Source organism: Natronoarchaeum mannanilyticum (assembly GCF_039522665.1).
Taxonomy (GTDB): domain Archaea; phylum Halobacteriota; class Halobacteria; order Halobacteriales; family Natronoarchaeaceae; genus Natronoarchaeum; species Natronoarchaeum mannanilyticum.
Genome location: NZ_BAAADV010000001.1, coordinates 654,769 through 761,823 on the forward strand (window position 1 = coordinate 654,769; position 107,055 = coordinate 761,823).

At 68.2% G+C, this 107,055-nt stretch carries 122 protein-coding genes, 4 tRNA genes and 1 pseudogene (2 of these 127 cut by a window edge); 72 read left to right on the forward strand and 55 right to left on the reverse strand.

Features of this window, described 5'->3' with window-relative positions; all coding sequences use genetic code 11:
• The 7 genes from ABDZ81_RS03465 to ABDZ81_RS03495 all read right to left on the reverse strand — a co-directional run.
• Positions 1 to 855: the 5' portion of a DUF7269 family protein gene (locus ABDZ81_RS03465; protein WP_343772460.1), read on the reverse strand. The gene continues 447 nt to the left of window position 1, outside the view; 855 of the gene's 1,302 nt are visible here — the first part of the coding sequence; the start codon lies at positions 853 to 855; its stop codon lies beyond the left edge, outside the window.
• Complete coding sequence (locus ABDZ81_RS03470; RefSeq protein ID WP_343772461.1) at positions 852 to 2,507, reverse strand: DUF4129 domain-containing protein; 1,656 nt, start codon at positions 2,505 to 2,507, stop codon at positions 852 to 854. Before ABDZ81_RS03470 ends, ABDZ81_RS03465 begins: the two co-directional genes overlap by 4 nt.
• Positions 2,504 to 3,682: a M48 family metalloprotease gene (locus ABDZ81_RS03475; protein WP_343772462.1), complete on the reverse strand. Its 1,179-nt coding sequence runs from the start codon at positions 3,680 to 3,682 to the stop codon at positions 2,504 to 2,506. The genes ABDZ81_RS03470 and ABDZ81_RS03475 overlap by 4 nt, the downstream gene beginning before the upstream one ends.
• 130 nt (positions 3,683 to 3,812) lie before the next feature.
• Positions 3,813 to 5,006 (reverse strand): acyl-CoA dehydrogenase family protein, encoded by a 1,194-nt coding sequence (locus tag ABDZ81_RS03480; protein WP_343772464.1) that lies wholly within the window; start codon positions 5,004 to 5,006, stop codon positions 3,813 to 3,815.
• Positions 5,007 to 5,051: 45 nt separating this feature from the next.
• Complete coding sequence (locus ABDZ81_RS03485; protein WP_343772465.1) at positions 5,052 to 5,849, reverse strand: GNAT family N-acetyltransferase; 798 nt, start codon at positions 5,847 to 5,849, stop codon at positions 5,052 to 5,054.
• A 119-nt stretch (positions 5,850 to 5,968) separates the two neighbouring features.
• A complete protein-coding gene (locus tag ABDZ81_RS03490; RefSeq protein ID WP_343772466.1) occupies positions 5,969 to 6,733 on the reverse strand; it encodes a type 1 glutamine amidotransferase in 765 nt (254 codons plus the stop codon).
• A gap of 191 nt (positions 6,734 to 6,924) precedes the next feature.
• Complete coding sequence (locus tag ABDZ81_RS03495; protein ID WP_343772467.1) at positions 6,925 to 7,725, reverse strand: alpha/beta fold hydrolase; 801 nt, start codon at positions 7,723 to 7,725, stop codon at positions 6,925 to 6,927.
• Between the two features lie 109 nt (positions 7,726 to 7,834).
• On the opposite strand from ABDZ81_RS03495, the gene ABDZ81_RS03500 reads away from it, so the two are divergent.
• Entirely contained in the window at positions 7,835 to 8,116 is a 282-nt protein-coding gene (locus ABDZ81_RS03500) for a DUF7577 domain-containing protein (protein WP_343772468.1), read from the forward strand.
• 67 nt (positions 8,117 to 8,183) lie between these two features.
• The gene (locus ABDZ81_RS03505) at positions 8,184 to 9,137 is read left to right on the forward strand and encodes a CPBP family intramembrane glutamic endopeptidase (protein ID WP_343772469.1); all 954 of its coding nucleotides are present in this window, start codon (positions 8,184 to 8,186) and stop codon (positions 9,135 to 9,137) included.
• Between the two features lie 21 nt (positions 9,138 to 9,158).
• On the opposite strand, the gene ABDZ81_RS03510 is transcribed toward ABDZ81_RS03505, so the two are convergent.
• On the reverse strand, positions 9,159 to 9,314 hold the full coding sequence (locus ABDZ81_RS03510; protein WP_343772470.1) for a DUF7535 family protein: 156 nt from the start codon (positions 9,312 to 9,314) through the stop codon (positions 9,159 to 9,161).
• A gap of 79 nt (positions 9,315 to 9,393) precedes the next feature.
• Complete coding sequence (locus ABDZ81_RS03515; protein WP_343772472.1) at positions 9,394 to 9,939, reverse strand: CDP-2,3-bis-(O-geranylgeranyl)-sn-glycerol synthase; 546 nt, start codon at positions 9,937 to 9,939, stop codon at positions 9,394 to 9,396.
• A 132-nt stretch (positions 9,940 to 10,071) separates the two neighbouring features.
• On the opposite strand from ABDZ81_RS03515, the gene ABDZ81_RS03520 reads away from it, so the two are divergent.
• Both ABDZ81_RS03520 and ABDZ81_RS03525 read left to right on the forward strand, forming a co-directional pair.
• Complete coding sequence (locus ABDZ81_RS03520) at positions 10,072 to 10,908, forward strand: proline dehydrogenase family protein (RefSeq protein WP_343772473.1); 837 nt, start codon at positions 10,072 to 10,074, stop codon at positions 10,906 to 10,908.
• A 113-nt stretch (positions 10,909 to 11,021) separates the two neighbouring features.
• Entirely contained in the window at positions 11,022 to 11,780 is a 759-nt protein-coding gene (locus tag ABDZ81_RS03525) for a DUF502 domain-containing protein (RefSeq protein WP_343772475.1), read from the forward strand.
• A 63-nt stretch (positions 11,781 to 11,843) separates the two neighbouring features.
• Here the strand turns inward: ABDZ81_RS03525 and ABDZ81_RS03530 are convergent, their stop codons facing one another.
• The 6 genes from ABDZ81_RS03530 to ABDZ81_RS03555 form a co-directional block, all read right to left on the reverse strand.
• Positions 11,844 to 12,773: a branched-chain amino acid transaminase gene (locus tag ABDZ81_RS03530; protein ID WP_343772476.1), complete on the reverse strand. Its 930-nt coding sequence runs from the start codon at positions 12,771 to 12,773 to the stop codon at positions 11,844 to 11,846.
• Between the two features lie 96 nt (positions 12,774 to 12,869).
• On the reverse strand, positions 12,870 to 13,508 hold the full coding sequence (locus ABDZ81_RS03535; RefSeq protein WP_377074429.1) for a GTP-dependent dephospho-CoA kinase family protein: 639 nt from the start codon (positions 13,506 to 13,508) through the stop codon (positions 12,870 to 12,872).
• 5 nt (positions 13,509 to 13,513) lie between these two features.
• Entirely contained in the window at positions 13,514 to 13,711 is a 198-nt protein-coding gene (gene spt4, locus ABDZ81_RS03540) for a transcription elongation factor subunit Spt4 (protein WP_343772477.1), read from the reverse strand.
• On the reverse strand, positions 13,711 to 14,283 hold the full coding sequence (locus ABDZ81_RS03545) for a DNA-directed RNA polymerase (RefSeq protein ID WP_343772478.1): 573 nt from the start codon (positions 14,281 to 14,283) through the stop codon (positions 13,711 to 13,713). The genes spt4 and ABDZ81_RS03545 overlap by 1 nt, the downstream gene beginning before the upstream one ends.
• Positions 14,284 to 14,285: 2 nt before the next feature.
• Positions 14,286 to 14,672 carry a type II toxin-antitoxin system VapC family toxin gene (locus ABDZ81_RS03550; RefSeq protein ID WP_343772479.1) on the reverse strand — a complete coding sequence of 129 codons (387 nt, stop codon included), beginning with the start codon at positions 14,670 to 14,672 and terminating at the stop codon, positions 14,286 to 14,288.
• A gap of 1 nt (position 14,673) precedes the next feature.
• Positions 14,674 to 15,906: a translation initiation factor IF-2 subunit gamma gene (locus ABDZ81_RS03555; protein WP_343772480.1), complete on the reverse strand. Its 1,233-nt coding sequence runs from the start codon at positions 15,904 to 15,906 to the stop codon at positions 14,674 to 14,676.
• Between the two features lie 220 nt (positions 15,907 to 16,126).
• On the opposite strand from ABDZ81_RS03555, the gene ABDZ81_RS03560 reads away from it, so the two are divergent.
• The 3 genes from ABDZ81_RS03560 to ABDZ81_RS03570 all read left to right on the forward strand — a co-directional run bounded on the left by ABDZ81_RS03560 (position 16,127) and on the right by ABDZ81_RS03570 (position 18,320).
• Entirely contained in the window at positions 16,127 to 17,110 is a 984-nt protein-coding gene (locus tag ABDZ81_RS03560) for a DUF5787 family protein (RefSeq protein ID WP_343772481.1), read from the forward strand.
• Between the two features lie 93 nt (positions 17,111 to 17,203).
• Positions 17,204 to 18,016, forward strand: a complete 813-nt coding sequence (locus tag ABDZ81_RS03565) for an AzlC family ABC transporter permease (RefSeq protein WP_343772482.1) — start codon at positions 17,204 to 17,206, stop codon at positions 18,014 to 18,016.
• Positions 18,006 to 18,320 carry an AzlD family protein gene (locus ABDZ81_RS03570; protein WP_343772483.1) on the forward strand — a complete coding sequence of 105 codons (315 nt, stop codon included), beginning with the start codon at positions 18,006 to 18,008 and terminating at the stop codon, positions 18,318 to 18,320. The genes ABDZ81_RS03565 and ABDZ81_RS03570 overlap by 11 nt, the downstream gene beginning before the upstream one ends.
• Positions 18,321 to 18,334: 14 nt before the next feature.
• Here the strand turns inward: ABDZ81_RS03570 and ABDZ81_RS03575 are convergent, their stop codons facing one another.
• The 3 genes from ABDZ81_RS03575 to ABDZ81_RS03585 all read right to left on the reverse strand — a co-directional run bounded on the left by ABDZ81_RS03575 (position 18,335) and on the right by ABDZ81_RS03585 (position 21,539).
• Positions 18,335 to 19,159, reverse strand: coding sequence for an MBL fold metallo-hydrolase (locus ABDZ81_RS03575; protein WP_343772486.1), 825 nt, complete (start codon positions 19,157 to 19,159; stop codon positions 18,335 to 18,337).
• A gap of 80 nt (positions 19,160 to 19,239) precedes the next feature.
• Entirely contained in the window at positions 19,240 to 20,586 is a 1,347-nt protein-coding gene (locus ABDZ81_RS03580) for an ATP-binding protein (protein ID WP_343772487.1), read from the reverse strand.
• Between the two features lie 83 nt (positions 20,587 to 20,669).
• Positions 20,670 to 21,539, reverse strand: coding sequence for a DUF8173 domain-containing protein (locus ABDZ81_RS03585; protein ID WP_343772488.1), 870 nt, complete (start codon positions 21,537 to 21,539; stop codon positions 20,670 to 20,672).
• A 124-nt stretch (positions 21,540 to 21,663) separates the two neighbouring features.
• Here ABDZ81_RS03585 and ABDZ81_RS03590 point away from each other — a divergent pair, with 124 nt between their 5' ends.
• The 5 genes from ABDZ81_RS03590 to ABDZ81_RS03610 all read left to right on the forward strand — a co-directional run bounded on the left by ABDZ81_RS03590 (position 21,664) and on the right by ABDZ81_RS03610 (position 26,658).
• On the forward strand, positions 21,664 to 22,806 hold the full coding sequence (locus ABDZ81_RS03590) for a thiolase family protein (protein ID WP_343772489.1): 1,143 nt from the start codon (positions 21,664 to 21,666) through the stop codon (positions 22,804 to 22,806).
• 262 nt (positions 22,807 to 23,068) lie between these two features.
• The gene (locus tag ABDZ81_RS03595; protein WP_343772491.1) at positions 23,069 to 23,845 is read left to right on the forward strand and encodes an ABC transporter ATP-binding protein; all 777 of its coding nucleotides are present in this window, start codon (positions 23,069 to 23,071) and stop codon (positions 23,843 to 23,845) included.
• Complete coding sequence (locus tag ABDZ81_RS03600) at positions 23,842 to 25,521, forward strand: hypothetical protein (protein ID WP_343772493.1); 1,680 nt, start codon at positions 23,842 to 23,844, stop codon at positions 25,519 to 25,521. The genes ABDZ81_RS03595 and ABDZ81_RS03600 overlap by 4 nt, the downstream gene beginning before the upstream one ends.
• A 286-nt stretch (positions 25,522 to 25,807) precedes the next feature.
• The gene (locus ABDZ81_RS03605; RefSeq protein WP_343772495.1) at positions 25,808 to 26,080 is read left to right on the forward strand and encodes a DUF5808 domain-containing protein; all 273 of its coding nucleotides are present in this window, start codon (positions 25,808 to 25,810) and stop codon (positions 26,078 to 26,080) included.
• A gap of 38 nt (positions 26,081 to 26,118) precedes the next feature.
• Positions 26,119 to 26,658 (forward strand): XTP/dITP diphosphatase, encoded by a 540-nt coding sequence (locus ABDZ81_RS03610; protein ID WP_343772497.1) that lies wholly within the window; start codon positions 26,119 to 26,121, stop codon positions 26,656 to 26,658.
• A 4-nt stretch (positions 26,659 to 26,662) separates the two neighbouring features.
• On the opposite strand, the gene ABDZ81_RS03615 is transcribed toward ABDZ81_RS03610, so the two are convergent.
• Complete coding sequence (locus ABDZ81_RS03615) at positions 26,663 to 27,154, reverse strand: DUF7384 family protein (protein ID WP_343772499.1); 492 nt, start codon at positions 27,152 to 27,154, stop codon at positions 26,663 to 26,665.
• A 398-nt stretch (positions 27,155 to 27,552) separates the two neighbouring features.
• Positions 27,553 to 27,834, reverse strand: a complete 282-nt coding sequence (locus ABDZ81_RS03620; protein WP_343772500.1) for a MarR family transcriptional regulator — start codon at positions 27,832 to 27,834, stop codon at positions 27,553 to 27,555.
• Between the two features lie 255 nt (positions 27,835 to 28,089).
• Here ABDZ81_RS03620 and ABDZ81_RS03625 point away from each other — a divergent pair, with 255 nt between their 5' ends.
• From ABDZ81_RS03625 to ABDZ81_RS03670, 10 genes are all read left to right on the forward strand, one after another.
• On the forward strand, positions 28,090 to 28,407 hold the full coding sequence (locus ABDZ81_RS03625; RefSeq protein WP_343772501.1) for an EMC6-like membrane protein: 318 nt from the start codon (positions 28,090 to 28,092) through the stop codon (positions 28,405 to 28,407).
• A 1-nt stretch (position 28,408) separates the two neighbouring features.
• Positions 28,409 to 30,223 (forward strand): ribosome biogenesis/translation initiation ATPase RLI, encoded by a 1,815-nt coding sequence (locus tag ABDZ81_RS03630; protein WP_343772502.1) that lies wholly within the window; start codon positions 28,409 to 28,411, stop codon positions 30,221 to 30,223.
• An 813-nt stretch (positions 30,224 to 31,036) separates the two neighbouring features.
• Complete coding sequence (locus tag ABDZ81_RS03635; RefSeq protein WP_343772503.1) at positions 31,037 to 32,146, forward strand: hypothetical protein; 1,110 nt, start codon at positions 31,037 to 31,039, stop codon at positions 32,144 to 32,146.
• Positions 32,143 to 32,361 carry a hypothetical protein gene (locus tag ABDZ81_RS03640; protein ID WP_343772505.1) on the forward strand — a complete coding sequence of 73 codons (219 nt, stop codon included), beginning with the start codon at positions 32,143 to 32,145 and terminating at the stop codon, positions 32,359 to 32,361. The genes ABDZ81_RS03635 and ABDZ81_RS03640 overlap by 4 nt, the downstream gene beginning before the upstream one ends.
• Positions 32,362 to 32,712: 351 nt before the next feature.
• The gene (locus ABDZ81_RS03645; RefSeq protein WP_343773364.1) at positions 32,713 to 33,693 is read left to right on the forward strand and encodes an AAA family ATPase; all 981 of its coding nucleotides are present in this window, start codon (positions 32,713 to 32,715) and stop codon (positions 33,691 to 33,693) included.
• A 1-nt stretch (position 33,694) separates the two neighbouring features.
• A complete protein-coding gene (locus tag ABDZ81_RS03650) occupies positions 33,695 to 34,768 on the forward strand; it encodes a DUF58 domain-containing protein (protein WP_343772506.1) in 1,074 nt (357 codons plus the stop codon).
• A complete protein-coding gene (locus tag ABDZ81_RS03655; protein WP_343772507.1) occupies positions 34,765 to 37,047 on the forward strand; it encodes a transglutaminase TgpA family protein in 2,283 nt (760 codons plus the stop codon). The genes ABDZ81_RS03650 and ABDZ81_RS03655 overlap by 4 nt, the downstream gene beginning before the upstream one ends.
• Before the next feature lie 102 nt (positions 37,048 to 37,149).
• Positions 37,150 to 37,443 (forward strand): stress response translation initiation inhibitor YciH, encoded by a 294-nt coding sequence (gene yciH, locus ABDZ81_RS03660; protein ID WP_343772508.1) that lies wholly within the window; start codon positions 37,150 to 37,152, stop codon positions 37,441 to 37,443.
• A gap of 182 nt (positions 37,444 to 37,625) precedes the next feature.
• Positions 37,626 to 38,678 carry a DUF7504 family protein gene (locus ABDZ81_RS03665; protein WP_343772509.1) on the forward strand — a complete coding sequence of 351 codons (1,053 nt, stop codon included), beginning with the start codon at positions 37,626 to 37,628 and terminating at the stop codon, positions 38,676 to 38,678.
• 105 nt (positions 38,679 to 38,783) lie between these two features.
• A complete protein-coding gene (locus ABDZ81_RS03670) occupies positions 38,784 to 40,616 on the forward strand; it encodes an SLC13 family permease (RefSeq protein ID WP_343773365.1) in 1,833 nt (610 codons plus the stop codon).
• Here ABDZ81_RS03670 and ABDZ81_RS03675 read toward each other — a convergent pair.
• The gene (locus tag ABDZ81_RS03675) at positions 40,613 to 41,020 is read right to left on the reverse strand and encodes a hypothetical protein (protein WP_343772510.1); all 408 of its coding nucleotides are present in this window, start codon (positions 41,018 to 41,020) and stop codon (positions 40,613 to 40,615) included. The genes ABDZ81_RS03670 and ABDZ81_RS03675 overlap by 4 nt on opposite strands.
• Before the next feature lie 93 nt (positions 41,021 to 41,113).
• Between ABDZ81_RS03675 and ABDZ81_RS03680 the strand changes: the two genes are divergently transcribed.
• From ABDZ81_RS03680 to ABDZ81_RS03690, 3 genes are all read left to right on the forward strand, one after another.
• Positions 41,114 to 41,186, forward strand: a tRNA-Pro gene (locus ABDZ81_RS03680).
• A 500-nt stretch (positions 41,187 to 41,686) separates the two neighbouring features.
• Positions 41,687 to 41,896, forward strand: a complete 210-nt coding sequence (locus ABDZ81_RS03685) for a hypothetical protein (protein ID WP_343772512.1) — start codon at positions 41,687 to 41,689, stop codon at positions 41,894 to 41,896.
• A 76-nt stretch (positions 41,897 to 41,972) separates the two neighbouring features.
• Complete coding sequence (locus ABDZ81_RS03690; RefSeq protein ID WP_011324233.1) at positions 41,973 to 42,167, forward strand: cold-shock protein; 195 nt, start codon at positions 41,973 to 41,975, stop codon at positions 42,165 to 42,167.
• Between the two features lie 127 nt (positions 42,168 to 42,294).
• On the opposite strand, the gene ABDZ81_RS03695 is transcribed toward ABDZ81_RS03690, so the two are convergent.
• Entirely contained in the window at positions 42,295 to 42,807 is a 513-nt protein-coding gene (locus tag ABDZ81_RS03695) for a hypothetical protein (protein ID WP_343772514.1), read from the reverse strand.
• Positions 42,808 to 42,907: 100 nt separating this feature from the next.
• Between ABDZ81_RS03695 and ABDZ81_RS03700 the strand changes: the two genes are divergently transcribed.
• From ABDZ81_RS03700 to ABDZ81_RS03710, 3 genes are all read left to right on the forward strand, one after another.
• On the forward strand, positions 42,908 to 43,609 hold the full coding sequence (locus ABDZ81_RS03700; RefSeq protein WP_343772515.1) for a carbonic anhydrase: 702 nt from the start codon (positions 42,908 to 42,910) through the stop codon (positions 43,607 to 43,609).
• A 243-nt stretch (positions 43,610 to 43,852) separates the two neighbouring features.
• Positions 43,853 to 44,086 carry a TrmB family transcriptional regulator gene (locus ABDZ81_RS03705; protein WP_343772516.1) on the forward strand — a complete coding sequence of 78 codons (234 nt, stop codon included), beginning with the start codon at positions 43,853 to 43,855 and terminating at the stop codon, positions 44,084 to 44,086.
• A gap of 45 nt (positions 44,087 to 44,131) precedes the next feature.
• A complete protein-coding gene (locus ABDZ81_RS03710) occupies positions 44,132 to 44,392 on the forward strand; it encodes a DUF7573 domain-containing protein (RefSeq protein ID WP_343772517.1) in 261 nt (86 codons plus the stop codon).
• Between the two features lie 31 nt (positions 44,393 to 44,423).
• On the opposite strand, the gene ABDZ81_RS03715 is transcribed toward ABDZ81_RS03710, so the two are convergent.
• A complete protein-coding gene (locus tag ABDZ81_RS03715; RefSeq protein ID WP_343772518.1) occupies positions 44,424 to 45,224 on the reverse strand; it encodes an endonuclease/exonuclease/phosphatase family protein in 801 nt (266 codons plus the stop codon).
• A 124-nt stretch (positions 45,225 to 45,348) separates the two neighbouring features.
• On the opposite strand from ABDZ81_RS03715, the gene ABDZ81_RS03720 reads away from it, so the two are divergent.
• Together ABDZ81_RS03720 and ABDZ81_RS03725 are read left to right on the forward strand one after the other, a co-directional pair.
• Positions 45,349 to 46,836 carry an MATE family efflux transporter gene (locus tag ABDZ81_RS03720; protein WP_343772519.1) on the forward strand — a complete coding sequence of 496 codons (1,488 nt, stop codon included), beginning with the start codon at positions 45,349 to 45,351 and terminating at the stop codon, positions 46,834 to 46,836.
• 66 nt (positions 46,837 to 46,902) lie between these two features.
• Entirely contained in the window at positions 46,903 to 47,391 is a 489-nt protein-coding gene (locus tag ABDZ81_RS03725) for a pyridoxamine 5'-phosphate oxidase family protein (RefSeq protein WP_343772520.1), read from the forward strand.
• On the opposite strand, the gene ABDZ81_RS03730 is transcribed toward ABDZ81_RS03725, so the two are convergent.
• Positions 47,388 to 47,909, reverse strand: coding sequence for an archaemetzincin family Zn-dependent metalloprotease (locus ABDZ81_RS03730; protein ID WP_343772521.1), 522 nt, complete (start codon positions 47,907 to 47,909; stop codon positions 47,388 to 47,390). The two genes, ABDZ81_RS03725 and ABDZ81_RS03730, sit on opposite strands and share 4 nt — an antisense overlap.
• A 984-nt stretch (positions 47,910 to 48,893) precedes the next feature.
• On the opposite strand from ABDZ81_RS03730, the gene ABDZ81_RS03735 reads away from it, so the two are divergent.
• The 4 genes from ABDZ81_RS03735 to npdG all read left to right on the forward strand — a co-directional run bounded on the left by ABDZ81_RS03735 (position 48,894) and on the right by npdG (position 51,389).
• Positions 48,894 to 49,784 carry a TIGR01548 family HAD-type hydrolase gene (locus ABDZ81_RS03735; RefSeq protein ID WP_343772522.1) on the forward strand — a complete coding sequence of 297 codons (891 nt, stop codon included), beginning with the start codon at positions 48,894 to 48,896 and terminating at the stop codon, positions 49,782 to 49,784.
• 35 nt (positions 49,785 to 49,819) lie between these two features.
• Positions 49,820 to 50,227, forward strand: coding sequence for a hypothetical protein (locus ABDZ81_RS03740; RefSeq protein WP_343772523.1), 408 nt, complete (start codon positions 49,820 to 49,822; stop codon positions 50,225 to 50,227).
• Complete coding sequence (locus ABDZ81_RS03745) at positions 50,224 to 50,610, forward strand: hypothetical protein (protein WP_343772524.1); 387 nt, start codon at positions 50,224 to 50,226, stop codon at positions 50,608 to 50,610. The genes ABDZ81_RS03740 and ABDZ81_RS03745 overlap by 4 nt, the downstream gene beginning before the upstream one ends.
• 110 nt (positions 50,611 to 50,720) lie before the next feature.
• Positions 50,721 to 51,389, forward strand: coding sequence for an NADPH-dependent F420 reductase (gene npdG / locus ABDZ81_RS03750; RefSeq protein ID WP_343772525.1), 669 nt, complete (start codon positions 50,721 to 50,723; stop codon positions 51,387 to 51,389).
• Positions 51,390 to 51,517: 128 nt separating this feature from the next.
• Here npdG and ABDZ81_RS03755 read toward each other — a convergent pair whose 3' ends face one another.
• The gene (locus ABDZ81_RS03755; protein WP_343772526.1) at positions 51,518 to 51,787 is read right to left on the reverse strand and encodes a thioredoxin family protein; all 270 of its coding nucleotides are present in this window, start codon (positions 51,785 to 51,787) and stop codon (positions 51,518 to 51,520) included.
• Positions 51,788 to 51,997: 210 nt separating this feature from the next.
• Between ABDZ81_RS03755 and ABDZ81_RS03760 the strand changes: the two genes are divergently transcribed.
• The 4 genes from ABDZ81_RS03760 to hisE all read left to right on the forward strand — a co-directional run bounded on the left by ABDZ81_RS03760 (position 51,998) and on the right by hisE (position 53,817).
• Complete coding sequence (locus ABDZ81_RS03760; RefSeq protein ID WP_343772527.1) at positions 51,998 to 52,174, forward strand: preprotein translocase subunit Sec61beta; 177 nt, start codon at positions 51,998 to 52,000, stop codon at positions 52,172 to 52,174.
• Positions 52,175 to 52,309: 135 nt separating this feature from the next.
• Complete coding sequence (gene pdxT, locus ABDZ81_RS03765; protein WP_343772528.1) at positions 52,310 to 52,912, forward strand: pyridoxal 5'-phosphate synthase glutaminase subunit PdxT; 603 nt, start codon at positions 52,310 to 52,312, stop codon at positions 52,910 to 52,912.
• 83 nt (positions 52,913 to 52,995) lie between these two features.
• Positions 52,996 to 53,445, forward strand: a complete 450-nt coding sequence (locus tag ABDZ81_RS03770; protein WP_343772529.1) for a bifunctional nuclease family protein — start codon at positions 52,996 to 52,998, stop codon at positions 53,443 to 53,445.
• Between the two features lie 48 nt (positions 53,446 to 53,493).
• Positions 53,494 to 53,817: a phosphoribosyl-ATP diphosphatase gene (hisE, locus tag ABDZ81_RS03775; RefSeq protein WP_343772530.1), complete on the forward strand. Its 324-nt coding sequence runs from the start codon at positions 53,494 to 53,496 to the stop codon at positions 53,815 to 53,817.
• 196 nt (positions 53,818 to 54,013) lie between these two features.
• Here hisE and ABDZ81_RS03780 read toward each other — a convergent pair whose 3' ends face one another.
• Entirely contained in the window at positions 54,014 to 54,418 is a 405-nt protein-coding gene (locus ABDZ81_RS03780; RefSeq protein WP_343772531.1) for a DUF5518 domain-containing protein, read from the reverse strand.
• 106 nt (positions 54,419 to 54,524) lie between these two features.
• On the opposite strand from ABDZ81_RS03780, the gene ABDZ81_RS03785 reads away from it, so the two are divergent.
• Positions 54,525 to 55,790 carry an AI-2E family transporter gene (locus ABDZ81_RS03785; protein ID WP_343772532.1) on the forward strand — a complete coding sequence of 422 codons (1,266 nt, stop codon included), beginning with the start codon at positions 54,525 to 54,527 and terminating at the stop codon, positions 55,788 to 55,790.
• 6 nt (positions 55,791 to 55,796) lie between these two features.
• Here ABDZ81_RS03785 and ABDZ81_RS03790 read toward each other — a convergent pair whose 3' ends face one another.
• Both ABDZ81_RS03790 and ABDZ81_RS03795 read right to left on the reverse strand, forming a co-directional pair.
• Positions 55,797 to 56,858 carry a DUF7972 family membrane protein gene (locus ABDZ81_RS03790; RefSeq protein ID WP_343772533.1) on the reverse strand — a complete coding sequence of 354 codons (1,062 nt, stop codon included), beginning with the start codon at positions 56,856 to 56,858 and terminating at the stop codon, positions 55,797 to 55,799.
• A 46-nt stretch (positions 56,859 to 56,904) separates the two neighbouring features.
• Positions 56,905 to 57,906, reverse strand: coding sequence for a two pore domain potassium channel family protein (locus ABDZ81_RS03795; protein WP_343773366.1), 1,002 nt, complete (start codon positions 57,904 to 57,906; stop codon positions 56,905 to 56,907).
• Positions 57,907 to 58,163: 257 nt separating this feature from the next.
• Between ABDZ81_RS03795 and ABDZ81_RS03800 the strand changes: the two genes are divergently transcribed.
• Complete coding sequence (locus tag ABDZ81_RS03800) at positions 58,164 to 59,156, forward strand: NOG1 family protein (RefSeq protein WP_343772534.1); 993 nt, start codon at positions 58,164 to 58,166, stop codon at positions 59,154 to 59,156.
• A 24-nt stretch (positions 59,157 to 59,180) separates the two neighbouring features.
• Here ABDZ81_RS03800 and ABDZ81_RS03805 read toward each other — a convergent pair whose 3' ends face one another.
• Entirely contained in the window at positions 59,181 to 60,533 is a 1,353-nt protein-coding gene (locus ABDZ81_RS03805) for a TIGR00341 family protein (RefSeq protein WP_343772535.1), read from the reverse strand.
• Positions 60,534 to 60,682: 149 nt separating this feature from the next.
• On the opposite strand from ABDZ81_RS03805, the gene ABDZ81_RS03810 reads away from it, so the two are divergent.
• Positions 60,683 to 61,129, forward strand: coding sequence for a pyridoxamine 5'-phosphate oxidase family protein (locus tag ABDZ81_RS03810; RefSeq protein WP_343772536.1), 447 nt, complete (start codon positions 60,683 to 60,685; stop codon positions 61,127 to 61,129).
• Between the two features lie 47 nt (positions 61,130 to 61,176).
• On the opposite strand, the gene ABDZ81_RS03815 is transcribed toward ABDZ81_RS03810, so the two are convergent.
• Complete coding sequence (locus ABDZ81_RS03815; RefSeq protein ID WP_343772537.1) at positions 61,177 to 61,590, reverse strand: hypothetical protein; 414 nt, start codon at positions 61,588 to 61,590, stop codon at positions 61,177 to 61,179.
• 135 nt (positions 61,591 to 61,725) lie between these two features.
• On the opposite strand from ABDZ81_RS03815, the gene engB reads away from it, so the two are divergent.
• Entirely contained in the window at positions 61,726 to 62,343 is a 618-nt protein-coding gene (gene engB / locus ABDZ81_RS03820; protein WP_343772538.1) for a GTP-binding protein EngB, read from the forward strand.
• 822 nt (positions 62,344 to 63,165) lie between these two features.
• Here engB and ribB read toward each other — a convergent pair.
• From ribB to twy1, 4 genes are all read right to left on the reverse strand, one after another.
• Positions 63,166 to 63,870, reverse strand: coding sequence for a 3,4-dihydroxy-2-butanone-4-phosphate synthase (gene ribB, locus ABDZ81_RS03825; RefSeq protein WP_343772539.1), 705 nt, complete (start codon positions 63,868 to 63,870; stop codon positions 63,166 to 63,168).
• On the reverse strand, positions 63,867 to 64,574 hold the full coding sequence (locus ABDZ81_RS03830) for a DUF120 domain-containing protein (protein WP_343772541.1): 708 nt from the start codon (positions 64,572 to 64,574) through the stop codon (positions 63,867 to 63,869). The genes ribB and ABDZ81_RS03830 overlap by 4 nt, the downstream gene beginning before the upstream one ends.
• A gap of 173 nt (positions 64,575 to 64,747) precedes the next feature.
• Entirely contained in the window at positions 64,748 to 65,305 is a 558-nt protein-coding gene (locus ABDZ81_RS03835) for an iron transporter (protein WP_343772542.1), read from the reverse strand.
• 108 nt (positions 65,306 to 65,413) lie between these two features.
• Positions 65,414 to 66,397, reverse strand: a complete 984-nt coding sequence (gene twy1 / locus ABDZ81_RS03840; protein ID WP_343772543.1) for a 4-demethylwyosine synthase TYW1 — start codon at positions 66,395 to 66,397, stop codon at positions 65,414 to 65,416.
• A gap of 119 nt (positions 66,398 to 66,516) precedes the next feature.
• Here twy1 and ABDZ81_RS03845 point away from each other — a divergent pair, with 119 nt between their 5' ends.
• A complete protein-coding gene (locus tag ABDZ81_RS03845; protein WP_343772544.1) occupies positions 66,517 to 67,122 on the forward strand; it encodes a type II toxin-antitoxin system death-on-curing family toxin in 606 nt (201 codons plus the stop codon).
• A 31-nt stretch (positions 67,123 to 67,153) separates the two neighbouring features.
• Positions 67,154 to 67,360, forward strand: coding sequence for a hypothetical protein (locus ABDZ81_RS03850; protein ID WP_343772546.1), 207 nt, complete (start codon positions 67,154 to 67,156; stop codon positions 67,358 to 67,360).
• Positions 67,361 to 67,481: 121 nt separating this feature from the next.
• On the opposite strand, the gene ABDZ81_RS03855 is transcribed toward ABDZ81_RS03850, so the two are convergent.
• Positions 67,482 to 68,036, reverse strand: a complete 555-nt coding sequence (locus ABDZ81_RS03855; RefSeq protein WP_343772547.1) for a hypothetical protein — start codon at positions 68,034 to 68,036, stop codon at positions 67,482 to 67,484.
• A gap of 172 nt (positions 68,037 to 68,208) precedes the next feature.
• On the opposite strand from ABDZ81_RS03855, the gene ABDZ81_RS03860 reads away from it, so the two are divergent.
• Both ABDZ81_RS03860 and ABDZ81_RS03865 read left to right on the forward strand, forming a co-directional pair.
• The gene (locus tag ABDZ81_RS03860; protein WP_343772548.1) at positions 68,209 to 69,297 is read left to right on the forward strand and encodes a DUF373 family protein; all 1,089 of its coding nucleotides are present in this window, start codon (positions 68,209 to 68,211) and stop codon (positions 69,295 to 69,297) included.
• A gap of 60 nt (positions 69,298 to 69,357) precedes the next feature.
• Positions 69,358 to 70,059: a hypothetical protein gene (locus ABDZ81_RS03865; RefSeq protein WP_343772549.1), complete on the forward strand. Its 702-nt coding sequence runs from the start codon at positions 69,358 to 69,360 to the stop codon at positions 70,057 to 70,059.
• 88 nt (positions 70,060 to 70,147) lie between these two features.
• Here ABDZ81_RS03865 and ABDZ81_RS03870 read toward each other — a convergent pair whose 3' ends face one another.
• On the reverse strand, positions 70,148 to 70,990 hold the full coding sequence (locus ABDZ81_RS03870) for a polyprenyl synthetase family protein (RefSeq protein ID WP_343772550.1): 843 nt from the start codon (positions 70,988 to 70,990) through the stop codon (positions 70,148 to 70,150).
• Between the two features lie 166 nt (positions 70,991 to 71,156).
• On the opposite strand from ABDZ81_RS03870, the gene ABDZ81_RS03875 reads away from it, so the two are divergent.
• From ABDZ81_RS03875 to ABDZ81_RS03885, 3 genes are all read left to right on the forward strand, one after another.
• A complete protein-coding gene (locus tag ABDZ81_RS03875; RefSeq protein ID WP_343772551.1) occupies positions 71,157 to 71,327 on the forward strand; it encodes a hypothetical protein in 171 nt (56 codons plus the stop codon).
• Between the two features lie 154 nt (positions 71,328 to 71,481).
• Positions 71,482 to 72,093, forward strand: coding sequence for a TIGR00296 family protein (locus ABDZ81_RS03880; protein WP_343772552.1), 612 nt, complete (start codon positions 71,482 to 71,484; stop codon positions 72,091 to 72,093).
• Positions 72,094 to 72,224: 131 nt separating this feature from the next.
• Positions 72,225 to 72,995 carry a TSUP family transporter gene (locus tag ABDZ81_RS03885; RefSeq protein ID WP_343772553.1) on the forward strand — a complete coding sequence of 257 codons (771 nt, stop codon included), beginning with the start codon at positions 72,225 to 72,227 and terminating at the stop codon, positions 72,993 to 72,995.
• 10 nt (positions 72,996 to 73,005) lie between these two features.
• Here ABDZ81_RS03885 and ABDZ81_RS03890 read toward each other — a convergent pair whose 3' ends face one another.
• The 3 genes from ABDZ81_RS03890 to ABDZ81_RS03900 all read right to left on the reverse strand — a co-directional run bounded on the left by ABDZ81_RS03890 (position 73,006) and on the right by ABDZ81_RS03900 (position 77,436).
• Positions 73,006 to 74,154, reverse strand: a complete 1,149-nt coding sequence (locus ABDZ81_RS03890; protein ID WP_343772554.1) for a nicotinate phosphoribosyltransferase — start codon at positions 74,152 to 74,154, stop codon at positions 73,006 to 73,008.
• 31 nt (positions 74,155 to 74,185) lie between these two features.
• Positions 74,186 to 75,715: an Hvo_1808 family surface protein gene (locus ABDZ81_RS03895; protein WP_343772555.1), complete on the reverse strand. Its 1,530-nt coding sequence runs from the start codon at positions 75,713 to 75,715 to the stop codon at positions 74,186 to 74,188.
• Positions 75,716 to 75,777: 62 nt separating this feature from the next.
• Entirely contained in the window at positions 75,778 to 77,436 is a 1,659-nt protein-coding gene (locus ABDZ81_RS03900; protein ID WP_343772556.1) for an Hvo_1808 family surface protein, read from the reverse strand.
• Positions 77,437 to 77,629: 193 nt separating this feature from the next.
• Here ABDZ81_RS03900 and ABDZ81_RS03905 point away from each other — a divergent pair, with 193 nt between their 5' ends.
• Positions 77,630 to 77,761: a ribbon-helix-helix protein, CopG family gene (locus ABDZ81_RS03905; RefSeq protein ID WP_343772557.1), complete on the forward strand. Its 132-nt coding sequence runs from the start codon at positions 77,630 to 77,632 to the stop codon at positions 77,759 to 77,761.
• Here the strand turns inward: ABDZ81_RS03905 and ABDZ81_RS03910 are convergent.
• Positions 77,758 to 78,222, reverse strand: a complete 465-nt coding sequence (locus ABDZ81_RS03910) for an NOB1 family endonuclease (protein ID WP_343772558.1) — start codon at positions 78,220 to 78,222, stop codon at positions 77,758 to 77,760. The two genes, ABDZ81_RS03905 and ABDZ81_RS03910, sit on opposite strands and share 4 nt — an antisense overlap.
• A complete protein-coding gene (locus ABDZ81_RS03915) occupies positions 78,223 to 78,465 on the reverse strand; it encodes a PRC-barrel domain-containing protein (RefSeq protein WP_343772559.1) in 243 nt (80 codons plus the stop codon). It lies immediately after the preceding gene.
• Positions 78,466 to 78,614: 149 nt separating this feature from the next.
• Between ABDZ81_RS03915 and ABDZ81_RS03920 the strand changes: the two genes are divergently transcribed.
• Both ABDZ81_RS03920 and ABDZ81_RS03925 read left to right on the forward strand, forming a co-directional pair.
• Complete coding sequence (locus ABDZ81_RS03920; RefSeq protein ID WP_343772560.1) at positions 78,615 to 79,187, forward strand: cysteine hydrolase family protein; 573 nt, start codon at positions 78,615 to 78,617, stop codon at positions 79,185 to 79,187.
• A gap of 71 nt (positions 79,188 to 79,258) precedes the next feature.
• Complete coding sequence (locus ABDZ81_RS03925) at positions 79,259 to 80,455, forward strand: outer membrane protein assembly factor BamB family protein (RefSeq protein WP_343772561.1); 1,197 nt, start codon at positions 79,259 to 79,261, stop codon at positions 80,453 to 80,455.
• Between the two features lie 37 nt (positions 80,456 to 80,492).
• On the opposite strand, the gene ABDZ81_RS03930 is transcribed toward ABDZ81_RS03925, so the two are convergent.
• Complete coding sequence (locus ABDZ81_RS03930) at positions 80,493 to 81,422, reverse strand: DUF8155 domain-containing protein (protein ID WP_343772562.1); 930 nt, start codon at positions 81,420 to 81,422, stop codon at positions 80,493 to 80,495.
• A gap of 37 nt (positions 81,423 to 81,459) precedes the next feature.
• Between ABDZ81_RS03930 and ABDZ81_RS03935 the strand changes: the two genes are divergently transcribed.
• The 3 genes from ABDZ81_RS03935 to ABDZ81_RS03945 are packed head-to-tail and all read left to right on the forward strand — an operon-like array spanning position 81,460 to position 84,308.
• Positions 81,460 to 82,140 (forward strand): lipoate--protein ligase family protein, encoded by a 681-nt coding sequence (locus ABDZ81_RS03935; protein ID WP_343772563.1) that lies wholly within the window; start codon positions 81,460 to 81,462, stop codon positions 82,138 to 82,140.
• A gap of 47 nt (positions 82,141 to 82,187) precedes the next feature.
• Entirely contained in the window at positions 82,188 to 83,471 is a 1,284-nt protein-coding gene (locus ABDZ81_RS03940) for a dihydroorotase (protein ID WP_343772564.1), read from the forward strand.
• Between the two features lie 42 nt (positions 83,472 to 83,513).
• Positions 83,514 to 84,308: an AAC(3) family N-acetyltransferase gene (locus ABDZ81_RS03945; protein WP_343772565.1), complete on the forward strand. Its 795-nt coding sequence runs from the start codon at positions 83,514 to 83,516 to the stop codon at positions 84,306 to 84,308.
• 25 nt (positions 84,309 to 84,333) lie between these two features.
• On the opposite strand, the gene ABDZ81_RS03950 is transcribed toward ABDZ81_RS03945, so the two are convergent.
• Positions 84,334 to 85,110 carry a DUF5806 family protein gene (locus ABDZ81_RS03950; RefSeq protein WP_343772566.1) on the reverse strand — a complete coding sequence of 259 codons (777 nt, stop codon included), beginning with the start codon at positions 85,108 to 85,110 and terminating at the stop codon, positions 84,334 to 84,336.
• 132 nt (positions 85,111 to 85,242) lie between these two features.
• Here ABDZ81_RS03950 and ABDZ81_RS03955 point away from each other — a divergent pair, with 132 nt between their 5' ends.
• On the forward strand, positions 85,243 to 85,695 hold the full coding sequence (locus ABDZ81_RS03955; protein ID WP_343772567.1) for a hypothetical protein: 453 nt from the start codon (positions 85,243 to 85,245) through the stop codon (positions 85,693 to 85,695).
• 12 nt (positions 85,696 to 85,707) lie between these two features.
• Here the strand turns inward: ABDZ81_RS03955 and ABDZ81_RS03960 are convergent, their stop codons facing one another.
• Complete coding sequence (locus tag ABDZ81_RS03960; protein ID WP_343772568.1) at positions 85,708 to 87,675, reverse strand: beta-propeller domain-containing protein; 1,968 nt, start codon at positions 87,673 to 87,675, stop codon at positions 85,708 to 85,710.
• 157 nt (positions 87,676 to 87,832) lie between these two features.
• Here ABDZ81_RS03960 and ABDZ81_RS03965 point away from each other — a divergent pair, with 157 nt between their 5' ends.
• Positions 87,833 to 88,201, forward strand: a complete 369-nt coding sequence (locus ABDZ81_RS03965; protein WP_343772569.1) for a universal stress protein — start codon at positions 87,833 to 87,835, stop codon at positions 88,199 to 88,201.
• A complete protein-coding gene (locus ABDZ81_RS03970) occupies positions 88,198 to 88,722 on the forward strand; it encodes a GNAT family N-acetyltransferase (RefSeq protein WP_343772570.1) in 525 nt (174 codons plus the stop codon). Before ABDZ81_RS03965 ends, ABDZ81_RS03970 begins: the two co-directional genes overlap by 4 nt.
• Before the next feature lie 14 nt (positions 88,723 to 88,736).
• Here ABDZ81_RS03970 and ABDZ81_RS03975 read toward each other — a convergent pair whose 3' ends face one another.
• Complete coding sequence (locus tag ABDZ81_RS03975; RefSeq protein WP_343772571.1) at positions 88,737 to 89,213, reverse strand: universal stress protein; 477 nt, start codon at positions 89,211 to 89,213, stop codon at positions 88,737 to 88,739.
• A 138-nt stretch (positions 89,214 to 89,351) separates the two neighbouring features.
• Between ABDZ81_RS03975 and ABDZ81_RS03980 the strand changes: the two genes are divergently transcribed.
• Both ABDZ81_RS03980 and ABDZ81_RS03985 read left to right on the forward strand, forming a co-directional pair.
• Positions 89,352 to 89,774 (forward strand): universal stress protein, encoded by a 423-nt coding sequence (locus ABDZ81_RS03980; RefSeq protein ID WP_343772572.1) that lies wholly within the window; start codon positions 89,352 to 89,354, stop codon positions 89,772 to 89,774.
• Positions 89,775 to 89,861: 87 nt separating this feature from the next.
• Positions 89,862 to 90,971, forward strand: a complete 1,110-nt coding sequence (locus tag ABDZ81_RS03985) for a DHH family phosphoesterase (RefSeq protein ID WP_343772573.1) — start codon at positions 89,862 to 89,864, stop codon at positions 90,969 to 90,971.
• Position 90,972: 1 nt separating this feature from the next.
• Here ABDZ81_RS03985 and ABDZ81_RS03990 read toward each other — a convergent pair whose 3' ends face one another.
• Positions 90,973 to 91,440, reverse strand: coding sequence for a DUF5807 family protein (locus ABDZ81_RS03990; protein ID WP_343772574.1), 468 nt, complete (start codon positions 91,438 to 91,440; stop codon positions 90,973 to 90,975).
• A 164-nt stretch (positions 91,441 to 91,604) separates the two neighbouring features.
• On the opposite strand from ABDZ81_RS03990, the gene ABDZ81_RS03995 reads away from it, so the two are divergent.
• Positions 91,605 to 91,907 carry a HalOD1 output domain-containing protein gene (locus ABDZ81_RS03995; RefSeq protein WP_343772575.1) on the forward strand — a complete coding sequence of 101 codons (303 nt, stop codon included), beginning with the start codon at positions 91,605 to 91,607 and terminating at the stop codon, positions 91,905 to 91,907.
• A 339-nt stretch (positions 91,908 to 92,246) separates the two neighbouring features.
• On the opposite strand, the gene ABDZ81_RS04000 is transcribed toward ABDZ81_RS03995, so the two are convergent.
• Positions 92,247 to 92,319: transfer RNA gene (locus tag ABDZ81_RS04000), tRNA-Arg, on the reverse strand.
• A 151-nt stretch (positions 92,320 to 92,470) separates the two neighbouring features.
• Between ABDZ81_RS04000 and ABDZ81_RS04005 the strand changes: the two genes are divergently transcribed.
• From ABDZ81_RS04005 to ABDZ81_RS04020, 4 genes are all read left to right on the forward strand, one after another.
• Complete coding sequence (locus ABDZ81_RS04005) at positions 92,471 to 93,076, forward strand: hypothetical protein (RefSeq protein WP_343772576.1); 606 nt, start codon at positions 92,471 to 92,473, stop codon at positions 93,074 to 93,076.
• A 177-nt stretch (positions 93,077 to 93,253) separates the two neighbouring features.
• Entirely contained in the window at positions 93,254 to 94,774 is a 1,521-nt protein-coding gene (locus ABDZ81_RS04010) for a single-stranded DNA binding protein (protein WP_343772577.1), read from the forward strand.
• A gap of 110 nt (positions 94,775 to 94,884) precedes the next feature.
• Positions 94,885 to 95,316 (forward strand): histone, encoded by a 432-nt coding sequence (locus ABDZ81_RS04015; RefSeq protein ID WP_343772578.1) that lies wholly within the window; start codon positions 94,885 to 94,887, stop codon positions 95,314 to 95,316.
• Position 95,317: 1 nt separating this feature from the next.
• The gene (locus ABDZ81_RS04020; RefSeq protein ID WP_343772579.1) at positions 95,318 to 96,334 is read left to right on the forward strand and encodes a histone deacetylase family protein; all 1,017 of its coding nucleotides are present in this window, start codon (positions 95,318 to 95,320) and stop codon (positions 96,332 to 96,334) included.
• A gap of 41 nt (positions 96,335 to 96,375) precedes the next feature.
• On the opposite strand, the gene cca is transcribed toward ABDZ81_RS04020, so the two are convergent.
• Positions 96,376 to 97,737 carry a CCA tRNA nucleotidyltransferase gene (cca, locus tag ABDZ81_RS04025; protein ID WP_343772581.1) on the reverse strand — a complete coding sequence of 454 codons (1,362 nt, stop codon included), beginning with the start codon at positions 97,735 to 97,737 and terminating at the stop codon, positions 96,376 to 96,378.
• Between the two features lie 103 nt (positions 97,738 to 97,840).
• Here cca and ABDZ81_RS04030 point away from each other — a divergent pair.
• The 7 genes from ABDZ81_RS04030 (at position 97,841) to ABDZ81_RS04055 (ending at position 101,894) form a co-directional block, all read left to right on the forward strand.
• A tRNA-Asn gene (locus ABDZ81_RS04030) sits at positions 97,841 to 97,913 on the forward strand.
• Positions 97,914 to 98,239: 326 nt separating this feature from the next.
• Positions 98,240 to 98,314 (forward strand) — tRNA-Ile (locus tag ABDZ81_RS04035).
• 176 nt (positions 98,315 to 98,490) lie between these two features.
• On the forward strand, positions 98,491 to 98,733 hold the full coding sequence (locus ABDZ81_RS18135; RefSeq protein WP_425541897.1) for a DUF7563 family protein: 243 nt from the start codon (positions 98,491 to 98,493) through the stop codon (positions 98,731 to 98,733).
• Positions 98,730 to 99,320, forward strand: coding sequence for a DUF4326 domain-containing protein (locus tag ABDZ81_RS04040; RefSeq protein WP_343772582.1), 591 nt, complete (start codon positions 98,730 to 98,732; stop codon positions 99,318 to 99,320). The genes ABDZ81_RS18135 and ABDZ81_RS04040 overlap by 4 nt, the downstream gene beginning before the upstream one ends.
• The gene (locus ABDZ81_RS04045) at positions 99,317 to 99,547 is read left to right on the forward strand and encodes a hypothetical protein (RefSeq protein WP_343772583.1); all 231 of its coding nucleotides are present in this window, start codon (positions 99,317 to 99,319) and stop codon (positions 99,545 to 99,547) included. The genes ABDZ81_RS04040 and ABDZ81_RS04045 overlap by 4 nt, the downstream gene beginning before the upstream one ends.
• On the forward strand, positions 99,544 to 101,169 hold the full coding sequence (locus ABDZ81_RS04050) for a DUF7845 domain-containing protein (protein WP_343772584.1): 1,626 nt from the start codon (positions 99,544 to 99,546) through the stop codon (positions 101,167 to 101,169). Before ABDZ81_RS04045 ends, ABDZ81_RS04050 begins: the two co-directional genes overlap by 4 nt.
• 323 nt (positions 101,170 to 101,492) lie before the next feature.
• Complete coding sequence (locus ABDZ81_RS04055; RefSeq protein WP_343772585.1) at positions 101,493 to 101,894, forward strand: hypothetical protein; 402 nt, start codon at positions 101,493 to 101,495, stop codon at positions 101,892 to 101,894.
• A 30-nt stretch (positions 101,895 to 101,924) separates the two neighbouring features.
• On the opposite strand, the gene ABDZ81_RS04060 is transcribed toward ABDZ81_RS04055, so the two are convergent.
• From ABDZ81_RS04060 to ABDZ81_RS04090, 7 genes and pseudogenes are all read right to left on the reverse strand, one after another.
• On the reverse strand, positions 101,925 to 102,701 hold the full coding sequence (locus ABDZ81_RS04060; RefSeq protein ID WP_343772586.1) for a hypothetical protein: 777 nt from the start codon (positions 102,699 to 102,701) through the stop codon (positions 101,925 to 101,927).
• A 72-nt stretch (positions 102,702 to 102,773) separates the two neighbouring features.
• Positions 102,774 to 103,055 (reverse strand): annotated as a pseudogene (locus ABDZ81_RS04065) (PD-(D/E)XK family putative nuclease); the annotation flags it as partial.
• A 436-nt stretch (positions 103,056 to 103,491) separates the two neighbouring features.
• Positions 103,492 to 103,875 carry a PD-(D/E)XK family putative nuclease gene (locus ABDZ81_RS04070; protein ID WP_343772587.1) on the reverse strand — a complete coding sequence of 128 codons (384 nt, stop codon included), beginning with the start codon at positions 103,873 to 103,875 and terminating at the stop codon, positions 103,492 to 103,494.
• A gap of 163 nt (positions 103,876 to 104,038) precedes the next feature.
• Positions 104,039 to 105,214, reverse strand: coding sequence for a P-loop NTPase family protein (locus ABDZ81_RS04075; protein WP_343772588.1), 1,176 nt, complete (start codon positions 105,212 to 105,214; stop codon positions 104,039 to 104,041).
• Positions 105,207 to 106,007, reverse strand: coding sequence for a hypothetical protein (locus ABDZ81_RS04080; RefSeq protein WP_343772589.1), 801 nt, complete (start codon positions 106,005 to 106,007; stop codon positions 105,207 to 105,209). Before ABDZ81_RS04080 ends, ABDZ81_RS04075 begins: the two co-directional genes overlap by 8 nt.
• On the reverse strand, positions 106,004 to 106,777 hold the full coding sequence (locus ABDZ81_RS04085) for a DUF8063 family protein (protein WP_343772590.1): 774 nt from the start codon (positions 106,775 to 106,777) through the stop codon (positions 106,004 to 106,006). The genes ABDZ81_RS04080 and ABDZ81_RS04085 overlap by 4 nt, the downstream gene beginning before the upstream one ends.
• Positions 106,778 to 106,781: 4 nt before the next feature.
• On the reverse strand, positions 106,782 to 107,055 hold the 3' portion of the coding sequence (locus ABDZ81_RS04090; protein WP_343772591.1) for an Env/VP5 family phage fusion protein. Its footprint extends 1,424 nt past the window's final position; only the last 274 of its 1,698 coding nucleotides appear in the window; its start codon lies beyond the right edge, outside the window; the stop codon is at positions 106,782 to 106,784.

The following is a 107,055-nucleotide window of genomic DNA, read 5'->3' on the forward strand; positions in this document are numbered from 1 at the left end:
GGAATCGGCGTCGACGGCCGCGGCCGCGGCCGCCCGGAGCCCCTCGCGGAGTGCCTGCTCGTCGGTCGTCGGCAGCGCGACGAGTCCCTCGGATGCTCCGGCCGCGACGGCGTCCGCCAGTTCGGGACCGAGCACGGCGGTCGCGGCGTCCGGCGCCTCGCTTGGAGCGACCGGACGCACCGGTGGCAGTCGCTCGGGATCGGGAACCGCGGCGCCCTCGGCCTCGTAGCGCTCTCGGACGGCCTCGGCCGCCCGCTCGGCCCGGCGCTCGAACGCGCCGCCCGGCGTCAGCCACTCGTAGAGGACGTGTCGGGCGGGGTAACGCACGTCGGCCTCCGGCGACGCGAGGAACGTCGCGACGACGGCGTCGTCAGTCCACCGGCCTTCGGCGACGCGCTCGCGGGCTTGCTCGGTCGACGCGCCGGTCGCGTGCTCCTCCGCGATGGCCGCCGCGGTCCTGATCTCCTTCCAGACGGCGTCGCGGGCCGTCGACGTGACGCCGTCGTCTCGCAAGTGTGCCGCCCGATCGACGCAGTCGCGAAGCGCCGCGCCGACCAGCGCGTCCTCGTCTTCGCCGCCGCGTTCCGGCGGCGTCTCGACCAGCGGCTCGACTCCGGCGTCGCTGCCGAGTCCACCGTCGATCAGCCCGTAGCCGACTACCGCCACAACCACCAGCGCGAGCAGGGATCCGAAGACGCCGACCAGGGCGCGAGCGACTTCGGGCTCGGTCGCCAGCAGGGAACGGTCGAGCGCCAGCGGGACCACTAGAACGGCCGCGAGGCAGCCGACGATCGCCGCGGCGGCGACGCGTCGGGGGATCGACGGGAGTCGCGGCGCGGGGAGTCCCCACCTCATGGTTCATCGTCCTCCTCGGACCGGATCCGATCGAGCGCCTCGTAGGCGGCCCGCACCCGGTCGTCGCTCTCGGCCCGCCCGCCGTACTCGACGTCGCGGAACGCCGCCGTCAGCCGGTCGACGGCGTCGTCTGGGTAGCCGGCGTCGACCGCTCGTCGAGCGATCTGGCCGGGCGTTCGTGTCTCCCGACGCGAGACGCCGAGCCGGTCGACCAGCCGGTGCCACGCGCGACGAACGGTCGGCGTCGGCGCCGAGTCGTCCGCGTCGTCGGTCGGCTCGTCGGGAACCGACTGCGCCGCGTCGTTTCGATCGACAGCACTGCTGGACTCCGCGTCCTCGTCGACCGAGCGCGATCCGCGGTCGAGGCTCGGGAGCAGCGAGAGCGCCGGCAGGCCGCCCAGGGACGGGAGGCTCGGCAACCGGAACCGCGGCAGCCGCAGCGACGCGCCGAACTGCGACAGCCAGCCGACGCCGCCGCCGAGCCCGCCGAACAGCCCTGCGATCGCTCCGGCTCCACGCCGGAGCGCCGCGGGGACACCCGCGACGGCCGCGCCGAGTCCGGACAGCAGCCTGCTCGGCCAGAGAGTGCTCAACGAGAGTCCGTCGCCGATCCACCGCCGGTGTCGGCGTCGGGCCTGCAGGTCGAACAGCCGGAGGTACGTGATGATGCCCCCGACCAGTAAGCTCAGCGCGCCCAGCACGCTCCACGCGAGTCTGAACACGAGCCCGTCGAGCTCCGTCGCCGCGCTCTCGCCCCGGACCTCGGTACCGATCGTCGCCGAATCGGACGCCGGCAGCCGGAACCCCGTTTTCCCGGTGGGGTCCGTCGTTCCCACCCGCTCGCCGTCGACCGTCACGGGCGCGTTCCGAACCGGGACGCCGTCCATCTCCACCCGCGCCGTCGCCGGACCGAGGGGGAGCTTCGGCACGAACCACGCGCCCTGAACGGGGACCGCAACCTCGTCGGCGTCGATCACCGTCGCGCCCTCGGCCGCGCCGCGGCGAACGCCGACGGCATCGCCGTCGGTCGGGACCGGAACCGTCGCGACGCCGCTCTCGTCGGTTTCGCCGACCCGTTCGTCGCCGACCGTCACGGTCGCGTCCGGAACCGATACGCCGTCGATCGTCGCTCTGACGGTCAGTTCCCCCGTATCGGCGTCGACGTACTGCGGCGTCACGTCGACGTCGGCCGACAGCGCGACGCGCTCGCTCACGGTCCAGCCGGCGTACGACGCCGAGACGTTCAGCGACGATTCGTAGGGTACGGACGTTTCGATAACGCCGCTTTCGTCGGTCGCGCCGATCCGTTCGCCGTCGACCGTGACCGTCGCATCCGACACCCGATCCCCGTCCGAGCGCACCGTCACGCGCATCTCCTGGCCGGGGGTCGTGTCGGCCACGCTGATCTCGCGAGAGACCGGATCGTCGCCCCCGCCGTCCTCGCCGCTCCCGTCGCCCGTTCCATCGTCGGCGGGATCGTCGGGCTGCTCGTCGTTGACGATGCCCGCTCCGTCGGCGTCGCCGCCGACCTGATCGACCGCCGGGAGAAAGCCGGCGACGAGCACCAGCCCGAGGATGCAACACGCGACGACCGCCGCGTGGGTCAAGTCGGGGCCGACGCGTCCGTCGTCGGCCGACGCGTCGCCGCTCATGGATCGACCGCGGAGCGTTCGACGAGTCGTTCGACGCGCTCTTCGACCGGCGGGTGGGTGCCCGCGGTGCTGGCCGGTGCGGACGGCCGGTCGGCCAGCCAGTCGTCGATCCGGCGGGCCCGCGCGGCCCGCTCCGTCCCGGTGTCGTCCGACGCCGCGGCGGCGTCACGCGCGGATGAACCGTCCGATTCCGGCGCGGCGTCGGCGTCCGGAACATCCGCGTCCTCGACCAGCCCGCGTTCGACGTCGCGGACGCCGCCGAAGGGGACGAAACACAGCGCGCGAAGCCCCTCGGCGGAGCGCCTGAGATCCTCGTCGGGCTGGGGCGGTTCGTACTCGTACAGCGTCGTCAGCGCGCCCGCCAGCGCCAGCGGTCGGCCGGTGATCGCCGCGGCGGCGTCGTCGGCCGCGAACTCCCGCTGTCGGGACAGCGTCTCGTTGGCGAGTCGCGCCAGCGGCGGGAACAGCCAGAGGATCGGCGCGACGAACAGGTAGGAAACGATCACGACCGGGAGGAGCCAGTCGAGCGCGAGGCTCGCGCGGCGGCTCATCCCCTCGCGATCGAACCACTGCGCGCGTCGGAGCAGGCTGGTCGCACGGTAGGCCCGCTCGGCGATGGCGATAAAGAGGCTCGCGAGCGTCATCAGCGTCACGTCGCGGTTCTTGACGTGGGCGATCTCGTGGGCGAGCACGGCGTCTCGCTCGTCGGGATCGAGCGCGTCGAGCAGCGGGCGCGTCACGACGATCGTCGCGTTCCCGGCCCGGCCCACGGTGAAACAGTTGGGATGGGCGGCGTCGACGACGGCGATCGACGGCGCCGACACGTCGGCCTGGGCCGCCAGCCGCGTCACCGCGGCGTGGAGGTCGGGCGCGTCCTCGGGCGAGGCGGTCCCCTCCCAGACGTCGGAAAGCAGTCGCGTGTAGCCGTACCAGGCCTGGGCGACGAGAAACGCCGCCGTCAGGACGACCAGCGCGAGCGGCGACACCGCCAGGTCCAGAAAGTCGATCGTCGGCTGCTCGCCGAGCAGCGCGAGGAGGGCCCACGCGACGGCGCCGGGGATCACCGTACCGTACGCCCAGACGAGCGCGGCGACGAACAGCCCGTTGAGCGCAACCAGCAGGGCGAGGACGCCCGCGATCCGCAGTCGAAACGATCGGCGTCCGTTGGAGGTCACTGTACTGACATTCTTTGTCCCGAACCATAAAATTTCTTTTCGGTAGTTGGATGCCGTAACTGTCGACCGGAGCTCACCGAAGCGGTAGTCGCAGCCGTTCGCCCAGTACAGTCTTATCGGAGATCGAGAGCTACTCGAAGGCGACGATGCCCGTGAGATCTTCCCCGAGGATCAGCGAGTGGATGTCGTGAGTGCCCTCGTACGTGTAGACGGTCTCCATGTTCGCGAGGTGGCGCATCGGCGGATAATCCGTCGTGATGCCGTTACCGCCGAGCATCTCGCGGGCGACGCGGGCCTGCTCGCGGGCCATCCGGACGTTGTTGCGCTTCGCCATCGAGACCTGCTGGGGCCGCAACTCGTCGCGCTCTTTCAGTTCGGCGAGGCGGTGAGCCAGCAGCTGGGCCGTGGTAATCCGGGTCGCCATCTCGGCGAGCTTCTCCTGCTGAAGCTGGAAGCCGCCGATCGGCTTGCCGAACTGATCGCGGTCTGTGGCGTACTCGCGGGCCGCCTCGAAGCAGTCCCGCGCGGCGCCGACGGCGCCCCAGGCGATGCCGTACCGGGCCTGCGTGAGACAGGAGAGCGGCCCCTTCATTCCCGAGACGTCGGGCAGGACGTTCGCCGCGGGCACGACGGCGTCGTCGAGCGCGATCTCGCCGGTCACGGACGCGCGCATCGAGAGCTTGCCGTCGATCTCGTTCGTCGTCACGCCCTCGCGGTCGGTCTTGACGAGGAAGCCGCGGATCGGCCGGTCGGGATCCGAAGCGTCGCGCGCCCAGACCAGCGCGAGGTCGGCGATCGGCGCGTTCGTGATCCAGGTCTTGGTTCCGTTCAGCACGTAGCCGTCCGCGTCGTCCGCGCCGCGCCCGGCCGAGTCGTCGGCGCGCTCCGCAGTCGTCTCCATGCTGGCCGGATCGGATCCGTGTTCGGGTTCGGTCAGTCCGAAACAGCCCACCGCGTCGCCCGAGCCGAGCGCGGGCAGCCAGCGCTCCTTCTGTTCTTCGGAGCCAAAGGCGCGGATCGGATACATCACCAGCGCGCCCTGGACGCTGGCCATCGATCGGATTCCCGAGTCGCCGGCCTCTAACTCCTGCATCAGCAGGCCGTAGGCCGTCTCGGTCACGTTCGGCGAGCCGTACCCCTCCAGATTGGGCGCGTAGAACCCCATATCGCCCATCTCTCCGATCAGCTCCTCGGGAAACGTTCCGTTCTCGAAGTGATCGCCGATCTCCGGTTTGACGCGGTCGGCGACGAACTCGCGGGCGGTGTCCCGGATCAGCCGCTCCTCCTCGTCGAGATCCGCTTCCAGCCCCACGTAGTCGAGCATACCGGATACTAGGGGAGCAGCGTGAAAAGTACGACCGCCGAGCGCTCACCCCAGCCGCGGGTCTTCGAGCATCACCGCCATCTGCTGCTCGGCGACGTACTCGTCGTCGATCTTGAAGTGCGCCCGGCGGATGGCCTCGGTCTCCCAGCGGTGGTTCTCCAGGAAGCGCACGGCGTCCTGGTTCGTCGCCGGAATGCTCTGATAGACTTTCTCGTAGCCGTTCGAGGCAGCCCAGTCGAGGCCCCGCTCCATGAGGTGGCTGCCGATGCCGTGGCCGCGGTACTCTTCGAGGACGCCCATCGTCAGCTCGGCGGTGTGGCGCAGCTTCGCGAAGTTGGGCGAGTCGAGGTGGATCCACCCGACCACCTCGCCGTCCCGACGAGTGTTCGAGTCGGGGCTCGAAGCGCTCTGCGCTTCGGCGTCGACCGTCGCGACGAAGAACATCCGCGACTCGACGTCGTTGTGCCGGAACACGACCTCCTCGTGGTCGAGGAGATCCATCACCGACTCGGCGGTCAGGTACGCGCCCTCCTCGGAGACCGTCCGCATGACGTGGATCAGTCCCCGGAGATCCCCCTGCTTGGCCGGTCGAACGGTGAACTCGACGCCGTCGATCTCGTGGGTCGTCGGCTCGCCGACGTCGATCGCGATCCGGTAGATCCCGTCGCGCTCGTCGAGGTACCCCTCGTCGATCAGCTCCGACAGCTCCAGCTCGATCCGGTCGGCGTCCATCGCGAACTCGTCGTCCAGTTCGCCGCGCTCGACGACGCCGTTGCGCTCGACGTACTCGTAGATTCGCTTGCGGTCCTCGGTCTCGAACTCGGGTCGTTGCTGGACCTGCATCGCGTGCGAAGCTACTCCGGCGGCTCACTTAGCCATTGTATATCGGTAACGAACAACATGGACGCCGGGGTTGAAACTGCCCTTGGCCGTCGAACGTCGTCGCGAAAAACGGAGATCGGTCAGTCCGCGCCGGCAGCGTCGGCCGACTCGGAATCGGCGTCGAGTTCGGCGTCGGCTTCTGCGGTGTCGGCAACGTCCGCGGACGCCCGAACGTCCTCGACGAACGCGAGCCAGTTCTCGAAGACGGTCTTGGCCTCGCAGGCCTTTGCGTAGTTTTCCTCGGTGATGCCGTCGAGCACGCGCCGGATGCGCTCGTCGGGCAGGTCCTTGCCGAGCGTCACGTCGCGGGCCGTCTCGGGGTCGTACTCGGGGTGGAACTGGACGCCGAAGACGCGATCCTTGCGGAAGGCGTGGATCGAGTAGTCGTTCTCGGCGAGCACGTCGGCGCCGGGGGGTACCTCGGCGACCTCGTCGGAGTGGGTCGTGAAGGCGGTGAACCGCTCGTCGACGCCCTCGAACAGGACGGAGTCGCCGTCGTGTTGGATCTCCCGGTAGCCGATCTCGTACTCGCCCATCGCCGCGACCTCGCCGCCCAGCGCGTGGGCCAGCAGCTGGTGGCCCCAACAGACACCCAGACAGGGGAGGCCGGCGTCGACGGCCTCGCGAACCCACGCCGCTGTGGGCTCGATCCACTGTTCGTCCCAGTACACCGACGACCGGGAACCTGTGACGACGACGCCGTCGAAGCCCTCGACCGACTCGGGGAGTTCGGACGCGTTGGCGTCGAACTCCGCCAGGTCGGCGTCGAGCTCCCGCCGGAAGTTCCGGGGGGTGTTGGCGTCGTCGTGGGCTGCGTTGAGCACGGCGATGCGCGGTCGACTCATCGGTGTATCGTACAAGAGGATTCCACCCCATAGGGGTTTCGCCGCCCGCGAACGCTGCCACCAACTGTGACCGGCGCGCCCGCGCCATCCGGCCGCCGCCGCGTCCGCTGCGGACCGGCGTCGGGACGCCGCGGCGGCCGCTGCGGATCGGCGTCGGGACGCCGCGGCGGCCGCTGCAGACGCCGCGGCCGCTACAGTTCCACGTCGCCGTGCTCCTCCAAGAATCCCAGCAGCCGGTCGTTGACCGCCGCGGAGTACTCGATCCCGACGAGGTGGCCCGCGTCGGGCGCGATCTCCAGTTCGGCGTTGGGCAGCCCCTCCGCGAGCGCCTCGGCGTTCGACGGCGGCACGACCCGATCCTCGCCGCCGTGGATCACGAGCGTCGGTAGCGTGATCTCGTACAGCGGGCCATCGCACTCGTAGCTCGCGAACGCCTCCTCCTGGGCATCCCAGGCGTCGCGCTCGGCGTCGTCCTCGGCGCGCCACGCGGCGATCCGATCGAGCGCCTCCGGGTGTGCCTCCCGGAAGTCGGCAGAAAGAACCGGTTCCAGCGACGCGCGCAGCGCCGCCTGGTCGTCTGGCGGCGCGAACATCGCTTTTCGGGGGTCGGCGGGCAGATCGGCGTCCGGCCCGCCGGCGCTCGCGCCCAGCAGCGTCAGCGTCTTCGCGCGGCCGTGGCGCCGGGCGTGCTCCAGCGCGACCATCCCGCCGAGTCCGGATCCCACGAGGTGGACGGTTCGAACGTCGTGCTCCGAGAGCACCGTCTCAAGGTCGGCGGCGAGCTGCGGGACGGTGTAGGGCCCCTCGGGCGCGTCCGACCGGCCGGTCCCGCGCAGGTCCCAGGTGACCGTCTCGAAGGGCCCGGCCAGCGCGTCGTACTGCCAGCCCCAGAGCCAGGCGCCGTAGCCCAGATCCTCGACGAACGCGACGGCCTCGCCGTCGCCGTCGGCCTCGTAGTAGAGTTCGACCCCCTCGCGCTCGATCGTCGGCATGGGACGGGATCGGTCGCGCGGGGGTTTGTAACGTTCGGTCCGCTGCGCTTTCCGCCGACCCGCGGGCGAACGGTTAAGTGCGAAAATCCGCTAGGTTCGGGTACGGATCATGGCACTGCCCGAGGGACTCCCGCTCTGGGCCTACGGGTACGCGGCGGCGTTCGCGCTCGTCCACGGCGCCGTGCTGTACTACCTCTACCGATCGACCGCGTCGACGCCGAGCGACGACGCCGCCGACACGGAGAGCGAGGCGACGACCGTCGTCTGCGAGCACTGCGGGACCGAGAACGACCTCGAGTACCGCTTCTGCCGAAACTGCGTGCAGGAGCTCTCCGGCCCGAGCGGGTCGGACGCCGGTGATGGCAAACCGGCCTCGCCGGGAATTCTCTGAGTATCGGTCCGGAACTACCGCACGGTTCGACGTTTTTACCCGTTAGTGGCCCGAACTTTCGACGACAATGGCTGACAGGGACCCGGACGACCGGCGGGACGGCGACGACTGGGGAAACCGCGACGACCGGGGAGACGGCAACGGCGAGGAGTGGGCAAGCGGCGACGATGACCGGTCGGAGGAACTGTCCTCGAACGGCGGCAGTCCGGACCCGGCGGGCGCCGCGCCGGGCGGAACCGACGGCCGGCTGACGATCAAGGGACTGCTCTCGACGACCGCGGTGTCGGCCGCGGTGCTCCTGCTCGGCGTCGCCGTCGGGATGGTCGGGCTGGTCGCCTCGATCACCGTGCTCTCCGTGGGGTTCGGCATGGGCTTTGACACCGGCCAGAACGTGACGGTACTCATCGTCCTCCAGCTCGTGCTGTTGCAGGGGGTCGGATTTGGCGTCGCCTCACTGGCCTATCTCCGGTACAGGGGCCTCGGCCTCGAGTACCTCCGCACTCGCTCTCCGACCTGGAGCGACGTCAAGTGGGTGGTCGGCATCTTCGTCGCGTCGTTCGCGATCCTGATCGCGGGCAACCTGTTCCTCTCGGCGCTCGGGCTCGGCGGGGAGGGCCACTCCATCGCCGAAACCGCGTCGGGGAACCCGGAGATCCTGCTCGCGCTGATCCCCCTGTCCTTTCTCCTGATCGGCCCCGGCGAGGAACTGCTGTTCCGCGGCGTCATCCAGAACGCGTTCGTCGACCGGATCGGCGTCAGAAGCGGCATCGCGGCGTCGAGCGCCTTTTTCGTCCTGATCCACCTGCCGAACTACAGCGGCCTCGAGGGGCTGCCGACGCTGGGACTGCTGTTCGTCATCAGCCTCACCTGGGGGTACGCCTACGAGCGGACGGACAGCCTGTTCGTGCCGGCGATGGCCCACGCCGCGTACAACGCCACGCAGTTCGGGCTCCTGTACATCACCCTGAAGTACGCGCCGGAGACGAGTTCGGCGCTGCTGAGTTCGGCGCTGCTGTTGTGATCGGGTACGCTGCCCGTCTTCCTAGTCGCCGCGGAGCTTGTCGACCAGCCAGATCGCGGCGATGAACGGCGCCAGCGGTAACAGCAAGAACAGCGTGCCGGCGGCGAGCAGGAGCCCGATCGCGTTCATCCCGAGGTTCGGCTTGGCCGGGTTCGGTGACGTCGCCGAGCGAGTCATACGCTAGTGGTACGTGCCACTTACCCAAGAAGTTTGCTCCGAACGAGCGTGTGCCGAGGTACGCAGCAGGCGACCGGCGCTACCAGGGCTCGTCCTTGAGGCCGAGCGCGTACGCGATGCCGTTGGTCAGCAGGTGCAGCGCCGGCGTCAGCACGACGACGACGGCGAGCACGGGGAGGGTGAACCAGGCAGTGAACCAGTCGAACGCGACGATCGCGGTCAGGCCCAGCGAGACGATCACGAAGTCGAGCTGGTCGACGCCGGGGAACGCCGCGCCGCGCTCGCGACCCGTCCGGCGCTTGAGGAACGAAGCGAGGATGTCGCCCAGCATCGCGCCAAAGGGGAGCGCGACCATCGCGGCCGCCGGGAACGTCGGCACTGCGACGCCGAGCGCGTCTTCGGCGCCGGGCGCCAGCGCGTTCAGCAGGGCTGCGAGCGCGACGCCGACCAATGTGCCGACCGCGGTGCCCCGCCAGGTCTTTCCGTCGCCGAGCACCCGGCGGCCGCCCCAGGTCCGGCCGCCGTCGATCGGTCGACCGCCCCCCGCGAGTACCGCCGCGTTGTTCGGCACGTACGCCGGGAGCATCGCCCAGACGGCGACGATCACGGCTTCGATAACGCTCATGCCCGGGACCAGTCGGCCCCGCGATATAAACGCTCCCGATTCCGGGCGCTCCGGCGGCCGGCGCGACGCCGGCTCCGCACCGGCGAGCGCGAGCAGGCAAACGTTACAAGCCGTCGCCCCGAATCCGCCGACATGATCCCACCGATCGCCGACAACTTCGTCGCGGGCGAGACCGCGCCGGAGGCGATCGACCGCGCTCTGGAACTCGACGAGCGGGGAGTTTCGACGATCCTGAACCTGCTCGGGGAACACTACGAGCGACCGGAACCGGCCGCCGAGGACCGCGACGCGTACGTCCGCCTGATCGAGGATCTCGACGACGCCGGCGTCGAGGCGTGCGTCTCGGTCAAGCCGTCGCAGCTGGGACTGGACCTCGGCAAGTCGACGTTCCGGTCGAACCTCGAGACGGTGGTCGAGACGGCCGCCGAGCGCGACGCGTTCGTCTGGATCGACATGGAGAACCACGAGACGACCGACGCGACGCTCGACGCCTTCGAGGCGCTGGCGACGACCCACGAGTGGACCGTCGGCGTCTGCCTGCAGGCCAACCTCAAGCGCACGCGCAAGGACCTCGCACGGCTGATCGACGTCCCCGGGAAGTTCCGGCTGGTGAAGGGCGCCTACGACGAGCCCGAGGACATCTCCTACACACGGAAAGCGCGCGTGAACGAGGAGTACCGCGAGCTGCTGCGCTACGCGTTGGCGAACCGCGAGCGCGGCATCGCCGTCGGCAGCCACGACCCCGCGATGATCGAACACGCCGGCGCGCTGGCCGCCGAGCACGGCGCCGACTTCGAGATCCAGATGCTGATGGGCGTTCGCGAGCCGGCCCAGTTCGACCTGGCGGCGGACTACGACGTCTACCAGTACGTCCCCTACGGCGACCGGTGGCTGTCGTACTTCTACCGGCGGGTCGCCGAGCGCCGGGAGAACGCGCTGTTCGCGGTGCGGGCGGCGCTGGGGGTGTAAACGGGCCATTCTCCGCGGGACTGGACGCGCGATTTGCGCTCGCCGCCCCGGCCGTGTCGTCACGCGATCAACAATAACAGCGCTGATTAGGCAGGGTTACAAAGGGGGTGGCAATGGCAACGTGGAAGCGGGACTTCGCGAGCGGCCTCGTCGTTCTCGTCCCCATCATCGTCACGCTCTGGGTGCTGGTGTGGCTCTTTAACTTCATCTCGGGAGCGCCGCTGGTCAACGAGATCGACCAGGGACTGCTCGTCGACCTGGGGTTCGAAGGGATCGGCAACAGCGCCGTCAGCGCCGTTCGCGTGCTCGTGACGATCGTCGTGTTCCTGACCGTCGTGTTCGCGGTGGGCTACCTGATGCGTACGGCGCTGGGCAACGTCGCCGAGGACAAGCTCGACGACCTGATCAACCGCCTGCCGGGGCTTCGAGTCGTGTACAACGCCTCGAAGATGGCCGCCGAAACCGCGCTCGGGGGCACCGAAGCCCTCCAGACGCCCGTCAAGGTGGAAGTGTGGGACGGCGTCCGCATGACGGCGTTCAAGACGGGCAAGCGAACGGACGACGGCCGCGAGCTGCTCTTTATGCCGACGGCGCCGAACATCACCACCGGGTTCGTGATCGAGGTCGAGCCCGAGGACGTCCAGGAGATCGACGAGCGCGTCGAGGACGCGCTGACCCGGCTTCTGAGCGCGGGCTTCGGCGACGCCAAAAACACCGGTAGTAGCGGCCTCCACGGCGTCCCGATCGACGTCCACGAGGCCGACGACGAAGCGGGGCGGCTCGCGGGCGGCGAGAGCGGGGGACGAGCGGGAACAGCAGGCGACCGCCGCGACGACGCCGACGGCCGGGTCGACGCCGGCGCGGACGAGTAGACGCCGCGCTCTCGGACCTGTTTTGCGGAAATCGGGCCGTCGAACGGCCGATGTTGCGCCGACTCAGACGTACGTGAACCAGTCGGCGTACTCGTCGCCGGGGTCCTCGACGAGATCGAAGAAGCGCTGCTGGATCTCCTCGGTGACCGGGCCGCGCGTGCCCGAACCGATCTCGACGTTGTCGACCTGCCGGATCGGCGTGACCTCGGCGGCGGTACCGGTGAAGAACAGCTCGTCGGCGGTGTGGAGCTGGCCCCGCGAGATCGTCGCGTCGTCGTGGACCGTGTATCCCAGGTCGCGGGCGACCTCGATGACGCTCTGGCGCGTGATGCCGTCGAGGATCGACTGGGACAGCGCCGGTGTGTACAGCTCGCCGTCGTTGACCATGAAGATGTTCTCGCCGGGGCCCTCCGCGACGTAGCCTTCCTTGTCGAGCACGATCGCCTCGGTGTACCCGTTGCGCCGGGCCTCCTCGCCGGCGAGCATGCTGTTGACGTACAGTCCGGTCGTCTTGGCGTTGGTCGGAATCTGGCTCGAGGAGTGCTTGCGCCACGAGGAGACCATCACCTCGACGCCGTTCTCCAGGGCCTCCTCGCCGAGGTACGCGCCCCACGGCCAGCAGGCGATGGCGACCCGCGTCGGACAGTCCTTCGGACTGACGCCGAGGCTGTTGTAGCCGTAGAACGCGATCGGGCGGATGTAACACGACTCGAGGTCCTGACGCCGGATGAGCTCCATCGTCGCCTCGGTGAGCTCCTCGCGGTCGTGCTCGATGTCCATCTCGTAGGGCTTTGCCGACTCGTAGAACCGGTCGAGGTGGGCGTCCCACCGGAAGACTGCCGGGCCGTCCGCGGTGTCGTAACAGCGGACTCCCTCGAAGATGCCGGTGCCGTAGTGAAGACCGTGCGTGAGGACGTGCACCTGGGCGTCGTCCCAGTCCTGGAACTCGCCGTCCATCCAGATGGTGTCGACGTCCATCTCGTCAAATCCCATAGGCGCCCAATTGGACCCCGTCGTTAAGAGTGTTCACGGTTTGCAGGCGGGACGTTCCCGGGGCATCCGGCCGTCGGTCGGCGACCTCGGAGGACGCTACGCGTCAGTGTCCAGCAGCTCCCAGAGCCGATCGCGGTCGCCGTCCATGCGCTCCAGCAGATCCCGAAACTCCGCGCGCGTCTCCGGCGTCACGTCGACGGCGACCATCCCGCGGTCGGGCTGGCCGTAGACGACCGTCGCGCCCTCGGGCGCGGCCAGCACCGCCGGGAGCGTCGCGAGGTCCTCCTCGCCGTCGACGACGATCGTGGTCGGGCCGTCCCGCGCGACGGCGTCGCGCAGCGCGATCAAGAGCTCGTCCGTCAGGGTTCCCGCCGGGTTAGCGGCCTCGATGCGGTCCGCTCCGGCGTCGACTGCGTCGCGCACCTCGTCGTCGACCGCGTGGCGCTTCGTCCGGCCGTCGACCAGCGCGACGTCCGGTCGGCGGTCGGCGCGCTCGAAATGGTAGGTCACGATGTCGCCGACGGCGATCAGGGGATCGCCGGCCTCGTTCAGCAGTTCCTCAGCGTCGGTGTACAGCGGTCCGAGCGGATCTTTGAACGCCGCCCGCAGCTCGTCGGGGAGCCGGACGATGACCGTCGCGTCGCCGTCGGCTTCAGAAGGAGCACAGTCGCTGTCGGACGCCGACGGATCGGCGTTCTCGTCGTCTGCGGGAGAGTTGCCGTCGTCGCGGGCCACGCTGGCTACCGGACTTTCAGCGCGTACGCGCCGGGTTCGGTCACTTCCATCTCGGTGGCGATCCGGCTCTCCTCGGGGTGGGCGACGATGACGTAGCCCGCCCAGTCCTCGGTGAGGCTGCTCGACCCGCAGGCGACGCAGGTCTGGTCGTCGGGGTCGTTGACGCGGTGGCACTCGCGACAGACGAGTCGATCCTCGGCCATCAGCTCTCACCGGCTTGCGCCTGGCGCTCCTGGCGGTCCTCCTCGAGCCAGCCGTGCTTGCCGAGCCCGGGCTGCTTGGCCGTCAGGCCGATCTTGGAGTCCCGCGGGTTGCGCTCGTCGATGCTCTTGGTGACGATGCGTGCGCGGACGGCGTCGTCGGTCCCCAGCGCGCGGTCGGACTCGTTGGAGGCCAGCCGCTGGTTCTCCGAGTCGAACGCGAGGTACTCGTTGGAGATCTGGGAGACGTGGAGCAGCCCGTCGACGGGGCCGATCCCGACGAACGCGCCGAACTCCACGGTCTCGACGACCGTCCCGTCGACGACCTCCTGCATCTGGGGGTCGAACGTGACGGCGTCGAACTCGGCCTCGTAGTAGACGCCCGGCCGGTTGGGCAACACGGCGCCCTGTCCGATGTCGTGGACGTTGACGACGCTGACGACGGAGCCCACGTCCTCGTCCATGCGCCCCTCGAGTTTGTCCTGCAGCAGCTTCTTGACGAGCTCCGGCGTGACGTTCGCGAGCTCGCGCGGCGGTACCTCGACCGTGTCCTTCAGTCTGACCCGTTTGTACATTGCTATGGTTGAGTAACTGCGAGTTTGTTCTTGCCCCTTAAACCAATTACTGCGACGCCCGCGTCGAGCGCCCGCTCCTGTAAGGGCTGGTCGTTCGTGACGACGTAGTCCGCGACGCCCTCGCGGGCGAGTTCGACGACCGCGTCGTCGGCGTACGACGCCTCCGTGTCGACGAGCAGGCAGCGATCCGTCGCCAGATCGTGGCCCACGCTCGCCGCGATGCCCTCCTCGCCGCCCTTCTCGGCGAGCTTGCGGAGCTCCTCGACGACCGCCTGCGGGGCGGTCGGCTCGTGTCCGTCGAGGAGCCGTTCGAGCTCGTCGAACAGCCGGACGTCGAGTTCGACTGGCATCATCAAGGCGTTCGTATCGACGACGACGGTCGAGACCATCCTATCCCTGTAGCGTTCCGATGCCGATCAGCCGCCAGCGCGCGCCGACCCGGCGGTTGATCGCGATTTTCGCGCCCTCGGCGGCGCAGACGGGCCGCTTGAGCGCGACCTCGCACTCGTCGTCGCGGGCGCTCGTGACCGATCCGACCGTCGTCGCGGTGCCGATCGTCAGCATCAGCGGCTCGCCGGTCGAGATCTCGTCGACCTCGCCGCTGTCCTGCCCGACGATCCGGTCGAGCAGGTCGACCTCCATCTCGAAGGAGTTCCACGTCGGCGGCAGCGTCCCCGGCGGTCCGGCGAGCTGGCCCGCGAGCGCGTCGCCCTTGGTGAGACTGGGATCGAGTCCGGTGCCGACGCCGAGCAGTCCGCCCGGCGTGACCGTCTCGACGTTCTCGCCGCCGGCCTGCAGCGAGCGGATCTCGGTCGTGATCGGCCGATACTCCGACTGTCCGCCCTCCTCGACCTCGCGACCGGGGCGGACCTCGATCTCCTCGCCGTCGTTCAGTTCACCTTGCGCGAGCGAGCCGCCCAGGACGCCGCCGGTGAGGTCCTCCCAGGTCGTGCCCGGGCGATTGATGTCGAAGCTGCGCGCGACGTGCATCCGGGCGTCGGCGTCGGGATCGCGATCCGGCGTCGGGATCTCCTCCTCGATCGCCTGGATCAGCACGTCCATGTTGACCTCCTGCTGGGCGCTGATCGGGACGATCGGGGCGTCCTCGGCGACGGTTCCCTCGACGAACTCCTGGATCTCCTCGTAGCTCTCGCGGGCCCGATCGGCGTCGACGAGGTCGACCTTGTTCTGGACCACGACGATGTTGTCGATGCCGATGATGTCCAGGGCCATCAGGTGCTCTTCGGTCTGGGCCTGCGGGACCGGCTCGCTGGCGCTGATCACCAGCACCGCGCCGTCCATGATCGCCGCGCCCGAGAGCATCGTCGCCATCAGCGTCTCGTGACCCGGCGCGTCGACGAACGAAACGGTTCGGAGCGGTTCGCTGGGGGAGCCGTCTGCGCACTCTTCCTCGACGGTGTAGCGCTCGGGTTCCTCCAGGTCCGGACATTCGCGGAACGTCGCGTCCGCGTAGCCGAGACGGATAGAGATACCCCGCTTCATCTCTTCGGAGTGCTGGTCGGTCCACTCGCCGGACAGGGCCTGCACGAGCGTGGTCTTGCCGTGATCGACGTGGCCGACCAGTCCGATGTTCACCTCCGGTTGTCGGTGATCGTCTGACATATGGGGAGTAATCTTGGTAGTTTTTCGCCCCGAACGACTGATAAACCTACTGTTCTCGACGCGCGATCCGGGGCGTGCGCCCCGCTCGCTCACAGCACTGTGGCCCGGGCCGCGTCGGTACCGGCCCGTGCGCTTCGGCGTCGGGACGCCGCTGCGGGGGCGCCGATCCGCGCTTCGGCGTCGTCGGTCGACTTTTGTTCGCCCGCGCCTACCTCCGGACGTGCGCGAGTTCGCGTTCGAGCTGTCGCTGTGCGCCCACCTGGAGGCGACGACCGAGGACGTCGTGAGCCGCCAGCTCGGCGCCGGCGTCGACCGGCCGGGCAAGCGGATCGTCGACGTCGTTTGCGTCGAACCGGGGCCCGCCTTCGACGAGCGGACCGCGATCACCCCCGCCGTGATTCCCGACGCGGCGATCGAGTGCGACGCCGGACCGGGCCGGTTCCAGCCACGCGGCCGAGTCATCGACGGGCCGCCCGAGCACAAGCGTCACGTCGTCGAGCGGGCGGTCGAGGCGGGCTTTTTCGAGCGCGAGCGCCGCGGCGGCCGCGAGTACGTCCGACAGGTCGCGCGGTATCCCGACGACTGGTTCGGTCGGATCGTCGGCATCGAGAACAAGCCCGACCTCGGGACGCCGGGCGATCTCGAAACCCAGCTCCGCAAGGACGTCAGTCTCGCGCTGGTCGACGAGGCGATCCTGGCGACCGAGAGTCACGTCACCGGCGCCCACCTGAACCGCATTCCCGAGGAGATCGGCGTCTGGCGCGTGGATCCGGACGCCGATCCCGAGAATCAGATCGACGTGCTCCGCGAGCCGACGCCGCTGGACGTCGACGGACCGGGGATCGAACTCCACGACGAACGACCCGCCGAAGCCGGGATCTATCCGGCGACCGCCGCGGAGAAGGCCCGAGCGCGGCGTCAACTCGCCGAGCGCGCCTACGGGAAAGGGTGGCGCACCTACGAACTGCCGGGCTGCGGCGCCGCCGAGGCCGGCGAGCGCGAGGGCGTCGCCGGATTGCCCTACTGCGCCTGGAAGGGTCGGCTGGTCGATCCGGCGAGCGAGTGCGGACCGACTTGCGGCGGGTACGAGTCCGCTGAGCCGCCCGACGCCGACCTCGCCGCGGCGCGCGCGGAGAGCGCGCCGTGGGTCGCGGACCCCGAGGGGCGACAGCGGCGCCAGGCCGGGCTCGATCGGTTCGGGTGAGACTGCTCCGGTTTCGTAGCGCGTATAGGCGCGGAATCGCCTACGATCCGACACGCACTCGGCGGGCGCCGTCCGCCGATTCTTCGATCTTCAATGCGACGTGACAGCACCGATTCGGCGGATAGCACCGCAACGGAAGGCGCGAACTCGACGGGGAACTCGTCCGAGAGCGGCGGCCCGACGAGCACCGACGCCGGCGACGGGCGTGCCGATCAGGACCAGCCCGTGACGTTCACCCGACGAGGAATCCGAGACGGGTTCGTCAAGTGCGTCCCCGTCTCGCTCGGCGTGGCGGGCTACGGGATCGCGTTCGGCGTCCTCGCCCAGCAGGCCGGACTCAGCGTCGCCGAGGCGACCCTGATGAGCGCCGTCGTGGTCGCCGGGGCGGCCCAGGTGATCGCGGTCGAGCTCTGGGCCGATCCGATCCCGGTCGCGCTGGTCGTCGGCACGGCGTTCGTCGTCAATCTCCGGTACACGCTGATGGGGGCGGCGCTGCGGCCGTGGCTGCGCGATTTGACGCCACTGCAGGCGTACGGCAGCGTCTTTTTCATGGCCGACGAGAACTGGGCGCTGACGATGGGCGAGCTCCGATCGGGAGGTACCAAGGGAGCGTTCCTGCTCGGCAGCGGGCTCGCGATCTGGGCGTTCTGGGTCGGCTCGACGGTGCTGGGCGCGACGGCCGGAGCGACGATCGGCGAGCCCTCCCGGTACGGCCTGGACTTCGTGCTGGTGGCCGTGTTCCTCGCCATCGCGGTGTCGCTGTGGGACGGCGCGTCCGATCTCGTTCCGTGGGCCGGCGCGCTGCTCGTCGCCGTGCTGAGTTCCCAACTGCTTCCCGGAAGCTGGTACATCCTGGCGGGCGGGATCGCCGGGTTCGTACTGGAGGTGGCGCGCTTTGAGTCCTGACCTCTCGCTGACGCCGGTCGTCGTCGGCGTCGTGCTGGCGATGGCGCTGGGGACCTACGTCACCAAGGCCGGCGGGCTGTGGCTGCTGGGTCGGATCGACGTCTCGGAGCGCGTCGAGGCCGGGCTCGAAGTGCTTCCGGGCGCGATCGTCGTCTCGATCCTCGGGCCGGAACTGGTCGAGGGGGGCCCCGCGGAGTGGGGCGCAGCGGCACTCGTACTGTTGGTCGCCTGGAAAACCGAGAGCGTGCTGCTGGCGATCGTCGTCGGCGCGGGAGCCGTCGTCGCGCTCCGGGGCGTTTTGTAGCGGTCGGTCGCCGTTCAGAGTTCGTAGCGTTCGCCGTCGACCGCCAGCGGCTCCTCGAACGCTTCCTCGACGGGATAGAAGTGTGCGAGGTGGACCAGCCGCGTCTCGTCGGCGTCGAGCTCGTCGGCCAGATCGAGCGCGCCCTCGCGGGTCATGTGCTTGGTGCCGAACGTCCGCGGGACGCCGTCGTCGTCGTGGTCGGCGCCGCCGATCGGGTGGTGGTCACAGAGGCTGGCCGGGACGATGGCGTCGGCGAGAAAGAGGTCCGGATCGGCCAGCGCGTCGCGCGAGCGCTCGGGGATGTCGTAGCTCGTGTCGCCCGACAGCGAGAGCGTCGCGCCCGTCTCGGGATCCTCGATCGCGACGCCGTAGCAGACCAGCGGCGGGTGGTCGACCGGCACGAGCGTCACGTCGAGCCCACAGGTCCGGATCGTCTCGAACGGCGTCGCGGGCCGGGGCTCGACGGCGTCGAGGTAGCTGTACTTGCGCTCGATCGTCTCGACGACGCTCTCGCCGGTCTGGGGGTCGGTCTCGTCGGCGGCGTACACCGGGACGCCGTCGAGCAGCCGGTAGGCGTTTCCGAGGCCGTCGAGGTGGTCGAAGTGAACGTGAGAAATCAGGACGGCGTCGGGCAGGTCGACGCCCTCGCGGAGGAACTGGTAGCGGAAGTCCGGGCTGGCGTCGATCAGCAACGACTCGCCGGTGCGCTCGTTCCGGACGTGGACCGAGAAGCGCGTGCGCTCGACGCCGAGCTGGCGGCTGCGCTCGCAGGTGTCGCAGTCGCAGCCGACGGTCGGCGTCCCCGTCGTGTCGCCCGTTCCGAGTAGTGTGATCTCCATAGCGTAGAGTAGTGTTCGGCGTCAGCGCTCCGTTCGGTCAGTCGCGACGCGCGGGCGGTGAAGCGGCGAAGGCGCTTGCGTCAGTGCTCGTGGGCGTGGTCGTGCCCGCCGCCCGACTCGCCGCCGTCCGCGCCGATGTCGCCGCCGGCGACCAGCGCGTCGTGATCGCCGTCCATCATGTCCATGTTCTTGAGGTTGTCCCGCTCCTCGAAGTCCTCGACGGCGTCGACCAGATCCTGCTGGGTGAGCGTCGTCCGCTCCTCGGTCAGCGCGTCGAGCACGGCCTCCCGGAGCACCATCCGCAGGTCGCTGCCGGTCAGCCCCTCGGTGAGATCGGCGATCGCTTCGGGGTCGAACTCGTCTATATCCATCGCGCGCGTGATCACGCGCAGGATGTCCGCGCGCATCCCGGAGTCGGGCTTCGGGAAGTTGACGATCTCGTCGAAGCGGCGCCACGCCGCGGCGTCTAACTGGTCGGGGTGGTTCGTCGCGCCGATCAGCAACACGTCGTCCTCGATGAGGCTGACGTCGTCGATCGACTTCAGCAGCGTGTTGACCGCCCGCTTGATCGCGGCGTGCTCGTCGGACGCGCGGGTCTTCGCGACGAAGTCGAACTCGTCCATGAAGAGGATACACGGCGAGAGTCGCTTCGCCACCTCGAACACCTTCTCGACGTTCTTGGCCGTCTCGCCGAGGTACTGGCTGGTGATCATCGAGAGCTTGACCTCCACGAAGGGGAGATCGAGCGAGTGAGCCAGCCCGCGGGCGACCGACGTCTTCCCCGTTCCCGGCGGCCCGACGAACAGCAGCTTGCCGATCTCGCGCAGGCCGATCTGGGCGAGGTAGTCGCGGTGCTCGATCGCCTTGACGATCTTGTGGATCTCGTTTTCCTGGTCGGTCGTCAGCACCAGGTCGTCGAGCGTCATCTCGATCTCCTCGGGCGCGCGGATGTCGACCAGGTCGAGCATCTCCTCCTCGTCCTCGTCGTCGAAGTACTCCTCGAGCAGGCTGTCGATCCACACCCGGTCGGCCTGAATCGGCCGGTTGGCCTCGCGAGCGCGCTCGTAGTCGATCTCGCGGTCCTCGCCGAAGCGGTAGGCGAGCGTCGGGTTCGTCCGCAGGCGCTCGTCGTCGGCCCGCTCGAGGAACCACTCCTCGGCCATCTCGGGCTGGTTGATCGAGATCGAGCCCGAGAACTCGTCGCGCTCGGTGAACATCAGGTCCGAGACGGCCTCCCAGGGCTGGTCGACGCCCGTCCCCGCTCTGGCGGTGCTGTTCGTCGCCGACAGCGGGCGCTCGATCTCGCCGTCGCTCCAGAACACCCGCCGGAACCGCGGGGGGAGGTCGTTGGCGTCGAGGTCCCGCTCGTCCGTGAAGATCCGCGTCGTCAACAGAAACTCGACGACGTCCATCGCCGCGTTGCTCATTCCCCGATAGGTTGGTTCGGACGACTCTTAAGGCCGTCGAAGCGTCACGGCCCCGAGCTGTCGATCCGACGCCGGAACGGCCGCTACCAGTACTCCTCGGTGTCGTCGCGTCGCGAGGAATCGTCCTCGTCGTCGTTCCACGAAGGACTCGAGTCGTCGCGCCGAGAATCGTCGTCCGCGGCGCCGAAGCCGCCGCGTTCGTCCCGTGACTGTCCGAAGTCGCTCCGATCGTCGCGGGCCTGTCCGAACCCGTCGTCGCGCCGGTCGCGGTCGTCGGTCGTTCCCCAGCCGTCGTCGACCTCCGGCTCGCCGCCTCGCGGACCGTCGCCCCACTCGTCGCCGCCCGAGGCGCCCTCGCGGGCGCCGTTGCGGAAGTGCTGGATCACCGCCCCGAGACCCAGCGAGATCGCTGCGAGGCTGACGAGTATGTTCAGCACCGGGATCTGACCCAGAAGTGCCAGGGCGACGAAGCCGACCAGGTAGCCGATCCACAGGTTCTTCGCGGTGAGTTCGGTCCGGCGGTCGCTCGACGCGATCCGGTACAGCACTAGCCCGAGCGCGATGTTGATGACGGCCGAGGCAGGGATGAACAGAAGAATCAGAGCCAGCAACAGCGGGATCCCGAGCACCGCGCCGATCAGGGTTACAAACAGGATGACCGCCACGATGAACGTCCCGACGATCGTGGCGAATCCGACGATGCCGGTCTCGGCGGTATCCTCGCGAACGTACCGGACCGTGGACCGCGTGAACCCGGGCGCGAGGTGGATGAGCAGCGCGGCAACGATCACACCGAAGATCAACTGTGCGAGAACGGACCCCAGCCTGAACTCCGGGGAGAAGTACACCGACGGATCGGTCGGGACGTCACCAGCCTGCTGGGCACTCACGACTGCCGGAACCAGCAGCCCGAGCAGAATCGTCAGTACCGTGCGCCGAATCGTGCGTCTCATACATTTAGTCCGCTGGCAAAATACGATAAAATTGGTGGTCGACGCGAACGCCGACCGTAAACTCCGGAGGGGAGCGCGCCGAGTTCTACGCCCTTTTAAGTTCACGAACGACCATTCGGATAGTATGAGCGACGATACCACTCCCGTCATCGCGGCGGCCTACCGAACACCGCAAGGGAAGGAAGACGGCGCGTTCGCCGACGTGCGTAGCGAGGACCTCTCGGTCCCGCTGATCGACGAGATACTCGCCAAAACCGGACTGTCCGGCGACCAGATCGACGATCTGATGTGGGGGTGTGCCCAGCAGCGCGGCGAGCAGGGCAACAACCTCGCGCGCGTCATCGCGCTGCTCTCGGAGCTGGGCGAGTCGGTGCCCGGGACGACGATCAACCGCTGGTGCGCCTCCTCGATGCAGGCCGTGATCTCGGCGTCCGACGCCGTCCGAGCCGGCCAGCGCGACGCGATCATCGCGGGCGGCGTCGAGTCGATGAGCCGCGTGAAGATGGGCGAGAACACCCACAACGTCCACCCGCGGATGAACGACCTGTACAACGTCGGCGAGCTCCAGATGGGGATGACCGCCGAGAAGGTCGCCGACGAGTACGACGTCAGTCGCGAGGAACAGGACGAGTACGCGCTGCGGAGCCACGAACGCGCCGCCGCGGCGACCGACGAGGGCCGGTTCGACGACCAGATCATCCCGATCGAGACCGAGGACGGCGTCGTCGACGAGGACGAGGGGATCCGCCGCGACACCTCGCTCGACAAGCTCGCCCAGCTCCCGACCGTGTTCAAGTCCGACGGGACGGTGACGCCGGGCAACGCCTCGCAGGTCAGCGACGGCGCCGCCGCGACGCTCGTGACGAGCAAGGCGTTCGCCGAGGACAACGGGCTGGACGTGCTCGCCGAGATCGGCTCGAACAACGTCGCGGGCGTCGATCCCACGGTGATGGGGATCGGCCCGGTGCCCGCGACCGAGGGGCTCTTGGAGCGCACGGGGCGAGAGATCGACGACTACGATCTGGTCGAGCTCAACGAGGCGTTCGCCAGCCAGACGGTGTACGCCCAGCGCGAGCTCGGCATCGAGGACGAGCGCTACAACGTCAACGGCGGCGCCATCGCGCTGGGCCACCCGCTGGGCGCCAGCGGCGCCCGGCTGCCGGTGACGCTCGTCCACGAGATGATCGAGCGCGACGCCGACCGCGGGCTGGCGACGCTCTGTGTCGGCTTCGGGCAAGGTGCGGCGATCGAGTTCGAGCGGCCCTGAGGCAACCGATTTTTGGCTTTTGTCCCAGCTTTTGCGAGGCCGAGCGCGAGCGCAGCGAGCGACTCGGCCGAGACAAAAGGTGGTCGCGGCAGGGTGCGGCGATCGAGTTCGAGCGGCCCTGAGACGGCGAAGCTGCTATTTTCGGCACCCGGATTCGCAGCGGCGCCCTGACGCCGCGGCGTCCGTCCGCGACGCCGACGCCCGGGTTCGGTTCACGAACAGCGGCAGACATTTTATCCTCGGCCAATAAATCGCCGGTACCGTGACCGACCTCGCCATCGAGACGCGGGCGCTGACGAAACGCTACGGCGACGCGGCCGCCGTCGAGGATCTGACGCTCTCGATCTCCTCCGGCTCAGTGTACGGCTTCCTCGGGCCGAACGGCGCCGGGAAGACGACGACGATGCGGATGCTGACGACGCTGACGAAGCCCACCTCGGGCACCGCGAGCGTCGCGGGACAGTCGATCGAGGACCGCGACGCCGTGACGCCACACATCGGCTACCTCCCCGAGGAGCCGCCGCTGTACGACGAGCTGACCGGGCGCGAGCAACTGGAGTACATCGCCGGGCTACGGGACATCCCCGAGGACGAGGCCGACGAGCGGATCGGCTCGATGCTCGACCGGTTCGAGCTTGCCGAGGACGCCGACAAGCGCATCGACGCCTACTCGAAGGGGATGCGCCAGAAGGTCGGCGTCATCCAGGCCGTGCTCCACGAACCAGACGTCGTCTTCCTCGACGAGCCGACCAGCGGGCTCGACCCGCGCGCGGCGCGGACGATGCGGGACACCATCGCCGAGCTCGCCGAGCGCGAGATGACCGTCTTCCTCTCGACGCACATCCTTCCCGTGGTCGACGAACTCGCCGACACCGTCGGCGTGCTCCACGACGGCCGGCTGGTCGCCGAGGGGACGCCAGACGGGCTCAAAAATCGCGCCGAGGCCGGCGAAGAACGGAGCCTCGAAGACGCGTTCCTCGACATCACCCACGACCACGGCGCCGAGCGGCTCGACGAGGAGTCCACGACGACGGCATGAGCGGCCGGCTCCGCGAGAGCCCCGGCACGATCGATCGACTCCGCGACGCCGCGAGGATTGCGCGGGTCGAGACGGTGCGCCACTACCGCCGGCAGCGCGAGCACTCCTGGCGAGCGTTCTCCGAACTATTCCTCGTCGTCGTCGCGGCGTTCGTCGTGGTCGGGCAGGTGCCCGGCGCCGAAGGGTGGTCCTACCCCGACCCGGGCGCGTACTATTACGCAGCGGCCATCGCTGCCGGTGGGGGAGGCACAACGGCAGCGACCGGTCAGGACGCCGCCGTCGCCGCGGTGCGGGGGTTCGCCGGCATCGCGTTCGTGCTCGTCGCGCTGGTGACGATGCTCTGGACGGTGAAGGGCCAGGGCTGGCGCGAGCGCGACGACGGCCTGCTCGCGACGATCCCGATCGGGACGATCGTCGTCGGCGACGCGCTGGCCAAGATGATCAAGGCCGGACGGTTCCTCTCGCTGGCGATCGGCGGCGGCGCCGTCGCGTTCGCCGCCGGCTCCGGGCGCCCGCTCGGGATCATCGGCTTCGTCCTCGCGGCCGCGGGCCTGATCGCGACGGCGACCGCCTGCGGCTACGTCGCCGGGCTCGGAGCTCTCGTCGCGCTCCGGCGTTCGACGTTCGTCCGCGAGCACAAGCTGCTGGTCGGTTCGCCGCTGGTCGCGCTGTACTTCGGGCTGTTCGTCGGGAGCCGACAGGCCGGCGCGCTGCTGGGCGAGTGGCCGATCGCGTGGCACGCCGACGTCGCGCTGGCGTCGATCGGCGGCGGCGATCCCCGGCTCGCTACCGCCGCGCTGGTCGGGACGCCGCTTGCGCTCGCCGGACTCTGGGCCGTCGCGACGACGCTCGCCCGGTTAGCGTGGCTCGCCGACCCGTCGAAAGCGCCCGCGGTCGACACCGAAGCCGACCCGGCGAGATCCGGCATGTTCGGCCCGCTCGACCGGGTGCTCTCTGCGACCTGCTCCCGACCGACCCGCGCCGTGACCCGCGCGCTCTGGCTCCGGGTGCGACGTAGACCCCAGGCGCTGTTGTACGTGCTGCTCCCGCTCGTCGTGCTGATCTCGGTCGGGTACGAGTTCGCACGCGCCGTTCCGGGGGCGCTGCCGGCGCTGGTGGCCGTCTACGGCGCCGGCGCGGTCGGCGCCGGGGCGACGCTGAACCCGCTCGGCAACGAGGGGCGCGGGCTCCCGGCGACGCTGACGACGCCGGGGAGCGCACGTCACGTGGTTCGCGGGTATCTCGTCTCCGCGGCGCTCCCTGGGGGTGCCCTCGTCGCGGCGCTGACCGTCGGCGTCGCCGCGAGGACGACGGGATCGGCCGTCGTCGCCGCGAGCGCCGGCCTGTTCGCCGCCGCACTGGCGGTCTGCCTGCCGGCGGTCGCGATCGGCGTCGGAACCCTGCTCCCGGAGTTCGACGCGATCAGGCCCGCCGAGAACGCCGGCGTGACGGTTCCCCACGTGTACGCCGTGGTGGCGTACTCGGGGACGATCGGGATCGTCGGGACGCCGGTGCTCGCCGGGCTGTATCTGGCGGGCGAGGGCGCAACCGAGATGCCGGTAGGCGTCGTCGTCACCGCGGGCGCCATGGCGACGCTGCTCGTCGCTGGCGCGCTCGCGGGGCCGAGTTACCGGCGCGCCGTCAGGACGTTCGAGACGTATCTCGTCGGCGAGTGAGCGGCGGTCGCAGGACGCCTTCGCGCCACAGGTTTATCCCGGAAAGCGCGGCCAGTCGGGGCCGTGAACTGATCAGTCGCGCGACGCGGGCCCGGGCGGGTGTGCGACACGCCCGCGTCGCGATCGGGGAGTGTCGCCTGTTCGCCACGCTGTGAGTGATCGCTGTCCGCGCTTCGGGTGACGCCGAACCGCGTCGCGAGCGAGCGGCGGCGTCGTAGCGCCGCCGTCGCTCGGTCGCCGGACGGTACCACTAACCGTTTTAACCTTCTGTGCCCTAATCTCTCGCATGGCCGACAAGCCGACCTCCGGCGAGATCCTGGGCGTACCGTACAACTTCGAGCGACCGAACTTCCGGCGCATGCTCTCGTCGTACTGGGAGCCCGGCGAGGGGATGCTCGTCGAGAAGCCGTTCGGCGTCGGCTACACGCTGAACCTCGCGAACTGGCGCTCGTGGATCGTGCTGGCCGTCGCCGGCGCGCTGCTCTGGCACGAGCAGGGCAGCGGCGACGACGAAGAGGCGACGGACGAACCGGTCGAGGTCGTCGTCGACGACGACTGATCGACGGCTATTTTCGCCGCCGGCGTCCACCGCCGGGTATGATCCGCTTCGTCACCGGCAACGAAGGAAAGGTCCGCGAGGCCCGCGAGTACCTGCCGGCCGAGGTCGAGCAGGTCGACTACGACTACGCCGAGGTCCAGAGCGACGACCTCGAGACGATCGTCCGGCGGGGCGCTCGCGAGGCGTACGAAGAACTTGGCGCCGATGGAGGGGTCCTCGTGGACGACACCGGACTGTTCGTCGAGGCCCTTTCGGGGTTCCCCGGCCCGTACTCGGCGTACGTCGACGACACCCTCGGCATCGAGCGCGTCTGGGAGCTCGTCGAGAACGAAGAGAACCGCAAAGCGGCGTTCCGAACCGTGATGGCCTACTACGACGGCGAGGACGTCGCGACGTTCGAGGGAGCGGTCCGCGGGCGGATCGTCGCGCCGCGGGGCGACGGCGGGTTCGGGTACGACCCGATCTTCGAGTACGACGGCGAGACGTTCGCCGAGATGAGCACTGACGAAAAGAACGCGATCTCCCACCGCGGGCGGGCCCTGGAGAAGTTCGCCGACTGGCTGGCCGAGCGGGAGTAGTCTCTTATTCGCGGGGGTCACGGTCCGGTCCCGGGTACTCGCCCCCGACGACGGCGTCGTAGAGGCTCGCGGGGTCGAACACGGCGTCGAACGCCTTCGGGTGCCGGACGCTCATCGCGATCCGGCCTTGAAGCCGAGCGGCGGTTTCGACGCTGCCGAGTTCGTCGTCAAAGGACAGCACGTGCGCGGCGTCACCGCGGTAGGCGCTGGCCAGCGCGGGCTGGTCGTCCGGCGGGTGTTCGACGGGGACGCGCTCGCGCTCGATCCGATCGCGCCAGTTCGCGGCCAACTCGTCGTCGGCCAGATCTGCGATCACCGCTTCGGCGTCGTCCAGCAGGTGGTCGCTGGCGACGAGATCGATCCACGAGTGCGAGCGGACGTGATCGAGCGCCGCGCGGGCCGGCCCGCCGACGAGCACGTCCGCCGCGAGCACGTCGGCACCGGCGACGACTCGCGAGGGATCGGGCGCATCGCTCCTCTCAACGTCGTCACTCATCCGCGTCCCCCTTCTCGCGGTGGCGTGCCAGCGCGTCGCTCACGTCGTTCTCGTCGACGTCCCAGCGCTCGGTTCGGTCGAACAGTTCCGTCCAACTCATGACGCCATCGAAGCGCCGGCGCCACAAAAACGGCGCGGAGCCGATCGGTCCGACGAGCGTCGTACGCCCGTCTGACGGGTGTTTAAGTCGTCCGCCCGCCTGCCATTCGACGGGCGCGCACTGGCCTTTCAATCCCATCCTCCCGACTCGCGCGCCCGCACACCGCTCTCCCCCACTCTCACGCGGCGGCGTGCCCCCCGCACGCCGCCGCGACGCTCCCCCTCGCTTCCACCGCTCGGAGATGTCAGAAGTGCCCGCGTCGCGAGTCGCAACGATCAGAAAGAGCGGCGAAACGGAGTTACTCGGCGCACGTACCGGGTTCCGCGCAGCCCTCGGCGGTCGCCATCGCCTCCTCGTCGAGCTCGTAGAGGCTCTGGCGCGCGTCGGCGAAGTAGACGTCCTCGTCGACGATGCCGATCTCCTCGAGGCGCTCCAGCGCGTAGCGAACGGTCCGGGCCGACAGCATCGACTCCTCGACGATCTGTTTCTGGGTCAGCGGCCCGTCGTACTCGAGTACTTTGAACACCAGCTTCGCGCTCGGCGGAAGGTCTTCGATCTCCTCCCCGTCAGTGCCAGCCATCGTTACGAATCGAAAGGTCCCAGCAGCATAAAGATTGATACGAGAGTTCGTCCCGCCGAACCGTTCGGTCGACGGGACCGAAGAATCGTGTCGAGATCGGGAGGAGCACCTCAGATGGTGGGGCGCAATCGTGCCCCGACGGACCGGATCGACGGATCGCCTCGGACGCGTCGGGAACTGGCGAGGGCGCCGAGAACGCCGAGCTGTTGAAGTCCAAGCGAACGGCTTTTTACGGCAGGTCACCGAGCACACCGTATGTCGACCGAGACCGCCGACGGGAGGGAGTCTCACCTCCGGTCGGTCACCATCACGACGATCACCGCGCTCGCGGGCGTCGGCGCCGCGATCGCGTCGGCGTACATCGCCGGCGACGTGAGCGCGGGCGAGGCCGCCAAGAACCAGCAGGCCCAGCTGGTCGTGCTCGCGGCCATCGTCGTACAGTACCCGCTGTTCAGCGTCATGGGCTACGACGACTTCGGAGGCGTCAAGGACTACCTGTTCGTCGCGTTCATGACGTTCTCGCTGTGGTTCATCACCTGGGGAATCATCCTGATGACCGGCGTCACCTTCTAACATGGCCAGCGACAGTATCGCCGTCGTCGACCTGGAGCGGTGCCAGCCCGACCGGTGCAACTACGAGTGCAAGAACTACTGCCCGCCGAACCGCACCGGCAAGGAGTGCATCACGCTCCGGGGCGAGGAGGCCGAGGAAGGCCAGCCCGAGCAGGTGCGCATCTCCGAGGAGATCTGCCTGGGCGAGACCTGCGGCATCTGCGTCGAGAAGTGTCCGTTCGACGCCATCGAGATCATCAACCTGCCCCAGGAACTCGACAACGATCCTTCGCACCGCTACGGCGAGAACGCGTTCTCGCTGTACGGGCTGCCGGTCCCCGAGGAGGGCCAGGTGACCGGCATCCTCGGGCCGAACGGGATCGGGAAGACGACCGCCGTCCGGATCCTGGCCGGCGAGATGGCGCCGAATCTCGGACAGCACGAGGACCCGCCGGACTGGGACGAGGTGCTCGACGAGTTCCGCGGCACCGAACTGCAGGACTACATCGCCGCCGTGCGCGACGGCGACGTCAGCGTCGCGCGCAAACCGCAGTACGTCGACGAGATCCCCGGCCAGTTCGACGGCAACACGCGCCAGCTGCTCGAGCGGACCGACGAGCGCGGCGAGCTGGACTACCTCGTCGATCGCATGGAGATCCGCCCCGTGATGGACCAGGACATCGACAACCTCTCGGGCGGCGAGCTCCAGCGGGTCGCCATCGCGGCGTGTCTCGCGCGGGACGCCGACTTCTACTTCCTCGACGAGATCACGCCGTACCTCGACATCGGCCAGCGGATGACCGTCGCGCGCCTGATCCGCGAGCTCGCCGAGGAGGGCGATCGGTCGATGCTGGTCGTCGAACACGACCTCGCGATTCTGGACCTGCTCGCTGACACGCTCCACGTCGCCTACGGGAGCCCCGGCGCGTACGGCGTCGTCACGGACCCGAAGTCGGTGCGCAACGGGATCAACGAGTATCTCTCGGGCTACCTCGAGAACGAGAACATGCGGATCCGGCCGAACCCGATCGAGTTCGAGGAACACGCCCCCCGACCGGTGAGCACGGCCGACACGCTCGTCGAGTACCCCGACGTGTCGAAGAGCTACGGCGAGGGCGAGTTCTCGCTCGACGTCGAGGGCGGCGAGATCCGGCGCAACGAGGTGCTGGGGATCGTCGGCCCGAACGGGATCGGGAAGTCGACGTTCGCGAAGCTGCTCGCGGGCGCGCTCGAACCCGACGAGGGAGACCTCGACTTCTCGCTCGACATCGCGTACAAGCCCCAGTACATCGACATCGACCAGCCGATGCGGGTCGACGCGTTCCTGTCGTCGATCACCGACCAGTTCGGCTCGTCGTACTGGAACACCGAGATCGCCGAACCGCTTCAGCTCGAACGGATCATGGAGCAGAACCTGACCGACCTCTCGGGCGGCGAGCGCCAGCGGGTCGCCATCGCGGCGACGCTCTCGGAGTCGGCCGACCTGTTCCTGCTGGACGAGCCCTCGGCGCACCTCGACGTCGAGCAGCGCGTGCAGGCGACCAGCGCCATCCGGCGCTACGCCGAGCAACAGAACGCCACGGTGCTGGTGATCGACCACGACATGTACATGATGGACCTGCTGGCCGACCGCCTGATGGTGTTCGACGGCGAGCCCGCCGAGCACGGTCACGCCGGCCAGCCCCAGGAGATGCGCGCGGGGATGAACGACTTCCTCTCGAATCTGGACATCACGTTCCGGCGCGACGAGCGCGTCGGCCGCCCGCGCATCAACAAGCCCGACAGTCAGCTGGATCGCCAGCAGAAGAAAGACGGCGAGTACTACTACTCGGTCTGAGGCGGCCCGACGCAGCGTTCCATTTTCTCCGGTTCGTACCGGCGCCGACGCGTAGCGGCGCGCAGGCCCGAAAGCGGCGTCCAGCGCGGCGAGACGCCGAAGCGGAGATCGGTATCGTACGGAAGCGGATCACCGGCGACGACCGGGACGACCGTTAGAGGCTCGCTGGTAAGGTCGGCTTTCCTCGCGAGATGGAAGCGGGTTCGCGGACCCCGGGGTGGAAATCGACCGGTAAGCCGAACTTACTCCGGGATATCGCAGCGTAGCCAGATCCGCGGTGAGCCGCCGCCGGCGTCGCGAGCCAACGGATGACGCGACGACAGGTGCACTGCAGACGCGAGACGTACCCGCCACGGCCCCCGTGCGACGCGGGCACCCTCCGGCCGACGCGGCGGTTCGAGCGGCCACGCGATGCTCGCCCGCGCGTGTGACCAAGAGAACGTCCGAGGCTCGGCGTCGAGCTGCGCTCGTCGGGCTGTAACGGCCCCCGCGATTTCGCTCGACGTCCGCGCGGCCCGCGGTAACCGGCTCGTACCCGACGCGCATCGGAGTAACCTCGCCGTTGTGATCCGACGAAGCGGGCTTAACAGAGCCTCTATCGAGCTTACTTCGAGTAGCCCGATCGTGAGACCGCGTAGGCTCTCGTTTCGCGTCGCCGACGATCCCCGGCTGATCCCGCAAGTACCTGACGTCGAAGTCGCCGGCGACCCGTCCGGCAGGTGCAACAAGACGCAACCAAGAATCGCCATAGACGCAGCTTCGGATGGCAAAGCCGCGAAAATCGCTTTATGTATACCTCGATCCTACCCGTGTATGGCAGAACGCCAGACCGACGATACCGCGACGATGTCCAAGCTTAACCGACGCACCTTCGCCAAGTTCGCAGGCGCTGCGGGCCTGGCTGCGGGTACGACGGGCCTACTCGGCGGTTCGGCCGCGGCGCAGACCCAGACGGTCGACCTCGGCGAGGAGGGGCTGCAGGACGGCGACGCGATCGACGACTACCTGGCCGAGCACTTCCAGAGCGGGACGGAGGTACACGTCCCGGCAGGTAGCTACGAGTGGTCCGGCGAGGGGCTCGACGGCGACTACGAGAACGCGGCGCTGATCGGCGACGGCGAGCCCGGCGCGGTCGAGCTGAACTACCCCGAGGGCGAGCACCGGTACAACGCCATCCGCGCCCAGGCCGGCGAGGTGCGCCTGGAGAACCTGCAGATCCGCGGCGCGACCGGCGGCGAGGAGGCCAAGCTCCGCGCCGAGGCGCCCGCCGAGGACGCGACGATGGTGCTCGACAAGATCTGGCTCCCCGACGGCGTCGTCGACGGCGCGGACGGGGTCGGCATCTACGTCGGCGCCGAGCACGCCGGGACGATCCGGGTCGTCGACTGCTGGGTGCAGGATTTCTCGGACAACGGTCTGTACGCGTCCGGTCCCGGCGGCGACTACGACGACGCCCAGAACGGACGCGTCGTCGTCGAAGGCGGTCTGTTCCGGAACAACAACATCAGCAACGTGCGGATCGGCACCGACGACAGCGTCGTCCGGAACGTCGCGATGGTCCACGACGCCGAGTCGCCGCCGAACGACGGACAGATCAACCAGCGCAACCTCCGGATCCGTCAGGCCGGCGAGAACATGGTCGTCGACAGCTGCGACATCTACCACTCGATCGACCACTCCCAGCCGATCGACCTCTCCGAGGAGTTCTCCGGCGGCGAGGCCGTGATCAAGAACACGCGGATCCTCACGAACTCCGACTCGCAGGTCGCCAACGAGCACGACGGCGACTACCTGCTCGATACGATCCATCTCACGGGCGACGGCAATCACGAGATCGCCGTCGAGACCGAGAACATCGTCGAGGGCGAGCAGGCCCAGGAGGCCACGCCGGCAGCACGCGCCCCCGTCGGGAACCGCTCATGAGCGCGGAGGAACACGAGAACTGGGAGCGGCTCAGCATGGATCCGGATCCCCAGGACGATCTCGGCTACGAATCGAGCGAGTGGGACGTCCTCTCGGTCGAGACGAACGGCCGCAACCAGCGGCTGTTCCTGCCCGCCGACGAGGAGGATCTCCGCGAGGACGCCTTCATCGTCGCCGACTCGTCGGCGCTGTGTGACGTCGCGGACTGTCGCTGACGGCGCGGTCCGGTGACGCGAACGTTCGTTATTCTTCGCGCGCGAGCGACCCTCTCCCCGCCGGTCCCCGCCGGCCCTCCACGTTCGCGCGCCGCATTCATCTCACCGTATCCGCGTTAAGGCGAGATTACCGCCGGTTTCGACGTTTCTCGCGCGCCGATTGGCAGCCGTCGGATCGTTGCATTTCCCGCGGTTCGGTGGTAGAGGTCCGGTCCCGACCGGTTGAGGGCCGGTTCCGAACGATGGTTCCGGCGCGCGCGAGTCGACACAAAGATTTTCCCTGCTTGCATCCGAACAACGTGTAAGCCACCCCGGGACGCTGCGACGATCGGGGGCGTGGGCACTGCAACTATGACGGACGCCAATCCACCGGACGTGCTCGAGAGCACAGGACAGACCGGCGAGTCCGACCCGCCGGTCGACGACGTGGGATCGCTCGCCGACGCCGTCGTCGACAACGTCGAGACCGTGATCGTCGGGCAGGATGACGTGATCGAGCACGTCGTCGTCGCCATGCTCGGCGGCGGGCACGTCCTGCTGGAGGACGTCCCCGGCGTCGGCAAGACGATGCTCGCCCGCTCGATCGCGCGCTCCTTCGACTGCTCGTTCAAGCGCGTCCAGTTCACCCCCGATCTCCTCCCCGCCGACGTCACCGGCGTCAACATGTTCGACAAGCGGACGAACGAGTTCGAGTTCCAGCCGGGCCCCCTCTTCGCGAACGTCGTGCTCGGCGACGAGATCAACCGCGCGCCGCCCAAGACCCAGAGCGCGCTGCTGGAAGCCATGGCGGAGGGGCAGGTCACCGTCGACGGCACCACGCGGGAGCTCCCCCAGCCCTACACCGTGATCGCGACGCAGAACGCCGTCGAGCCCGGGCGCACGTACGAGCTCCCGATCGCGGAGGTCGACCGGTTCATGAAGAAGCTCGAGCTGGGCTACCCCGACGCCGCCGACGAGACCGAGCTGCTCGACCGGGTCGTCGGCGACCACCCCATCGAGTCGCTGTCGCCGGTCGCCGCCGCCGAGGACCTGAGCCGCGCGCGAGCGGCCGTCTCGTCGGTCACCGTCGAGCGGCCGGTCCGCGAGTACGCCACCGCGCTCTCGGGGTACACCCGCGAGCACGCGGATCTGGGCGCGAGCCCCCGGGCGACCGTCGCGCTGATGCGGGCCGGACAGGCGCGAGCGGCGTTCGAGGGGCGAGACTACGTCGTGCCCGACGACCTCAAGCGCGAAGCGCCGGCGGTGCTCGCCCACCGGATCCGAGCGGGCGAGGCCGGCCGCTCCGGCCGCGACGTCGTCGCGGACGCTCTCGACACGGTGCCGGTCCCCTGACATGACACTCACACGCCGCGGCTGGGCCGTCGCCGCACTCGCCGTCGCGCTGCTCCTTCTGGCGCGCGCTCACGGCGCCCGGTCGATCAACGCCGTCGTCGCGCCCGCGCTGGTCGCGCTCGCGGGAGCGCTCCTGCAGGTCCACCTGCGGGACCGTCCGGACGTCGAGCGGCGCGCGCCGGCGACCGGCGTCGTCGACGAGGAGTTGACCGTCGAACTCGACGTCCCGACCGACCGACCGTTCGCCGCGACGGTCGACGACGGGCTCGGCGACGGCGTCACCGCGGAGGGACTGCCGGGAACGACGACGCTCGACGGCTCGCCGATCCGCTACGACGTCCGGCTCTGGGAGCGCGGCGAGCGCCGCCTCGGCCCCGCCGAGCTCACCGTCGAGGGGTTGCTCGGACTGGCCCGGAAGACGTTCTACTACAACGACATCGACGCCGTGCTGGCGTACCCGCGAACCTACCGACTCGACCCGTCCGCGGGCGCGCTGGAGGGGCTTCCCGCCAGCCGACCGCTTCCAGGCACCGACGAGTTCGACGGGCTGCGCGAGTACGAGCGCGGGGACTCCCGCCGGTCGATCCACTGGAAGTCCAGCGCGAAGCGTCCGGACGAGGAGCTGCTCGTCCGACAGTACGCCTCGGCCGAGGAGCGGGGCGAGCTAACCGTCGGCGTCTCACCCGGCGATCTCGACGACGAGGTCGCCGATGTCGCGGCTAGCCTCGTGACGTACCTGCTCGACGCCGGCTTCGAGATCGGACTGGTCGCGCCCGACGAACGCCTCGATCCCGACGCCGGTCGACACCAGCGCGACGCCGCCCTCGCGGCGCTGGCCCGACTCGGACCGGGCACGCTGTCGGACGCCGCCGCGGAGGACGCCGATCTCCTCGTCCGGTCGACCGGCAGCGACGCGGTCGTGAGCGACGGCGACGACGCCGTCGCGTTCGATCGCCTCGTCGCGACGGCGGGCGGCGAGCGAGTCCGCCACCAGCGTCCGGTTGAGGGCACTGCGGACGGCGTGTCGCCGGCGAAGAGCGGAGAGCGAGGGACGAACGGCGAGGTGAGCGCGTGAGCGCCCCGACCGCCTCCCGGGACGCGGCGTCGACCGGGCGATTGCCGGCGGGCAGCCGCGCGTTCCGCGGCGCTGCGCTCGCCAGCGTACTCGTGTTGACGGCGTCGTACGTCAGCGTGCTCGATCGGGTCGCCGGCTTCGTCGGCGGCCCGGCGTCCGACGTCCCGCTGACCGGCGTCGTGGGGAGCTCGGCGGTCGTTCCGGTCGCCGTCGTCGCGTTACTGGCCGCCACCGGCGTCGCCGCGTTCGTCCGCGAGCGCACCGCGATCGGCGCGACGATCGCGCTCGTGGTGCTCGGACACCTCTGGTACCTCCAGACGACGCCAGCGACGATCGGCGCCGTGATCGACGCCGGGGGCGTGTTAGTGTCGGACGCCGCGACGCTGCTGACGGGGGTGTCGGTGGTCAGGATGGCCAACGCCGAGGCCTGGGCCGTCGGCTCGGTGCCGGCGCCGGCCTTTCTCTCGTGGTACCTCGCGGTGCGCCGCCGGTACGTCGCGAGCGCCGCGATCGGCGGTGCGATGCTGGTAGTGTTCGTGCTGACCGGCGACGCCGGGACGCTCGGGACGCTCGTCGGCGTGCTCGGCGCAGCCGGCGCGGTCGGGTTCGGCGACCTCGAACGCCGGGGCGCGCCGATCGACCAGGCCGACGCGCTCGCCGCGGCGTTCGCGGCGATGGCCGTGCTGTCGCTGACGGTGTCGGTCGTCCCCGGCGGCGGCACCGGCGGGCTCCAGGGCCCCGGCGGCCTGGGCGCCGGCAGCGGCGGCGGCGACACCATCGAGGGCGCCGTCGTGCAGTCCGGCGGCGAGCTCCAGATCGGCGGCAGCACCTCGCTGTCGCCGGAGGTCCGGTTCACGGTCGAGAGCGACGAGCCGGGGTACTGGCGCACCGCCGTCTTCGGCAAGTTCTCCGGCAGCGAGTGGTACACCGATGTCGGAGTGGACCCGTGGGACGGCGAGGTGGCGCCGCCGCCCGGTTCGACCGAGTCGGTCGAGCAGGTGTACGAGGTCGAGAGCGCGACCGCCGCGATGCCCGCGATGAACAGGCCCGTGGAGTTGAGCGACGACGTTTCGGGGGCCACGCAGGCCACGCCCTACGGGACATTCGTGTACGAGGACTCGCTCGAGGCGGGCGACGCCTACCGCGTGACCAGTCTCCGGCCCGACGCCTCGCCCGAGGAACTTCGGCAGGCGGGCGACGAGTACCCCGGACGGATCAGAGCCGATTTCCTCCAGTTGCCGAACGATCAGCCCGAGCGGGTCGGCGAACTGACCGAACGAGTGACGGCAGACGCCGAAACGCCCTACGACGAAGCGGTCGCGATCGAGCGCTACCTCGAGAGCGAGAAGAGCTACTCGCTCGACGTCGAGCGGCCGGAGGGCAACGCCGTCGACGAGTTCCTCTTCGAGATGGAGTCCGGCTACTGCGTCCACTACGCCTCGGCCATGACCGCGATGCTGCGCGAAGCGGGCGTCCCGGCGCGGATGGCCGCGGGGTACTCGACCGGCCAGCGCGTCGGCGAGGACCGCTACGTCGTCCGTGGGCTCAACGCCCACGCCTGGGTCGAGGTGTACTTCCCCGGCGAGGGCTGGGTGACGTTCGACCCGACGCCGTCGGACAGTCGTCAGCAGACCCGCGAGAACCGGATCGAGACGGCGCGATCGACGGGCAACCCGGACGTCGACACCGACGAGAGCCGCCAGCGCGATCCGGCGCAGTTCGACGAGCGGGAGTCCGACCCGACGCCGTCGCCGAACGAGTCGACCGACAACGAGACCGACCCCGAAAACGAGACCGAGCCGGGGTCGGAGCCGGAGAACTCGACGAACGGTACCGATGCGACGTTCGGCGACAGTGAGAACGACGATGCGGGACTTCTGACCCGGCTGCCGTCGTACCGGGCGATCGGCGTCTGGCTGCTCGCCCTGTTCGGCGCCGGCGCGCTGGCGCGCCGGACGGGCCACGCGGATCGGTTCTCCCGCGCGGTCGCCGTCCGTCGCCAGGGGAGCGGTGGGAGCCCGCGCGAAGACGTCGAGCGCGCGTTCAAGCGGCTCGAGCTGCTGTTCGCGGGGGAGACCCGACCACGGGCGCCCGGCGAGACGCCACGGGAGTATCTCGACGGGGTCGCGGCGGACGACGAGCGCGTCGATCGGGTTCGTCGCATCTACGAGCGGGCGCGGTACGGCGGCGACGTGAGTTCGGAGGAGGCCGCCGAGGCCGTCGAGCTGGTCGACGCGCTCGTCGCCGAGGAGCGACGGTTCACCCGTCCGAGCGGGTGAGCCGGACGGGCGCATCGACCGCTCGAACCGGGGAAAACGACCACGACGGTCGACCGCGGTCCCGACAGTGTTTAATAGGGCCGATTCGTACACCCGCCTGTAATGTCGGAAGTCTGCTCGACGTGCGGGCTGCCCGAGGAGCTTTGCGTCTGCGAAGACGTCGCCAAGGAATCTCAGCAGATCCAGATCCGCATTGACGAGCGCAGGTACGGCAAGGAGGTAACGATCATCGAAGGGTTCGATCCGAGCGACGTGGACCTCGACAGTCTGTCGTCGGACCTCAAATCGAAGTTCGCGTGCGGCGGCACCGTCGAGGAGGGCCAGATCGAACTGCAGGGCAACCACTCCGGCCGCGTCGAGGAGTTCCTCCGGGATAAGGGCTTCAACGTCGCCTAGCCCGTCACCGTCGAGCGCCGACGTCACGCGAAGCGGTCAGTCACGGTTTTCTTTCGATCGGCAGTATACCGGTCGGAGCCGGAACAGTATTGTCCGACGAGCCACACGTACCCACAGACACTCGGCCGACGCGGCGTCGAGACCGCAACGGATCGACGCGGTCGCACGGAGTCAAGTCACACATGAGCGACGAACTGATCGACGTCTCGGGTGGAGCAAACGTGCTCGTCCTCGGCGAGTCGGGCCGCAACGCCGACCGGTGCTGCGACGCGCTGCTCGACGTCGGGCGCGCGGAGCGTCGCGGCGAGTTGACAGTCTCGTTTCCCGAGGACGTCAGCGACCGGACGCGACTCGACACCGGGGCGACCGGCCGCCAGTCCGCCAAGCTCGGCCACATCACCGTCGGCGACGTGCTGCGGTCGGCCGACCACTCGCCGCCAGATTTCGCCGAGCCGGTCGCGACCGACATCGTCGAGGATCCGGGCGACCTGAAGGCGATCGGCACCAGCGTCAGCCGCTTTTGCGAGTCGTGGGCCGAGAGCGGCCACCTGATGGTGCTTTGCTTCGACTCGATCTCCGAGCTGCTGGACCGCCGCGATCCGAAGGTCGTGTTTCAGTTCCTCCACACCCTGCTCGAACGGCTCTCGTCGGTCGACACGGTCGCGCACTTCCACCTCGATCCCGACCGGTTCGACGAGCAGACCGTCTCGACGTTCGCCTCGCTGTTCGACGAGGTGATCGACCCCGCGACCGCGGAGGATCTGGTCGACGAATCGGGGCTCGACGACGCCGATACCGAGGACGACGGCGGTGAGGATGACGCCGAAGATGCCGACGGCGGTCCGAGCCTGAGCGACGGCATCCCGGCGACCAGCGGCTCCTCGCAGGCGTCGGACGACGAGATCGCCGCGCGCCTCGACGATCACGTCGAGGAGTACGAGGTCGCCGACGGCGGGACCGCAACCGGGAGCGCGAGCCGACAGGCCAGCGACGACGACATCGCGGAACGGATCCCGGACGTCGGGGAGGAACCGGAGGACGGCGATCCGAGCGACGGCGCCGGCGAAGCGGACGCGGACGACGCCGGGGACGCCGACACTGAGGGCGCCGCCGACACCGAAAATGAAGACGACGAGAGGGGCGCCGAAGACGACGCGAACGACGGCGGGAGCGACGCGATCGCGGGGGCAGACGATGAGACGGACATCGACGACCTCGAGTTCGACTTCGGTTGACCGTCGAGTTCGCTTCGGCTGATCGGTCGCTGCGGCGACAGCTCCGAAGTCCGTACACTTTTTTGCGACCCACGCCACCGACACGGTGTGCCAGTCTCCCCGGAGATCCTCGTCGTGCTGGCGATCGTGCTGGCCGCGCTGGTGCTCTTTGCCACCGAGGCCGCGCCCGTCGACGTGACGGCGATCGGCATCATGGTGTCGCTGCTGCTCGTCGAGCCGGTCACGGAGGCGGCCGCGAGCGTCGGCCTGCTCGCCGAGTCGTTCGCGGTCGTGTCGCCCGGGGAGGGGATCTCCGGGTTCTCGAGCGTCGCGACGGTGACGGTGCTGGCGATGTTCGTCCTGAGCGCCGGCGTCGAGCGCACCGGAATCGTCGAGACGCTCGGCGAGCGCGTCGCGGCCTTCACCGGCGACAGCGAGCGCCGCCAACTCGGCGCGACGATCGGCATCGTCGGGCCGATCTCCGGGTTCATCAACAACACCGCCGCGGTCGCGATCCTGATGCCGATGGTGTCGGATCTGGCGAAGAAGGGCGGCACCTCGCCCTCGAAACTGCTCTTGCCGCTGTCGTACGCCTCGATGTTCGGCGGCACGCTGACGCTGATCGGCACGTCGACGAACATCCTCGCGTCGGATCTTTGGGTGACCCTCGGCCCGACGGGCGCCGAGCAGTTCTCGATGTTCGAGTTCACCAAGCTCGGCGTGATCGTCGCGCTCGTCGGCACCGCCTACCTCTTTACCGTGGGGTGGTGGCTCACGCCCGAGCGCATCAAGGCCGAGGAGGATCTCACCAGCGACTTCGAGCTCTCGGAGTACCTCACCGAAGTCGTCGTGCGCGAGGAGTCGCCGCTGGTCGGCCAGACCGTCCGCGAGGCGCTGGCGTCGATGGAGGAAGACGTCGACGTCGTCCAGCTGATCCGAGACAACCGGACGTTCGGCGAGCCGCTGGGCCAGAAGGTGATCCGCGGCGGCGACGTGTTCGTCGTCCGGACCGACCGCGAATCGCTGATCGACGTCAGCGAGGGCGAAGGCCTGGATCTGCTGCCCGAGATCGAGGTGTCGGACGCCGAGCTCGAGACGACCGAACAGAACCAGGGACTCGTCGAGGTCGTCGTCGCGCCCCGGTCGTCGCTGATCGGCGAGACGCTGGCGACGAGCCGGTTCCGCGAGCGCTACGACGCGACCGTGCTCGCGCTGCGTCGCGGCCCGGAACTGATGCGCTCGCGGCTCGACGAGGTGTCGCTGCGCGTCGGCGACACGCTGCTCGTCCAGGCGACCGAGGACAGCCTCGGCCGGCTGAACCGGAACCGCGATTTCATCGTCGCCCAGCGCGTCGAGCGCGCCCAGTACCGCCGCGAGAAGGTACCGATCGCGGTCGGCATCGTGATCGCGGTGGTCGCGCTGGCGGCGCTGGACGTGATGCCGATCGTCGTCTCCGCGCTGACCGGCGCGCTCGCGATGGTGGTCACCGGCTGCCTGAAGCCCTCGGAGTTTTACGACGCGGTCCAGTGGGACGTGATCTTCCTGCTCGCGGGCGTGATCCCGCTGGGGATCGCGATGGAGGAGACGGGGACGGCGACCCTGATCGCCGACGGCGTCGTCGCCAGCGCGGAGCTGCTACCCCCGATCGGCGTGCTCGGCCTGTTCTACGTCGTCACGGCTCTTTTGACCAACGTCGTCAGCAACAACGCCAGCGTCGTGTTGATGATCCCGGTCGCCGTCGAGGCGGCGACCCGCATCGGCGCCGACCCGTTCGCGTTCGTGCTCGCGGTCACGTTCGCGGCGAGCACGGCGTTCATGACGCCCGTGGGCTACCAGACGAACCTGTTCGTCTACGGGCCCGGCGGCTATCGCTTCTCGGACTACGTGCGCGTCGGCGGCCCGCTCCAGTTGCTGCTCGCGATCGTGACGACGGTCGGCATCTGGTTCTTCTGGCTCTAATCCCGGATTATCTCGACGATCTCGTCGACGATCGGCGTCACTGCTACTTCGGGCTCGAAGGAGACGTACAGCCCCTCCATCCCGTCGAGCACGCGGACGACGGTCGTGTAGTCGGTGTAGGTGACGAACCCCCGCGTCTCCTCGGCCGGCGGGTACAGGTCCTCGAACAGCTCGCGCTCGGTGAAATCGACGTGCATGTACGAATGCAGTCGCTCGGCGACGTCGTCGAGCGCCGCGGTGGACTCGTACTCGTCGAGGACCCGGTCACTCGCGTACAGCATCTGGAACTCGTCGACGGTGTACTCGGCGCCGACGAGCACGCGATCGTCGCTTTCCTCGCGAGCGGCGGCGATCGCCGCCTCCGCGTCGAAATCGACGTGCTCCGGCGAGTTCGAGATCGGCATCGAGACGATGTTTCACGTCGCGTAGTGTTAAGCGTTCGCACGCTTTGGCGGGGAGCGAAACGCTTTACCCGCCCTCGGGCGAAGTGGGGGTACGGGACCGTGGGGTAGCTTGGTATCCTTCGAGCCTTGGGTGCTCGCCACCCCGGTTCAAATCCGGGCGGTCCCATGAATTCTGCGAGGAACGGACGTGACGAGCGAATTCTGAACTCGTCCGGATTTGAAGTAGAGAACGCGCAGCGCGAGCGAAGCGAGCGACCGCGTTCGCGTGGTTCAAATCCGGGCGGTCCCATACCACCTTTTTCTTCGTTGGGTCGCCTGCGGCGACCGCTCCTCGAAAAACGTGGGCGAAAAAGCCGCGGTTCACTACGTTCACCGCGGTGAACCGCCTCGTTTCACTCGGCGGATGCTACGCTGTGATAGGTTCCCCGCCCGGATTTGAACTACGCGAGACGAGCGCAGCGCGATTCGGAGCGAACACCGTGAGCGAGAATCGCGGAACTGCGAGCGGTGAAACCGCGAGCGTAGCGAGTCTCGCACCGGACGGTCACATATATTCTGCGAGACGCAGTCACGAACGGGGCGAGTGACGGAAACAGACCCGAAGAGCGACGCCGAGTATCTCCGACCGACGACACCATTTTGCTCCCGCTCCCCGAAGAGCCGCTCGTGCCACGGCTCGTTGAGTCTGACGCGGCGTTCTACGTCGGCGTCGGCGCCTTCGCCGTCGCGGTGTTCGTCTGCGGCGTCGCCGCCGGGATCGCCAGCGGCGCGATCGATCCGAGCCGCCGCGAGCTCGTCGGGTTCGGCGTCGGCTTCGGGCTGTTCACGTGCTCGTATCTGTTCGCCATCGTCGCGTACCGCCACATCCAGCGGTAGCGGGCGCGCGAACGGCTGACACGCTCGTATCGACTCCGGAAAGGTTATCCGTGTGGTGGCACTCTCTCGAAAAGCAATGGCAACTGGAACGGTTGACTTCTTCAACGACACGGGCGGTTACGGTTTCATCGAGACTGAGGACGCGGACGAGGACGTTTTCTTCCACATGGAGGACGTCGGCGGCCCGGACCTCGAGGAGGGACAGGAAGTGGAGTTCGACATCGAAGAGGCCGACAAGGGCCCGCGCGCGACGAACCTCACCCGGCTGTAAACGCCGAGTAAACTTCCTACTATCATCACTACCGCGTAGCGGCGGCACTGGGGTGCGTTCTATCGGAACTGATCGTCACGCCACACAGCCGCGGCGCCGCGGGGCGTGTCCGCGGCACCGCGGCCGCCTACTCGCGCTCGCCGACGCGGGAGCCGAGCCAGGTGCCGAGCGCGAGCGCGTATACGAGGTGGCCGACGTGGAAGACGAGCGACTCGTCGCTGTCGAGATCCATCCCTAGTAGTCGGCCGAGGACGATCCGGCTACCGAACGCCGACAGCGCGAGGCCGTAGGCCGTCGCGAGAACCATCCCCGCGGTCTCCCGGCCGTGCTCGGGGAGCTCCGCGACGCCGAAGATGCGGTAGATTGCGCCGAAGACGGCGCCGCCGCCGGCGCCGTACAGGAGGTGCAACGCCAGCCCGACCCCAGGGTAGTGCGCGGCGTCCTCGCCGCCGACGTACTGCTCCCAGAACGCCGCGGTCGGCGGGAGCGAGCGGGCGATCGGCAGCCGGTAGGCCGTCAGTACGACCGTCGCGAACGCCCCGCCGATCGCGCCCCGCAGGACGTCGTCGGTCACCGTCGTCGACCGTTCGGACGTCGCGTCGGCGTCGGTGCGCTCGGAACGCGGATCGAGTGTCGCCATCGCGTGTGAGCTACCACGAGACCGCGGAAATGCGTGGGGGGCAGTGCCCGGAAGTCGGTCGACGCGGGTGATTTATGCCGCTCGTGCGGTATAACTAGACATGGCGACGCCCATCGTCCGGGAGCTGTTGGATCGCAACCGCGATCACACCGACGCGCTCCCGGCCGGCTACTTCGACGCCGTCCAGACGAGACAGGAGCCGACCGTCGTCTCGGTGAGCTGTTCGGACTCCAGAGTTCCCCAGGGCGGAATGTTCGCCGTGGACGAGCCGGGGTACCTGTTCACGTCGAGCAACATCGGAAATCAGGTCGCCGACGAGTACGAGGGCGAGGCCGTCATCGACGGCAACCTGATGTTCCCGGTCCACTACACCGGCACGCGCGCCGTCGCCGTCGTCGGGCACACGCGGTGTGGCGCCGTGACGGCGGCCTACCGGTGGCTCACCGAGGACGAGGCGGTCGATCAGCCGGGCGTCCGCAAGCGCGTCGAGGAGCTGGTGCCGATCGTGGAGGACGGCCTCGCGAGCGACCGGGTCGACGCGGACGCCGAGTCCGCCGCGGTGATCGACCAGCTCGTCGAGTACAACGTCGAGCGGCAGGTCCAGTTCCTGGTCGATCACGACTCCCTGTCCGACGACGTCTCCGTCTGCGGGTTCGTCTACGACTTCCACGGCACCTACGGCGACGTCGCGGGGCGAACGTACGCGGTCAACGTCGGCGGTGAGACCGATCCGGCCGCGATCCGCTCGGAGCTCCCCGAAGGGTACCACGAGTTCGTCCGGTCGCTGCTCGCCGCCCCGTAGAATCCGAACTGCACCGTTCCGGTCGGTCGAAGAAACGAACCGAGAGTGGCCGGAGATCGAAGAGGATTTACTGGATGGCGGATTGTCTTTCGGCAGGGTTGCGTCGTCGTCCGACGCCGACGTGTGGCGGTTTTTGCCGTGGTACCACTCCCCGATGCATTTTACCACACACTGCGAAACTTATGAATATCGAGCCAGTTCAACATAGTTTCTTATACGATATCGTCGAACCTAGACGTACGGATGAACGCGCAGCAACCCCGTTCGGAGTCGACCGTCGACGCGCTTCCCGAGGAACTCGATTCGCCGCGCGCGAAGCTGGTGTATCTCTACCTGTCGGTCGCGGACGACGCCGGCCTGGCGGACCTGCAGGAGACGCTCGACCTGAAGAAGATAACGCTGTTTAGCATCCTCGACACCCTCCAGAGCCGCGATCTGGTCGAACACGACGGCGAGACGTACGCGGTCTCCGCGTGAGCGGTCGCGAAACGGACTTGTAGGTGTACGCCCAACCCCGAGAGCGTGCCCGACGACAGCTCGCTGACCGACTTTTTCCAGGGGGACAGCGACGCCGACGGCGAACCGGCATCCAGCGACGACGAGCAGGACGCCGACAGTCGGCCGAGCGGAGAACCGGCGGCGACCGACGGCGTCGACGCCGCCACAACCGTCACCTACGAGTGGAGCGACGACGGTGTCGCCTGCGCCGACTGCGGCGAGCCGACGCGGCGGCGCTGGCGGGACGACGGGACGTTCGTCTGCGCGGACTGCAAGGACTGGTAGCGCGAGATGTCGGGAGTTTCGCGGACAGCGGTCACTCGGGCGGCGTCAGCTCCGCGAGGACCGGCAGGTGGTCCGACGGGAACCGGCCGTCCTCGTCGCGGTCGGCGCAGGTCGCGACGCGCTCGACGCCGACGCCGGGGGTGACGAGAACGTGGTCGATCTCCATGCCCGCGAGCAGCGAGTCGTAGTCGTTTCTGGTCGTTCCGGGGCCTTCGATCGGTTTCGACGCGACGGTGCGAGCGTCGCGGAACCGGAGGCCGGGGGCGTCGGCGTCGACGAGCCGGCGGATCGGCGGGGCGTCGGCCTCGCAGTTGAAATCGCCCGACAGGATCACCGGGTCGCCGTCGGCGAACGATTCGAGGCGACGCCGAAGCAGGGTCGCGCTCTCCAGACGAGCGCGTTCGCCCCGGTGGTCGAGGTGGACGTTGCAGTGGACGAGCGCCGTGTCCGCGGGCTCGTCGCGCAGTCTAACGCACGTGGCGATCCGCGGGAGGTCGGCGTCCCAGCCGACGCTGCCGGGCTCGTCGGGCGTCTCCGAGAGCCAGAACGTCTCCCGATCCGCGAGGGCGAAGCGGCCTGACCGGAACCCGATCGGGACGTGCTCGCCTTCGTCGGGCGCGGCCGCTCGGCCCCGCCCGACGATCCGGTGGTCGGGCAGGCGCTCGCGAAGGTCCGCGACCTGGTGGGCCAGGGGCTCCTGAAACCCGACGACGTCGGGGTCGTACGATCGCACCACGTCGGCGAGGGCGTCCCGGCGGTGCGCCCAGGCACGGTCGCCGTCCTCCGGCGTATCGTAGCGGACGTTGTACGTGAGGAGTCGGAGCGGGGTCACGGTTGCCAGGTCGCGGTCCGCCGTCCTAAAGCCGCCGGGTATCGGCGTCCGGACGGCCGCAGTCGGTGCGGGACGCCGTCGATGCGACGTTCCGATTCTTTCATTACAGGCGACGGGAATAGTAGTGTCAGTGGCAGAGACGGTCGAAGACTCACTGACCGACGGCAGCCTGGTGGGCCCGATGGTCCGGCTGGCCTGGCCGATCATCGTGATCCAGCTGCTGCAGGTCACGTACAACGTCGCGGACACGCTGTGGCTGGGGCGGTACTCGGCGGCCGCGGTCGGCGCGATGAGCCTCGCGTTCCCCGTGAGTCTGCTGTTGGTCTCCTTTGCCGGCGGGTTCACGACGGGCGGGAGCATCCTCGTCGCCCAGTACACGGGCGCCGACAGCGACCGCTCGGCCGGGTCGGTCGCCGGCCAGACGATGAGCTTCGTGATCGGGGTGGGCGTCCTGATCGGGGCCGTCGGCGTCGCGTCGACCGAGCGGCTGCTGGGGCTGTTCCCGAGCCAGCAAGAGACCGCGGCGACGGTCGTCCCGATGGCCGTCGAGTACCTCGAAGTGCTGTTCGCCGGGATGCCGTTTTTCATCGGCTTCTACGCGTTCACCGCGATCATGCGGGGGTACGGCGACACGCGCGCGCCAATGTACGTGATGGCCGTCAGCGTGCTCCTGAACGTCGTCCTCGACCCGTTCCTCATCTTCGGGTGGTGGATCGCGCCCGATCTGGGCGTCGCCGGCGCGGCGGCCGCGACGATCGCCTCGCGCGCCGTCGCGACGCTGCTGGGGCTGTGGATCCTCTTCGGAACCGCGCGCGGACCGGCGGTCTCGCTGCCCGACATCCGCCCGCGGCTCGACACCGTCCGGAAGATCGTCGACCTCGGCGTGCCGGCGTCGATCGAACAGTCGACCAACGCCATGGCGCTGATCGCGATGGCGGCGATGACGGTTTCGTTCGCCCCGCCGGTGGTCGCGGCCTACGGGCTGGGAAACCGGCTGGTGTCGCTCGTCTTCCTGCCGGCGATGGGGCTGGGCCAGGCGACAAACTCGATCGTCGGCCAGAACCTCGGCGCCGAGAAGACCGGTCGGGCCGAACGGGCGGCGTGGCTGGCGGTCGGGCTCTGCGCCGGCGTGATGGTCGTCGCCGCCGCGCTGGCGGCGGCGTTCGCTCGTCCGATCGTCGAGCTGTTCATCGCCGTCGAGGACGAGTACGCCGCCGCGGCGATCGGCCACGGCGTCGCGTACCTCCGGATCAGCACGATCGGATTCGTGTTCATCGCCGTCTCGGAGGTGCTGCTGGGTGCGTTCCGGGGCGCCGGCAACACCCGTACCGCGATGGCGATCTCGATGTTCAAGCTGTGGGTCGTCAGCGTCTGCGGTACCTACCTGCTGACCTTCACCTTCGAGTTCGGCGTGACCGGGCTCTGGGTCGGTTCGACGCTCGAACACGTCGGCGGCGCCGTGCTCGCGCTGGCCTGGTTCGCACGGGGCACCTGGAAGGAGGCGGTGATCGACGACGATCGGACCGGAGACCCGACGGACGACGGCGAACCCGGCGGCGCCCCCGACGACGCGCCCGACGCCGACGTCCCGCCGGCAGACGGCGCAGAGTGATGCCGATCGGCGGTATCAGGAACAGTCGCCGCCTCGCCGCCGCGAAGCTACAAGATCCTGGCGTCCGTGGAGCGAATCACTGTGTCCCAGCGCAACGAGTTCGACTGCACCGGCGCCTGGTCGCGCGACGGCGTCGCATCGTTCCTGCGCGAGACGACCGTGCCGGTCCGACTGTCGTGTCGCACGCCCGCCGACCGGCTCTGGATGCTCTCGCTGTGGTACGAGTACCGCGACGGCCGGCTGTGGTGTGCGACCGCCGCCGACGCTGACGTCGTCGAGTACCTGCGGGCCGACGACGAGATCACCTTCGAGGTGTCGACGAACGAGCCGCCCTACCGGGGCGTGCGGGGCAACGGCGTCGCGCGGGTCGAAGACGACGGCGGCAAGGAGCTCCTGACGACGCTCCTGGAGCGGTATCTCGGCGGGACGGACTCGTCGCTGGCGAATCGATTGCTCGACGAGGATCGGGAAGAGGTTCGAATCGCGATCGAGCCCCGGCGGGCGTTCAGCTGGGATTACTCGGCGCGGATGGCCGACGCCGTCGAAGAATCCTAGAGGACTTGCCGCTGGCAGCTGCCACAGAGGGTCTCCTCTTTGACGTCGACCTCGCGCACGGTCGGCGAGAAGTTCATCACGCAGCGGTTGTTGTCGCAGTGCTCCAGCCCGAGGGTGTGGCCGATCTCGTGGACGATCTCCTTGCGCACGCGGTCGCCGAAGATCTCGTCGGCGTCGCGCTCGGAGAACCCGCCGTCGCTCGAAGTTTGGAGGCGGTACGTCGAGACGACGCTGCCGTTGCCGTCGAGGTAGGCGAGCCCGAACACGTAGTTGCGCTTGCGGTAGAACAGGTCCTTGGCCGTGACGGCGATGTTCTTCTCGCCCGACCCGACGCGGCTGGCCAGCTCGATGAAGTCCTCGGCGCGGTACTGGTTCCGATTGGCGTCGAACGCGCCGCTGGGGATCGGCTGTGACTCGTGGACGGTGACCTCGCAGTCGTACACCGTCCGGAGGCCGGCGGACGCCTTCCGCTTGACCTCCGCGGGCAGGTCCCCCACCGGCACGATGTCAACGAGCATGCGACCGTATACTATCGCGCCGAGCATAAATATCCCGCCGTGGCGGCATCCGTTTCGAGGGCCTGCGGGCGATTGGTTCACTCGGTTCGAGGTTCTGGTTTGGGCGTGGTCGGGACGGGATTGCTTCTAGGAACTGGTGGAACTGGGACGGACGGAAACACCTCGAAAGCCCTCGGCCCGCCCCTAGCAGTGACGGCAGTTCAGACCAACGGGAACACATCGAAAGCCCTCGGCCCGGTCGCGGCGTCTGCGGAAGATCTCCTCGTTTCGCTCGGATAGTGCCACCGCAGACGCCGCGACCGAGCCTCGCCCTTTCAGTCCGCCGGAAGACTCGCTACGCTCGTCTTCCGAGCCCTACCTCGCTGCGCTCGGCAGGACGCCAGGAACAGCAGTGCGCGGGTCGCCTAGGGGCGACCACGCGCGCCCCGGCCCTCCCCCGTCGTCCGCACGAGCAAAGCGAGTGCAGGCTCGGAAGAGCGAAGCTCTTCCGGCGGCGCGACACGGGGTCGCGCCGGGCCGCGCGGTTGCGGTGGCGCGCGCTGTCGAGTCCTTGTGACGAGACAGCGTCGCGCGAGGGACGGCGCCGGAGGCGCCGAGGCTGGGGAGGATGAGGCTGCGGTTGGGTGGGAATGAAAGGGGCCGCCGCGCCCGATCCGGTGAGGTCGTTCGAAAGGCGGCGCGGAGCGCCGCCTTTCGTGATGACGAGAGACGCCTTTGGCGTCTCTCGGACCACGACGCAAGCACCGCAGCGACCGACGGGAGCGAGGAGCACAGCGAGCCGTAACCGGTCGAGCGTGGCGGGGGCTTTCAGAGCGTCGTGAGTAACTGCTACTGTTCCAGAGAGCGCGGCGGGAATTCTCAGGACAGTATCGACCCTGTCCGGTACTCCGGATCCAGAGAACCCACGAGAAAACGAGCGATCGAGACGAACTCTCTCTGATCGAACCCGACACGTCCTTACCCCCGCCGCGCGTCCCGCCCGACATGAACGACGACCCGAACAGCGGTCCTGACGCGGACGCGGTCGTCCTCGACATCGACGGCGTGCTGGTCGACGTCGCGGACTCGTACCGCCGCGCGATCGTGGAGTCGGTCGAGGCGGTGTACGGCGAGGCGATCCCCAGGACCGGGATCCAGCAGTTCAAGGACGCCGGCGGATTCAACAACGACTGGGAGCTCACGTACGCCGCGGCGCTGTACGTGCTGGCCGACCGCGAGGGCTACGACGCCGACCTCGCGGCGTTCACCGACGCGATCGCCGAGCGCGGCGGCGGCCTCGACGCCGCGGAAGCCGAGGTCCGCGAGGCGCTCGACGCCGACGCCTGGGCGCTCGTCGAGCAGCGCTGGGACCCCGAGCGCCTGCGCGACGTGTTCCAGCAGCTCTACCTCGGGAGCGATCTGTACCGCGAGCTCGAAGGCCGGGAGCCCGACTCCGAGACGCGAGGGTACATCCACGACGAGCCGGTGTTGCTCGACGACGAAACCCGCCGAGAGCTCGTCGAGCGGTACGACGTCGGCGTCGTCACCGGCCGCCCCGCGGCGGAGGCCGACATCGCCCTCGAACGGGCGGGCCTCGACATCCCGGACGAGCACCGCTTCACGATGGACGACTGGGAGGAGGGCAAGCCCCACCCGAAGGCGCTGACGACGCTGGCCGAGCGGTTCGACGCCCGGTCGGTCGTGTTCGTCGGCGACACGCTGGATGACGTGCGGACCGCGGTCAACGCCACCGAGGCCGATCCCGACCGCGAGTACCGCGGCGTCGGCGTCCTGACCGGCGGGCTCACAGGTGAAGACGGCCGGCGAAAGTACGAGGATGCCGGCGCCGCCGCTGTGCTGGCGTCGGTCAACGCGCTCCCCGACTGGTTGGAGTAACAACAATTTTGTCGACCGGAAACGTAAGCCGAGCTATGCTCGATCCGCGCGACCGCCAGTTCGTCGCGACGCTTGGCTTCGCTGCGATGGTCGCCGTCCTCGTCGCCGCCCTCGGGCAGGAGCACGCGGGCGTCGAGCGCTGGGAGCTCGTCGCGGTTGGCGTCTGGATCGTGCTGATGCCCGTAGCGTGGAAGCTGACCTACAGCGGCTTCGAGCGCTACGACGTCGCGCCGATGGACCTCTCCGATCTGGGGAACGCGATATTGTTCGGTGCGGTCGGTGCCGCGGGGCTGTACGCGGCGAGCAGACTGGTTCCCGACGCCGTTCCGGGCTGGCTTCGATTTATCGCGGTCGTTGTCGTCGTCGCACCGCTGTCGACGCGGGCGTTCGCGTGGGTCGCCGAACGGCTCCCCGGGGGCGACCCCGAGTACGCCGACTCATGATACAGGATCCCCGCGATCGCCGATTCGTCGCCGCGCTCTGCGTCGCGGTGGTCGCGTCGGTGCCGCTGGGCGTGCTCGCCGCCCGCATCCTCGGCGTCGCCCACTGGGAGTACGCCGCCGCGGGGATCCAGCTCGCCGCCGCGCCGATCTGCTGGTGGCTCGCGTTCGTCCGGTTTGAGCGCCCCGACGGGACGCCGATCGAGCTGGGCCAGGGCGGCCAGTTTCTCCTTCGGGCCGGCACCACGGTCGTCGCCCTGACAGCGGCCTACGTCCTCGCTCCCGACGCAGTCCCGCAGTGGGCCTTCGCAGCGGCGCCTGCAGCCGCCGTCGGCGTCCAGCTGTGGTATCTCGATCGGGCGTCCTGGGTCGAGGTGCCGGAGTAGGACGGTTGGGCGGGCCATCAGCACAGCCCCGCCGCCGGATCGGGACGTCGGCGCGGCCCCGACGTTGCCGGTCACACAACCCTTTTTGTGCGCTCGGCCAACTCACGAGTATGCGAATCGCGCTACTCGGCGGCACCGGCGACATCGGCCAGGGGCTCGCGCTGCGGTGGGCCTACGACACCAACCACGAGGTCATCATCGGCTCCCGGGACCCCGAGAAGGCCCGGACGAAGGCCGAGGAGTACGAAACCGAACTCGACAGCCGCGGCGTCGACCGATCGATCAACGGGTTCGAGAACGCGATGGCGGCCGACCGCGCGAACGTCGTCGTGCTGGCCGTACCGCCGTACCACGTCTCGGACACCGTCGAGTCGATCGCCGACCGGCTCGACGACGAGACGACGCTCGTCTCGCCCGCGGTCGGCATGAAAAGCGACGAGAGCGGGCTCCACTACCACAAGCCCGGCGCGGGCAGCGTCACCGCGGTCGCCGCCGAGGCGGCGCCCGAGGACGTGCCCGTCGTCGGCGCGTTCCACAACCTCTCGGCCGACCGGCTCGCCAACCTGGACGTCCAGTTCGACGTCGACACGCTGGTCGTCGGCGACGACGCCGACGCCAAAGAGACGGTCGCCGCGCTCGCGGAGGGGATCGACGGGCTCCGAGCGTTAGACGCCGGGCCGATCGAGAACGCCGCCGAGGTCGAGAGCGTGACGCCGCTCGTGATCAACATCGCCCGCTACAACGACGGGATGCACGACGTCGGCGTCAAGTTCAGCTAGGCGGTTCGGCGACGATCGCTTCGTTGACGGCACAGCTCGACCGCGGACGGCACGGCACCGCCACCCGCAGCGCGGCGCCGCCGCTGACGGCGCGGAGACCGGAGAAAATCGTCGTTTCGTCGTCCGCTCTAGGCGCCGGCCTGGTCGAGCGCGCTCTCGATGTCGTCGCGCTGCGTGACGCCGACGAACCGCTCGACGATGCCGTCGTCGTTCTCGACGATCAGCGTCGGCAGCGAGCGCACCTGGTACTCGTTGGCGACGTCCTGCTCCTCGTCGACGTTGATCTTCTCGATCTCGAAGCTGTCCCCGCGGTCGTCCTCGATCTCCTCGAGGATCGGGTCCTGCGTCTTGCACGGCCCGCACCAGTCTGCGTAGAAGTCCTTCAGCGTTACAGTCATGCTGCTATCAAATGCTATTCCCGTCGGTCGCGCATAAGGGTTTCCCACTTTGGTACACCGCGCGCGAAACCGCCAGCCCGCCCCGTCCGCGGGCCCGAGAACCCGATACCGAGCGCTTCGCGGGCACCCGCTGCGACGGTTGCTACGGGAGCCCGCACGGCGACCGGCCCGGTCGAAAGGTTTAGTGCCCCGGATGCCGGAGGACCGAACATGAGCAGCGGCCAAAACTCCGGCGGCCTGATGTCGAGTGCGGGACTGGTCCGGTACTTCGACGCGGAGGATCGAAACGCGATCAAGATGGATCCCAAGTCGGTTTTCGTCTTCGCGATCCTGCTGGGCATCGCGGTCCAGGCGGTGTCGGTCGCCGTCTACGGCATCACGGTCTGAACACCGGAACCCACTCACCGAGTGTCTTCTTTCGCGCGCTCGACCGACCAGCGGCGCCGCCGAGCATCCCGGCGGTAGCGGCCCCGCCACGCGATGGCGCGGGGTTTTTGCGCGACCGATCCCTACGGCGGGTAGATGACACGCACTGCAGGCGTCGTCGCCGTTCAGGGCGACGTCAGCGAACACGCGGCGGCGATCGAGCGCGCGGCCGCGGCCGCCGGCGAGTCGGTCGAGGTCCGCGAGATCCGCGAGGCGGGGATCGTCCCCGACTGCGACGTCCTGGCGCTGCCCGGCGGCGAGTCGACGACGATCTCCCGGCTGCTGGCCCAGGAGGGAATCGACGAGGAGATCCGCGACCACGTCGCGGCGGGCAAGCCCGTGCTGGCGACCTGCGCGGGGCTGATCGTCGCGTCGGCCGACGCGCGGGACGACCGCGTGGCGACGCTGGACGCCCTCGACGCCGCCGTCGAGCGCAACGCCTTCGGCCGCCAGAAGGACAGCTTCGAGGCGCCCCTGTCCGTCGAGGGGCTCGACGAACCGTTCCCCGCAGTGTTCATCCGCGCGCCCGCGATCGCCGAGGTCGGCGAGGACGTCGAGGTGCTGGCGACGGTCGAGGACCGACCGGTCGCGGTGCGCCAGGGGCCGGTGGTCGGGCTCTCCTTCCACCCCGAACTGGTCGCCGACGAGCGGCTCCACCGGCTCGCGCTGTTCGAGGCGCCCGCGGCGGCGACGCGGTAGGACGCCGCGACGCCGTCCGTCCCGCAACGCCGCGGACCGGGCGAGAGCGTGCACTTTTCTCCCTGGGGGCCCTCGCGGTAGGTATGAACGCGACCATCGACGCCGTCCGGGTCGCCGGCACCGAGCAGGGCCCGGTCGCCGTCGTCGTCCTCGCGGTCGAAGGGGAGAGCGACGTCCTGCCGATCTTCATCGGGTTCGAGGAGGCCGCGAGCATCGCCCGCGGCGTGGACGCCGAGGACATCGGCCGGCCGCTGACCCACGATCTCCTGCTCGACGTCGTCGAGGAGCTGGGCGGTCGGGTCACCCGGATCGTCGTCGACGACGTCGAGGACGGCACGTACATCGCCGACCTGCACGTCGACACGCCCCGCGGCGAGGCCGTGATCGACGCCCGCCCGAGCGACTCGCTGGCGCTGGCCGCCCGGACGAACGCCGACGTCGAGGTCGAGCGGTCGGTGTTCGACGCCGGCGCCCAGCCCGCCGCCGAGTTCGACGACTTGGACGAGATCCAGGACGTTGCGGAGCTGGCCTGACAGCCGCGTCGCGGTAGCTTTTATATCAGCGGTCCCCACCTGCCGGACATGACCGACGAGACCGAGGAGGACGTCGCGGACGAATCGGGTGCTGACGTACTCGACGAGCTATTCGCCGTCATCGAGGACCGAAAGGAGAACCTGCCGGAGGACTCCTACACGGCGTCGCTGTTCGACCACGAGAAGGGCGAGAACGCCGTGCTGGAGAAGCTCGGCGAGGAGACGACCGAACTCGTGCTGGCCGCGAAGGACGACGACCGCGAGGAGCTGGCCCACGAGAGCGCCGACATCGTCTACCACCTGCTCGTGCTGCTGGCGATGAAGGACATGGACCTGGCGGATCTGCGCGCCGAGCTGGCCGAGCGGCGGTGAGCGATCGCGGAGTGATCGGGGAGTGATCGCGAACGTCGAACGACGAGCGGAGCGAGTCGTTCGGGGGTGAGTCGAGCGGAGCGAGACGAACATCACCTGAACGTGAGCCTACAGGCGGTGAGCGGCTCTTACAGGCGGGGAGCGGCTCTACAAGCTCGATTCCGCCGGAACAGAAGCTGACAAGCGCCCCGCACAGTCACCGCGCCGCGGTCCGCCGGCGCGGCTCTTCGTCCCCGGCGACGGCCGCGCCGATCGCCCCCGCGACCGCGCTCTCGAGGGCGACGATCATCGAGAACGCGACGATACTCACCGCGAGCACCAGCCCGCCCAGCGAGCCGAGCGCGGCGCCGACCGGCCCGCCGACGAAGCCGATCACCGTCAGTCCGAGCCACAGGATCGCGGCGGCGGCGATGCCGCCGAGGCTGCCCGCCAGCAGGCCGTGCCAGGCGCCGGAGCCGAGGCTGCCGCCGGCCATGTAGCCGGCGACGAACCCGCCGATCAGGCCCGCCGCGAGCTGTCCGAGGCCGGGCACCACGACGCCGACCGCGCCCAGGACGGTGATCACGAGGAAGCCGACGACCGCCGCGCGCCAGTTTGTCATGCGAGTCCCTACGTCGCCGAGGCTGAAAACCGTGTTCGGAGCTCGGCCGGTCGGAGCGGTGCGTCGTTTCACCGGACTAATGTATCGGCCGCTTGCATCACCGTGTATGTCAGCCACACCCGAGCCGCCGGACTGGATCGTCGAGCAGCCCGGACTGACCGCGTTCGCGCTGTTGAGCAGCCTCCTCGCGCTGCTCGTGTTGCTGCCGTATCTCCAGTTCGTGCTGTTCGGCGTCGTGCTGGCGTACATCCTGCTGCCCGTCCAGCGGCGCCTCGAACGGTACGTCCGGCCGACGTTCGCCGCGATCGCGGTCGTGATCGCCACGCTGCTGGTCGTGTTGCTCCCGCTCGTCTACGTGCTCGGGATCGCCGTCGAGCAGTCGATCGAGCTCGTCGACGCCATCAGGCGGGGCGGGTTCGACGTCACGACGATCGAGGCGACGATCGAATCGCTCGGGTACGCGGTCGACCTCGGCGAGCTGTACGAGTCCAATCAGGGCCGGATCGCGTCGGCGCTCCGGCAGGTGACGATGGGGGCGCTCGGCCTCGTCGGGAGCCTTCCGGGCCTCTTTATCGGGCTGACCGTCACGCTGTTCGTTCTCTTCGCCCTGCTTCGCGACGGCGAGGGGCTCGTGGCGTGGGTCCAGTGGGTGCTGCCGATCGACGACGAGATCCTCGACGAGCTCCGCGCGGGACTGGATCAGCTCATGTGGGCCTCCGTCGTCGGCAACGTCGCCGTCGCCGCGATCCAGGCGGTGATGCTCGGCGTCGGGCTGGCGATCGCGGGCGTCCCCGCGGTCGTCTTTCTCACCGTCGCCACGTTCGTCCTGACGCTGCTGCCGCTGGTCGGCGCGTTCGGCGTCTGGATCCCGGCCGCGGCGTATCTCGTCGCTATCGGTCAGACGACCGGCGGTGCGTTGCTCGCCATCTACGGGCTCGTCGTCTCGCTCTCGGACTCGTACCTGCGGCCGGCGCTGATCGGCCGGACGAGCGCGTTCAACTCGGCGAGCGTCGTCGTCGGCATCTTCGGCGGGCTCGTCGTGTTCGGCGCGGTCGGGCTGTTCATCGGGCCCGTCGTCCTCGGCGGCGCGAAGCTCGCGCTCGATTGCTTCGCCCGAGGACACACGGGACACGCTCCGCCCGACGTCGACGGCGAGAGATCGAACGCCGGCGCTATCGCCGAGCGCGGGGATGCGGACGGCGTCCCCGGACGGTCGGACGCCGACGCCCAGTCAGCCGACACCGGCGGCGAGACGGAAACGGTGGGCGAAGACGAGACGCCGCCCGAGGACGAGACGGCAACCGAGCCGGACGACGAGACCGCCGAAGACGCGGCGAACGGCGAGCGCCGCGGCGACGATCGGTCGAGCTGAGGCTGGTCAGTCGTCGACGTTCCGCTCGCGGCCGTAACTGACCTCGAACGGTCCTTCGTCCGGGTCCTTCTGGGGGACCATCGGCCCGATCTCGGCGGTCCGGCGGGTCAGCGTCGCCGTCCGGAGGATGTACGCGGCGAGCAGACACACCGGGGCGAGGACGATCGTCGCCAGCAGCGCGGTCACGTACGGCAGGAACGTGACGTCGATCGCCATCCCGCCGAGGTCGCCGTAGACGAGGGGGATGAGCGAGGCGGCCAGGATCGACGGGACGCCGACGTAGATCGTCAGCTGGGAGAACCTGGTGAGCTCGCGCTGGAGGTAGATCGTCTTGAAGTGGGCCTGGGCGGTGCCGAACAGCTCGAACGCCTCGATCAGGTCGTCGAACGCCGCGGACTCGCGCTCTGACAGCTCGTCGGCGTCGTTGTGGAGGTGTCTGGCGCCGTAGAGCTGCACGCTCTCCTCGTACTCGACGGCCGCGGAAAGCACGTCGTACGCGGACACGTCGGCCCGATCGAGACGGTCGGCCACCCGATCGGCCTCGTCCGTGACGTTGTCGGCGTAGCGACCGACCAGCTCCCGGTACTCCTCGTTCTCGTGGTCGTCGACGGCGTCGGCGAGCTCGTCTGCGCTGTCCCGGATCGCCGCGACGAGCAGTTCGAGCATGCGCGTCGGCTCCGCCGGCGTCGCGGGCACTCCGGTCGCGTCCGCGACGTCCCGCCGGAACGTCTGGACGCCGCCGAACCGGTCGCGGAACTCGCCCGCCGGCGAGAACTCCTGAGAGAGGATCAGCTGGTTGACCGAGACGACCAGCGTGACCAGCGAGAACGTCCCGGCGATCATCCCGCTGGCCATCCGCGTCACCGAGTTGGCGTTCGCGAACGCGATCGCGTCGGCGGCGTGCAGCCCGAGCAGCAGTCCGCAGACGAGCACCGCGCCGCAGGCCGCGACGACGAGTCGATCCCCGTCGACCAGCACCCACTGGACGATCCGACTGCGGGACTTGCGCCGTATGCCGAAGAAGTCCTCGGACGACGCCCCCGACCCATCGCCCGCTGACGAACCCATGGGTGTAGCAAGGTCGAACCGGGCAAAAACCGTTGGCCCGCGCCGCTCAGTCGGCGTCCAGCGGCGGCCAGTACCAGGCGTCGGCTTCGACCAGCGCGAGGAGTCGGCGGCGGCGCTCGTCGACGTCGTCGAGCGCGTCCGCGAACTCCTCGTCGGACATCGTCGGGACGCCGGCGGCGCGGAGGCGATCGAGATCGGGCGGCCGCGGCGTCCGATCGACGGGCTCGATAAAGGCCTCGTCGAGCGTCTGGAGGTAGTCGCTCGTGCTCGACCGGGCGCCCTTGACGAGGGCCTCGTTCGGACGCCGCTCCTCCGGGACGCCGAAGCGCAGCAGCGTCAGCGCGTCGTCGAAGACGGCGACGGCCACCGTCGACGCGTCGGTCCCGCCCTCGCTGTGGTAGTAGTGGAGAATCGGGTAGGACTTGTGCTGCTCGGCGAGGCGGCCGATGTCGGACGCGAGTTCGTTGAGCGGCAGGTCGAGCTGGGCCAGGTCATCGCCGTTCCAGCCCGACCGGACGAAGGCTTCGCTGCGCTCTCCCAGCCCGTGGACGCTGCTGGCGAACGACCGCTTGTCGGCGACGGCGCCCAGCACCGAGAGGATATAGGAGACCGACAGCGTCGCGAACAGCATTCCGCTGGCCGTCGTCAACCCCGAAGCGATCTGCCAGAGCTCGCCGTGGGGCGTGTAATCGCCGTTTCCGTCGGTGAACATCGTGTACGCGACGTAGTAGCCGCGCCCGACCCAGTTGGGAAACCCTCCGTGTCGCGTGCTGAGCAGCGCCGTCTCGCTGGCGCCGAAGAGGACCGTCCAGCCGGCCCAGAGGAGCCCGATCCACGCGAACAGCGTGACGACGAGGATGAGCGGCCCGGCGAGACTCAGGAGCCGGCGGCGACCGCTGCCGACCGCCTTGAGGCCGCGCCACGTCGCCGTCGACAGCCGAGCCGAGATCGGCCCGGCGCCGCCGTCGACCCACAGCGCCGTCCAGAGGAGGTCGACCGTGGCCGCGAGGATCACCGCGACGCCGAGGGCGAACAGCGCGACGTTCATGGCGGCGTTCCGGGTCGAGAGCAGGCCCGATCGCTGCCCGGTACCGATACCACTACGGCGCTCGGCGTAGCGATGCGGCAAGAACGGACGCGTCCGGCTAACACTCCCTCGTCCACGGGTAGTAGCGTCCACGGAATTACGGAAAAACACCGGGTGTGGCGCGAGCGCTCGCCGGTCGGCCGCAGCCGAGACCTCCCCGCGGGGCCGCGCGAGCGCCGAAAGACGCCCTTTTATAGCCAGCGCCGCTAGACGTCGCTATGATTTTCGAGGATCTTCCGACGACGCCCACGTCGGAGGAGCTGATCGACAAGGCGTTCTCGCGGGCGGCGCGCTCGGGCCGGTCGAAGCAGGGCCGGGAGGCCCAGGAGTCGATGACACAGACGGCGACGAACATCCTCTCGGACAACCTCCAGAACGTCGTCACGTCCTGGCCGGACTTCGACGACGTGGACCCGTTCTACCGCGAACTGGCCGACGCCATCGTCGACGCCAGCGACTACGGCGTCGACGCCGGCGGGGTCGACGCGCTGCGCCAGAGCCTCTCCGAGGTCACGTGGGCGAGCCGCCAGACCCGCCAGATCGGCGAGGACGCCATGGGGAAGATGCGCAAGGCCGACGAGGACCTCGCGCGCAAGCACCGCAAGCAGGCGTTCGCCCGGATGGCCGACGTCGTCGAGGACGTCTCCGAGAACCTGCTGTTGATCAACGAGGCGCGCAACGACCTGCGGGACCTGCCCGAGATCAACCCCGACGAGCCGGCGATCGTCGTCGCGGGCTACCCGAACGTCGGCAAGTCCAGCTTCGTCAACGGCGTCACGCGGGCGCGCAACGAGACCGCCGAGTACCCCTTCACGACGAAGGGGATCGGGGTGGGGCACTTCGAGCGCGACCGCGTGCGCTACCAGATCGTCGACACGCCGGGGCTGCTCGATCGGCCGCCGGAGGAGCGAAACGAGATCGAGTCGCAAGCGGTCTCGGCGCTGGAACATCTCGCGGACTGCGTGCTCGTGCTGGTCGACGCCAGCATGAACTGCGGCTACCCGGTCGACGTCCAGCTCGAACTGCGCGACGCCATCGCCGAGCAGTTCGGCGACGCGCCCGTGATCACGGTGTGTAACAAGTCCGACCTCTCGACCGACGTGGAGGCCGACCACTACATGAGCGTCGAGACGGGCGAGAACGTCGATGCGGTCGTCGACGCCGCGGTCGAGGCGATCGACTGGGAGCGGGAGCTGCCGTTCGAGCGGTAGTCCGAAAGCTGCGTATCGGTCGCCTCACGCGGGGACGCCGACCGCGGGCCGGTCGACTCGCGGCTCGGGCTCGAACTCGCCGCCGCGCTGGTCGATGTCGACGTACCGAACCTGCACGGACACCTCGCGCTCGGAGTGTCCGTCGACGACAGCGTAGATCTCGTCCGTCACCGCCGACTGCGAGGCGGCTTCGCCAGTCCGTCCGACGGTGACGATAACCCGATCCTGGTGACGGAACGGGAAGTTCTCGGTCATCTCGACCTGCACCGAGAGCAGCCGGTACTCCTCGTGGGCGGGATCGTCGAGCAGTTCCCCGAGATCCTGTTCGACCTCGGTCTCGAACGTCGCCGTCTGGAACGCGGTGACCGAAGTGCCCACCAGAAAGCTCGAGAGGACGACCATCGCGACGCCGAACAGCGCGGCGTTGCGCAACAGCTTCTGCTGGGCGGCCGCCTCCTCGAACCACTCGCCCGGCCGGTAGCCCATGTACCACAGCGTCACCAGCCCGGCGAGGTTGACGGAGGTGATGTTGACCAGCACGAGCACGGTCGATCCCAGCCCGGCCAGCGGCAGCCCCCAGGCGAGCGCGATGCCGGCCGCGGCGGCGGGCGGGATCAGCGCCGCGGCGATCATCACGCCGACCAGCGCGGTCGAGACGCCCGTCGAGAGACTCAACACGCCGGCGACGCCGGCGCCCAGCGCGATGATCAGGCTGAGCAGGTCCGGCGCGAGTCGCTCGTTGATCTCGCCGACGCTGGTCAGCGTCAGCCCCGGCGGCACCAGGTTGGCGGTCTTGAGGAGCCACGCCAGCACTGCCGAGCCGGCGATCGCAAGCCCGATCCCCAGCGCCTGGTAGGCCAACCCCTCGCGGACCATCTCCTCGTCGTTGACGACCGTCCCGACGCTGGCGCCCAGCGCCGGGCCGATCAGCGGCGCGATCACCATCGATCCGACGACGACCGCCGGCGAGTCCAGCAACAGCCCCGCCGTCGCGACGAAGGCGCTGATCAGCGTCATCGTCACGTAGATCCAGAACGTCGGCGTCATCTCGTCGGCCTCCGTGCGGAGCTCCTGCCGGGAGATCCGATCCTCCTCGACGTCGTCGGTTGCGTACCGCTCCTCCAGCCGGTCGAACTTCCGCGAGATGACCGTCTCGGCGTCGACGACCACCGTGTACGCGTCGTCGGAGACGCCCTCCTCCTGGAGCCTGTCCAGCACCGGCTCGACGGCGTTGGACGGTAGCGGGAAGTAGACGACGCCCGTGAACTCCCGGCCGCTCGTCTCGTCGGTGACGACGTAGTCGACCTCCTCGTCGTCGAGCGCGTCGAGAATCGTCTCGCGCTTGCCGGCCGGAATCGTCAGCTGGACGAGTCGCACGTTGGGCCGGAGGGACCCGACGCTCAAATACATCCGGGGTCCGAACCGGGCGGCGGCGTCGCGGTGCGGCGTCGTGACGCCGCTATCGCCGCGTCGCGGCCCCGCGGAGTGACAGTAGATTCTTCGGGCGAGCGCCCGAATCGGGTGCCATGCGCGTCGTCGAGAACACGATGGACGTCCCGATCGAGCGCCTGCTGGAGCGGCCGCTGTTTTGCTTTCTGGCCTCGGTGGACGACGGCCTGCCCCGGGTGTCGCCGCTGTGGTATCTCTGGGAGGACGAGACCGTCTGGATCATGGCCGACCGCGAGAAGACCTACGTCAGCCGCGTCGAGGCGACGCCGGAAGCCGCTCTGGCGGTCGTCGAGTTCCTGCCGGGCTCGGGCGTCGTGCGCCACGTCGGCTTCCGCGGGCGGGCCTCCGTAGAACCGTTCGATCTCGACCGGACGAACCGACTCCTGAAGCGCTATCTCGGCCCCGATCCAGAGACCTGGGACGACCGCTTCCTGCCGCCCTGGAGCGACCGCTGGTGTTTCATCCGGTTCGAGCCCGAAACCGTGGTCGCGCGCGACCAGAGCTACGACGTCGGGATCGCGTAGCTGCGTCGGGCGGTCGAGCGCGTCGAGTTAGAGCACCGAGGAGTGGGTCAGAGCGTCGAGATCGTCGCCCGCTCGCCGAGTCGCACCTCGTTGAACGTCTCGCGACCGATCGACGGCCCGGAGCAGTCTCCGTCAGACGTGCCGGGCGATTCGCAGATGTTGACCGTGAGCTCGTAGGGACCGTGGTTCTCGTCGAGATACGTCGCGGCGTCGTCGTCGATTTCGATCGGGAGTTCGGTCGGCAGCGGGGCGTCCTCTTCGGGGAGTCTCGCGGACAGTTCGCCGTCGTCGAGCAGCCACGTCGCGACGGGGCCCTCGGCGTCCGAGCGCTCGGGGTCGACGCGACCCCAGACTTGCTTTGTGACGACGGTGCCGCTCTGTCTGAGGTCGAGCGCTTCGAAGCAGCCAGCGGTGCTGGCGAGGCCGGTCGTCGCTGCAGCGAGGAGGGCGCGGCGGCGCATACGGCTCGGTGTTCGTGTCACCTCATAGCACTTTCCGTTCGACGAGATCGCTCGGTTCCGGCGCGATCGGAGGCGAGCACCGCTCGATCGGGCGCGAACGCGACCCTTTTCCGCGGTGCGCGCCAACGCCGCGGTATGTTCGAAAACCGCCCGAACTGCTCCGACGAGGTGATTCTGGTCGGGCGCTCCAACGTCGGGAAGTCGACGATCATGCGGGAGCTGACGGGCCACAGCTTCGAGACCGGCGGGAAGCCGGGGGTGACCCGCTCGCCCAACCACTACGACTGGTCCGGCGACGACTTCATGATCACCGACCTGCCCGGCTTCGGGTTCATGTCCGGCGTCCCCGACGACGTCCGCGAGCAGATCAAGACCGACATCGTCCGCTACATCGAGGAGTACGCCGACAACATCCTCGCGGGCGTGCTGGTGCTCGACGGGAAGTCGGCCGTGGACATCATCGACCGCCACTCCGGCGAGGACGAGATCCCCCACGACGTCGAGATGTTTCACTTCCTGCGCGACGTCGGCGTCCCGACCGTCGTGGCGGTCAACAAGATGGACAAGGTCGACGACGAGGACGAGCGCCTGAACGACATCTGCGACCGGCTGGGGCTGTACCCGCCGTGGAAGCAGTGGCAGGACACGATCGCGCCGATCACCGCCAAGCGCGGGTCGATCGGACCGATGGAGGAGGCGATCCGCGGACATCTGGAGGACGCGAAGCGGGACGACCTGAAGAAGTTCTTCTAGCGGTTGTTACCGCCTCGAAATTTCCCAACGCTCTCTCTGGAACAGCAGCGGTTACTAACGCCCTGAAAGCCCCCGCCGCGCTCGACCGGTTGCGGCTCGCTGCGCTCCTCGCTTCGCTGTCGTTCGAAAGAGCGCGAAGCGCTCTTTCGTGATGACGAAAGACGCCTACGGCGTCTTTCGAACCACGGTGCTTACCTCGCCTCACCGGGTCGAGCACGCCGAAAGAGCACGCTCTTTCGAGCCTGTGCTCGCTTCGCTCGCACAGACGACGGCCCCTTTCATTCCCGAAAGACGCCTGACGGCGTCTTTCGACCCTCGCGAACCCTTCGGGTTCGCTCAGTCCCACCCAACCACAACCTCGTCCTCCCCAGCCGATTCGTTCGGTCGCTACGCTCCCTCACTCGTCGATCGCGCACTGCTGTCTCGCCATGAAGGCTCGACAGCGCGCGCCACCGCAACCGTACGGCCCGGCGCGCCCCTGTGGCGCGCCGCCGGAAGAGCTTCGCTCTTCCGAGCCCGCACTCGCTTTGCTCGTGCGGACGACGGGGGAGGGCCGGGCCGCGCGTGGTCGCCGTTAGGCGACCCGCGCACTGCGGTCGCGGTTTCCTTGGCGGACTGAAAGGGCGAGGGCCGGTGGCCGGTTCTCACGCGGCCCTATCCGAACGCAGTGAGGATATCCGCGCGAGAACCGGCGAGCGGGCCGAGGGCTTTCGTGGTGTTCCAAGCGGTCCCTGCTGCCACCGTTGCTAGGAGCGGGCCGAGGGCTTCGTGGTGGTATCCTGACCATCATCAGCAAGAACCGAAGGAGTCGCGCGAACCGGATCAGCCGAGTCGTTTCACGAGCGCGTCGCCGTCGACGAACGGAATGTTGTTCCGGGCGGCGTACTCGCGGGCGGCGGCGGTCGAGAGCGCGTCGCCAGTGTCGTCGTCAAGCATCTCGCAGACGACGACCGCCGGCGGCTGATCGGCGGCGTCGGCCAGCGCGAGGCCGAGCTCGGTGTGGCCCCGGCGGTCGGCGAGCAGCCCCTCGGCGGCCCGGAGCAGGTGGACGTGGCCGGGCGCGCGGAAGTCGCCGGCGAAGTCCTCGGCGTCCAGCTCGTCGCCGTTCGCGACTCGCTCGGCGAACGCGCCCAGTTCGGTGATCGTGAGCGCGCGGTCGGCGTCGGTGACGCCGGTGAACGCGTCGCAGTGGTTGACCGTCAGCGAGAACGACGAGCGGTCGCCGTACGCGAGGTGCTCGGTCTCGCCGGCGGGGTGGTCGATCACGTCCGCGAGGAAGGGAAGCTCCGCGGCGTCCGCGACGGCGTCCGAGAACGCGGTGCAGATCAGCCCGCCGGCGTCGTTGCGCATGCGGGCGACGGCGTCGGCGTCGACCGCGCGGGCGGGGTAGATCAGGTCGGTCTCGCCCTCGCGGTCGTCGAAATCGTGGACGCAGACCGGCCGGCCCTCGCGGAACGCCGCGACGGCCGCGTCGACCGCGCTCGCGGCGTCCGCGTCGCCGATCTCGACGTCGGTGTCGCCGCTCATCGCCGCTCCTCGACGGTGACGGTGACCTGTTCGTCGTCCTCGAGGCCCAGCTCGTCGCGGAGCCTGTCGGGAGCGATCAGCTCGATCTGGTCCTCGTCGTGGTGGGTGCGCTCGGGCGTGATGAGGTGGGCCCCCTCGTAGCGTTGTCCGTCCGCGGTCGCGATCGTCGCCGGGTAGCAGATCGCCGGGCCGTAGGTTCGCTCCTCGTCCTCCCAGCCGTCGATCGGCACCGGTTCGAGCGACTCCAGGGCGGACCGGCGCCGGACGCTCGCGTCGGTCAGGTCGACGTTGAGCGTCCCCTCGAACGGCGCGTAGTCCAGTCGCTCCTCGAACTGGCGCATGTACCCCGGCAGCGAGATGTAGTGGCGCCCCTCCCCCATCCCGCCGGTGACGGTGCCGGCCAACTCGACCGACGACGCGCCCTCGAAGATCCGCCGGTAGTCCTCGTACTCGGCGCGCAGGGCCTGCTCGCCGTCGTCGGTGATGGCGATCCACTGCCCGTCGGTGACGGTCTCGCGCTCGACGTAGCCGGCGTCGTCGAGCCGCTGGAGGCGCCGCGACGCCGTCTGCGTGGAGGCGTCGACCTGCTCGGCGACGTCGGCGCAGGAGACTTTCATCTCCCCGCCGGTGCCGCCGTCGAGCGCCAGCAGCTTCAGCACGGCCAGTTCGTCGTGCCCGACGGCGATCGACGCTGCGTTAGACATAGCTACGACTTGGATCGCGCGCGGCATAAGGATAACGAATACGAGACGCGTAACAGAAACGTGAACCGTTCGCCGGTTTCCGGTCGTTGACGTATCTTTGCGCGAGGAAGATAAACGTCTTCGGGAACGTGTTCGGGCCATCGGACCGGCCCGCCCGGCCCGACGACCGCTGCTCAGTCCTGCCCGGTCTCGATCTCGATCCCCTCGAACGTCACCTCGACGGGCTCGCCGTACCGGTCGCCGTTCTCCTCGTCGTGGCGCATGAACGTCGGCGGGTCGACCTCGATCGTCAGGTCGTACTCCCCCTCGCCGGGCACCTCGAGGTTCGTCCCGTAGTGGAACAGGCCAGGGTGCCAGACGAACGGCACTTCGAACGGCCCGACGGTATCGGCGTCCTCGGCAGCCGGATCGAGCGTCGCCCGCACGTCGAGCTCGGGGACAAACCGCCCGTCTGCTGCGTCCGTCACCGCGATTTCGAGGTGGCAGTTTTCCTCGTCCGGTTCCACCCACTCGAACTCGCCGTCGCTTTCGAGCCGGTACATCCCCTCGGCTTCCTCCTGGGCGTAGCCGACGACGTAGTCCTCGGCGGTCTGCATGTCGCCACCGGCGTCGGCGACTTTCTCGATCATGTAGTCGATCGAGCGCGTGTACGCCTCGCCTTCGGCCTTCGCGAGCTCTAGCTGTCGGTCGTCGACCTCGTCGCTGGTCGTTTTGGCCGGATTCTGGCTCATTCTTGTACCACCGTTCGAAGCTGCCACGGGGGCGGGCAAAACCGCTGGGGGACGCCGGAACCGTAGTGATGTGGTTGCAGTGAGAAAGCCGAGAGCGACAGGACGCCGTCAGTCGCTCGCGAGCGGATCGTCTGCCCAGAACTCGCTGTCCTTGTTCAGCTTCGGCACCCAGGTGTCGGCGTCGCGCGCGAGCAGCGCGACCCTGGACTGGGGAACGTCCTTCAGCGCGCCGTGCTCGGGCATGTGCTCCTGAATATCCTCGGCAAACGCGAGGACGTCCTCGTGGTCGGGCATCGAGGAGCGGTCCAGCCGGCCGCGCGAGTGGCCGACGTGCATGTACGCTTTGAGCTCGACGAAATCGGGGTCCGCGCGATCGTAGAACGCGGCGTACCAGTCGGGGTCGCGCATGTTCTCGCCCTCGACGAGCGTCGTCCTGAGGACGGTCCGCGTCTCGTCTTTCGCGGCGAGCACGTCCATCGTGTCGAGCAACGATTCCCAGGCGTCGTCCTCGACCGGCTTGACGACGTCCTCGAACATCGCCCGGTTGTGCGCGTCGACGCTGACGTACAGCTGCGTCGGGTCGCAGCGCGCTAGCATCTCGGGGTTCGTCCCGTTGCTCACGAGGAACGTGGTGATGTCTCGCTCGTGGAACTCGTCGATCAGTTCGGGGAGATAGGGGTACAGCGAGGGCTCGCCGTCGAGCGAGATCGCGACGTGGCGCGGTTCCATCGCCTGCTCGAACACCTCGCGTGGCACCTCGTCGTTACCGCCGAAGCCCGACAGGAGCCGCTTTTGCAGGCGCAGGCTGGCGTCGACGACGGCCTCCGGGTCGTCCCACTCGACGTCGTCGAGTTCGTATGCGTGGCCGGCGTGGTCGCGCCAGCAGAACACGCAGCGCTCGTTGCACTTGACGACGGGCGTCATCTGGATGCAGCGGTGGGACTCGATCCCGTAGAACGCGTACTTGTAGCACTTGCCCTCGCCGCGCAGGGCGTTAGCTGTCCACCCGCACGTCTGGGCGGCGGTGTGGTTCTCGCTGTGGTACTCCGGATCCGAGACCTGCTTGGGGCCGCCGGAGTCGCTGTCGCTCATTGGTGGGTGGAAGGCGGTCCAGCCCTAAAACGTCCGTCGCTCCTCGGCTCGCGGAAAAGGCGCTCGTTATCTGTGCGGACTAGAGATGTTAATTAGTCTGGAAGAGTAGATATCGAGTAATGGCGGACGACCCTGACAGGGTTGATGGTACTCCCTTCGACGGTATCGAAGATGCAGAATCGTCAACAGAAGGTGGCGGGTTCTGGTATCCGACCGTAGAGGATATCGTCCGCGTCCACGACGACATCATCGAGGAGGATCCCGATGGAGAACCGGGGATCGAGGACCGCGAACGGATCCAGTACGCGGTTGACTACGTCAAACACGGGATGTTCGGCGAGAAGCCTGAGACGATTCACGAAAAGGCGTTTGGCCTCATGCGTCTGATCGTTTCGAACCACTGGTTCGTCGATGGGAACAAGCGAACGGCGCTGAACACTACAAACTTGTTCTACCTCTTCAACGGATACGAACTCGATTACGGTGAGGACCTTCGAGCGATGCTCAAGCTCCTCGCAGTAAGAGAGGAGATCGTCGACAGGGATGTTGCGATTGATTATCTCGCAGATCAGACGGGAACGATCGACGAGGACGCGATGTGGTCTCTCGGACAGGTCCTCGTGACTGGTGCACTTGCGGATCAGTTCGGCGTGAATCTCGATACTCTGGACGTTCGGATCGACGGAACCGACGCAGATCCGGATCACGACGACCACAACGGTTAACAGCGAAACGGCCCCAAGGCTAGATCGACGAATGGCTGTCGAAGATAACGAGGATCACCCCCCGAAGAATCTCATGGTCTCTATTCTCGAATCGATCAGGGAGGCCTACGTGGAGGAACACGGGGAGGAGCCTCCGGAGGAGTTCATGCAGCGGGCTCGGAACGAGATCGTCCACAACTTCGCCAGCAAGGATCGTGACGAACACCGTGACATCTACGAGGCGCTTGCGAAGGAGTAGCGCAGGAACGCTTGGCAGGTGGGGGACACTGCGAGCCTGAGAGTGGTTTTGCATTCATCTATTTGCCGAGGTACAAGCAGATAGTCCGCCCGAAATGAAGCAGTAGCGACACCCACACAGGCTACTCCTCGTCGGCGCCGGGCTGCATCTGGCTCTGAAGCTTCTGGATCCGTTCCTGAATCTCCTCGGCCTGTTCCTGTCCCTGCTCCTGTGCCTGCTCGACCTGATCTTCCATCTGATCGAGCGCGTCGACGATCCGCCGTTCGGTCTGCTCGTGGGCGTCGACGAGGACGTCGAGCTGGTCGTCGAGCGCGTGGAGGTACGCTTCCGGAATCTCGTCGGCGCTCCCGGCGCTTTCCTCGACGACGGACATCGCCTCGCGCTGCTGGGCTTCGAGCTGGTCGAACTGCTCGTCGATCGTCTCGCGGATCTGCTCGACGGCGTCGTCGGACTGCGGGAGCGTCGCCTCGACGGCGTCGAGGTAGCTGTGGAGCGCCCGCCGGCTGGTGTCGATCCCCTGCTCGTACAGCTCGCCGGTCGTCTCCGTCCCCGAGACGACGGCCTCGCTCATCCGGCGTTGTAGCTCGACCATCCGCTCGAAGGCGTCGCGGCTCTGTTCGATCGTCTTCCGCTGGAGTTCGAAGGCGTTCGTGAGCGGCGTGTAGTCGTCTGTCATTGTCTGTGGTCGGTGACGGCCGCTCGCGCCGGCGGCCGACTGTCGGTTGACTCCCCTACGCGCGAAACTTCGAACGGTGCGTGCATAATGATACCGGGTGCCAAGATGCGATCGCGCACAGCGCGAGGGGCTTGCACAAAGATAAAAGCGGACCGCGACGTAGCGTCGACCGATGCTGCTGGTGCTGTGCGTCGACCTCGACGACGACCTGGGTCGGAAGACCTCGGTCGGTTCGCCCGTGATCGGCGAGGAGCCGGTGCGGGAAGCCGCGGTCGCGCTGGCGACGGCCGATCCCGAGGACAGCGACGTCAACGTGCTGTTCCAGGGGCTCCACATCGCCGAAGGTATCGAGGACGAGGCCGTCGAGGTCGCCGCCGTGACGGGGACCGACGGGAGCGACGTCGCGGCCAACCGCGCGGTCGGCGAGGAGGTCGACACCGTGCTGGCGAGCCTCTCGACCAGCGAGGAGGTTCGGGCGCTGGTCGTCACCGACGGCGCCCAGGACGAGAGCGTGATCCCGGTGATCCGTTCGCGGGTCGCCATCGACGGCGTCAATCGCGTCGTCGTCCGGCAGGCACAGGACCTCGAATCGATGTACTACACGATCAAGCAGGTGCTCAACGACCCCGAGACGCGGGGGACGCTGCTGGTGCCGATCGGCATCCTGCTGATGATGTACCCGCTGTCGGTGCTGGCGAGCTACTTCGAGCTGCCGGGGCTGGTACTCGGGACGACCTCGGCGCTGCTCGGGCTCTACTTGCTCTCGCGGGGGCTGGGCCTGAGCGAGTCGATCGATCGCTGGGCCGAGCAGGCTCGCAAGAGCCTCTACGCCGGGCGTGCGACGCTGATCACCTACCTCGTGGCCACCGTGTTGCTGGTGATCGGCGGCGCCAGCGGCGTCGAACAGCTCGAAACGCTCCAGTCGAGCAACGCGGCGCCGCTGAGCGCCGTCGAGGTGGCCGCGGCGCTGGTGTACGGCGCCGTGCGCTGGTTCGCGGCCGCCGGACTGACGACCAGCCTCGGCCAGATCACCGACGAGTACCTGGCCGAGCGGTTGCGCTGGCGCTACCTCAACGCGCCGTTCTACGTGCTTGCAATCGCGGTCGTGCTCCACGCCGTCGGCGCGTACGTGCTCGGCATCGTCGATCTGTCGTTCCTCGCCGCAGCGCTGACCGGCGGGACGCTGCTGGGCATCGCCAGCACGCTCACGTTCGCCATCGCCGAGGCGCGGTTCCCGCGGGACGCCGAGCCCGCGTCGTAGCCGACTGCGATCGAACGCCGTTCCGAAACGTTTTCTCTCCGCCGTCGAGTCGGCGAACGTATGCCGATCTACGACCGCGACGAGTCCGACGGCTTCGAGGCGATCGACCGTCGACCGGGCGGCGTCGGCTGGATCGCCCACCCCGACGAGGAGGGCCGGCGGGCGAGCCACGCGGTCCGGGGCGACGACGGCGTCTGGTTGCTGGATCCGATCGACTCGCCGGGCGTCGACGAGCTGATCGCCGACGTCGGCGATGTGGCTGGCGTCGCGGTGCTGTCGGACTACCACGCCCGCGACGCCGCGGCGTTCGCGCGCCGGCACGACGTTCCCGTCCACGTCCCGTCGTGGATCGACCGCGGCGCGGACCGCACCGACGCGCCGATCGAGCGGTTCGAGGGCGACCTCGGAAACTCGGACTTCCGCGCGATCGAGTACGACCCGTTCCCGGGCTGGACCGAGGCGTTTCTCTACCGCGAGTCGGACGGGACGCTGTACGTCCCCGACTCGATGGCGGCGTCGGTCCGGCCGACGGTCGGCGACGAGCGGATCGGGCTCTACCTGCTGATTCGCCTGCGACCGCCCAGGGAGCAGCTCGCGAGGCTCGATGTCGAGCGCGTGCTGTTCGGGCACGGTGCGGGCGTGTTCGAGGAAGCGGACGGCGCGCTCGACCACGCGCTGGCGAACGCCCGTCGCAACTTCCCTCGGGCGCTCGTCGACGGCGGCTGGTCGGAGTTGAAGCTGGCCGCGGCGGCGCTCCAGTAAAACGACTCCTCCGGGCTTACCGCTCACGAACTGCGTTCACGGCTCGCTACGCTCACCGCTCACGAACTGCGTTCACGGTTCGCTACGCTCACCGTTCACGAACGACCACGAACTCGGCTAAATCGCGCAGGTACTCGCCGGCTTCGGTGTCCGCGGCGTCGGTCCGTTCCAGGGCGCTCAGCGCGCGGTCGGCTTCCTCGCGGGCCTTGGCGTTGGCTTCCTCGGTCGTCAGTTGCGTCACCTCGACCACGGAGGGCCGGCCCATCTCGGCGTCCTGCCCGGTCGGCTTGCCCAGGTCGTCGGCGTCCGCGGTGGCGTCGAGGACGTCGTCGCGGATCTGGAAGGCGACGCCGACGCGCTCGGCGTACTCGCCGAACGCCTCGACGGTGAAGGGGTCGGCGTCGGCGGCGATCGCGCCGAGTTCGGCGGCCGCCCTGAATAGCGCGCCGGTCTTGCGCCGGGCGAGTTCCATGTACTCTTCCTCGTCGCCGGGGATCGCGACGAGCTCGGTCGCCTCGCCCTCGCCGAGTTCGATCATCGCCTCGGTGGCGGCCTGCATCGCGCGGGGTTCGCCTGAAAACAGCTCGAACGCCTCGCCGAGCAGGCCGTCGCTGGCGACGATCGCCGGCCCGTAGCCGAAGGCGGTCCAGGCGCTCTCGACGCCGCGGCGCACCTCCGACTGGTCGATCACGTCGTCGACGACCAGCGAGGCGTTGTGGACCAGCTCGACGCCGACGCCGAAGTCCACGGCGTCCTCGGCGTCGCCGCCGGCGGCCTCGCAGGCCAGCAGCGTCACGAGCGGCCGGACGCGCTTCCCCCCCGAGAGCGCGACGTGGCCGACCTCCTCGCCCAGCTCCGACGGCTCGACGCCGTCGATCACGGCTTCGAGCCGATCCTCGACGAGCGTCCGTCGGCGCTCCAGAAACTCCATCACCGCCGGGTTAGGAGTCGCCCGGCAAGTAGGTGACGGATCGGAGCGTCTCGATACCGACCGGAAGTAGCCGGAGGCGACGAACGGACGACCTCTCGCGAGAGCCGCGGCATAGTTTCCCTCCTGTTCGCAGGAATTTTATTCGGAGAGAGACGATGCTGCGCCGATGGACAAGTACATCGCCGCGATCTCGGGCGTGCAGATGACCGTCGTGGGCGGATTTCTGGCGCTACTGTTGGAGGGTGACGGCACGGTGGGACTCGTCGCGGCGACGGCGATGCTACTGGGCACGATGCTCGTCGCGACGACGGCGTACGACGATCTCCAGTCGCGATAGCCGGCTCCCCGACCGTCGAATGCCGACGCCGCCACCCGGTTTTAGGCAGCTGTTACCCGGCGCGAGAGAGCGGTAGTCGCGCGCCTACCAGTGTGGTAGGTTGAAACAAACCGAAGGAAAGGCTTGAAGGTGCTGAGTGACGTGGTACGTGTATATGTCCGAGGCTCAGAGCGTCACACTCTCCTACGAGGACGGCGCGAGGGCGGTGGAGCTGGCTCGGGAAGCCGTCGAATCGTACGTCCAGAACGGATCCCGCGAACAACCCGGCAGCATGCGCGAGGCGTTCTACGCGCGAACCGGCGCCTACGTGCGCCTGCAGTCGACGCGGGGCCGGGGGAGCCTGCGGGGCTGCGCCGGCGCTCACCAGGGCGGCGACCAGCTCGGTCACGTCATCGTCGACGCCGCGATCCGCGCGGCAAGCGACGACTCCTGCGGGTCGGAGGTACGACCCGCCGAACTGTCGAATATCACTGTGTCGGTCTGCGCGGTAACCAACCTCCTTCTGACGGACGATCCGATCGAGGACCTCGAACTCGGCCGCCACGGCGTCGTCGTCGACGCCGGCAGCGAGACGGGCTGGCTCTACCCGACGGTGCCCGTCGAGAACAATTGGACGGCCGAGGAGTATCTGGGGCGGACGTGCCGAAAAGCCGGGCTGCCGCCGCAGGCCTGGCAGCGCGAGGACGTCATGGTCACGCTGTTCGAGGGCCAGACGTTCCGCGAGCGCGAACCCGAAGGCAGCGTCGAGCAGCTGAAGCTCGAGTAGACGCCGCGCGGCGGACTTCCTGGAGAGCCGTACTTTCGGAACGTAGAGATCCTCGACCCGATATATCTTCGAAGCGAAAGCAGTGATATCGGGAAGCTTTAGACTGTAAAGGAGATACCGGGCAGTCGTTGATGCTCCCTAACGCCGGCTTACCAGACCCTACGGTCCTCCTTATCGCCGCTAGCCTCTCCCTGTTCGGCGTCGGTCTCGTCAAAGGCATCGCCGGGTTCGGGACGGGGCTGCTCGCCGTCCCGATCATCTCGAAGCTGTACTCCCCCGCGCTGGCGCTCGGCGTGCTCTCGGTCACCCTCTGGCTCGTGAACGTCCACGTCGTGACGACGAGCGGGCTGCCGCGTCGCGTGCTCGCCACCCACCGGGGCCACATCCTGATCGCCGTCGTCGCGTCGGTCCTCGGCGTACTCGGGATGACGCTGCTGCCGGAGTTCGTGGTCTACATCGGGCTCGGGAGCTACATCTCCCTGTACCTGCTCTCCCGGAACGTCCGGTGGACGCCCGGCATCGGCCCGAACCGGCCGCAGAACAGCCTCCTGGCGGGCGGCGTCGGCGGGTTCATCACCGGGGCGTTTCTCTCCGGCGGGCCGGTGTTCGTCAGCTACTTCCAGTCGATCGAAATCTCCCAGGACGAGTTCGTCGGCGCGCTCGGGTTCGTGTTCACGCTGACGATGATGGTCCGCATCGCGCCGCTGTACGCCACGGGCTCGTTCGGCGTCTCGCAGACGGCGCTCGGAGTCGGGTTTCTCGTCCCCCTCTCGATGGGCGTCGCGACGGGCGATCGACTTCGACCGCACGTCCCCCGTGGCGCGTTCGACCGGTTCGTCGAACTCCTGCTGGTTGCGGTCGCAGCGAACTTGCTGCTGGACGGGCTGCCGGCGGTGCTGTAGCGGCGACTGTTCACTCAAGGTCGACCAGTTCTGCGTCTTCCCGGAGCCGCGCGGCCGCGGCGTCAACGTCGAACTCGGCGACGATCTCGCCGTCGCGCACGAGCGGCTCGAACAGCGCTTCGGCGTCCGCGGGAGCTTCATTGTCTGCAAGTCCGACGTGGTGGCCGCCGTCTGCCGTTCGGTACACTTCTTTGACCCCCGAGAGCTTTCCGCGCTTGGAGATCGCCTCGCCCTCGATCGCAACGATGTCGAGCGCGAAGTCCATCGGGTCGGCGTTCGTGACGTAGCTGCCGACGCCGAACCCGTCGACGATGTCCCGCAGGCTCCGCATGGCGTCGGGCGTGATACCGCCGCTGACGAAAATGTCGACGTCCTCCCGGCCGACGGCGTCGAGTTCCCAGCGCACCTCGCGGACGATGTGCCTGAAATCGCCGCGGCGCGAGCCCGTCGTGTCGATGCGCACGCTGTCGAGATCGTCGCCGAGCGCGGCGGCCGCCCGTAGCGTCTCGTCGACTTCGTCGGTGAACGTGTCGCAGAGCGCGACGCGGGGCACGTCTTCGCCGACCGCCTCGTCGAACGCCCGCCAGGCGGCCTCCTGCTCGCCCTTCCCGAAGAGCAGCATCAGGGCGTGAGGCATCGTCCCGCCGGCCTCGCGGCCCAGCACCTCCCCGGCGGCGACGTGGGAGAATCCGTCCATCCCAGCGAGGAGGCCGGCGCGCTCGACCAGCGGCGTGATCGCGGGGTGGACGTGGCGCGCACCGAAGGACAGCACCTGCGAGTCCGGGGCGGCCCGCCTCGCTTCCAGCGCGCGCGTCGCGAACGCGCTGGCCTGCGAGAGAAAGCCCAGCAGCGACGTCTCGAAGCGCGCGAACTCCAGGTACGGCCCCTCGATGCGCATCACCGGGCCGCCGTCGAACAGCCGGCCCTCCGGGATGGCATCGACGTCAACCGCCCTGCCCTCGAAGAGGTTGGCGACGTCTTTCACGCCCGCGAGGGCGTCGAACTCCCCCGTGGGAAACTGGTCGACGGTCACTTCCGCGACGACGCGAGGGTTCTTCCCGGCGTGTTCGAGCGTCCGCTCGGTCCGCCGGAAGTACGCGTCGGTCGCGGTGCCCTCCCCGATCGCCTCGTCGGACACCGTGTCGAATGGGCCGCTCATGCAGGAGAGTTGCGCGAGGCCGGAGGAAAAGCTATCCGTTCGCGGGCGCCGCGGCGCCAGCGGCGTCCGACTCGACGGGCGACGCCGCTACCGAATCGCGAGCGGCCGTTTCGGCTGCCGCGACCGTCGGGGCGTGAACGCCGTCGAGCGCGTCGACCGTCGGGGCGTGGACGATCGTCACGACGTCGTCAGTCCGGGTCACGCGGTACGCGCCGGTGAAGGAGGCGCTCTCGGGAACGCGATAGACCCCCGCCGATACCTCGGTCGCGTTCTGCGAATCCAGCAGTCGCTCGTAGCCGCCGCGGAACGCCGTCGCCTCCGAGGCGTTCGTCCAGGCCGTCCGGAGCACGTAGCCCGTCCGGCCGTCGCCGTCGCGGTACGGAACCAGTACGTCGCCGTCCCAGCCGTCGGTGATCGGGTGCTCGTACCGGTAGATCGTGTGCTCGCCGGACGCCGAGAAGGGGTACTGGTAGCCGATCACGCCGTTGTGCCAGAGCCCCGCGAACAGCGACGCCTCGCCGAGGCGTTCGGTGCGAGCGTCGCTCTCGCTGCTCTCGACGGTCTCACCGCTCTCACCGCTCCCGTCCTCATCGGATCCGCTCGCCCCGAACCGCTCCCACTCGCCGTCACTGCGGTCGGTGACGGTGACCTCGCGCGGCGGGTCGTCGGGGTAGCGCTCGGGATGGATGATCTGGGCGGTGCTCGTCGGCGGATTCTCGTACGCCCGGTCGACGGCGTCCCAGCCGCCTCGTTCGTGAAGGTCGTCGACGAACGCCGGCCCGTCGCTGTAGGGCAGGAACGTCGTCAGGTACAGCCCCATGTTCAGCGACTCCGAGGCGGGACCTCGGCCGTCGGTCGAGACGTCGACGCACTCGAACGCCGCGCCGCAGTCGGCGTCGTAGCGCTGCATCAGGTAGTTCGCTTCCCCCTCGATCAGGCCGTTCCAGGCGAGCCGCTCGTCGCGCGTGTCGGTCGCCCGCGCGATGCCGAACTGCTGGTCCTGCAGAGCGTGGACGAGCTCGTGGACGAGCGTCGACCGATCGATCCGGACCGCGTCTGGGTCGTCGCTGACGATGACGATCTTGCCGCCACCGGCGGAGGTGTAGTAGCCCGCCACAGACGAGCCGTACAGCTCGTCGAACGCCGCGGTGACGTTGCCCTCGTCGCCGACGATAAAGGAAGCGCGCCAGGCGACCGTGTCGACCGCGTCGTACGACCCGAAGAGGCCGCTCGACGACTCGCGGTACTCCGCGCGCGAGACGACGTCGACCGGGACCGTGCGCTCGAAGTTCAGCCCGCGATCTCGCTCGATCCGGGCCATCGCCCGCGCGACGACGGCGTCGAGCTCGGCCTCGGAGAGCCCGTCGGAGCCGTCGACGGCGATCGACTCGTTCCAGCGGTAGCCGTCGACCAGCCCGAGCTCGTCGTCGGTCAGCTCGCGAGCGCTCGCATCGTCCTCGCCGGGGGCGCCGTCGGCGCCCGGCGCCGTCGGTAGGCCGGAACACCCCGCCAACAGCGCGATCGCGAGCACCGCGAGCAGCGCCGCGGCCCGTCCATGCATGGCTCGACGGTACGGGAGAGACGTGATAAAATGGCCGGTCCGCGGCGTCGGTCGCGCTCGAGTCAGTTCCGAACGGCGCGCCGCACTGCGAGCAGCGCCGCGCCGATCAGCGCCGCCGCGGACGCCGCGGCGCCGAAGCCGGGGATGGGGTCCTGCTCGTCGGTGTGGGCGTCGGAGTCGGTGAGGTTGGACTCGCCCTCGGGCGCCGCGTCGGGGTCGAGCTGCTGGAGTTCCTCGACGGTCGGCGCGTGGACGATCCGGACGGTCGAGCCGTTCAGCTGGACGGAGTAGGCGCCCTCGAACTCACCGGACAGCTCGTACGTGTCCGCCCGACCGTCGACCGGATCTGCGTCGTAGTACCGCAACAGTTCGCCGTAGGCGCCCGCGAACTCCTCGGCCTCGGCGGGCGACTCCCAGGCGAGCTGCCAGACGTAGCCCGTCTCGTTGTCGTCGTTCCGGTAGGGCGTGAGCCGGTCGCCGTTCCAGCCGTCGGAGGGCGGCGCCGAGTAGTCGTAGGGGTCCAGGGAGTTCTGGCCGCCCGAGAGGAACTCGTTGGCCCGGACGAACTCTGGCTCCTCGTACTTGAACGTCGGCGCCGCGAACATCATGAACACGGCGGGCTCGCCGGCGATGCCGTAGTTCGGGCGACCTTCGACTGACAGTTGCTCCCACCGGTCGGCTGTTCGGTTGGGCGCGGAGATGTTTTGCGTGGTCTCGTTCGGGTACCGATCGGGGTACATCACCTCCTGGCTCGTGTTGGGCGCTCGATCGTAGGCCCGATCGACGGCGCTCCAGTTGCCGCCCTCGCGGAGGTGCTCGACGAACGCCGGTCCGTCGCTGTAGGGCTGGAAGGAAAGCAGGTACAGCGGGAGGTTCGCGAGGTCGCCGGCGGAGGGCCCCTCCCCGCTCTCGACGGTGCGGCAGGTGCCCGACCAGTTACCCTCGCAGGCGTTACGGTAGATCGTCTCGACGTAGCGGGCGTCGCCCTCGATCAGCCCGTTCTCGGCGTTGGAATCGTCGAGCGTCCGCGCGTCGAAGCGCGTGAGGTTGAACTGCTGGTCCTGAACGGCGTGGACCAGCTCGTGGGCGAGGACGGGCTCGGAGAACTGGACGGCCTCGGGGTCGTCGGTGACGACGACGAGGCGATCGGTCACGGGATCGTAGTAGCCGCCGACACCCGCGCCGAGGTTCTCCTGCTGGACTTCGACCGCGTCCTCGTCGGCGCCGACGAGCATCAGCGCCTCGTAGGTGACGTTCTCGAACTGGCGCTGGCTCTCGGTGATGTTGCCGAACGCCGAGGAGTTCTGGAACTCCGACCGGGTTCTGATCTCGACATCGACGTCTTCCTCGAACTCCAGACAGCGGACCGCCTCGACGCGGGCTTGCGTGCGCGCGACGAGGGCGTCGAGTTCGCTCTCGTTGAGTCCGTCGGAGTCGTTGACGGCGATCGACTCGTTGTACCAGTACCCTTCCGACCAGCCGAGGACGTCCTCGTCGGGATCGGCGCGGTCCTCGGGCGGCGAGACGGCGCAGTCGCCGATCGGGGCAGACTGCTGGAGGGATGTCGACGGCGCCGCGGCGTCGGCCTGCTGTGCGGGGGCGACCGTGTGCACAACCCCACCCGAAGGCTGGACGCTCGATGCCGGCGCCGCCGCGGCGGGGGCCGCGACGCCCGACAGCACGAACAGCAGCGCCGCGCCGACGGCGAGGAACTGGCGCATGCGTGAGTGGACGTGACAGTCGCACAAAAAGTATGGCATTCGACGGGGATCGTCGTGAGGCGCCCGCAGGGCCGATCTTCGGCGCCTGCAGGACCGTTCACCGGGCGTTCGTTTCGGTGATCATTCCGCACGGAAGAAGGTATGACGGCCGTCTGACTGACCTTTTTCCCCCGAGCCTGCGAACCGACTGTCGATGCCCCGCCGGTACTCCGTCGTCTGCGACGACGACCTCGGCGACCGGGTCGAGGCGCTCGCCCGGGAGTACGACCTGACCGAGCAAGAGGTCATCCGCCAGCTGCTGCGCGAGGCGCTGGAGGAGGATTAGGCGTTCGAGGGGTTCTTCCGGGACAGCGAGCTGCCGCAGATCGGACAGCGATCCTTGCTCTCGTCGAACTCGCGGCCGCAGCCCTGGCACTGGAACCGCCAGTCGCGTTGCTCGTCGATCCCCTCGCGGGCGATCACCTCGACCGCGACGTTGAGCTTGTCGGCGACGTTCTGCATCGCGTAGTCGTCGGTGACCAGCGTGCCGTCGAGCTCGAACGTCGCGGCGATCAGCCTGACGTCAGTGCTCGACAGCTCCTCGAAGTCGCCGCTCTCGCGGGCGGCGCGCTCGACCGTCTCGACGGTCTCCTCGCCGGGGATGTGGACGTGCATCCCCGAGCCCTCCATCGCGTCGTACCGGTAGGCGCTCTCGTCTTCGAGCTCCTCCCGAACCAGCGGGATCGAGGCGGTGTCCTCCGTCGTGTGATACTCGTTGATGAACGCGGAAGAGTCGAGAACGTACATTTAGCGGCTGACGACGATGTAATCCTTGACCGCCTGCACGGCCTGGACGGGCACCCTGTATCGGCCCGCTTCGTCGGTGTCGAGGCTCACGTTGCGCGTCGTCTCCTCGTCCGGTTCGATCAGGACCTCGTCGAGCTCGCCGCTCTTGAGATCCATCGTGATGTTGTACAGCATTCCGAGTTCGGTTCCGTCGCTCCCCATGACGGCCTTCCCCGAGAGGTTCTCGGCGAGTATGTCGGGCATACCACCGGCTTTCGGCTGCTGTACTATAAACTCCACGGGCATCCTTTCCGTCGGGGACCGTCGGAAAGATGTCGCCGGGCGGACGAATCGGTCGAGATTACGAGCGTCGCTCCGCGAGATTTTTTCCGTGCGGGTCGCTACCACCGGGTATGGAACTCGATCCCGACGCCGCCGCGATCGTCGTGGTGGACATGCAAAACGGGTTCGCCCACCCCGACGGCAGCCTCTACGCCCCGGGGAGCGAGGCCGCGATCGAACCGATCGCCGAACTGGTCGACCGGGCGCGCGACGCCGGCGCGCGTGTCGTCTACACCCGCGACGTCCACCCGCCCGAGCAGTTCGAGGGGAACCACTACTACGACGAGTTCGAGCGCTGGGGCGAGCACGTCGTCGAGGGAAGCTGGGAGACCGAGATCGTCGATGGGCTGGATGTCCGCGAGGAGGATCTGGTCGTCGAGAAACACACCTACGACGCGTTCCACGAGACCCAGCTCGACGGCTGGCTGAGCGCCCGCGGCGTCGACGATCTGGTGCTCTGTGGCACGCTGGCGAACGTCTGCGTGCTGCACACCGGCGGGAGCGCCGGGCTGCGGGACTACCGCCCGCTGCTCGTCGAGGACGCCATCGGCGCGATCGAGGACGACCACAAGGAGTACGCGCTGGAGCACGCCGACTGGCTATTCGGTGAGATCGTCGACCGCGAGGACGTCGAGTTCGTCTGACGCCCGGGTAGCGATGGATACGGTCCCGCCGGCGAGGAATTTACGGGTCTGGAGCGGGACGTCCCCGGCAGATGCCCTCCAGACGACGATATCTCGCCGCGGTCGGTGCGGCCGGCGTCCCGCTCGCGGGCTGTAGCTACATCCACGGGTCGCCCTCGGCCGACGAGCCGCCCGAAGCCGGGGTCGACGATCCGCCGGAACCGAGAAGCGACCTCCACGGCGCCGACGGCGAGTGGTCGAGTTTTGGCTGCAACGCCAGCAACGCCCGCGCGGTCGGCGACGGTCGCGCGCCGGTCGACGGCGTCGCCGAGCGGTGGCGCGTCGAGGTCGCCGGAAGCGCGTACCGGGAGCCGGTGGCCGCGGACGGTCGGGTCTATCACTGCTTCACCGATCTCAGCGCGTACGACGCCGACGACGGGTCAGAACTGTGGCGTCACCCCGACGTCGAGACGACGCCGGTCGTCCGGGACGGCGTCGTGTACGCCGGCGCCGAGGGACGCCTGCTCGCGCTCGACGCCGAAACGGGCGATACTGCGTGGGAACTGACGCTCTCCGAGAACGAGTCCGTCGGCGTCCCGGCACTGTTTCCCGGAGAGGGCCTCTACGTGCCCGTCGGCGAAGCGGTGTACAAGATCGATCCGGAAACGAACGGCGTCGAGTGGTCGCGCGACGCGTTCGGGCGGGTCCTCGGCCCGCCGGCGTACGTCAGCCAGATGGGGTGCGCGTTCGCCACGGAAGCGGGCTACGTCTACCTGCTCGGACACGACGGAACGGGCTTCGGGCGGTGGAGCCTTCCTGCCGTCCCCGAAGCGCCGCTCACCGCCGACGTTGACGCGCTGTACGTCAACTGCCTCGACGGAGCGACGTACGGTATCGATATGGAGCGATCGCCCCGACTGGATATCGACTGGCACGCCGAAACGGGTTGGGCGAGCGCCGGGATCGCGGTCCACCAGTTCGTCTACACCACCGGGACGAACGGTCTCCGGGCGATCGATCCGGACTCCGGCGACTCGCTCTGGGAGTACGACACCGGCGACTGGCGCTGGACCGCGCCGGCGCTGGGACGGGACACGCTGTTCGTCGGCGGCGGCCGCCTGTACGCGCTCGACCCGACGCCGGGATCGGGGACGCCCGACCAACCGGCGGTGCGCTTCGAGAAATCCTTCCACGGCCGCGTCGGGCCGGGACCGGTGCTGGACGACGGAACCGTCTACGTGATCGCCCAGACGGGCGAGCGAACTTACCACCTGCTCGCGCTGGAGTGATCCGCCCCCGATTCGACGTTCCGGCCGACCGTCGTCCTCAGTGACCGATCTCGACGCGTACCCGATCTCCGACATCGAACGGGACGTCGGGACAGATCAGCTTCGCGCCGAACTCGTCGCGGGCCGCAAACAGCGCGATGCCGGTGATCGGTTCGCCGTTGGCCAGCACCGTCACGCCGCCCCAGGTGACGTGGCGACCCGTCGCGACGCCCACCCGGTGGCCCGCCAACGTGACGGGGCGATCGCTCGCGGACGCCGCGGCCGATCCGGCGTCTGCCCCGCTCGGCGTAGCGTCACCGTCGGCGTCTGTCGACGGGTGCCCCGCTCCGGCGTCGGCCGACAGCAGACCGCCGCCCTCGTAGTGCGGGAAGCCGCCGTCGAGAACGCCGATCGGCCGGTCGTCACTGTCGGTTCCTCCCGTCGCCATCCCGACGAAGCGCTCGCCCGGAGCCGGATGAGCGGGCTCGTCGAGGACGACGAACGTCTCGCCGCGCTCGACGACGCGGCCGGCGCCGTCCCACGCCAGCGGTTCGACGCCGACGGCCGGCTCGACGCGCAGCGAGCCCGCCGCCCGGTAGGGGTTCGCGTCGGCCGACCGGAAGCCCAGATGGATGTGATTCGGAACCCACGGCGCGAAGAACCCCGCTCGCACCAGTTCGCCCAGCGGGTCGCCCACCGCAATCGACTCGCCCGGTTCGACGGCGGGCTCGACGTGCAGGATCCGGGCGATGCGGTCGCCCTGGTCGACTACGATCAGGTGGTCGTGCTCGGCCGCGTACGGCTTCGGCGGCGCCCGAACGGTCCGAGTGTCGACCACCTCGCCGGCGACCGGGCTGGGCGCCACGGTCTCGCCGGCGGCCGGGTACAGGTCGATCGCCCGGCCCCGGTCGTGGGCGTCGAACGGCGAGTTGTACAGCGAGAACCGGCGGTAGCGCGAAATGGTCTCCTCGGGCAGCGTGACGGCCATCGGGCGTTCTTAGGGCCGCCGGCTCTTAGTCCCGGTCATGCGCGTGCTCCGCGGGCGGGCCGCGACGCCCGAGGCCGACGCCGAAGCGACCGCCGAGCTGCTGGCGCGGACGGGAGAAACCGGCGAGCCCGGGCTTCGCGTCTGGCGGCCCCACCGGCAGGTCGCGTTCGGGCGTCGGGACGCAAACGCCGAGGGGTACGAGGGAGCGCGGCGCGCCGCCGGCGAGCGCGGGTTCGAGCCGGTCGAGCGCAGCGTCGGCGGGCGGGCGGTGGCCTACACAGGCACGACGCTCGCGGTCGCGCACGCCCGCCCGATCGACGACATTCGACAGGGGCTCGACGAGCGCTATGACGAGGCGGTCGACCAGCTCCGCGCCGCGCTGGGACGCCTCGGCGTCGACGCCGAACCGGGCGAGCCGCCGAACTCGTTCTGCCCCGGAACGCACTCGCTACAGGCCGAAGATCGGAAGATCGCCGGCGTCGCCCAGCGCGTCAAACAAGAGGCCGCGCTCGTCGCGTCCGTCGTGATGGTCGACGAGCGCAGCGAGATCGCCGACGTGCTCGCCCCCGTCTACGGCGCGCTCGGCGTCCCGTTCGATCCCGAGACGGTGGGGTCGGTCGCGGACGCGGGCGGACCGGACGATCCGGAGACGGTCGCACGAGCAATCGAGGACGCCGTCATCGGGAGCCGAGAGGCGACGATCGAGCGGATCTCGTAACCGCGCGCTTCCGGGACGTTTAGGGGCGCGCCCCGACGAGAGCGAGTATGCTCATCGCCAACGCCACGCTGCCGGACGGCCGCGAGCGCGACGTCCGGATCGCCGACGGGGAGATCGACGCCGTCGAGCCCTCGCTGTCGGGCGAGCCGGACGTCGACGCCGCGGGCAAGCGACTCTTTCCGGGCGCGATCGACGTTCACGTCCACTTCCGCCAGCCGGGCTACTCGCACAAGGAGACCTGGGAGACCGGCTCGCGAAGCGCCGCCGCGGGCGGCGTGACGACCGTCGTCGACCAACCAAACACCGACCCGGCGACGGTCGACGGCGCCGGCTTCGACGAGAAGGCCGACCTCGCCGCGGCGTCGTACGTCGACTACGGGATCAACGGCGGCGTCACGGAGAGTTGGAATCCCGACGAGCTGTTCGACCGGCCGCTGTTCGCGCTCGGCGAGGTGTTTCTCGCGGACTCGACCGGCGACATGGGGATCGACGCCGACCTGTTCGGCGACGCCGTCGCGCGGGCTGCCGAGAACGACGTGACCGTCACCGTCCACGCCGAGGACGCCGATCTGTTCGACCAGTCCGCGCGGGATGCCGACGCCGGCGGCGAGGGCGAGGCGGCAAACGCCGACCTCTGGAGCGCGTTCCGGGCAGCCGAAGCCGAGGAAGCCGCGGTCGAGCGCGCGGTCGAGGTCGGCGGCGACAGCGACGCCGACGTGCACATCGCCCACACGAGCACGCCCGAGGGGATCGACGCCGCGAGCGCCGGCGGCGCGACCTGCGAGGTGACGCCGCACCACCTCTTTCTCTCGCGCGAGGACCTCGGCGAGCTGGGCACGTACGGCCGGATGAACCCGCCGCTGCGATCGGCCGAGCGCCGCGAGGCCGTCTACGAGCGCGTGGCCGACGGGACGGTCGACGTGATCGCGACCGATCACGCGCCCCACACCCGCGAGGAGAAGGAGGCCGGGCTCTGGGACGCGCCCAGCGGCGTCCCCGGCGTCGAGACGATGCTCCCCCTCCTGCTGGAGGAAGCCAGACAGGAGAACCTCTCCTACGAGCGCGTCCGGGACCTGATCGCCGCCAATCCCGCCGACATCTTCGACCTGCCGAGCAAGGGGCAGATCGAGGAGGGGCGCGACGCCGACCTCGTGCTGTTCGATCCCGAAAGTAGTCAGAAAATCCGGGGCGAGGATCTGAACTCGAAGTGCGAGTGGACGCCGTTCGAGGGCCGGCGCGGCGTGTTCCCGGAACTCACGCTCGTCCGGGGCGAAATCGTCTACCGAAACGGAAACTTTGGCACCGCCGTCGGGCGGAACGTCCGCCGATAAGCGAGTCATAACTAACCCGCGTCGAGGGGGAGTCTCGGGGTGATGGTCGCCCACCTGCCGGAGACGCTCTGGCGCAGCGCGACGCACTACGTCCGCAAGCAGCGCGACGAGCCGACCGGCCCCGCCTCCCCCGAGCTGTTCGAGTCGATCCTCGCAGAGTACGACGAGGACGCCGTCTTCGTCCACGCCGGTCTGAGCGACGTGAGCGCGGCGTTCGACGGCAACCCCTACGAGTTCCTGCTCGATCGGCTCGACGCCGAGTTCGAGTCGATCCTGACGCCGGGCTACACCCAGTCGTTCCGCGAGACGGGCCACTTCCACCGTCAGGAGACCGAGCCGGCCGTCGGCGCCTTTGCGAGCCTGTTCTTCGACGACGCCGACTACCGGACGTGCGATCCGCTGCACTCGATTCTCGTGCGGGGGGACTACCGCTTCGAGGGCCGGACCCACCGCGACACGTTCGCGCCCGACGGCTGCTTCGGCAAGCTCGCCGACGACGGCGTCCGTATCCTCAACGTCGGGACGCCGTGGCTCGTCTCGACCCAGCTCCACTACGTCGAGCGCGTGCTGGACGTCCCCTACGCCGAAACCGTCGAGGTCGAGGGGACCGTGGAGTACGAAGACGGGGAGCGCGAGGACGTGATCCAGCGCAACTACAGCAAGAACAAGTACGTCTACTACTGGAACCGCGTCGGCGTCCAGCGCGATCTGATGGAGGAGGGCGTGCTCGACCTGTTCGATCTCAACGGCCTCACGGTCATCTCGGTCCGGGCCGACGAGCTGCTCGACGCGCTGGAGCCCAAGATCGAGGACGATCCGTACTACCTGGTGCGCTGACCCGCCGGGGATCAGGGCCGGTGACTCAGTCGTCCGCCGTCAGGTCGTGACCGCACTCGGGACACTCCGAGTGGTCGTGGCGCAGTTCGGCGCTGGACTCGCGGACGTCCCGCATCACCGCCGAGATCCGATCTTCGGCGTCCAGCTCCTCCTCGACAGTGAGATCGACGCCCTCGACCTCCAGCAGGAACTTGGCAACCTCGGTCGCCTCGTACATCACGTCGTCCAGTTCTTCGGCGGTGAAGAAGTCGCACATCGCGCCGTAGAGGAAGGTCGCGCCGGCTTTCCGGACCTTCTCCTCGAACGACGAGCGGGCCTGGTTGACCGCCTGGGGCGTGTACGTGTCGGTCATGAAAGGAACCAGCTCGGGCAGGTTCTCGCCGATCTTGGTCATCTCGACGCCCGTCTCGGTCCGGAAGTCCGCGCAGAGGCGCGCAATCGCCCACTCGCGGGCGGTGACGTACGTGCGCTCCCGGAGGAACTCGTTGACCCGGTCGTACTGCGCGCCGTCCATCTTCTTGAACCGCGCGTACTTCTGGACGTCCGGCGGGACGTCGGGCGCGTCGTCGCCGCCCGACGCCGCGTCGGCGTCCGGAACGGAGGGCTGGGCAGCCGGTGCGTCGTCGGCGTCGGGCGACGCCTCGGCGTCCTGTCCGTCGGCGTCGGGCGACACCGCGGCGTCGTCCCGGTCCTCGGAACGGGATTCGGGTTCGGTCGTCGTGACAGATCCGTCCGGATCGTCGGAGCGGTCCGCAGAAAGATCGTCTCGGTCGGCAGAGGGATTCGGCGACTCGTCGGACATGGCGAGACGTTGCCGTGCACCCCCTAAAAGCGTTGTCGTGGGGAGGTGGAGCGCACTGGACTCGCAGCGCGCCCGACGCCAAGAACCTGCGACGCACCGACATTTAGGTGAATGGAGTTGGAACCTCCGCCAATGGACTGGAAGAAGCTCGCGGCGATCGGCGCCGCGCTGATCGTCGGGGCGATCGTCGTCGGAACGGTCGAGGGAACGGTGATCGATCGGCTCGGTGCGCCCGACGCCTACGGCGCCGCGACGACGGCCGCGTACGTCGCCGCGGTGCTCGCGACGCTGACGGCGTTCACCGGGTACGACGCCGTCGGGAGCGCGCAGTACCGCGACGCGTCGGTTCGGCGGCGCGCGATCGACGTCGGCGTCGCCGCCGTCGCGGCCGGGCTCGTCGCCGTCCCGGCCGCCTTCCTCGCGCTGGCGATCGGCGTCGGGACGATCGACGGGGGCGTCGGACCGCTCGCGTTCAGCTTCGGTCCGGAGGGCGTCGCCCTCGTCGTCGGCGTCCTCGCCGGGGTGGTCGGGCTCGACCGCCGGATTCGAGACGCGAACGAGCGAACGCGGCCGGACCGAGCGTAGCCGCGGATCGCGCTACAGGTCGACTCTTCGCTCTTCCTCCCAGGTCGTCTCGTCGACCACGACGAGTTCCTGCTGGCCGAACACGTAGAGGTAGTCGTCGATGTAGGTCGCCCGAACGGCCGGGCCGTCGGTCTCGACGACCGTCTCGCGCGCCAGGCCGTCCTCGTAGTCGTAGACGTAGCCGCCCCGATCGGTCGGCAGGAAGAACACGCCGTGGCGCTCGTCGAGCAGGAAGGCGTGGTGAGATTCGGAGATCGCCGACCAGCGCGCGTCGAGGATCGCCTCGTCCTCGACTTGCGGGTTCGACCGATCGGAGATGTCGAACGTCACGGCCTTGACGTCGCCGTCCTCCTGCCCGATGCCGAGCACGCGGTCCTCCGAGAGCGGGTGGAGGTACGTCGAGAAGCCCGGCAGCTTCAGTTCGCCCATGATCTCGGGATTCTCGGGCTCCGAGAGATCGACAGTGTAGAACGGATCGATCTGCCGGTAGGTCACCAGATAGGCTTCGTCGCCGACGTAGCGCACCGAGTAGATGCGCTGGTCGACGCCCATCCCCTGGACCTCGCCGGTAACGTCCAACTCGTCGTCGAGCACGTACAGGTCGTTCTCCGATTCGGCGGCCGGCGCCGCGACGGTCGTCGCGATCCTGAGGTGCCCCTCGTGCTCGGAGAGCGAGAACTGGTCGAGCGGGCGCCCGGGAACCTTGCCGGTGGCGCTCACCCCGAGCGAGCCGGTCGTGTCGACGCGGACGATCCCGGTCGACTGGAACTCGCGGAGATTGTCCTCGCTGTAGCTCTCGAAGGCGCTCTCGAGTTCCTCCCGGGCGTCCCCGCGCTCGTCCTCGTCGAGGCGGGCGCGCCACTCGCTCAGGATCGCCTCGATCTCGGCGCGTCGGGCGCGCTCGGAGAGGTCGTACTCCTGAAGCTGTTCGAGATCCGCGACGGCCTGCTCGTCGAGGACGTCGCTGCCGGGGCCGAGCAGGAACTCCAGTTGCATCTCCGCGCGCGACGCCGAGTCGGGGTAGGTGAGATACACCGCGTTCGCGGAGACGTAGGTGACGGTGTGACCCGCCGAGCCGACGAAGCTCGCGGCGTCCTCGACCTCGCCGTCGGCCGGATCGAGTCGGACGACGCTGTAGGTCGTGTCCGCGCCGGTTGCCTCGGGCGAGTAGTTGACGTCCGAGCACTCGACGGTAGCGGCGGCCGAGTCAGCGTTCCCGCCGGCGGTGTCGTCTCCGCCGCCGACCGGCCGAATCGGACAGGGATCCTCGCGGTCGGTGTGCTCGGCGACGACGAGGTAGAGTTCGCCGCCCTTCAGCCGAGCCGTTTCCAGTCGCCCGTCGATCGGCTTCGTCCACTCCCGTTCGGGGTTCTCGCGGTCGGAGACATCGAACCCGTGGAGCTCGTCGTCCTGCAGCACGACGAGCGTGTCGTTCGCGAGCAGCAACTGGCCGGTCTCGGGGACGCCCGCCACCAGCTCGGGGTCGGCGGGCTCCTCGGCGTCGAGCACGCGCGTATCGACGTAGCGGCTGTACTGCTGGCCGGCGTAGAACACCGATCGTCCGTCGGTCTTGAGCACGTCCGGCTCGTCGATCCCCTCGACCTGAACGTTAGTGTCGGCGTGACGGTCGGCGCCGCCGGACGCCGATGCGCTCTCGCCGCTCGCCCCACCCGCGGCGCCGTCCGCGCTCGCGGCGTCGTCCGTCTCGGCGACGTCCTCCCGCGCAACGTCTGCGCCGCCGGTCGTCACGCCGCCGCCGACGAACGCGGCGCCGCCCCGCGCCTGCGAACTGCTCAGGTAGTCGCGGAACTGCGCCTCGGAGTCGAACGTCTCGACGGTCGCGCCCTCGGTTCGCCAGTCGGCCGGCTCGTCGGTCCCGTCGTCGGCGCCCGGCGGTCCCAGCGCGAAGCCGGCGACCGCCAGCGCGCCGGCGAACAGGACGACGAGTCCCGCCGCGGCGAGCTTGTTCGTCTCTGGCATCGTGACGGCACCTACGACGGAGGGTACCATTCCGGTACCGATGACTCAAACAGCCGTTTGAGTGTTCGTCCCGACCGAAGCCCGGCGGCGGCCGCGACTGACGCGCCGCTTCGTCCCGGCACAACTGTTTTGACGGGGGGACGAAAACCTCCACCCGATGAAGGTACTGCTCGGGATCGGGGGGAGCGACGAGTCCCAGCGCGCGCTCGACGAGACGGTCGCGCGGGCCGCGGAGACGGACGACGAGCTGACGATCGCCATCTTCGAGAAGCCCGGCGTCGATCGCGATCCCGACGAGATCGAGGCGACGGCCAGAGAGCGCCTCGACGAGGCGGGCGTCGACGCGACGATCCGGCACATCGAGGGCGACCCCGGGAGCCGGCTCGTCCAGATCGCGGAGGCCGACGGCTACGACCAGCTCGTGATCGGCGGCGGCGAAGTGAGCCCGATGGGGAAGATCCAGCTCGGCTCGGTCACCGAGTTCGTCCTCCTGAACGCCCAGGTCACGGTGAAGCTGGTACGATGAGCGACCGAATCTACCCCGACGAGGCCGCGAGCGGGTTCCCCGAGCCTCCCGTCGAGTTCGAGGACCGCGAGGGACGCACGATCGAGGTCCGGGCCTACGAGTCGGGCGACGAGGAAGCCCTGGTCGAGATGTACGACGCGTTCGACCCGGCCGACCGCGCCCAGGGGATCCCGCCGTCGACCGAGGAGCGGATCCGCGACTGGCTGGAGCTGATCGTCGACGAGGGGCACAACGTGATCGCCTGGCACGACGACGCCGTCGCCGGGCACGCGACGCTGGTTCCCGACGGCGCCGAGGCGTACGAGCTGGCGATCTTCGTCACCCAGGAGTACCAGCGCGCCGGCATCGGCGGGCGACTGATCCGCGCGCTGCTGGGATACGGCGCGAGCCAGGACGTCCAGCACGTCTGGCTGACCGTCGAGCGCTGGAACCGGGCGGCCGTCGCGCTGTACGAGGACGTCGGGTTCGAGCGCAGCGGCACCGAGAGCTTCGAGCTGGAGATGTCGCTCCGGCTTGACTGAAAACGGCGCTTCTTTTACACCGAAAGAACCGGCTGGCTGGCGTACAGCAGCGTGTACTCCGCAGCTTTCTCCAGCACGTCCGGCTCGTCGTCAGTGTGGGACTCGCGGGGGATCACCAGGAAGTCCGCCTCGACCTCCTCGGCGACGTCGAGGACGACGCTGCCGGGGTGGCGGGTCTTCCGACGGGTCGAGAAGCCGAAGGCGATCGTCGTGTCGACCGGGACGCCCTCCTCGGCACCGATCTCCGACACCGTCTCCAGGTACGCCTGGTTGTTCTCCGCCACGTCGTCCTCGTCGAGATCGCCGCTTTCGAGGCCGCGCACGACGTCCTCGCCGACCACGTACACCGCGGACACCGCGGCGTCGTACCGGTCTGCGATCGCGACGGCGTACTCGACGGCGCGGGTCGACTCGTCGCTGCCGTCGACCGGGACGAGCACGCGCTCGACCGAGAGGGGGTCGCCGGCGGCGTCTAGCTCGTTCGCGTTCATACGTACCCCTCCGGATCCGCGGGGCAAAAACTCTCCCCTCGCTGACGGACCGGGCGCCCCGTCGCGCCGGTGATCGACGCCGCGCGCGAGCGGGACGGCGTCAGAGGTTTAATGCCGACCGCGGCGAAACGACTTCCTATGATCGATACGGTCGTCGTCGCCACCGACGGGTCCGCGAGCGTCGAGCGCGCGGTCGACGTCGCGCTCGACCTGGCAACCCGGTTCGACGCCGAAGTCCACGCGCTGTACGTGATCGACGAGAGCGAAGTCGACGGGTCGCCCGAGGAGTTGCGCGACGAGCTGCGCGACGCGCTCGAAGAGAAAGGGCAGGACGCGCTCGACGCGGTGCGCGAGCGGACCGACCGCGAGATCGTCACCGACGTGCGCGAGGGGCGGCCCGCGGTCGAGATCTCGAACTACGCGCGCGAGCAGGACGCCGACGTCGTCGCGACCGGCACGCGCGGGCGCCACGGCGAGCACCGCTTCCTGCTCGGCAGCGTCGCCGAGCGCGTGGTGCGCTCCTGTCCGGTGCCCGTGCTGTCGGTGCGCCAGCTCGCCTGATCGGGCAACTACAGCCAGAGCGCCCACCGCGCCCGCCGCTTGCGACCAACCGGCGGCTTCTTGCGTCCGCGGGCCACACCGGCCTACATGGACGACGATCTCATCGACGACGAGGAGCTCGCCGCGCCGCGCAAGTCCGTGCTGCCCGGCGAGGGCTTTTTCGTCCCCGACTCGTTCGAGGAGGACTTAGAGGAGCAGGAGGCAGCCGAGGCGCTCGAGGGCGCCGAAGTCGCCGTAGTGGCTGATCCGGACGCCGACGGGCTGGCCTGCGTCGCCCTGCTCCGCGAAGTGTACGGCGAGGCCGCGCTCGTACCCGCCGGCCCCCACGACCTCGAAGAGGGGATGGAGTACGTCGCCGAGTACGGCGAGGACGGCATCCGCGCGTTCGTCTGCGACCTCTGTCCCGACAAGTTCGAGTACGTCGACGAGGAGCTCGCCGCGCTGTCCGAGCGCGCGAGCGAGGTGCGCTGGTTCGACCACCACCAGTGGGACGACGACGTCGCCGCCGCGGTGCGCGACGCCGGCGTCGAGCTGGTCGTCGGCGAGTCCGACGAGGAGTGTACGGCCGACGTGGCGCTCCGCGAACTCGACCACGAGTTCCCGCGGCGCTTCCGCGAGCTCGCCGCCGTCACGCGGGACCACGACCTCTGGATTCGCGAGGACCCTCGCAGCGACGATCTGGCGGACTACTCCTACTGGTCGGAGCCCGAGGAGTACGTCGCGACGGTGCTCGAGCACGGACCCGACCTCCCGGAGGACGTGCTGGCGTTCCTCGAGGAACAGCGCGTCGAGAAGGAGGACCTGATCGAGCGAGCGGTCGCCCGCGCCGAGTACGAGGAGATCGGTCCGTGGACGGTCGGGGTCACCTACGGCCGCTGCTCGCAAAACGAGGTCGCGGAAGCGATGCGCGAGGACGGCGCCGACGCCTCCGTGATCGTCAAACCGGCGGGCTCGGCGTCGATCCGCGGCACGGACGGCTTCGAGCTGTGCCACGAGGTCGCCGGCCAGGTCAACGGCGGCGGCCACCCGAAGGCGGCGGGCTGCAAGCCCGACATCTACGACGACATGCTCGACTACGCCAACCACTGGACCTCCCGAGGCGCCACGACGAAACAGGTGATCCTCGACGCGTTCCGGAACGTCGTTCCGGAGGACTACGAGGACGAAGAAAAGGACTCCTCGGCCGACGACGAGTAGCTTACCGCTCGCCGGCGACCCACTTGTGGGAGTACGCGGCGCCACAGGCGCACTGGGCGTACGCGTGGATCACGTCGCCCTCGCCGTAGAGGCCGCCGACGTCCTCGTTCTGTTCTTCGGCGAACGCGAAGACGAACCGCGCTTCGTGGCCGTCGGCATCACTATCGTCGGCGTCACCACCATCGGCGTCCCCGCCGTCGGCGTCCGGACACGCGCCACCGGTGAGATCCTCGTGGATCTCGCCCTCCGCCCCCATCGCCTGCTTGGCGAAGCCCATCGCGTCGGTGCCCGTGGCGGCCTGAAAGGCGCTGCGGCCCGCCTCGCCCTCGACGACGATCAGCGTCCCGTCGGCGACGCGCTCGCCGTACTCGTCGAGCGTCGAGGGGTCGTCGACGGCGTCGTCCGCGACGTAGAAGGCGACGTCCTCGGGGCGCTGTCCGGCCAGAAACTCCTTGCGAGCGTCGGTCATACCCGCCGTTTCGTCCGGACGGGGAAAAGCGGTGCGACCCGCGGCCGATCAGAGGAGTCAGGCGGAGAACCGGACGGAGGCGCCGTAACCGACTTGTCACCCCTACTTGAACACGTTACGTAGGTAGCGGCAACGCGAATCCGGGCCACCGTCGGAGTTTCAGTATGGATGGAACACACAGCAGCGCCGCCCGAGCGACCTCCGCAGACGAATCTCCCTCCGCCGGCCCCCGATCGTACGACGTCCCCGACGGCGAGTCGCCAAGCCGAACGGTCGTCACGGCGGTCGCCGACGCGCTCGACGTCGATCCGCTGTCGCTGCCGCCGCTGTACGACGCGATCGACCCGGACGCGCTCGATGCCTTTCTCGACTCGATAGAGGGATCGGATCACCGCCTGACGTTCTCCTACGCCGGCGTGTCCGTCGAGTTCGACGGTGCGAGCCGCCTGTGGATCAGTCGAGCGTGAAGCGCGGTCAGTTTGACTGCCGGAAACGTCCGGACGCTACATTCTCCTCGCGCTCACGAGGCGATCGACCTCCGTGTCGCTCGCCGTTAGTTCGCACAAATGTAGCGTCCGGACGGCGTCTCACGCGAGCGGTAGCGAGCGTGAGGCTCGGCCGGTCGTGACTGAACGACTGAAAGGAGTGAAGGAACGTCCGGACGGCGATTTGAACTCGCCGAGACGGTCGGCCTCGCTTCGCTCGGCCGCTGCGACTCGCCTGCTCAAAATCTCCTCGTCGACGCATAAGCGCTCACGAGGTGAGCGACACGGAGGTCGCTCACCGTTAGTTCGCGCAAAATGTAGCGTCCGGACGGCGATTTGAACGCCGGTCCCTGGCTCCGCAAGCCAAGAGGATAGTCCACTACCCTATCCGGACTCATCTCTACGTATCCCGCGTTTACTTAAAGGGATTACGATACGGGGGCGGAGTGCCACTGAGTGACGGTGCCGTCGGGGGAATCGCCGACGCTCAAACGGTCGTTTGAGTCAACGGCATTCACTTCATACTGGCGCGAGTACGTCCGAGTATGAACCGACGAACGCTCCTGTACCAGTGCGCCGGTGCCGGTGCGGCGGCGACGCTGGCGGGCTGCATCGCGGACCGACCGGGAGCCGGGGGTGACGACGCCGAGCCCGAGGAGCAGCCGCTCGCGACCGACGGCGGAAACGAGTCGACCGACGACGACTCGAACGGAGACGAGGGAAACGACGGCGACGACGAATCGGATGATGGCGACGACGAATCGGACGGCAACGCGACCGACGGTGGCATGTCCTCGCCCGAACTCGTCGGCACGGACGTCGAGACGCACGGTGACGCCGACGAGGCGCGCGACGAAGCCGAGATCGCGTTCGGCGATGAATCCGTGACCGTCGAGGGGACGATATCGGCGCCGACGCCGAACTACGAGGCCGCGGTGAAAGAGGCCGAGTACAGCGAGGCGGACGACGAGTTCCGAGTGACGATGACGACACGCGAACGAGACACTGACGGAATGAGCATCCAGCCGATCACGGGGAAAGAGTACACGCTGGAGGCCACCTTCGACGGCGGGACGCCGATCCACGTCACGGTGCGCCACGAGACGCCCGGCGGCGAGACGACGACCGTCGCCGAGGGCTCACGCCGGTAGCGCGACGCGCCGCAGGTTTTTCTACGAGGGGGCGGCGACGCCCCAGTGTGATCCCCAGTACCCCCGAGACGGCGCCGCTCCGGTCGAACGCCGATGCGAGGAAAATCGCACGAGGGCGGCGCCGTGCCCGGCAAGGACAACGCTTAACCGGAGCCCACACCACCACAGACTACTAGAATGGGAGCTATCGAGGACGTATACGAAGACCTCGACGCCGACGTGGACCTGGAAAAGTTCCGGGAGGCCGTCGAGGCCAAGGTCGACCAGATGGGCGGGCTGGCCGACGAGGAGACCGCGGCGATGCTCGTCGCCCACGAGGTCAACGACGAGGAGGTCAACGGCATCGCCGACATCGAGCCGGGGATGGAGGAAGTGAAGTTCATCGCCAAGGTGATCGACGTCGGGGAGCTGCGCACGTTCGAGCGCGACGACGAAGAACAACCCGAGGGGCAGGTGATCAACGTCGAAGTCGCCGACGAGACGGGGAGCCTGCGGGCGGCGTTCTGGGACGAGCGCGCGGAAGCCGTCAAGAACGAACTCGAGGAGGGCGACGTGCTGCGCATCAAGGGCCGGCCCAAGGAGGGGTTCAACGGGATCGAGGTCAGCGTCGACGACGCCGAGCCCGACGACGACGTCGAGGTCGACGTCGCGATCACCGACACCTACCGGGTCGAGGATCTCTCACTCGGGCTCTCGGACGTCGACCTGGCCGGGCTGGTGCTCGACACCGAGTCCGTCCGGACGTTCGACCGCGACGACGGCAGCGAGGGGAAGGTCGCGAACCTCGTGCTCGGCGACCCGACGGGGAAGATTCGCGTGACGATGTGGGACGAGCGCGCCGATCGCGCCGAGGAGATCGAGCCCGGCACCTCCGTCGAGGTCGTCGACGGCTACGTCCGGGAGCGCGACGGCTCGCTGGAACTGCACGTCGGCGATCGGGGCGCCGTCGAGGAGATCGACGAGGAGATCGAGTACGAGCCCGAGCGGACGCCGATCGACACCGTCGAGATGGGCCAGACTGTCGATCTCGCCGGCGTCGTCCGCTCCGCGGACCCCAAGCGAACCTTCGACCGCGACGACGGCAGCGAGGGGCAGGTCCGGAACATCCGCGTGCAGGACGACAGCGGCGACATCCGCGTCGCGCTGTGGGGCGAGAAGGCCGACAAGGAGATCGCGCCGGGCGACGAGGTCGCGCTGGCCGACGTGGAGATCCAGGACGGCTGGCAGGACGACCTCGAAGCGTCGGCGGGCTGGCAGTCGACGGTCACGGTGCTCGAGGACGCCTCGATCGACGCCGGCGGAGCGGGCGAGGGCGCAGGCGGTTCGAGCGCCGACAGCGGCGCCGACCAGACGCTCGGCTCGTTCGAGGACGGCGGCAGCGCAGGCGGCGACGACGCGGCCGCCGCGTCGGACGCCGACGGCGGGGCGAGCGCGGACGCGTCGGCGTCCGGCGGCGACGGAGCGGACGCCGGCGGCGAGACCGCGGTCGCGGCCAACGGCGGCGGCGGCGCGGCGCTCGCGGACGGCGAGCAAACCGAGTTCACGGGAACCGTCGTGCAGGCCGGCGACCCCGTGGTGCTGGACGACGGCGAGGAGACGATCAGCGTCGAGACCGACGCCGACGTCCACCTCGGCCAGGAAGTGACCGCGCGCGGCGAACTCCGGGACGGCCGGCTGGACGCCGACGACGTGTTCTGAGCGCGCCGACGCGGTGGATTCGGCGCCAAACGACGGATTCTCAGCCCGTTTCACCGGCGGAAACGATCGCTACGGAAAAGGTTAAGGAGCCCACTTCCCCGAATTTGGGTATGAGCGTCGAGTTACCGTTTGCGCCCGTGGACACGATCATCCGTCGGAACGCAGGCGAGTTGCGCGTCAGCGCCGAGGCCGCCGAGGAGCTCGCCCACCGGATCCAGCTTCGCGGCGCCGAGCTGGCCGAGGACGCCGCCGACCGCGCGACCGAGGACGGGCGCAAGACGCTGATGGCCGAGGATTTCGGCGTCGAGAACGTCGTCGACAAGGACGACCTGACGCTCCCGATCGCGCCGATCGACCGCATCGCGCGCATCGACATCGACGACTCCTACCGCGTCGCGATGGACGCCAGGATCGCGCTGGCCGACATCTTAGAGGACTACGCCGACAACGTCGCAGCCGCGGCGGCGACGCTCGCGAGACACGCCGACCGGCGAACAGTCAAGGCCGAGGACATCCAAACGTACTTCGAGCTGTTCGAATGAGATGAGATTCGGCTACAGCGAGACGTGCCTCGACCACGACACCGGCGACCGCCACCCCGAGACGCCGGACCGCCTGCGCGCGATCCGCGAGGGGCTCAAGCGCAAGCACGGCGTCGAGTACGTCGACGCCGATCCGGCCGACGTCGAGACGGTGAAAGCGATCCACGACGACGACTACGTCGAGGAGTTCCGCGAGTTCTGCGCCGACGGCGGCGGCGACTGGGACCCCGACACCGTCGCCGTCGAGGCGACGTGGGACGCTGCGCTCCAGAGCGCCGGGCTCTCGGCGTGGGCAGCCGAGCGCGCGATGGCCGGTGATCGCGGCCGCTCGACGCCGTTCGCGCTCGGGCGCCCGCCGGGCCACCACGCCGTCGTCGACGACGCCATGGGGTTTTGTTTCGTGAACAACGTCGCCGTGGCGGCCCAGCACGCCCTCGACGAGACGGCGGCCGAATCGGTCGCGATCGTCGACTGGGACGTCCACCACGGCAACGGGACGCAGGACATCTTCTACGAGCGCGACGACGTCTTCTTCTGCTCGACGCACGAGGAAGGGATCTATCCGGGGACGGGCGGCACCGGCGAGACGGGGTCCGGCGACGGCGAGGGAACGACGCTGAACCTCCCGCTGCCCGCGGGCGCCGGCGACGCCGAGTTCGCCGCCGCGTTCGAGCGGGCCGTCGAGCCGGCCGTCGAGGCGTTCGACCCCGATCTGTTGCTGGTGAGCGCCGGCTTCGACGCCCACCGCCACGACCCGATCTCGCGGCTGCGCGTCTCGACCGACGGATACGGCGTTCTCACCGGCCAACTGCGGAGTCTCGCGGATCGGACCGACGCCGCGCTCGCCTTCGTCCTCGAAGGCGGGTACGGGCTCGACGTGCTCGCGGAGGGCGTCGCGATGGTCCACGAAGTGTTCGACGGGCTCGACCCCGTCCAGCCCGACGGCGACGTCGACGAGGACGTCGAGGAGCTGCTGACGGGGCTGCGCTCGCGACACCCGCTGCTGACCGGCACGTAGTTCGCGGGGCTGCAGAAAGCTAGTTCCGAGCGACCGATTTCTCAGGGTTCGGGATCGAAGTACCGCGCCAGTTCGACGCCGAACTCCTCGGCCAGCGCCGCGATCTCCTCGCCGACCAGCACGTCGTAGTCGTCTTCGAGGGCGCTTTCGACGTGCGTCCCGAGGCGGACGTCGAGCAGCCGGTCGCTGTGCAGGAACGCCGCGGCGGTGTGGAACTCCCGCTCCCGCTCCACGACGTAGCGACCGTCCTCGATGAACGGCCCGTAGGCGTCCGGATCGTCGGCGTACTTCTCGTAGAAGCCGGTCGCGTGGTCTCGCACGTGGACCGGCGGCCCCTCGTGGCGCTCGATCGTCGGCCGCTCTGCGACGCCGAGTTCGGCCAGCAGGACGGCCCGCTCGTCGGCGAACGCCGTCGAGCGCATCACGTCGAACCCGCGCCGGTCGAGGTCCTCGGCGACGCCGTCGAGCGAACGCGCGAGCTGCGGGTAGAGCTGGTCCTCCACGACGTCGGGCGCCGCGAACCGGATCGCGACGGGCGTCGTTTCCCGATCGTCGATAGCGGCTTCGACGTCGTCGGGCGAAAAGCGGTCGGGCTCGTCGGGGAAAAACAGCTCCTCGCGCGGGTCGTCGAGCAGATCGCGCGCGTAGTGCTGCAGGCGGGCGACGTTCTCGGCCGACAGCACCGCCGCGACGTTGCGACCGGGGTCGGTCGGGTCGATCACGACCAGCGGGTCGTCGAACGTCTCCGCGGCGTGGCCCTCGGGGTCGAGTTCGACCGGCGGATGCCACTCGGCGGCGGCCTCGACGAGCTCGCGGAAGCCGCCGTACTCCAGCACGAGCAGTTCGGTGAGGTAGCCGCTGAACCCCCGGGTCCGGAGGTCGCTGCCGTACGCGCCGATCCCCGTCAGGAACTGCTTGGCGAGCCGAACGTCCGCGGCGAGGTCGTCGTCGAGGCGCTCGGCGACGTACTCGGTGTGGAACGGCGTCCGGTCGACGGCCGACCGGATCGCCGCGGCGTCGTCGACGTCGTAACACGGCACCAGATCGACGTCGAACCCGTCGACGCTGCCCTTGACGTAGGGGTGCTCGGCGTACTCCTCGTGGCCCTCCGGCAGGACGCTGTGGCCGACCTCGAGGCCGTACTCCTCGAGTTCCTCGCGGTCGAGATCGGTCGGGAACCGGACGAACACGTCGACGTCCCGGTCGCCGCTGATCCACGTCCCCCGGGCCGTGCTGCCGACCTGCAGCACGTCGGCGTCGACCGGCAGCGCCGCGATGGCGCGCTCGGCGCGCTCGCGGAGCTCGTCGGCGACCGACTCCATCCGCTCGCGCTCCGCCGGCGACGGGTCGATCTCCTCGCGCACCGCGGCGACGGCGGCCTCGAAGTCCTCGGCGTCGCTCATCGCGTCGCGATTGCGCCGCGCCGCGTGAAAGGGTATCGATGCCCGACCGCGAGGGAAAACGAAAGCCCTATCAAAACCACCCGACTACATCGGAGTGCAACGGGCCGCCGTAGCTCAGTTGGTAGAGCACCTGGTTGTTACCCAGGTTGTCCCAGGTTCGAGCCCTGGCGGTGGCGTCTTTCTACGACTCACCTTTGCGAGGCGACGCCAGTCGCCGAGCAAACGCGTTACGTCGTCGAAGACGGCAACGGTCCGGCTCGAGCAGACGAGTCGCAGCCCGCGCAGGCGAACGAAGTGAGTCGGGCAGGACCGTCTCGGCGAGTTCGATCCCTGGCGGTGGCGTAAAATCGCACGACGATTTTACGGCTAATCAGAACGCTGCGCGTTCTGATGATGGCGTCACTTCTGTGGAGTCCCTCGAGAGAGGAGGCGAACCTATTCGACTCCCGACGGGCGGGGAATGCGACAAACCTTAGTTCGGGTTGATCCAACGACGACGTACGGGCCCGTATCTCAGTCTGGTTAGAGAGAGCGGCTCATAACCGCTTCGTCCTTGGTTCAAATCCGAGCGGGCCCACTTCGAAACGAAGCGTTCTGTGGCCGGCTCCGAAACGTACGTGATAGCGCCCGAGAACCGAGAAAAGTAGCGAATAGTGTTTCCGAATTTGCGGGGGCGCTCGGTGAGTTCGCTTCGTTCCGAAGCGGTGCCCTGCGCAGTCCGGCGATCACCGTAGCCGAACGGGGGTGTTTGGCGTGACGATCGTCCGCTGGTCGTCATCCCGTAGTACTGACTGCCTCAACTGTGAGGCCCACGTCTCAGGCGACTTCCGGCGGGTCTACGGCGACGCCGACGACCAGGCCCACCGTTGTCCACAGTGTGATACGTGGGTGCGGCTCTTCGAGGGGAGCGCTGCCGGGCTCGATGTTCGGACGCCGGACCCTGAAACGTCGCCCGGTCGTCACGGGAACGATCCAGCCGAGGGGTGGTCGGCGTGAGCCGCGTTCCCCCGGAGTTCCAACAGCGGTTCGATGATAGCGGCGACTTCGACGCCGCAGCGCGGTACGTCCGCCGAAATCCCGAGACAACCGTCGCCGAAGTTCTCGGTCGGTTCGAGCTGGATCTCGACAAGCGAGACGAGGTCGCTACGCTCCTGGAAGAGATCGACGTCGATTCCGATACCCCGCCGACGCGCGTCGGCCACTGCAAAGTCGACGATTGCGACGTGTACGGCGGTCGGTCGACGAGTCAGGGACGGATTCGCCACTTCGGGAACACCGAGATCGGCGAACGCGGGTGGCTCGGAAATCCGCTCGTCCACGAGGGCGGTGCCCGCGACGAGCACCACGCCCAAGACGACGTGACCGTTGTCGCGACGCGCGAGGAAGCTGTCGCCCGGTTCGCCGACCTGTTCCTCGACGCCGTCGACGCCAGCCACGAGCTGCGCCGGACGCTCTACGAGGACGTTCGCGGTGGCGTGCTCGGAGGGTGGTGCCAGTCCGTCGACGACGATGGACCGGCGTGCCACCTGGAGGTCGTCGCCGAGGTCGCCGACGCGATCTCGAAGCGAGGTGGATCCGAGTGAGCGCCGCCCATCGCTTCGGCCCCCTCGTCGAGCACGATTTCTGGCCCGCAGAAGAGCGCCGCCGTCTCGAACTCGCTCTTGCGGGCGCTCGCAAGTGGCAGACGATCGAACCGCACAAGGTCGAGTTCTGGGAGGCGTTCGATAGCATCCTTCTCGAACACTATCCCCAGTGCCGGTTCGAGGAACGTGAGCAAACTGGCCTCGACGAGTGGGGTAGTGAGCAGTGAGTCACGTCCGAACGTCGCCCCACGAACTCGAAGGGAACTTCAACTTCTTCGAGCATGGGCTTGGGCCGTACTGGGCGGTCTCGAAGCTGCTATTCGAGGGGTTCGACGGCGACTCGGGCGAGATCGACGCCGAGATCGGCGGCGAGGACTGGATCGTCACGCTCCGGTATCAGAAGGGCGGCATCGCGCCGCGCCCCGAGGACAGCGACAATATCGAACGCCTCTACGAGTTCCGGATCGGCATGAACGGCCACGGCGAGCGGAAGGCGAACTTCCACGTCCGGCCGCGATTCGCCGACATGGAGAACTTCGAGACGGGCAAGGAGATCACGTCGCCATGTGACCATGACCAGTATCCCGACGAGGCGACGAACGTCCACTTCAGCGGCAGCAACATCGAACCCGACGACTACCCAGTCCTACTCCGGAAAGCGCTCCAGGCGCTCGCAGCGGACGCTGGCATACGGGTGAATCCGAACTACTTCGTCCAGCTCCACGAGACGAGCAACATCACCACCTACGAGCGCTACGTCCGCGTCCGGCGCACCATGGCGAAGAAGTTCGTCCGCTCAACGGGAGCGATGCGACGCATCCTCGAACTCTTGGCGCAGAAGGAGGGATCGGACACGGTGTACAAGCCGAGCAACGCCGGCCCGAACGAAGATATCGTGGGCTACAACCACCGCCTCGTGCTGCCGAAAGCCGACGCCCGCGAACTCATTCCGATGCACACCCGCGGGAAGCAGATCAAGCACTACCACCCGCAGTACGTCAACGGCGACGAGGAAAACCCGCTCCACCACCCGAAGATCGGCATCCTTCTGAAGAAATCGCTCAACAAGAGTCGCGCGTTCGACTGGTCCGAGCGCGATGGGCTTCGCCGCGAGATCGACGAGACGATCATCAACACGCTTCGGTGGAGCGGCATCCCGATCGGCGCCGACGGAACGACGTTCGTCGCCGACGATCACTTCAGCGCGACCGCGACCGACGAGACCGTCGAGTTCTACCAGGACCCGACGCCCGAGATCGAAGCCGAGCAGGAAGCGCTACTCGTCACGACGCTGCGCGACATGACCGACGCCGATGTCGATTTTCTGGAAACGCTGGTCGCTGACGGTAGCGGCCAGCACCCCCAGAAGATCGCGAACAGCGCCGAGCGCGGCATCTCGACGCTGTACCGCTCTCTGGAGCGGCTCGATGGGTTGGTCCGGAACGACAACGCCTCGGTCGAGTTCGTGAGCCGGAAGATCGAACAGGAGATCGCCGGCATCGTCGAGAGTACCGAGCACCGGATCGAAAACGCAGCTGACCGAGCGGCGAAGCTCTTGGACGTCGACGCCAGGCAAGCGGCGTCGAGCGCGTTCCAGCAGTGGATGCAGAAGTACGCCGCCACTTTCGAGTTCGACGAGGACCGCGGTGAGCGAACGATCCGAATCGACACGCTCCTGGGCGAACTCAAATCTACGTCGTTCCCCTACATCGCCGACGTGATCGACGCCGCGAAGACGGCGTGGGTGAAGGACGGTCGCGATCCGCGTGATCTGCGGGAGGCGTGGGTCGAGTGGCTGAACGCTGACGGCGATCGGCGCCGCTCGAAGCTATCGACGCTCGCCCGGTAGCGCGGCCCCTCGTAGTGGCAACGCTGTTCTTCGACCCCTCTTTTTCAAGTAGAGGTTAGTTTTCGAGTAGTTACGTTCAAGTTAGGTTTACTTGCGGCGAGCGGCGGCGCCGCGATCGAGGCGATCGGCGCCGAGCTGGCGCCGGGCGATTCCCGCTGCACGGGAGATCCCCCTTAGGAAGTGTGCCTAAGGGCACTCGGCGGAAAAAGTACTCCGCTCCGCTGAGTTCCAGTTGAAGCACTCGAAACATTCGACGTGATGGATGGCCAGTCCGAGATTGAAAGGGGCGTAGTCCTTTTTTCACCCCAGAACCAGCATCTACCATGGCGATACACGGACAATTTGTTACAGACGATTGGAAGTATATCCGAGCCGCGCGAGATAACGAGGATCATCTTATCCGAGTATTTGTCCATGAAGAGTGGTATCCCTATTTTAAGTCCCTCTACGACTATGCGGAATTGTTAACGGCTGGTGTCAGTATAGAGGAGGTACCCAGTCGCATCGAGTCCTGTTTTGATTGGTTCTCTGCTCTAACAGCAGAAATCGGAGCAAATGGATGGATCTTCAGTATTGCTATTATTGGCTGGATAACTCATTTAGTCAAAAATAGAATTGGGATTGGGGAGTTTACGTATGACACGGTTGGGTACGGAGATCTAGCATATGGTGAGGCTCCCTATGGTGGCGGGACAAGAATTCTTGAACTTCCGGTAGAGGAGTAGTCAAACGAAAATGGGGACTGATTCTAATCCTTAGACTCTGTCTGAAACGTTCTTAATAGCCGTCTGGATACTCCATAGAGGGAGGCCAATTATAGATATGACAAACAACACTGCGTAGACTAACAAGAAGAAGCTCAAGGAATAATACAATGACATTGCCGCCCAATCTATGAGTGTCCGTGAAACATCTTCTCCTGGCATCGGCTGAAATTCTAATAGAACTGCTGCTGCTGCAATCCCCAGCATGAACACTATAGAATATCCTATAAATTTCAATGGGGTTGAGAACCTGCCAAAATGACTGGCAATCTTGTTGACCGCCTTAATAGAGAAAAATGACGAGAAGATCCCAATAACCTCTCCAACTAGAACCAATACTAATATTGCGTATGTGAAAAGTATATTATCAAACTGGGAAAGAAGACCAAATATAAGAGCGACTATTTGGAGATAGAATACTCCAAATCCGATCAAAAAAAGGTTCTCCAGTTTCACCACTGTAGATAGTCTCCAACCAATTATCCTAACTAACTTTATGAATATTACGATGGATATAAGAATGATCAAAGCGAATCCTGAAAAGATAGCGTAGTTCAATACGTCAGTATAACCCGCTTTTTGCGTTGCAGTATCAAGATATACTGTTATACCTCCAAATACACCAGTTAGGGTAAACAGATGTACGTTCTCCTCAAGAAACTCATCCAGATCTGAGATTGATCCTATAATAGTTGGTATAAGATAGAGATGCAGATATTGACTAAGCAGTGATTTCTTGGCAGTACGTAACTCTACTTCGCGCGACATTCGTTCCAGATGCTAAATACGCAGATACAAAATATACCTGGAATATAGCTCAATCACACCTGCAAAATAGATTTAGAATATGTTTTTGATTGCGATCTTCGTCTGCTGACTGTTTCTGTGTTTACCACCCCCATGCCACCGAATAAGCGGTAGATCTCCTGCTCGAACCATTTTGTCGTCGAGCACGGTACAGCCAGAGCGTCCATGCGGCCGATAGACGACGAAACAGTACCAGCCGTCAGCTCGCCGAAGCCGATCGTGATACTGCCGGTAGATCTTGAAGTTGCCCGGCTGACCGTTTGCGTGCTCGACCATCGTGCTCTTGATCTCGACCGACGTTCCGTTCATGAATCTGATTTATAGCAAAATCAGTCGGGCATGAATATTCACTTCACGGATGATGGCAAACTTTTTGACCGTCCAAATGAATTATTAATTCGCGGTGGTTTCAGTACTGCCGCTCGTCGATTCGTTGGCAGACCGAGGGTAATACACAGGTATTGCCTGTGGGCGGGTGGGTGCCCACCACTCATTCACACTTGTCGTGAATTATTACTTCACAAATTTCGTATTGCCAATGGCGATTGCCAATAGCATACGTGAATTTATATTTCTCAAGCCCATAGAATTGTTACCAGCATTGTGCTGGCGTGCCACACGATGGCCGAATCCCGATCGAGCATCCCATCCGCTGGTATCTACCGTCGTGTGGTACAGGCGTAATGCACGACCCCGGTCGTGGGCGGGCCGATAGCCCCGCCGCCTCACCATCATGTTCCGCCGGTCATTCTTAGAAAAGTTCGTCAATCCCGAGTTTCGCCTGTTGGGTATCGCGGTGATCGCCGCCGCCGTGCCACCGGATTAGCGGGAGATCGCCAGCCCGGACCATCTTGTCGTCGAGCACAGTGCAGCCTGATCGCCCGTGCGGGCGGTACACGACGAAACAATACCAACCGTTAGCTCGCCGAAGCCGATCGTGGTACTGCCGGTAGATCTTGAAGTTCCCCGGCTGGCCGTCGGCGTGCTCGACCATCGTGCTCTTGATCTCGACCGGCGTTCCGTTCTGGAAGCGGGCGTCGTGCCACGACGCCCGCTCGAGCTGGAACCGGCGCTTCTTGGCCATCCGCTTCTCGCAGATCGTCCCGAAGTGGTTCGCTCGGTGGGACCGGCTCACGCGGACCACGCGCGTCGCGCGCCGATATATATACGCCTCCGCCGGGTGCTCGCCGCCACGCCCATCGCTGGCGCTCGTCGCCCACCAGGGCGGCGAGCGCGCTGTGGGCCAACCTCTCTAAAGGGGGGTCGGTTGAACTTGCAACGTTGGAATCCTGACGCCGTCATGCAATCACCCGGTCGACCGTTTCAACCCATTCGCGCTTCTCTCGGTCGCCCTCGTCGTAGTCGTCGAGCCAATTGTAGACCGTCGTGTTGCTGAACGGAACGAACTCAGCGGCCTGGTTGGGCGTCATGCCCTGGTCGCGCACGCACGTTTTGATGGTCCACATCGCGACGCGTTTGATGTCGTCACGTTCGAGATCGTCGGTCGCGGGCTCGTCGTTCGACGGCGCCTGCCAGGACCACTCGCTCGCCTCTTTGGTGTTCATCGACCAGTCGGTCGGCGGGATGCCCTCCAGGGGGCGCGGGTCGACATCGACGAGCTTCCCGCCCGAGATCCGGTCGGCGACGACCGCTTTCTTCTTCGATTCCTTCTTGATGATCGTGCCGACGCGCCAGAGCATCGGGTGAATCGAACTCTCGTCGTGGCCGATGTAGATGAGAGCGCCGCCGTACTTGCGGATCTTGAACACCAGCGGCCCCATCAGCTTCCGGACTAAATGGCCGTCCTCGCCGGTCCCGCTGGCGTTCGACGAGAACTCGTCGCCGACGAACAGCTTCGGCTGCTGGGTGTTCTCGACGGGATCGCCGTCCTGTTCGACCCACTCGGTCAACAGCGGGTAGTGCGGGATGTACCCGTCCTCGACGCTCCCGTCGTCGCGGACCCACTGGTCGTTGCGGTCGAGCGTCCGGATGTTCGAGCCGACCAGGAGGTCGCCGTCGACCCACCGCTCGCGCAGCTGGCCCAACAGCCCAGCGAAGTCTGACTTCCCCGCGCCCATCTCGCCGAGGATCACGATCACCGGCGCCGGCCCGGCGACGATCTCCTGCATTCGCGTCACCGTCTTGATCCCGGCCATGTCGGCGTGCTGGGACGGATCGCCGACGTAGTGCTTGAGCGTCACCGTGTCGCCGTTCTGCATCGCGTTCCGGGCCGTCTCACTCCCCTCGGCGCGCAGGATGTCGCGGTTCTTCTGGACGCTGAGGTAGTCCGCGGCGGGCTTGCCTTCCCAGCGGTCGGGATCGTGGTGGATCGCCCGCATCGTCATCTGACGGTCGACCTGTTCGTCGCGGACGAACCCCGAGTGCGGGACTACCTCCTCGGGATCGCGTTCGAGGTTCCCGCTCTGGAACTCGCGAAACCCGCCGACCGTGTAGTTGTCTTGCTCGTCACCCATCGTTACCTCCGTCGGTGGCGGCCTGATCCGGCGAGAGCGTCGCGGGCGGGCCGTGGGGCGCGTCGTGTTCCTCGGCGTACTCTTCGACGTAGCCGCCGATGTCCTGAATCTCTTCGAAGTCGTCTTCCTCGGCGTCCGCTTTGGCGTCCTCGAAGCGTTCCTTGACGGCCGTCTTCGGGTTCATCAACCCGCGTTCGTCCGCCTCGGCTTCTTCGTTGATCACGTCGCTCTGTATCTCCAGGCCCATCTTCGAGATCCGCCCACGCAGGCGATTGAGCTCGAGGTACGCCTCGACGAGATCGCCGTGGACGTCTTCGAGCATCGCCTTCGTCGTGACGAGTTTCGAGTCGGCCATCTGGCTCATGTAGCAGCCTCGCACGGTCAACTGGCCCGTATCCTCAAACCAGTTGAACTCCCGTACCTCGAACGCCTCGCCGTCGTTGCACAGGTACGGACTCGGGCCTTCGACCGTCTTCTCGGCCCACGCTCCCGGCTCGACGTAGTATTTCTTCCGAGTATCGGTCTGGCCGTTGATATGGTAGACCGTCACCATGTTCCGGTTCCGGAGCGCCCGCGCACCGGTCACGAACAGCCCCGTCAGTGGCGGCCCCAGGAGTAGGAGCGCCGCGAAGATCCCGCCAGCGATGGGCGGGATGCCCGGCAGCGACGGCTTGAACCACAGGAGCACGATGCCGAACGAGACGGCCAGCCCCGCGACGAGCAGCTGGCCCTCTGCCAGGATGTACGTGAGCCGATCCGACCACCCACCGAAGGTACCGCTGGTGTCGCTCACGCTTCGATCACCCCGCTATCCTCGGAGCGGACGACGTACGCCGCCGAGAGCGCCGCCAGCACGACCGACATGATGACGCCGGTGAACAGTCCGGACTCACCGCCGAACGTCTGTAGCGGGTTCTGGTCGGCGTCATCGCTCCCTGTGCTGATGATCGCCCCGCCCTGCTCGGCTTCGCGCGCCGCTTCCGACATGATGCCGACGCCAGCGCCGGACTCCTGGTAGACGCGGAACGTTACTGTCGTTTCGCCTGCGTCGATCTCCTTCGACGCGTAGGCGAACTGCTTGCTGTTCTCGCTCCAGTCGCTCGCCTCGGTCAGCCCGAGCGATGCTCCCTCCTCGCTCCAGAAGGTCAGCGTAAACGTTCCCTCGTCGTACGTCCACGCCGTTACGCACGTCTGGTTATCGACCACGCGCTCGCACTCGAGATCTTCCTTCTCGTCGATCGGCGCCGCGGTCTGCTCGTCGCGGAGCTCCTCGGGATCGGGCGCCTTGGCGAGCCACTCGTCGAGTTCGCTCAACTGCTCGTCGGTGAGCTCGTCTCGCACCGCCGAATGGTTGCCCCACTCCTGAACGCGCTCGATCGTGACCGCCGGCACCTCGTCGGGGTCGTTCTCTATTAGGCTCACGATCTCCGACGCCGCCACCTCCGGCGGCAGGTCCAGTTCGTCGCCCGACTCGTTCTCCTGCCCGATCGCCGGGCCAACGCCCATGCCCATCGCCAGAGCCGCCGCTGTCGCCAGCAGCAGCGCAAGAAAAATCCGGCGCATGGTCTCAGGGCAGCACCTTGCTCACGAACGCGCTAACGGCCGTGATTGTCCCGCCGATGATCGCCGCCCCACCGAGCCAGCCGCCCGGAACGTCGGGCGCATCCAGTTTCGGGAACATTGGTCCGCCACCGCCATCATCCATGACCACGTTGATCGTTTCTTCCCGGGCTTCGTTCTCAGCGTCGCGGTTCTCTACCAGGATCTTCCGAGCATCCTCGGGCGAGGTGTCGGTCGTGACCATCTGCCGGGTCTCAAACGCCAGCTCGTCGCTATCGTTC

Coding starts and splice junctions, on each gene's coding strand:
- ABDZ81_RS03470 (WP_343772461.1), bottom strand. CDS start 2,507: ATGAGCGGCGACGCGTCGGCCGACGACGGACGCGTCGGCCCCGACTTG.
- ABDZ81_RS03480 (WP_343772464.1), bottom strand. CDS start 5,006: ATGCTCGACTACGTGGGGCTGGAAGCGGATCTCGACGAGGAGGAGCGG.
- ABDZ81_RS03485 (WP_343772465.1), bottom strand. CDS start 5,849: ATGCAGGTCCAGCAACGACCCGAGTTCGAGACCGAGGACCGCAAGCGA.
- ABDZ81_RS03490 (WP_343772466.1), bottom strand. CDS start 6,733: ATGAGTCGACCGCGCATCGCCGTGCTCAACGCAGCCCACGACGACGCC.
- ABDZ81_RS03495 (WP_343772467.1), bottom strand. CDS start 7,725: ATGCCGACGATCGAGCGCGAGGGGGTCGAACTCTACTACGAGGCCGAC.
- ABDZ81_RS03500 (WP_343772468.1), top strand. CDS start 7,835: ATGGCACTGCCCGAGGGACTCCCGCTCTGGGCCTACGGGTACGCGGCG.
- ABDZ81_RS03505 (WP_343772469.1), top strand. CDS start 8,184: ATGGCTGACAGGGACCCGGACGACCGGCGGGACGGCGACGACTGGGGA.
- ABDZ81_RS03510 (WP_343772470.1), bottom strand. CDS start 9,314: ATGACTCGCTCGGCGACGTCACCGAACCCGGCCAAGCCGAACCTCGGG.
- ABDZ81_RS03515 (WP_343772472.1), bottom strand. CDS start 9,939: ATGAGCGTTATCGAAGCCGTGATCGTCGCCGTCTGGGCGATGCTCCCG.
- ABDZ81_RS03520 (WP_343772473.1), top strand. CDS start 10,072: ATGATCCCACCGATCGCCGACAACTTCGTCGCGGGCGAGACCGCGCCG.
- ABDZ81_RS03525 (WP_343772475.1), top strand. CDS start 11,022: ATGGCAACGTGGAAGCGGGACTTCGCGAGCGGCCTCGTCGTTCTCGTC.
- ABDZ81_RS03530 (WP_343772476.1), bottom strand. CDS start 12,773: ATGGGATTTGACGAGATGGACGTCGACACCATCTGGATGGACGGCGAG.
- spt4 (WP_343772477.1), bottom strand. CDS start 13,711: ATGGCCGAGGATCGACTCGTCTGTCGCGAGTGCCACCGCGTCAACGAC.
- ABDZ81_RS03545 (WP_343772478.1), bottom strand. CDS start 14,283: ATGTACAAACGGGTCAGACTGAAGGACACGGTCGAGGTACCGCCGCGC.
- ABDZ81_RS03550 (WP_343772479.1), bottom strand. CDS start 14,672: ATGGTCTCGACCGTCGTCGTCGATACGAACGCCTTGATGATGCCAGTC.
- ABDZ81_RS03555 (WP_343772480.1), bottom strand. CDS start 15,906: ATGTCAGACGATCACCGACAACCGGAGGTGAACATCGGACTGGTCGGC.
- ABDZ81_RS03565 (WP_343772482.1), top strand. CDS start 17,204: ATGCGACGTGACAGCACCGATTCGGCGGATAGCACCGCAACGGAAGGC.
- ABDZ81_RS03575 (WP_343772486.1), bottom strand. CDS start 19,159: ATGGAGATCACACTACTCGGAACGGGCGACACGACGGGGACGCCGACC.
- ABDZ81_RS03580 (WP_343772487.1), bottom strand. CDS start 20,586: ATGAGCAACGCGGCGATGGACGTCGTCGAGTTTCTGTTGACGACGCGG.
- ABDZ81_RS03585 (WP_343772488.1), bottom strand. CDS start 21,539: ATGAGACGCACGATTCGGCGCACGGTACTGACGATTCTGCTCGGGCTG.
- ABDZ81_RS03590 (WP_343772489.1), top strand. CDS start 21,664: ATGAGCGACGATACCACTCCCGTCATCGCGGCGGCCTACCGAACACCG.
- ABDZ81_RS03600 (WP_343772493.1), top strand. CDS start 23,842: ATGAGCGGCCGGCTCCGCGAGAGCCCCGGCACGATCGATCGACTCCGC.
- ABDZ81_RS03605 (WP_343772495.1), top strand. CDS start 25,808: ATGGCCGACAAGCCGACCTCCGGCGAGATCCTGGGCGTACCGTACAAC.
- ABDZ81_RS03610 (WP_343772497.1), top strand. CDS start 26,119: ATGATCCGCTTCGTCACCGGCAACGAAGGAAAGGTCCGCGAGGCCCGC.
- ABDZ81_RS03615 (WP_343772499.1), bottom strand. CDS start 27,154: ATGAGTGACGACGTTGAGAGGAGCGATGCGCCCGATCCCTCGCGAGTC.
- ABDZ81_RS03620 (WP_343772500.1), bottom strand. CDS start 27,834: ATGGCTGGCACTGACGGGGAGGAGATCGAAGACCTTCCGCCGAGCGCG.
- ABDZ81_RS03625 (WP_343772501.1), top strand. CDS start 28,090: ATGTCGACCGAGACCGCCGACGGGAGGGAGTCTCACCTCCGGTCGGTC.
- ABDZ81_RS03630 (WP_343772502.1), top strand. CDS start 28,409: ATGGCCAGCGACAGTATCGCCGTCGTCGACCTGGAGCGGTGCCAGCCC.
- ABDZ81_RS03635 (WP_343772503.1), top strand. CDS start 31,037: ATGGCAGAACGCCAGACCGACGATACCGCGACGATGTCCAAGCTTAAC.
- ABDZ81_RS03640 (WP_343772505.1), top strand. CDS start 32,143: ATGAGCGCGGAGGAACACGAGAACTGGGAGCGGCTCAGCATGGATCCG.
- ABDZ81_RS03645 (WP_343773364.1), top strand. CDS start 32,713: ATGACGGACGCCAATCCACCGGACGTGCTCGAGAGCACAGGACAGACC.
- ABDZ81_RS03650 (WP_343772506.1), top strand. CDS start 33,695: ATGACACTCACACGCCGCGGCTGGGCCGTCGCCGCACTCGCCGTCGCG.
- yciH (WP_343772508.1), top strand. CDS start 37,150: ATGTCGGAAGTCTGCTCGACGTGCGGGCTGCCCGAGGAGCTTTGCGTC.
- ABDZ81_RS03665 (WP_343772509.1), top strand. CDS start 37,626: ATGAGCGACGAACTGATCGACGTCTCGGGTGGAGCAAACGTGCTCGTC.
- ABDZ81_RS03675 (WP_343772510.1), bottom strand. CDS start 41,020: ATGCCGATCTCGAACTCGCCGGAGCACGTCGATTTCGACGCGGAGGCG.
- ABDZ81_RS03690 (WP_011324233.1), top strand. CDS start 41,973: ATGGCAACTGGAACGGTTGACTTCTTCAACGACACGGGCGGTTACGGT.
- ABDZ81_RS03695 (WP_343772514.1), bottom strand. CDS start 42,807: ATGGCGACACTCGATCCGCGTTCCGAGCGCACCGACGCCGACGCGACG.
- ABDZ81_RS03700 (WP_343772515.1), top strand. CDS start 42,908: ATGGCGACGCCCATCGTCCGGGAGCTGTTGGATCGCAACCGCGATCAC.
- ABDZ81_RS03705 (WP_343772516.1), top strand. CDS start 43,853: ATGAACGCGCAGCAACCCCGTTCGGAGTCGACCGTCGACGCGCTTCCC.
- ABDZ81_RS03730 (WP_343772521.1), bottom strand. CDS start 47,909: ATGCTCGTTGACATCGTGCCGGTGGGGGACCTGCCCGCGGAGGTCAAG.
- ABDZ81_RS03735 (WP_343772522.1), top strand. CDS start 48,894: ATGAACGACGACCCGAACAGCGGTCCTGACGCGGACGCGGTCGTCCTC.
- ABDZ81_RS03740 (WP_343772523.1), top strand. CDS start 49,820: ATGCTCGATCCGCGCGACCGCCAGTTCGTCGCGACGCTTGGCTTCGCT.
- ABDZ81_RS03745 (WP_343772524.1), top strand. CDS start 50,224: ATGATACAGGATCCCCGCGATCGCCGATTCGTCGCCGCGCTCTGCGTC.
- npdG (WP_343772525.1), top strand. CDS start 50,721: ATGCGAATCGCGCTACTCGGCGGCACCGGCGACATCGGCCAGGGGCTC.
- ABDZ81_RS03755 (WP_343772526.1), bottom strand. CDS start 51,787: ATGACTGTAACGCTGAAGGACTTCTACGCAGACTGGTGCGGGCCGTGC.
- ABDZ81_RS03760 (WP_343772527.1), top strand. CDS start 51,998: ATGAGCAGCGGCCAAAACTCCGGCGGCCTGATGTCGAGTGCGGGACTG.
- pdxT (WP_343772528.1), top strand. CDS start 52,310: ATGACACGCACTGCAGGCGTCGTCGCCGTTCAGGGCGACGTCAGCGAA.
- ABDZ81_RS03770 (WP_343772529.1), top strand. CDS start 52,996: ATGAACGCGACCATCGACGCCGTCCGGGTCGCCGGCACCGAGCAGGGC.
- hisE (WP_343772530.1), top strand. CDS start 53,494: ATGACCGACGAGACCGAGGAGGACGTCGCGGACGAATCGGGTGCTGAC.
- ABDZ81_RS03780 (WP_343772531.1), bottom strand. CDS start 54,418: ATGACAAACTGGCGCGCGGCGGTCGTCGGCTTCCTCGTGATCACCGTC.
- ABDZ81_RS03785 (WP_343772532.1), top strand. CDS start 54,525: ATGTCAGCCACACCCGAGCCGCCGGACTGGATCGTCGAGCAGCCCGGA.
- ABDZ81_RS03790 (WP_343772533.1), bottom strand. CDS start 56,858: ATGGGTTCGTCAGCGGGCGATGGGTCGGGGGCGTCGTCCGAGGACTTC.
- ABDZ81_RS03795 (WP_343773366.1), bottom strand. CDS start 57,906: ATGAACGTCGCGCTGTTCGCCCTCGGCGTCGCGGTGATCCTCGCGGCC.
- ABDZ81_RS03800 (WP_343772534.1), top strand. CDS start 58,164: ATGATTTTCGAGGATCTTCCGACGACGCCCACGTCGGAGGAGCTGATC.
- ABDZ81_RS03810 (WP_343772536.1), top strand. CDS start 60,683: ATGCGCGTCGTCGAGAACACGATGGACGTCCCGATCGAGCGCCTGCTG.
- ABDZ81_RS03815 (WP_343772537.1), bottom strand. CDS start 61,590: ATGCGCCGCCGCGCCCTCCTCGCTGCAGCGACGACCGGCCTCGCCAGC.
- engB (WP_343772538.1), top strand. CDS start 61,726: ATGTTCGAAAACCGCCCGAACTGCTCCGACGAGGTGATTCTGGTCGGG.
- ribB (WP_343772539.1), bottom strand. CDS start 63,870: ATGAGCGGCGACACCGACGTCGAGATCGGCGACGCGGACGCCGCGAGC.
- ABDZ81_RS03830 (WP_343772541.1), bottom strand. CDS start 64,574: ATGTCTAACGCAGCGTCGATCGCCGTCGGGCACGACGAACTGGCCGTG.
- ABDZ81_RS03835 (WP_343772542.1), bottom strand. CDS start 65,305: ATGAGCCAGAATCCGGCCAAAACGACCAGCGACGAGGTCGACGACCGA.
- twy1 (WP_343772543.1), bottom strand. CDS start 66,397: ATGAGCGACAGCGACTCCGGCGGCCCCAAGCAGGTCTCGGATCCGGAG.
- ABDZ81_RS03845 (WP_343772544.1), top strand. CDS start 66,517: ATGGCGGACGACCCTGACAGGGTTGATGGTACTCCCTTCGACGGTATC.
- ABDZ81_RS03850 (WP_343772546.1), top strand. CDS start 67,154: ATGGCTGTCGAAGATAACGAGGATCACCCCCCGAAGAATCTCATGGTC.
- ABDZ81_RS03855 (WP_343772547.1), bottom strand. CDS start 68,036: ATGACAGACGACTACACGCCGCTCACGAACGCCTTCGAACTCCAGCGG.
- ABDZ81_RS03860 (WP_343772548.1), top strand. CDS start 68,209: ATGCTGCTGGTGCTGTGCGTCGACCTCGACGACGACCTGGGTCGGAAG.
- ABDZ81_RS03865 (WP_343772549.1), top strand. CDS start 69,358: ATGCCGATCTACGACCGCGACGAGTCCGACGGCTTCGAGGCGATCGAC.
- ABDZ81_RS03870 (WP_343772550.1), bottom strand. CDS start 70,990: ATGGAGTTTCTGGAGCGCCGACGGACGCTCGTCGAGGATCGGCTCGAA.
- ABDZ81_RS03875 (WP_343772551.1), top strand. CDS start 71,157: ATGGACAAGTACATCGCCGCGATCTCGGGCGTGCAGATGACCGTCGTG.
- ABDZ81_RS03880 (WP_343772552.1), top strand. CDS start 71,482: ATGTCCGAGGCTCAGAGCGTCACACTCTCCTACGAGGACGGCGCGAGG.
- ABDZ81_RS03885 (WP_343772553.1), top strand. CDS start 72,225: ATGCTCCCTAACGCCGGCTTACCAGACCCTACGGTCCTCCTTATCGCC.
- ABDZ81_RS03890 (WP_343772554.1), bottom strand. CDS start 74,154: ATGAGCGGCCCATTCGACACGGTGTCCGACGAGGCGATCGGGGAGGGC.
- ABDZ81_RS03895 (WP_343772555.1), bottom strand. CDS start 75,715: ATGCATGGACGGGCCGCGGCGCTGCTCGCGGTGCTCGCGATCGCGCTG.
- ABDZ81_RS03900 (WP_343772556.1), bottom strand. CDS start 77,436: ATGCGCCAGTTCCTCGCCGTCGGCGCGGCGCTGCTGTTCGTGCTGTCG.
- ABDZ81_RS03905 (WP_343772557.1), top strand. CDS start 77,630: ATGCCCCGCCGGTACTCCGTCGTCTGCGACGACGACCTCGGCGACCGG.
- ABDZ81_RS03910 (WP_343772558.1), bottom strand. CDS start 78,222: ATGTACGTTCTCGACTCTTCCGCGTTCATCAACGAGTATCACACGACG.
- ABDZ81_RS03915 (WP_343772559.1), bottom strand. CDS start 78,465: ATGCCCGACATACTCGCCGAGAACCTCTCGGGGAAGGCCGTCATGGGG.
- ABDZ81_RS03920 (WP_343772560.1), top strand. CDS start 78,615: ATGGAACTCGATCCCGACGCCGCCGCGATCGTCGTGGTGGACATGCAA.
- ABDZ81_RS03925 (WP_343772561.1), top strand. CDS start 79,259: ATGCCCTCCAGACGACGATATCTCGCCGCGGTCGGTGCGGCCGGCGTC.
- ABDZ81_RS03930 (WP_343772562.1), bottom strand. CDS start 81,422: ATGGCCGTCACGCTGCCCGAGGAGACCATTTCGCGCTACCGCCGGTTC.
- ABDZ81_RS03935 (WP_343772563.1), top strand. CDS start 81,460: ATGCGCGTGCTCCGCGGGCGGGCCGCGACGCCCGAGGCCGACGCCGAA.
- ABDZ81_RS03940 (WP_343772564.1), top strand. CDS start 82,188: ATGCTCATCGCCAACGCCACGCTGCCGGACGGCCGCGAGCGCGACGTC.
- ABDZ81_RS03945 (WP_343772565.1), top strand. CDS start 83,514: ATGGTCGCCCACCTGCCGGAGACGCTCTGGCGCAGCGCGACGCACTAC.
- ABDZ81_RS03950 (WP_343772566.1), bottom strand. CDS start 85,110: ATGTCCGACGAGTCGCCGAATCCCTCTGCCGACCGAGACGATCTTTCT.
- ABDZ81_RS03955 (WP_343772567.1), top strand. CDS start 85,243: ATGGACTGGAAGAAGCTCGCGGCGATCGGCGCCGCGCTGATCGTCGGG.
- ABDZ81_RS03960 (WP_343772568.1), bottom strand. CDS start 87,675: ATGCCAGAGACGAACAAGCTCGCCGCGGCGGGACTCGTCGTCCTGTTC.
- ABDZ81_RS03965 (WP_343772569.1), top strand. CDS start 87,833: ATGAAGGTACTGCTCGGGATCGGGGGGAGCGACGAGTCCCAGCGCGCG.
- ABDZ81_RS03970 (WP_343772570.1), top strand. CDS start 88,198: ATGAGCGACCGAATCTACCCCGACGAGGCCGCGAGCGGGTTCCCCGAG.
- ABDZ81_RS03975 (WP_343772571.1), bottom strand. CDS start 89,213: ATGAACGCGAACGAGCTAGACGCCGCCGGCGACCCCCTCTCGGTCGAG.
- ABDZ81_RS03980 (WP_343772572.1), top strand. CDS start 89,352: ATGATCGATACGGTCGTCGTCGCCACCGACGGGTCCGCGAGCGTCGAG.
- ABDZ81_RS03985 (WP_343772573.1), top strand. CDS start 89,862: ATGGACGACGATCTCATCGACGACGAGGAGCTCGCCGCGCCGCGCAAG.
- ABDZ81_RS03990 (WP_343772574.1), bottom strand. CDS start 91,440: ATGACCGACGCTCGCAAGGAGTTTCTGGCCGGACAGCGCCCCGAGGAC.
- ABDZ81_RS03995 (WP_343772575.1), top strand. CDS start 91,605: ATGGATGGAACACACAGCAGCGCCGCCCGAGCGACCTCCGCAGACGAA.
- ABDZ81_RS04005 (WP_343772576.1), top strand. CDS start 92,471: ATGAACCGACGAACGCTCCTGTACCAGTGCGCCGGTGCCGGTGCGGCG.
- ABDZ81_RS04010 (WP_343772577.1), top strand. CDS start 93,254: ATGGGAGCTATCGAGGACGTATACGAAGACCTCGACGCCGACGTGGAC.
- ABDZ81_RS04015 (WP_343772578.1), top strand. CDS start 94,885: ATGAGCGTCGAGTTACCGTTTGCGCCCGTGGACACGATCATCCGTCGG.
- ABDZ81_RS04020 (WP_343772579.1), top strand. CDS start 95,318: ATGAGATTCGGCTACAGCGAGACGTGCCTCGACCACGACACCGGCGAC.
- cca (WP_343772581.1), bottom strand. CDS start 97,737: ATGAGCGACGCCGAGGACTTCGAGGCCGCCGTCGCCGCGGTGCGCGAG.
- ABDZ81_RS04055 (WP_343772585.1), top strand. CDS start 101,493: ATGGCGATACACGGACAATTTGTTACAGACGATTGGAAGTATATCCGA.
- ABDZ81_RS04060 (WP_343772586.1), bottom strand. CDS start 102,701: ATGTCGCGCGAAGTAGAGTTACGTACTGCCAAGAAATCACTGCTTAGT.
- ABDZ81_RS04075 (WP_343772588.1), bottom strand. CDS start 105,214: ATGGGTGACGAGCAAGACAACTACACGGTCGGCGGGTTTCGCGAGTTC.
- ABDZ81_RS04085 (WP_343772590.1), bottom strand. CDS start 106,777: ATGCGCCGGATTTTTCTTGCGCTGCTGCTGGCGACAGCGGCGGCTCTG.